The following is a 109780-nucleotide window of genomic DNA, read 5'->3' as shown; positions in this document are numbered from 1 at the left end:
GGTGAGGAACAGGCCGGCGATCGACGCGGCGTTCTGCAGCGCCGAGCGGGTGACCTTGGCCGGGTCGATGATGCCCTGTGCGAACATGTCGCCGTACTCACCGGTCGCGGCGTTCAGGCCCTGGCCGGAGGGGAGCTCGGACACCTTGTTCGCGACCACACCCGGCTCGAGGCCGGCGTTGAGGGCGATCTGCTTCAGCGGGGCCTCGATGGCGACGCGCACGATGTTCGCGCCCGTGGCCTCGTCGCCCGACAGCTCGAGAGCAGCGAGAGCCTTTGCACCCGACTGGATCAGGGCCACGCCACCACCGGCGACGATGCCCTCCTCGACGGCCGCCTTCGCGTTGCGCACGGCGTCCTCGATGCGGTGCTTGCGCTCCTTGAGCTCGACCTCGGTGGCCGCACCCGCCTTGATGACGGCGACGCCGCCTGCGAGCTTGGCGAGGCGCTCCTGCAGCTTCTCGCGGTCGTAGTCGCTGTCGGTGTTCTCGATCTCGCGGCGGATCTGGGTCACACGACCCTCGATCTGCGAGGCCTCACCGGCACCCTCGACGATCGTGGTCTCGTCCTTGGTGACGATGACCTTGCGAGCGCGGCCGAGCAGGTCGAGAGTGGTGTTCTCGAGCTTGAGGCCGACCTCCTCGGTGATGACCTGGCCACCCGTGAGGATCGCGATGTCCTGCAGCTGGGCCTTGCGGCGGTCGCCGAAGCCGGGGGCCTTGACGGCGACCGACTTGAAGATGCCGCGGATCTTGTTCAGCACCAGGGTCGCGAGAGCTTCGCCCTCGACGTCCTCGGCGATGATGACGAGCTCCTTGCCGTCCTGGATCACCTTGTCGACGACCGGCAGCAGGTCCTTGATGTTGCCGATCTTCTGGTTGGCGATGAGGATGTACGGGTCCTCGAAGACCGCCTCCTGGCGCTCCGGGTCCGTCACGAAGTACGGGTTCAGGTAGCCCTTGTCGAAGCGCATCCCCTCGGTGAGCTCGAGCTCGGTGCCGAAGGTCTGCGACTCCTCGACGGTGACGACGCCCTCCTTGCCGACCTTGTCGATCGCCTCGGCGATGAGCGCGCCGATCTCGTTGTCGGCGGCGGAGATCGAAGCGGTCGCCGCGATCTGCTCCTTCGACTCGATCTCCTTGGCGCTGTTCAGCAGCTCCTCGGTGATCGCGGCGACGGCCTTCTCGATGCCGCGCTTGAGCGAGATGGGGTCGGCGCCCGCTGCGACGTTGCGCAGACCCTCGCGGACCAGTGCCTGTGCGAGGACGGTCGCGGTGGTCGTGCCGTCACCGGCGACGTCGTCGGTCTTCTTCGCGACCTCCTTGACGAGCTCCGCGCCGATCTTCTCGTACGGGTCGTCGAGCTCGATCTCCTTGGCGATCGACACACCGTCGTTCGTGATGGTGGGAGCGCCCCACTTCTTCTCGAGCACGACGTTGCGACCGCGCGGGCCGAGGGTCACCTTGACGGCGTCGGCCAGGATGTTCAGGCCGCGCTCGAGGCCACGACGGGCCTCCTCATCGAAAGCGATGATCTTTGCCATGAGTCTTTCGTCCCTCCCGGACGTAGGCGTTGGATTTAGCACTCAGGGTGATCGAGTGCTAAGACCAGTCTGGCACTCGACCCATGAGAGTGCAAGCCGCCGGGGTCAGCCTTCCGGCGTCTCCTCCGTGCCGGGTGTCGCGCCGCCGTCCGACACGCGGTCGAGCCCGATCACCACAGTGAGCTGCTTGCGGTCGGAGTCGTTGAGCGTCGCGTAGAAATCGCTCTGCTCGACGTCGGCCCCGCCGATCACCTCGGCCACGCCCAGCGCTGCGGCCTCGTCGGCCTCGTCGACGTAGAACACCGTGGTCTCGGCGAACTCCTGACTGGAACCGTCGCTGCCGAACACGTCCTCGGCGGCCCAGCCCTCACCCAGGAGAGCCTGACGCGTCGACTCCACGAGGCCCTCGGATGGCGTGGCGTTGAGGATCAGCACGCGATATGAGGTGTCGACCTGGGCGACGACTCCCGGCGGCGGCGCCGACTCCTCGGCGGCGGGGAAGAGCGAGATGCGTCCCATCATGACGAGCGCGATGAAGATGCCGACGACGATCAGCACCAGCGCGACCGCCGCCGACCAGAGCAGCACGACCAGCCCGTTCATTCCCGGCTGCTCGGCGCGGTGCGCGCCGACGCGACCGGTGGCGTGGGGGACGTCGTCGAATCGGTCATGGGGGTGTTTGGACACCCCTCGATGCTAGCCGGACGAATCCGGGATCCCGCTCAGAGGGCCCCGGCTGAGGACTCAGCCGACGAAACCCCGCATCCGTGACACCCGCTGCGCCGCGCGCGCATCGGCCAGTCGACGCAGCCTGCGCACCAGCAGGGGGTCGAACTCGAGTGCCTGCTCGGTCTCGATCAGGCGACCGAGCAGCTGGTAGTACCGGGCGGGGCTCATACCCAGCTGCGTTCGGATGGTCTCCTCCTTCATGCCGCCGTGCCGCGGCCAGGCGGCCTCCAGCGTCAGGATCGCGCGGTCGCGATCGGTGAGGTCTCCGAGCATGCGCCCAGGCTACGTGCGATCGGGCGCCGATCCGGCGCGCCACTCCCACCATCTCCCCAACGGATCGGCCGAAGCCCGCACCCTCCCGTCCAGAGCCACGGCGAAGCCGTCCCAAGAAGAACGATCGAGCGCCGGCAGCCAGGCATCGTGCACGCCGGGCGGATCGATCGTGAGCCAGCGGGCGTCGAGGGCGCTGATGAGGTCGATGAGCTTCATCCGCTCGGCCCGCGGCAGGTACACCAGCATGCCGGGCGTCGTCACGACGAGCGTGGCATCGCCGGGCGCGGATGCCGCGACGTCGTTCAGACGCGCGGCGGCGTCGCCCGCGACGAGCAGCGGCGGGTCTGCGGCGACGATCTCGAGAGCAGCGCCAATCCGCTCGGCCCTCTCGGTCTCACCCGGCCACGTGAGCGCCCCCAGCCACGCCCTGTCGGCATGGTCGGTCGCGTCGAGCGGTGCGAGATCGATTCCCGCACGCCACGTCACCTCCGGCATCCGCAGGGGTGGAAGCGCGCCTCGGACCGCGCTGACCAGGCGCACAGGGGAAGGTCCGCTTTCGGGATCGAGCCTGGCGCGCTCTCGCCCGTCGCCGTCGACGAACCGGTACGAGTAGCGGTCCGGGTACAGGCAGAGCCCCGCCGCGGCGCCCAGCTCGAGCAGCGCGATGGGCCCCTGGATCTCGCTCAGGACGGGCAGCAGCGGGGCCAGGCGAAGCGGCTCGTTCGTCTGCACCGTGCGGCGTGCGCACGCGGCGACGAGGTCGTCCGCCCGAGAAAGCACGAACTCCCGCCAGCCGCGGAACCCTCCCAGCGGCGCACCCAGCATCCGCGACACCGCGAACACCAGCGGCGGCTGCCGGTGCTGCTCATCGAGCCGGGCCAGCACCGACATCACCTCGTCGTCCGTGGCGACTCCGAGGGCCCACTCCGCGTACATGGGGCTGCGGCCAGGCGTCTCCTCTGCGGCGAAGCGCTCGTACCTCGCCCGTACAGCATCCGTCATCCGTCCATTCTGGCCGCCCCGATCCGCCTGGGACGCGAGAGAATGGAGGCATGACTTACAGCGTGAACAAGACTGAGGCCGAGTGGCAGGCCGAGCTCGGCGACGACCAGTACGCGGTGCTGCGCCAGGCGGCGACCGAGCGCGCCTGGACGGGCGAGCTGCTCGATGAGAAGCGCGACGGGCTGTACCGCTGCGGCGCCTGCGGCGCGGAGCTCTTCAAGAGCGGCACGAAGTTCGACTCCGGATGCGGATGGCCGAGCTTCTACGAGTCGGTGCGTCCGGAAGCCGTCGAGCTCATCGAGGACCGCAGCCTGGGGATGGTGCGCACGGAGGTGCGGTGCGCGAACTGCGGTTCCCACCTCGGCCATGTCTTCCCCGACGGCTTCGGCACGCCGACCGGAGACCGCTACTGCATGAACTCCCTCGCGCTGACCTTCACCCCTGACGAGTCGTGAGCGCGATCGACGCGGTCCTCGCCCGGACCTCATGGTCGAAGGTCACCGAGGACGCGCCGACGCACGACGAGCTCCTGCCGCTGATCGCGGCCGCGGGAAGAATCGCCGACCACTCGTCGCTGCGCCCCTGGCGTCTGATCGAACTGCGCGGCGACGACCGGCTGGTGCTCGGCAAGGCCATCGCCAAGGCCCAGAAGGACAAGAAGCCGTCGACCAAGCCGCTGCGCGCCACCCTGCTCATCGCAGTGGTCGCGTCGTACCGCAAGAGCGATAAGGTGCCGCACTGGGAGCAGGAGGCGGTCGCGTCCGGGGTCGCGCACATGCTCAGCCTGCTGCTGGACGAGGCGGGCTGGGGCGTCATCTGGCGAACCGGCGGCTATACCCGTTCGAAGCATGTGGCGAAGGCGCACGGCCTGAAGAAGGACGAGGAGCTTCTCGGCTGGCTCTACGTCGGCGGCAAGCCCGCGGGCAAGCTGCCGGGGCGGCGCAAGCCGGTCGACGCCGAGGCGATGATCAGCCGGATGCCGCAGAAGCCGCGGCGCTGATCAGCGCCGGCGGCGGGGAAGCGCCACCACGACGGAGGCGAACGCGACGACCACCATCGCGATGAGCTGCCACACTGCCGGCCGTCCGGCGGTCGGCCAGGCCAGGTCGATGGCGATCGACGTGCTCAGCTGCCCCAGCACGCTCCCGAGGCCCATCAGCAGCACGCCCGTGTGTGCGACGAGGAACGCACCGAGCAGGATGTAGAAGAACCCGAGCAGTCCGCCGATGTAGAGCCAGGGCTCCGCGGGGAGAACGCCGGGCATTCCGCGGAGCGCCACGCTCACGCACGCCGCGACGAACAGCACGGCCGTGCCGGCGATGAAGCTCATCAGCGTCGCGGCGATCGGTGAGGCGACGCGTTTCGCGAGACGCCCGTTGGCGCCTGCCTGCCAGGCGATGCCCGCGCCTGCCAGGAACGGCAGCAGCAGAAGCGGCAACGGCGCTGAGGAGAGGACGTCGCCGCTGAGGGAGATGCCGACGGCGGCCAGCGCGAGTGCGCCGCCGAGGATGCGCCCAGGGGTGACGGCGACCACACCCGCGGGACCGAACCCCGCACGATCGAGAAGCAGGCCGTGCAGCGTCTGGCCGGCGACCACGCCGACGGTGAAGAGCGAGACGCCGAGCACGCCGGCGACGAGCCCCTGAGTGGAGACGGTCAGTGCACCGCAGGTGCCGCCGAGCAGCATCCAGAACGGAATGGTGCGGGTGCGGATCCCGGTGAAGAGCCGGCCGGCCGCCCTGCGGGTCGACGGAATCGTCGGGATGACGACTGCGAGGACGAGGAGCCCGACGGCGAACGAGACGAGGCCGGCGACGATCCCGTCGTCGAGGCGCACGCCCAGCACGCCGTTGATGCGAGCCTGGACGGCGGTCATCGCGCCGATGGCGACAGCACCGCACAGGGCTGTCCAGGTCGGCAGAGGGCGGGCTGCGGTCACTGGTGTCACCATACCGGAATCGCGTGCGCCGTCCTGCGGTTCCCCCGCACTGAGGCCCACGATGTCAGCGGTCGTGACTACCCTGTGATCATGTGCGCGAGCTACGGGCTGGATCCCCGTTTCACGGATGCCGAGCTGATCGATGCGGCTGACGACGCGATGCTGGAGGGCCTTCGCTCGTGGGCGCAGGAGAACGCCGGCGAGACGCTGCGTCCCACCGGCAGGAACCTGCGCAATCTGAACCCGATCGTGCGGTTCGAATCCGAGCCGGTGCTGGAGCAGGCGTGGTGGGGCTTCCTCGTGAACGGCCAGCCGGCGCGCTTCCCGTCGATCAACACGCGCTCCGAGCGGCTGCGAGAGCAGCCGGGCAAGATGCGCGGTCGCGCGATCGTGCCGACGACCGGCTGGTACGAGATGCAGAAGCCGAGCCGGATCTGGCACGAGTTCGGCGTCGGCCACGGAGTGGCGTTCGGCATGGCCGCCGTGACTCAGCGCGGACGCACGCCGGACGGAGAGTGGACGACGTGCTACTCGATCATCATGCGCCCGGCTCCCGAGCACCTGGTGGGGCTGCACGACCGTGTGCCGCTGCTGATCCCCCCGGCATTCGCCGCTGAGTGGCTCACAGCGGAGCCGTCCCAGGATCTGATGGAGGAGGCGCTGATCGCGGCCGGCGGGATGGACGAGCGCGTCTCGGCGGTGCCCCGCCCCGATGACAAGGGCGACGGGATGCTCTTCTGAACCGATCGCTTGTCAGCGTCTCCCACCACTGCCACACTGGCCGTGATCCCCGTCAATGAAGACACAGGAGAAGTGATGCACGAACAAGCCCCCCGGTTCCCTCTCACTCGACGCAACCTGCTCGCCGCCGCGCCCCTCGTGGCTGCGCTGCCTCTGCTCGCCGGCCAGCCGGCGTTCGCGGCCGGCAGCTTCCCGGAACCCGGGCCCTTCCCGCCCCGGGCCGCCCTGCTCACCTACGACGACGTCGTCAAAGCGCTGGGCGACATCGAGCGCACGTCTCGCGGGGCGGTGGCCGTGCACACCCTCGCCGGCCTCGGCATCACGCCGGGCGTGAGCGAGGCCGGTCGAGACCTGTACGTCGCCACTGTCGGCACCGGCCCCATCAAGGTGTGGCTGCAGGGCCGCATCCACGGCAATGAGCCCTACGGCCCCGACGCACTCCTCGCCGTGCTGCGCTCGGCCGGAACCAGTGGCTCCCCGCTGTGGAAGGCCGTGCGCGACAAGCTCACGCTGCACGTCATCCCGATGTACAACCCGGACGGCTCCGAACTGTACATCCGGCACACCGTCCTGCAGGACGGCAGCGAACGGCGCATCGACCTGAACCGCGACTGGTCGCCGACCGGATTCGCGGCGAAGGAGTCCCTGGCCTGGTACACGTACTGGACGCAGGTGAAGCCGGACGTCGGTCTCGACATCCACCACCAGGGACTCAAGTACGACGAATCCGATGAGCCGATCACGATGTCGCTGGGCATCTCGCTGGCACCGAGCGGTCCGACCCTCCCCGGCATCCGCGGCGGCGAGTACGACATCGCCACTCGGCGCCTGCAAGGCCACGTGTACAACGAGCTCAAGCAGTACGGGTACGTGAACATGGATCGCTACAGCGTGGGCGGTCCGCGGGAGATCGACATCAAGGGCGGGGTGTCCTCGGCGGTGATGCTCGGGCTGGACTACAACGGCCTGAATCCCACTGGGCACAGCCACCCCATGGTGTTCTTCGAGACCTACGGCGGCTCCATCGGCCAGAAGAGCCGGGGCAAGGCCATCAAGCAGAACGTCCTCGGCGTCGAGGCGCTGCTCGAGGGGCTCGCGACAGGCGATATCTGGAACACCGACCCGATGATCTGGCACGGCATCCCGCACCAGGACTACATCGGCTACCTCACGGACACGGGTACGATCGACGGCTGGCCGACCCAGGGGCCGGTCGGCTGATCAGCCGAAACCGGAAGAGCTCCTCGACCAGGTGGTCGGGGAGCTCTTCCGCTTGGAGCCGACTGCGGGATTCGAACCCGCGACCGCCTGTTTACAAGACAGGTGCTCTACCAGCTGAGCTAAGTCGGCGAACCGTCACAAGCATAGCGACGGTGGAGCGGAGCTGACGACCGACCGGTTCAGGAAGCGGGGGTCTCGGTGGGAGTCGGCGTCGGCGTGGGTTCGGTCTCGCCGTAGTACTCGTCGCTCGCCGTGGTCAGCACGAACTGCGAGAACTCCGCAGGATCGTCCATGGCGCCGACGTACGCCTGGCCGCCGACGACCACGAGCGCCTCGCCGTTGAGCTTCAGGTCCTCGGAGCCGGGCAGCGGACCTTCCAGAGCCCGCGTGGTGGCGTCCTTCGCCCAGGAGACGAAGTCCTGCTTCTCGATGCAGGAGCGCACCTTCTTCGCGTTCTCGACGCCGACCGCGACCGCCAGGTCTGCGAGCTGCACGTCGGTGCGGCCGTCGCTGTCGAGCTTGGGCTGGTCGGTGAGCAGCTCGTGGTTGAAGTCGTAGAACTGGCCGGGCGAGTGCGTCGCGACGCACGCGGCGGCGGATGCTGCGCGCAGCGAGTACTTGGTGCCGTTCGAGCTGGCGGTCAACAGCGCGACGGGGTGGTAGGTCACCGTGACAGCACCCTCCTTGATCCAGCCGGCGAGCTGGCGGGCGTTCGCGCGCTCGAACTCCGCCGCGCCGGTGGAGAGGTAGTCGACGTAGATGTGGATCTCGGTCGGCTGCACGGCCTCTGCCGTCGGTGTCGCCTCCGGGCTGGCGGAGGCGCCGGCCTCGGAGGGGGTCGGGGTCGGCGTCGCCGGCACCTCGGTCGAGCCGGGCTGCAACGTCACGTCGCTGACGGTCACGCCGTCCCCGTCCATACCGGACGGGCTGAGCGTCGGCTTGGAGATGGACGAGCCCACCGCGAACGCGACGGCCGTACCGATGGATGCGACGGCGATGATGGCGACGAGCCCGATGATGATACGCCGCATGATGCGCGCCCTCGACTGCTGGGCGTGCACCTGCTGAGCCTTCTCCCGCACCGCGTCACGCGTGTTGCGAGCGGCGGGGATGTTCGGCGTGTGGTCGCTCGACATCGTTCCTCTTGAAGATCGGGTGGGGTGGGGGACCCCCGGGGCCGCGGGTGGCGCGGCAACCCTTCAATGTTAACGAGGCAGTCTGGGAATACCCAGTAGACCCGGAGCATGCCATACTGATCTCGACCCGACGAGGGGTCACGGCGGGGCGACCTGCCGCTTCCATCACAACGGATCGTCCGGCACGTACCTGCCGGTGAAGGAGAAACGCAATGGCATCTGTGACCTTTGACGAAGCCACCCGGCTCTACCCCGGCGGCACCCGTCCCGCAGTCGACAAGCTCAACCTCGAAGTGGGAGACGGCGAATTCCTCGTCCTGGTCGGCCCCTCCGGTTGCGGTAAGTCCACCTCGCTTCGCATGCTCGCCGGCCTCGAAGAGGTCAACGCCGGCCGCATCCTGATCGGTGACCGCGACGTCACCGACGTGCCGCCGAAGGATCGCGACATCGCAATGGTCTTCCAGAACTACGCGCTGTACCCGCACATGACCGTCGCCGAGAACATGGGCTTCGCGCTCAAGATCGCCGGCATCGGCAAGGAGGAGCGCGCCGCCCGAGTGCTCGAGGCAGCCAAGCTGCTCGACCTCGAGCAGTACCTGAACCGCAAGCCGAAGGCGCTCTCCGGTGGTCAGCGTCAGCGCGTCGCGATGGGCCGCGCGATCGTGCGCCAGCCGCAGGTGTTCCTCATGGACGAGCCGCTGTCGAACCTGGACGCGAAGCTGCGCGTGCAGACCCGCACCCAGATCGCCTCGCTGCAGCGCCGCCTCGGCGTCACCACCGTCTACGTCACGCACGACCAGACCGAGGCCCTCACCATGGGTGACCGCATCGCTGTGCTGAAGGACGGCATCCTGCAGCAGGTCGGCTCGCCGCGCGACCTCTATGAGAAGCCGAACAACGTGTTCGTCGCCGGCTTCATCGGCTCGCCGGCGATGAACCTGTTCGCCGCGGACCTCGCCGACGGCGGCGTGCGCTTCGGCAGCGAGGTCGTGCCGCTCGATCGCGATGTGACCGGCCGTGCCACCGGCAGCCAGGTCACCGTCGGCGTCCGCCCTGAGGACATCACGGTCGGCCCCGCTGACGGCAAGGGCCTCTCGGTCGTCGTAGACCTCGTCGAGGAGCTCGGCGCGGACGGCTACCTCTACGGCCACACCGAGATCAACGGCAAGCGCGCCGACATCGTCGCTCGCGTCGACGGCCGGAGCCACCCGAACGCGGGCGAGACCGTCACCCTGGCCGCCAACCCCGGTCACGTGCACGCCTTCGACATCGAGTCGGGCGAGCGCCTCAACGACAAGCCGGTCGTCTCGGCCTGACGAATCCACCACACGCGGCGCGGGCGGACCTCTCGGTTCACCCGCGCCGCGGCGTTTCCGGAGGAAGCATGCAGGAGTCGCTGCGCATCACGGCCAGCAGCGTGGACCCCGGGCTGCTGTCGCTGCCCTGGTCGACGCCGCTGGGAAAGTGGCCTTCCGAGCACATCGTGTCGCTGCCCAAGGGACTCTCCCGCCATCTGGTGCGCTTCGCCGACCTGTCGGGTCGAGTCGTCGCGGTCAAGGAGACGACCGCCGAGATGGCACAGCGCGAGTACGACATGCTCGGGAATCTCGGCCGCCTCGACGTTCCCTGCGTGAGCCGTGTCGCCGTGATCGCCGGGAGGACGGATGCCGACGGAAAGCCGCTGCCCGCCGCACTGGTCACCTCGCACCTGCGCTTCTCGATGCCGTACCGCGCCCTCTTCACCCAGGTGCTGCGCCCCGATACCGCCACGCGCCTCGTGGACGCGCTCGCGCTGCTGCTGGTGAGGCTGCACAACGTCGGCTTCTACTGGGGCGATGTGTCGCTGTCGAACACGCTGTTCCGTCGCGACGCCGGCGCCTTCGCGGCCTACCTGGTCGACGCCGAGACCGGCGAGCTGCACGAGGAGGGGCTCACCGACGGGCAGCGCGCCTACGACCTCGACCTCGCGCGCACCAACATCGCCGGGGAGATCATGGACCTCGCCGCCGGCGGGCGACTGGAGCGCGGCGTGGATGCCCTCCAGATCGCCGACGGGATCGTCTCGTCGTACCACTCACTCTGGACGGCTCTCACCGACGAGGAATCGTTCTCGGCCGTCGAGACCTGGCGCATCACCGAGCGCGTCGAGAAGCTGAACGCGCTCGGCTTCGATATCGACGAGATGTCGATGGTCACCACACCGGACGGCACGTCGGTGCGCATCCAGCCCAAGGTGGTGGACGCCGGCCACCACCAGCGCCGGCTCATCAGGCTCACCGGTCTGGACGTCGAGGAGAACCAGGCTCGGCGGCTGCTGAACGACCTCGACGAGTTCCGGGTGCGTTCGAACAAGCAGTGGACGGACGAAGAGATGTACGCGCACGAGTGGCTCACTCGCGTGTTCGAGCCGGTGGTGCGCGCCATCCCGTACGACTTGCGTGCCAAGCTCGAGCCTGCGGAGGTCTACCACCAGGTGCTGGAGCACCGCTGGTATCTGTCACAGGCCGAGGGCCGCTCGGTCCCCATCGCGGAAGTGCTCACCGGCTACATCAATGACGTGCTGCGCCATCGTCGCGACGAGGCGACGATCATGGGCCCGCCCACCGAGACGATGGGCCTGCCCGTCGTCACGGGCGCGATCGACGTCTCCGACGACACCGGCGACATCGACTGGCGCGACTTGGTCTAGGGGCTGGGGCCACCTCGCGCAGAGGGGCCCCCGCCCCCGAGTCGGCGTCAGGGTCAGTACCCGACGGTGAAGCGACCGCGGTGGTGCTTGGGCGATTCGATCTCGTCGACCACGGCGATCGCGAAATCCGCACCGGAGATCGTCGAGTTGCCGTCCGCGTCGCGCACCAGCACGTCGCCGCCGTCCCGGTAGGTCCCGGTGCGCTCTCCCTCGGCCCACGGGCCGAACACCTCGGCGGGGTGGATGAAGAACCAGTCCAGACCCTCATCGGTGCTCTGCAGCAGCTCCAGGGAGTCGATGCCGACCTGAGCCTCGTGCTTGTACTCCTCAGGGAAGCCCTGGTCGAACAGACGGGGCCCGCCGGGTGCGACCAGGCTTCCGCCGGCACCGCCGACGACTCCGAGCCGCGTTGCGGTTCCGGTCAGCTTCGCGATGAGTCCTCGCAGTGCGTCGAGCACGATGTGCTCCATGTCGCCACGGGGAGCGAGCGACGAGACGACGGCGTCCGCTCCGTCGAAGACGTCACCGAGTGCATCGAGATCGAGCGCCGAGCCCTGCACGTACCGGACGCCTTCGATCGCGGCATCCGGCACGGAGCGGGAAATGGAGACCACATCATGTCCTCGGTTCACCGCCTCGCGGGCGATGTGCGATCCGGCGTAGCCGGTTCCTCCGATGACGACGATGCGGGCCATATGCTTTCCTTCCGATTGCGCTGACGCAGGTACGTCAGGTGCAATCCCGCATACGGTTCGGCTATTCCCTTCCCGCCCGAACCGTCGAGACCTGGTACAGCGCGACGGATGCCGCGATGCCGGCGTTCAGGGACTCGGTGGCGGCCGAGATCGGGATCGAGACGATCTGGTCGCAGGTCTCGGTCACGAGCCGCGAGAGACCCTTGCCCTCGGAGCCGACGACGATCACGACCGGGCGGTCGGCGAGTTCCAGAGCGGGAAGCGACACGTCGCCGCCGCCGTCGAGACCCAGCACGAACACGCCCTGCTTCTTGAACTCCTTGAGCATCGAGGTGAGGTTGGCGGCGAGCGCGACCGGGATTCGGGCCGCTGCACCAGCACTGGTCTTCCATGCCGCCGAGTTCACGCTCGCCGAACGGCGCTGGGGCAGGATGATGCCGTGCCCGCCGAAGGCGGCGGTGGAGCGGATGATCGCCCCGAGATTGCGCGGGTCGGTGATTCCGTCCAGCGCGACGAACAGCGGCGTCTGTCCCCTGTCGATGACCTGCTCGAGCAGGTCCTGCGGGTGCGCGTACTCGTAAGGCGGCACCTTGAGGGCGACGCCCTGGTGCACACCGTCGAATCCGGCCATGCGGTCGAGCTCCTGGCGGGTGACCTCGAGCACGGGGATCTCGCGATGCCGGGTGATCGCCAGCATCTCCTTCACGCGGTCGTCCATCTCCACGCGCTGGGCGATGTAGAACGCGGTCGCCGGGATCTTGGTGCGCAGTGCCTCGAGCACAGAGTTGCGTCCGGTGACGGTCTCGGTGTCATCCGTCGACTTCGCGCGGCCCTGACGGTTCGGGTTCGACGCCTGCTGCGGGCGCTGCCCCGGCTTGCCCTTGCCTCCGGCAGCCGCATAGCGCTCCTGTGCCGCCTTGCGCTTGCCCGCGACGTGCCAGCTGCGGTCTTCGGCCTTCGGCGTGGGCCCGCGGCCCTCCAGAGCCTTGCGGCTGTGACCGCCGGTGCCCTTGCTGGCGCCCTTCTTCTTGCTGTTGCCCGCTCCGGGGCGGTGCGGCTTAGCCATCGATACTCCAATGTGTTCCGTCCGGAGAGTCCTCCAGAGTGATACCCGCCGCGGCGATCGCATCGCGGATGCGGTCGGCGGCGGCCCAGTCCTTCGCTGCGCGCGCCTGTGCGCGCTGCTCGATCATCGTCTTGACGAGCGTGTCCAGAGCGGATGCGGACGCGCCGTCGCCCCGGGTGACCCCGGGCAGCCCGTCGAACCCGAGCACGCCGATCATCGCACGCACCTGGTGCAACGCGCGCTCGGCTGCTGCATCGTCGCCGTCGTCGAGCGCCTGGTTGCCGCTGCGCACCCGGTCATGCAGCACGGCGAGCGCCTGCGGCACACCGAGGTCGTCGTCCATGGCCTGTGCGAATCCGTCGGGCAGCAGCGGGATGTACTCCCACTCCTCGCCGCCGGGCAGCGCGGCACCGGTCTTCGATGGCGTGCCCAGCTGGGCACGCCGCGCTTCGTTCCGCTCGGACGCCCGCTCCGCGCGCTCCAGGAACGACCGGATGCGCCCCAGTGCGGCCTCCGCCTCGCTCCACGACGACTCGGAGAGGTCGAGGCTGGACCGGTAGTGCGCGGCGGCCAGCGCGTAACGCACCACGAGCGGGTCGTGTGCGGCGAGCACATCCGAAGCCAGAGTGAAATTGCCCAGCGACTTCGACATCTTCTGCCCGTCGACGGTCACCAGCCCGTTGTGGACCCAGTAGCGAGCGAAGCCGTCGCCGGCCGCGCTGGACTGCGCCAGCTCGTTCTCATGATGCGGGAAGCGCAGGTCGAGGCCGCCTCCGTGGATGTCGAACTCGGCGCCGAGGTAGCGTTTCGCCATGGCGGAGCATTCGATGTGCCAGCCAGGGCGCCCCGCGCCCCAGGGCGAGGCCCACACGGCATCCGCAGGCTCGTCGGCCTTCGCACCCTTCCAGAGGGCGAAGTCCTGGGGGTTGCGCTTGCCGCGCGGATCGGCATCGGCGGCCGCCTCCATGGCGTCGACCGACTGCCTCGTCAGGTCGCCGTAGTCGGGCCAGGAGCGCACGTCGAAGTACACGTCACCTGAGCCGTCGGGCGCGGGGTACGCGTGCCCGCGTTCGATGAGCCCTGCGATGAGCTCCTGCATCTGCGGAACCGAGGCGGTGGCCCGCGGCTCGTAGGTCGGCGGGAGGATGCCGACGGCGGCATACGCCCGCGAGAACTCCTGCTCCATGCGATAGGCCAGCGCCCACCACGACTCGGCGTGAGAGGCGTTCGCGAGCACCTTGTCGTCGATGTCGGTGACGTTGCGCACGAAGGTGACCCGGCCGTATCGCAGTTCCAGCCAGCGGCGCAGGATGTCGAAGCTCAGCGCGGCACGAACGTGTCCGATATGCGGCCCGGACTGGACGGTCGGTCCGCACACGTACATCGTCACGTTCGAGGGATCGAGCGGAGCGAAGTCGCGCAGCGCCTGTGCGCGGGTGTCATGGAGCCGAATCGTCACTGCACAAGCCTACCCGCGCAGTGCCTGAGACGTTCAGATGTCGCGGTGGTAGAAGACCGATTCCGGGTCCTCACCGTAGTCGCCGAAGGGCGGGCACGGCACGAAGCCCTCTGCTTCGTAGAGACCGCGGGCGGCGGCGAACTTCGGCCCCGACCCCGTCTCCAGCCAGAGCGTGCGGATCCGCTCAGCTCGTGCGCCGGCGATCAGGTGGTTCAGCAGCACACGACCGAGACCTCTGCCCCGCGCGGCGATCGAGGTGCGCATCGCCTTCACCTCGGCATCCAGGGGCCCGATCCTGACGTAGGCCCCCATGCCTGCGAGGGCCCCTTCTCGCCACGCGGTGAACAGACGCACCTGCGGCATCCTGAGCGCCGCGACGCCGAGCGCGTGCACGCTCGCGGGCGGTGTCTGCGCGTACATGTCATCGAGGTGCTCATCGACGAACGCCCTCACCATCGGATCGCTCAGGTCGTCGGCGCGGATCTCCCACATGGCCCCACTCTCGCATGCGGAGGTTTCGCCGGTGTTACGCCGACGGAGGCGTCCGCCCGGCGTCGAACACCAGTGCCACCGCGGTGACCGCGATGCCCTCGCCGCGGCCGGCGAATCCCAGTCCGTCCGTGGTCGTCGCAGCCACCGAGACGGGCGCACCGCCCAGGGCGGCGGACAGCGCGGCCTCCGCTTCCTGACGCCGAGCACTGAAGCGGGGCCGGTTCCCCTGGAACTGCACCGAGACGTTCCCGATGGCGAACCCTGCTGCCGCGAGCATCTGCGCGGTGCGAGCCAGGAACACGTCCGCATGCGCGCCGGCGTACTCGGGGTGCGCGGTGCCGAAGTGCTCGCCGATGTCACCCAGTCCCGCCGCGCCGAGGAGCGCATCGACGATCGCATGCGCGACGGCGTCGCCGTCGGAGTGCCCGGACAAGGGCTGCTCGCCCGGCCACTCCAGCCCCGCCAGCCAGAGGTTGCCTTCGCCTCCGTAGGCGTGCGCATCCGTGCCGATGCCGATGCGGGGAAGCGCCGCGGCGGACGGCGCCGAAGGCGATCCCGCGGACTGTCGGGATGCGGTCGCGTGTGCGTCACCGAGAAGCAGCCGTGCCCGTTCCAGGTCGTCGGGGGTGGTGATCTTGAACGCCCGCTCGGAGCCGGGGATCCGGCGCACCCGTCCGCCCGCCGAGGCGAACAGGGCGGCGTCATCGGTGTGCTCCTCGCCGGTCTCGCCGGCGCGCGCGTACGCGGCCTCGAGGCTGCGACGCGGAAAACCCTGCGGTGTCTGCGCCGCAGCGAGAAGGGAACGATCCACCGCTGAGACCACAGTGTCGCCTTCCACCTGCTTCAGCGTGTCCACGACGGCGAGCGCGGGGATGGCCCCGGCCTCTGCGGTGACGGCATCGGCGACGGCGTCGATCTGAGCCGGGGGCGTCAGCGCACGCGCCGCATCGTGCACGAGCACGGTGTCGACATCGCCCCACAACGCGGCGAGCCCCGCGGCGACTGAGCTCTGGCGAGTCTCTCCGCCGGTGACGATGGTGCCGAGCGCACTCCGCTCCCCCGCGGCTTCGAGCAGTTCACTCTCCACCACGCCTTCGAAGCCTGCAGGAGCGACGACGACGACCTGCATCGTCCGGGCCGCGAACACGCCGTCGAGCGCATGGCGCAGCACGGAACGGCTGTCGATGCCCACGAGCGCTTTGGGTGCTCCCGCGTTCAGCCGGCTGCCGGAGCCCGCGGCGACGACGATGATCGCGGTGGTGGGGACGGGAAGCTGAGTCACGCTCTCACGCTACCGTCCGGTCCGCGGCCGCAGACGACGGAAGGCGGATGCCGCAGCATCCGCCTTCCGTGTGAACCCGGTCCGACGGATCAGGAGGCGAGCACCTCGTCGAGCAGCTCGCCGGCCTTGTCCTCATCGATCTTCTCGGCGAGGGCCAGCTCCGATACGAGGATCTGGCGCGCCTTGGCCAGCATCCTCTTCTCGCCCGCGGAGAGCCCGCGGTCCTGGTCGCGGCGCCACAGGTCGCGCACGACTTCGCTCACCTTGATGACGTCACCCGACGCGAGCTTCTCGAGGTTCGCCTTGTAGCGGCGCGACCAGTTGGTCGGCTCCTCAGTGAACGGCGCACGGAGCACCTCGAAGACGTGGTCGAGGCCTTCCTGGCCGATCACATCGCGAACGCCGACCAGATCGACGTTCTCGGCCGGAACCTCGATGATCAGGTCGCCCTGGGTGACGTTGAGCTTCAGATACTTCTTGGTCTCCCCCTTGATCACGCGTTCCTTGACCTCGATGATCGTCGCGGCCCCATGGTGCGGATAGACGACGGTTTCGCCAACCTCAAAAAGCATAAAAACGTGTCCTTTCGGCAATCTCCAGGATACCACAGCCGATATGCACTAAGGTTCGCGCCGACAGCGGTCGCAGCCTGCGCCCGAGCACCCACTAGACTGAACCCGGACACCCGTCGCACCTCAGGAGGACCCGTGAACTCGCGCCTTGCTGCGTCCGCCAGCCGCCGTCTCGTCGCCGTCGCCGCGCTCGGCGTCGCGGTCGCCCTCGGCACCACCGGCTGCACCTTCATCACCCACCAGGCGACGACGAACGAGTATCCCGCCTCCGACGGCGTGAACATCGACTCGACGGGCGGCCCCGTCGTCGTTCGCAACGCCTTCGTCATCGCCAGCTCGGACGGCAGCACCGGCAACCTGGTCGGTGCCCTCGTCAACGAGGGCACCGAATCGGCCACGCTGACCATCGATGTCGAGGGTCAGCAACTGCGCGTGCGCGTGCCCGCCGGCGAGAGCGTCAGCCTGGGCGGCGATGAGGAGCCGCTGCAGATCGATGCGCTCGACGTGCAGCCCGGCGCGACGGTCGAGATGCTGTTCACCTCCGCTGACGGAGAAGCCGAGCCGGCTCAGGTTCCGGTGCTCGACGGCGCGCTGCCCTACTACCGAGACCTGGTTCCGGGCGGGTTCACCCCTGTTCCCCAGCCCTCCGAGGAAGAGACCACCGAGTCCTCGCACTGACGAACTCACGCTGACTGCGAAGAGGCCGGCCCGACGGGCCGGCCTCTTCGCATGTTCAGCCCTCGAAGCGGTATCCGAGGCCGCGCACGGTGACCAGCATCACAGGCTCGGACGGGTTCTGCTCGATGCGGGAGCGGATGCGCTTGATGTGCACGTCGAGCGTCTTCGTGTCCCCGAAGTAGTCGCTGCCCCACACCCTGTCGATGAGCTGACCTCGAGTGAGCACCCGGCCCGCGTTGCGCATCAGCACCTCGAGCAGCTCGAACTCCTTCAGTGGCATGCTGATCTCGCCGCCGTCCACCGCGACGGTGTGCCGATCGATGTCGAGCGTGACCCGACCGCCCTCGAGCACGCGCTCGTCGAGCTCGCTCTCGGCCTGGACGACGCGCCGGAGGACGGCCCGCATCCGCGCCAGCAGTTCGCGCGAGGAGTACGGCTTGGTGATGTAGTCGTCCGCACCCAGCTCGAGTCCCACGACGATGTCGACCTCGGAGTCCTTCGCCGTGAGCATGATGATCGGCACCGCCGACGACTGCCGGATCTGCCTGCACACCTCGGTGCCTGGCATCCCGGGCAGCATGAGGTCGAGCAGCACGATGTCGGCGCCGCGCTCGCGGAACGCGCTCAACGCACCGGGGCCGTCTTCGGCGATCTCGACCTCGTACCCTTCACGGCGCAGCAGGTACGCCAGCGGGTCTGCGAGGTCGGGCTCGTCTTCGACGAGAAGAATGCGGGTCATGCCGTCTCTCCGTTCAGGGTGCGCGCCTGGCCCTTGGCGGACTTCCTCGCGCGCTTCTTCTTGTTCTTCTTCTTGCCGCCGACGTCCGGCGCATCGATGCGCGGCAGCCGGATGGTGAACGTGGACCCACGACCAGGCCTCGACCACAGCCGCACCTCGCCGCCGTGCCGCTGGGTGGCGTGCTTGACGATCGACAGCCCGAGCCCTGTGCCTCCGGTACGACGCGAGCGCGCCTCGTCGGCGCGGTAGAAGCGCTCGAAGATGCGCTCGCGATCCGCTTCGGAGATGCCGATGCCCTGATCGGCGACCGCGATCTCGACCACATCGCCGTCCGCCTTGACCCCGATGCCGACCTTCGACCCCTTCGGCGAGTACACGATGGCGTTGGCGATCAGGTTGCCGACAGCCTCCGCGAGGATCTGCGAGTCGCCCTGCACCCAGATCCCGCGGTCGCCGCCGCGACTGAGCTCGACCCCCGCCGAGTCGGCCTGCACGGTATGGGCCTCGATGGAGGAGGCGATGACCTCGTCGATCGCGACCGGCACGACGTCGGCGAGCGTCTCGGCGGCCTGCAGTCGGGACAGGCTCATGATCCGCCCGGTCAGCTGGCCAAGGCGCGACGCCTCGGCCGAGATGCGCGACGCGAACCTGCGCACCTGATCCGGGTCGTCAGCGGCCGACTCGATCGCCTCGGCGAGCAGACTGACAGCGCCGACGGGGGTCTTCAGCTCATGGCTCGTATTCGCCACGAAATCGTTGCGCATCTGGTCGAGGCGCTCGCGCTCGGTCACGTCGCGGATGACGAGCAGCGTCATCCGCGAGCCCACCGCGCTGGCTCGCGCGGAGACCAGTCGAGGGTCGAGGGTGCGTCCGCCTGTCAGCCGCAGCGTCTCGGTGGCGCTCGCGCCGGTGGAGCGGGCGTGCCGCACGAGCTGACGCAGCTCAGTGTTCTCGAGTGCGGATCCAGTCTCGATGCCGAATCTGGCTGCGGCTTTCGACGTCGCCACGACCAGCCCTGAGGAGTCCATCACGCACGCGGCGTCGTCCATGCCTGTCAGCACGTCGATGACGCCGGAGGGGACAGCGGTCGACGCCTCGTCTGCGTACTTCGCTCTGGCCCGGTAGGCCCAAGACAGCAGCAGGGTGAACCCGACGCCGATCACCGCACCGACGATGAGCGCGATCAGCGCGAGCTGGGGCGATGCCATGCCTCCAGATTAGGGCCCGTTCATACGGCTCTCCGCGCCCTGGCCCGCCGTCGCGGGCCAGGGCGGACTAGTATTCACGTTCCGGGCACCGTTCGTTAACCTTCGACGAACACAATCGGCTCTGGCTCGCGCCAGCGCGTGCCCGACCGGCTCGCACTGCGTCGAGCCCCCGACGAAAGGTTGCGCGATGCGCGAAGTGTTCCACCAGTCCCTCGAGGATCTTCAGGCGCGCCTCGCCGAGATCTCCGACCTCGTCACCGTCGCGATCGAGAAGGCGACGACCGCGTTCGCGGAGAGCGACGTGGCGCTGGCGGAAGAGGTCATCGCCGACGACGCGAAGATCGATGAGCTCGCGGTCGCGCTCGACGAGCAGGCGATCGAGATCCTCGCCCGGCAGCAGCCGGTGGCAAGGGACCTGCGCATCGTGATCACCGCACTGCGCGTGAGCGCCTCGCTGGAGCGCATGGGCGACATGGCCGAGCACATCGCCCAGCTCGCACGGCTGCGCTTCCCGGAGCGGGCAGTGCCCAAGGGCCTCAAGGGCACGTTCCGCCGCATGGGCGAACTGGACGTCGAGATCTCCCGCACGCTCGGAGAGCTGCTGCGCACCCAGGACCTGCGCTTCGCCGATGCGATCCGCAACGCGGACGACGACGTCGACGAGCTGCACGCGCGCGTGTTCGAGAAGGTGCTGAGCGACAACTGGAAGGGTGAGGCCACGGCGACCGTCGACGCCACCCTCGCCAGCCGCTACCACGAGCGCTTCGCAGACCACGCGGTCGCCGTCGCGAAGAAGGTCGTCTACCTCGCCACCGGAGACTGGGCGGTCGAGGAGGCGGACATCCCCATCGCCGTCGAGCAGCAGGAGCTCGGCCACGCCTGAGCAGTCCGCCCCGGCGCGGTCAACGGGTCCTGCCGAAGTCGGACGCCAGCCAGACCGCGATCGACTCCGCCGGGAACTCACGCTCGCGCCCGCCGCCAGGTGACGGCTCCGGGTCGCGGATCCTGTCCAGACGGAAGAGCCGCCACGCGTCGCGGTCCACATCGAAGGCGACCAGGTACCAGATCGATTCCCGCAGTACTGTGCGGTAGGGCTCGACCAGGCGCGCAGAGTCTCGGCCGTGGCCGTCCGTGTACGAGAAGCGCACGCGTGAGCTGTCGGAGACGGCATCGGCCAGCACGCCGATCGTCGTCATGCTGACCGCAGGCCCGCCGGCATCCAGCAGCGCGAACGACATGGCCACCGCACGCGCACGGCGCGCCAGCGTCGGCGGCAGCACCTGGCCGAGCTTCACCGCGGCGGTTCTCGCGGCCTCATCCTCCGGGGCCCAGGCGGAGAGCACTGCGAGCCCGGTGGCGACGGCGGCCGCCTCGTCGCGATCGAGCAGGAGCGGCGGGATCCGCACTCCCGCCCTGAGCCGGTAACTCGCACCAGGACCGGGGCGGGTGTGCACGTCGTAGCCGAGCCGCCGCAGGCGCGCCGCGTCCCTCTGCACGGTGCGCTCACTCACCCCCAGACGGCGGGACAGCACGGCCCCCGACAGCTCACCGCCGCCCTGCAACAGCGTCAGCAGCCGCAGCGTCCGCTCGGTGGGCGTCGTCTGCATACCTTTCACCCTGTCATGAATCGACGACAGGAATCGGCGGGATCCCTTCGTAACCTGGCGGGATCGACGGATGGGAGAACATCATGCGGATCGCTGTCACAACACCGAACGGACATGTCGGACGCCACCTGACCCGTGCACTGATCAGGGCGGGCGTGCGTCCACTGCTGCTGATGCGCGACCCTGAGAAGCTGGATCCGGAACTGCTGAATGTCGTCGACGTCGCGACTGCGGACTCCCGCGACCCTCGGGAGGTGACCGCGGCCACCCGCGGCGTCCACGCGCTGTACTGGGTGGACCCGCCGCCGACGAGCGACGACCCTCTCACCGACTATGCCCGAGCGACGGACGCCGTGGTGGCGGCGATCACGGCCAATCGCATCCCGAAGGTCGTGTTCCAGAGCAGCGTCGGTGCCGAGAAGCGGCACGGCGCCGGCGAGATCGACGGCCTCGCGCACACCGAGACCTCCCTCGACGCACTGCAGGTCGATGTCGCGCATCTGCGCTGCGGCTACTTCTTCACGAACCTCGCTCTGCAGGCGGACGCCGTCCGCGACGGCGTCATCCGCGTGCTCCTTCCCACAGACGCGCGGATGAGCTGGGTGGCCCCGAGGGACATCGCCGAGGTGGCCGCCGGGCTGCTGCTCAACCCGGAGTGGTCGGGCCGGTCGGTACATGCCGTCCATGGCCCCGCGGACCTCAGCTGGCAGGAGGTGGCCGCGGTGCTCACCGAGGAGCTCGGCCGCCCTGTCACCGCGCAGCGCATCACCGACGAGCAGATGCGAGCCGGCTACCTCGAGATGGGGATGTCGCCGGCGTCCGCGGACGCGATGATCGGCATGTCGACCGGGCTGCGCGATGACTTCGTACCCGAGCAGCCCCGGACGGTCGCCACGACGACGCCGACGACGCTGCGGGCCTGGATACGAGACGAACTCACCGGGCTTCAGGCATGAAGGAGGGCGGATGCTGCGCAGCATCCGCCCTCTCCTGCTCGGACTACTTCTTGCCCTGCGCGGCGACAGCGGCGGCGCCTGCCGCGGCGGCCTCCGGGTCGAGGTAGCGGCTCGGACCGGTGGGGACGTTGTTCTCGTCGAGCTCGTAGACCAGCGGGATGCCGGTGGGGATGTTCAGCTCGGCGATGTCGTCGTCGCTGATGTCCTCGAGATGCTTCACGAGACCCCGCAGCGAGTTGCCGTGCGCGGTGACGAGCACAGTCTTCCCCGCTTCGAGGTCCGGCACGATCGCGCCCTCCCAGTAGGGCAGCAGTCGGTCGATGACGAGCTTGAGCGACTCGGTGCGCGGCACCTCGCCGTCGATGTCGGCGTAGCGCGGGTCGTCCACCTGGCTGAACTCGCTGTCGTCGTCGAGCACGGGCGGCGGCACGTCGAACGAGCGGCGCCACAGCTGAAACTGCTCGGGACCGAACTCCTCGAGCGTCTGCGCCTTGTCCTTGCCCTGCAGAGCGCCGTAGTGGCGCTCGTTGAGCCGCCAGGAACGCTTCACAGGGATCCACAGCCGATCGGCGGAGTCGAGCGCGATGTCGGCCGTCTGAATCGCACGGCTCAGCAGCGACGTGTGCAGCACATCGGGCAGGATGCCGGACTCCGCCAGCAGCTCACCACCGCGCCTCGCCTCATTCCTGCCCTGTTCGGTGAGGCGGACGTCCACCCATCCCGTGAAGAGGTTGAGCTGGTTCCACTCGCTCTGGCCGTGCCGAAGAAGAATCAGGGTGCGCGTCATGCCTACAGCCTAGCGACACCCCTTCGCGCCCACCGGTCTGTTGCGGCGTTCACCATCCGCGCGGTTGCGAGCAGAATGGAGTCATGGCGTCTCCGGTGGGGCAGCCCACCAGGGGCACGACGGGAACCAATCGCCTGCGCAGGAACGATCGATGGATCGCGGCGAGCAGCGCCTTGCGGCAGGCCGCCGCCCCCCTCGTCGTCGACCTCGGCTACGGCGCCAGCGGCGTGACCGCCTTCGAGCTCGCCGACCGCCTGCGGCGTGTGCGGCCGGATGCCGAGGTGCTCGGCCTCGAGCTCGATCCAGAGCGCGTGGCGGCGGCACGCGCGCAGCTCGACGAGGTGCGCGCAGGGCGAACGCCGTTCCCCTCCGACCTGCGGGTGTCGTTCGAGCGCGGCGGCTTCGAAGTGCCGCTGCGAGAAGGCAGACGGCCCGCGGTGATACGGGCGATGAACGTGCTGCGCCAGTACGCCGAGGCCGATGTCGCGGACGCCTGGAACCGGATGACTTCACGGCTCGCACCGGGCGGGATCCTCTTCGAGGGCACGTGCGACGAGATCGGCCGGATCTGCTCCTGGGTCGACGTCGCTACCGGCGGCGTCCCCCTGCGCTTCACGATCTCACTGCGGCTGACGGGGCTCGAGCGTCCCGGCATCGTCGCAGAGCGCCTGCCGAAGGCGCTCATCCATCGCAACGTCCCCGGCGAGCCCGTGCACGAACTGCTGATCGCCCTCGACCGCGAGTGGGACCGCGCCGCGGCTCTGTCGGCCTTCGGTCCTGGCCAGCGGTTCGTCGCGGCGGTCGGGGCGCTGCGCGATCAGGGCGTGCCGATCGTCGGTCGCGCCTCCCGCTGGCGGCTCGGTGAGCTCACCGTCCCCTGGCAGACCGTCGCGCCGCTTCCTGACGTCTGAGCCTTCGCAGCGTCAGCGTGGGTCGCGCGGGTCGGGGGCGACCGGGCGGCGGGAGAGCCGGGTGAGGCGCGGCACATCGGCGGTCGCGCCGGCGTCCGCAGGCACGATCACCTGCTGCGCTGCGGCGATGTCGACGCCCTGCGAGCGCACCACGAGGTCGCCATCGGGTGCACGACGAGACAGGATCGCCAGCGCGATCGGGCCGTCCTCGTAGTGCAGCGCGACCGAGGTGATCGTGCCGACCTCCGCGTCGCCTGCGAGCACCGCGTCTCCCGGTGCGGGGAGCACCGTGTCGGAGCCGTCCAGCTGAAGTGCGGCGATACGGCGCGGCGGGTGCCCGAGGTTGTGCACCTTCGCCACCGTCTCCTGCCCGCGATAGCACCCCTTGTCGAGGTGCACGGCACTGCGGATCCAGTCGGTCTCATGCGGGATCGAACGCTCGTCGACCTCGCGCGCCCAGCGCGGCCGCCAGGCTGCGATGCGCAGCGCCTCCGCGGCGAGCGCGCCGGCGAACGGGCCCTCCAGGTCGGCGGGTGAGCCGACGACCGCGACGCTCCAGGTGTACCCGGAAGCCGGATGCCGCGCCACGGCCGCGTACTGGTGACCGCCCGGCGTCACGCCCTGCCACGGGTCCCTCCAGACGAGAGGTACGCCGTTCGGGGCCGAGGCCTGCACCCGCGACTCTGCGGCGCCGCCGGCGAAGAAGCCCACCAGAGCGGCATCCTCGCGCACCGTCACCGCCACCCGCGAGCGGAAGACCATGCGCTGCAGCCAGCTGGCGAGCGGTGCAGCGTCATCCGCGTCGACGATCAGCCACGCGGAGGCACCGTCCTCGAAGACGCCGGCCGCGTGCTCCACACGCCCCTGCGGATCGAGCACGAGAAGCTCGGTGCTCTCCCCTGCGGAAAGCCGTGCGACGGACTGCGAGGTGATCGAGTCCAGCCAGGCGAGCCGGTCCTCTCCCGAGACCTCGATGAGGGTGCGATCGCCGACGGGCACGAGTGCTTCCCCCGCGACGAGACGGCGCTGCTCGACCATGGGGTTGCCGAAGTGCGCGACGATGCCTTCGGCGAGCACCGCGCCGGGCAGGAAGCCGAAGTCGGCCACGTCAGACCTTCGCCAAGCGGGCCGAGGCGTGAGACTTCAACGGCTCCCCCAGCGCGGTGATGTCCCATGCCCACAGCAGGTGCCCGTCGACGAGTCCGTACATCCGGCTGGCGGCGCTGTAGTCCTTCGCGCCCGCCATGCGCACGACCGCATCCGTCGCGATGTCGACGCGTGGACCTGCGATACGACCGAGGTAGAGCTCGAGTGTGCCGTCGGAGTGCGCGATCGATGCCTCGATCGGGAACCCGTCGGGCGTGCGCAGCGCCTCGACGTCGTGAACGGTCCGAGGCGCAGCAGTCGCGGACGGCGGCAGCAGGGCGGGGCCGGGGTCGGCGTCGGTGTGCGGCCGCGTGAGACGCCAGAAGCCGGTCTCCGCCAGCAGGGCGATCGGCGCCTCGTCGCCTTCGAGGCCGAGGAACGATGCCGTAGCCGCGTAGTTCAGGAACGGACCGCCGTCGTGGCTGAAGCTCACCCGGTGCGAGAACTCGCCCTGGAAGCGGCGGTCACCGGCGGTGTATTCGATGACGCCTGTTCCCTCCCACACGCCCAGCAGCCACGAGAGCGGTGCGAGCTCTGCGGGAAGGTCGGTCGGCAGCTCGATCACGACGTCAGTCGGATCAGCGCTGGCCGCGGAACAGGTTGACGAGCACGACGCCGGAGACGAAGGCGATCGCGATGCTCGCAAGGCCGAGCAGGCCGAGGAAGAAGAATTCGAGCGCGACGAGATCCATGCGCCCCAGTCTAGTCGCTCCCCCGCGCCGGGGGCTGCTCAGACCGTGCCGGCGAGCGCGGCGAGACCGAGGGCGATCGAGACGAGCCCCATGAGCAGCAGGGAGCCCATCACACTGGCCGCCACTCGCACGATGAACCCCGCCGCCCGACCGTAGGCGAGCTGGACCGCGAACGAGACGAGGACGATGACGCCGAAGGCGATCAACAGCCACCCGATGCGGATCTCCTCCGGCAGGAGCACTGCCAGCAGGATCGCCGACACCAGCGACACGATCCACACCGCGATGACGCCGTGGAAGGCGTTGCGCGGAGCGAGAGCCGGTTCAGACATGAGGCCATCGTACTTCGACCGCGATGACATCGAGCAGAGGCGAAGGCTCGCCGCCGTTAGCATGGTCGCGTGGTCCTGGTGCTGGCGCTCACCCCGGCTCCCGATGCGGAGCCGGTGCTTCCCGCGCTGGAGCTGCTGCCTCACACCGTGCGACGGCATCCGCTCGATCCGGGCCACCTGCTGTCGCTTCCCGAGGCCGACGTGCTCCTCGTCGATGCCCGCAGCGACCTCGCGGCGGCCAAGAGCGCCTGCCGCCTGCTGCGCACGGCAGGCACCGAGCAGCCGGTGCTGATCGTGACGACGGAGGGCGGCCTGAGCGCCGTCGCCGCCGACTGGGGCTTCGCCGACGTGGTGCTGACCGGGGCCGGGCCCGCGGAGGTCGACACCAGGATCCGACTTGCGCTGACACGCGCCGCCGAGAGCGAGCCCGCTCACGTGCAGGCCTCCGGGATCACGATCGACGAGCAGTCGTACTCGGCGAAGCTGCACGGGCGCCCGCTCGATCTCACCTACAAGGAGTTCCAGCTGCTGCACTTCCTCGCCACCCACCCGTCGCGGGTGTTCACGCGGGAGCAGCTGCTGAGCGACGTTTGGGGATACGACTATTTCGGCGGCACCCGCACGGTCGATGTGCACGTGAGACGACTGCGAGCCAAGCTCGGCGAGGCGGAGCAGATCATCGGCACGGTGCGCAATGTGGGCTACCGATTCAACCTCTATGACGACGAGCACCCGCGCGAGGAATGACTTCACGCATTCGTCACCCCTCGATGCAAGGATGTACCCCATGATCCAACGCGAACTTGTCGACGCCGGACTGGGTGACGCCGAAGACGACGACTTCGATGCCCTCGCGGCACCGGACTCGATGCTGCCCGATCACCGGTATCACGACCGCGAGCTCAGCTGGCTGACGTTCAACCAGCGCGTGCTGGAGCTGGCCGAGGACGCCGCCTTGCCCGAGCTCGAGCGGGCGAACTTCCTGGCGATCTTCGCCAGCAACCTCGACGAGTTCTTCATGGTGCGCGTCGCCGGCCTCAAGCGCCGCATCCTCACCGGTCTCGCCATGCCGACCAATGTGGGGCGCGCGCCGACCGAGGTGCTCTCGGACATCTCGCGCGAGGCGCATGCCCTGCAGCTGCGCCACGCGGACGCCTGGACCAGCCAGGTGAGGCCGGCGCTCGCGGATGCCGGAATCGAGATCACCGACTGGTCCGACCTGACGGATGCCGAGCGGGGCAGGCTCACCGAGTACTTCGGCGCACAGGTGTTCCCCGTGCTCATGCCGCTGGCCGTCGACCCGGCGCATCCCTTCCCGTACATCTCCGGACTGTCACTCAACCTCGCGATCCGCATCCGCAATGCACGGACCGGACGGCAGGAGTTCGCACGTCTCAAGGTGCCGCCGATGCTCCCCCGCTTCGTGGAGGTGCCCGGCGACAGCGAGATCCTGCGGTTCATCCGTCTCGAGGAGCTCATCGCAAACCACCTCGACGACCTCTTCCCCGGCATGGAGGTGCTCGACCACCACGCCTTCCGCCTCACCCGCAACGAGGATGTGGAGATCGAGGAGGACGAGTCGGAGAACCTGATCCAGGCGCTCGAGGCAGAGCTGCTGCGTCGCCGCTTCGGGCCTCCGATCCGCCTGGAGATCACCGACGACATGGACGACGTCACCCTCGAGCTGCTGCTGAAGGAGCTCGACATCACCGACCAGGAGGTGTACCGCCTCCCCGGTCCGCTCGATCTGCGGGGCCTGTTCGATCTGTCGCGCATCGATCGTCCCGATCTGCGCTATCCGCCGCATCTGCCCACCACGGCCGTGGCGTTCCAGCCCGGCGACAGCAACGAGCGCCCCGATGTGTTCAAGGCCATCGGCAAGGGCGATGTCCTCGTGCACCACCCCTACGAGTCGTTCGCCACGAGCGTGCAGGCGTTCCTCGAGCAGGCGGCCCGCGACCCGCACGTGCTCGCCATCAAGCAGACGCTGTACCGCACGTCGGGTGACAGCCCCGTCGTGCAGGCGCTGATCGACGCGGCCGAGGCGGGCAAGCAGGTGCTCGCGCTGGTGGAGGTGAAGGCCCGGTTCGACGAGGCGAACAACATCGTCTGGGCGCGCAAGCTCGAGAAGGCCGGCGTGCACGTGGTGTACGGCCTGGTCGGCTTGAAGACGCACTGCAAGCTTGCGCTGGTGATCCGCGACGAGGACGGCGTGCTGCGTCATTACTCGCACGTCGGCACCGGCAACTACAACCCGAAGACCAGTCGCATCTACGAGGACTTCGGACTGTTCACGGCCGACCCGCTCGTGGGCCGCGACCTGACGCGCCTTTTCAACGAGCTCAGCGGTTATGCGATCGAGAAGAAGTTCAAGCGCCTGCTGGTCGCTCCCCTGCACCTTCGCAAGGGTCTGCTGCGGCACATCGACCGCGAACGCAAGAACGCAGAGGCGGGGCGGCCGGCGCACATCCGCATCAAGGTCAACTCGATGGTGGACGAGCAGATCATCGACGCGCTCTACCGGGCCAGCATGGCCGGCGTGAAGGTCGACGTGTGGGTACGGGGCATCTGCAGTCTGCGCGTGGATCTGCCCGGTGTCAGCGACAACATCACCGTGCGCAGCATCCTGGGGCGCTACCTCGAGCACTCCCGCATCTTCGCGTTCGAGGCCGACGGCGAGCCGATCGTCTACATCGGCAGCGCCGACATGATGCACCGCAACCTCGACCGCCGTGTCGAGGCGCTCGTGCGCGTCTCCGAACCTGCGCACGTCCAGGAACTGCTGTCCTTCTTCGACGAGGCGATGGACGACCGGACGAAGTCCTGGCATCTCGGTGACGGAGGTGTGTGGACCCGGCACTCCGAGGATGAGAACGGCGAGCCGCTGACCGACCTTCAGGATCGCACCATGTCGGCAGTGCAGCGCCGCCGTCGCAAGCGAACGGTCCGATGAGCGACACCGCGGTCTACGCGGCAGGGGCCGTCGTGTGGCGGCTGATCGACGACAAACTGCGTGTGCTTCTCATCCACCGCACCAAGTACCGCGACGTCACGCTGCCCAAGGGCAAGGTGGATCCGGGCGAGATGCTCGCCCAGACCGCCGTCCGCGAGGTGCGCGAGGAGACCGGCATCAGGGTGGTGCTCGGTACGCCCGTCGGTGTGAGCCGCTACTGGATGCGACCGAAACGGCAGAAGGTCGTGCACTACTGGGCGGCCGAGGCCACCGACGAGGCGATCCGCGCGTCCACGTTCGTGCCGAACAGCGAGATCGCGGCGATCGAATGGGTCAGCGTGAAGAAGGCGCGCAAGCGCCTGAGCTACCCGGTGGACGTCGAGATCGTCGAGGCTTTCGAGCGGCTGGTGGACGACGGCGTGCTGCACACCTTCCCCCTGATCGTCCTGCGCCACGCGAAGGCGATCGGGCGCGTCGACTGGGACGGCGAGGACGCCGCCCGCCCGCTCACCGACCGCGGAATCCGGCAGGCGAAGGCGATCGCGAGCCCACTGCGGGCTTTCGGGGTGCGCAGGATCGTCACCAGCGACGCCATGCGCTGCGTGCAGACCGTCGCCCCGCTGGAGAAGAAGATCGGCCGCACAGCACGCCAGACGCGCAAGATCAGTCAGGAGGCGTGGGAGAACGACACGGCCGACATCCGCTCGGTGATCGGCCGGAGGATACGGTCCCGCAAGCCCGCCGTGCTCTGCAGCCACGGGCCGGTGCTGCCCGCCATCGTCTCGGAGATCGCGCTGGCGACAGGCACCGTACCCGGTTCGTACATCGACAGTGCCAGCACCCTGGAGGTCGGCGGATTCTCGGTGGTGCACCTTTCCGCGACCAATCCGGGTTCCGGCATCATCTCGATCGAGACGCACGAGCCCAAGGTCTAGCCCCGATCCGTTCACCTTCCGTTCACCCGCGGGGGAGAGTCTCGTTAACCGGTACTCCTAACGTCGCTGTGTGCCCTGCACCGGGCCGCACACATTCCCCGATCGAACGGATCCACAGTGAAGATCTCCCGCATCGCTCGTCTCAGCGCCATCGGCGCTGTCGCCGCACTCGCACTCGCCGGCTGCGCCGCGAACGAGGGGGGCGCAGCCCCCGACAGCTCCGGAGAGCCCTCCGCCTCGACGCTCGAGGGCACCCTGAAGGCGACCGGCGCCTCCTCGCAGGGAGCCGCTCAGCAGGCCTGGGTCGCCGCCTTCCAGACCGCCAACCCCGATGTCACGATCAACTACGAGCCCACCGGCTCCGGCACCGGCCGCGAGAACTTCATCGCCGGCGCCAGCGACTTCATCGGCTCGGACCGCGCCTTCAAGACCGACGAGTTCGCCGACGGTTTCAAGACCTGCGCGTCGGACGCGATCGTCGAGGTGCCGCTGTACATCTCGCCCGTCGCCGTGGCGTTCAACCTCGAGGGCGTCGACAGCCTGAACCTCGACGCGAAGACCATCGCGGGCATCTTCGCCGGCACCATCACCAAATGGAACGACTCCGCCATCGCCGACCAGAACGAGGGCGTCGCGCTGCCCGACCTGGCGATCTCGCCCGTGCACCGCTCGGACGACTCGGGCACCACCGAGACCTTCACCGCCTACCTGAACGCGACCGCCCCTGACGTGTGGACGAACGAGGCCGACGGCGTGTGGCCGATCCAGGGCGGCGAGGCCGCTCAGGGCACCTCGGGCGTGGTGCAGGCGATCAAGGCGGGTAACGGCGCCATCGGCTACGCCGACGCATCGCAGACCTCCGGCCTCGGCCAGGTGCACGTGGGCGTCGACGGCGAGTACGTCGCCTACTCGGCCGAGGCGGCCGCCGCGCTCGTCGAGGCTTCGCCGCTGGAGGAGGGCCGTGGCGCCGGAGACCTCGTCTTCGACGTCGACCCCGCCGCCGCGCCGGCCGGTTCCTACCCGATCGCGCTCGTCAGCTACCTCATCGCTTGCGAGGAGTACGAGGACGAGAACACCGCCGCCCTCGTCAAGGCCTACTTCGAGTACATGGCCGGCGAGGAGGGCCAGCAGGCCGCTGCCGACAACGCCGGCAGCGCTCCGATCTCGGAGGGCCTGCGCGAGAAGGTCCTCGCCGCCATCGACACCATCAAGGTCGGCTGACACGCCTTCCTGACTCCGATGCCCTCGCGTCCGATCCGGCGCGAGGGCATCGGAGGGTCAGCACCGAATCCCGCATCCACCCGAAACCGGAGATCATGACCACGATGACCACCTCGGCGCCACCCGAAGCTCCCGCGCCTTCTGCGTCGCGCCCGGCGCCGATCAAGGCGAAGCAGAGGCTGGGCGACCGCGTCTTCTCCGGCACCGCACTCGGCGCGGGGATCGTCATCCTCGTCGTGCTCGCGGCGGTCGCCACGTTCCTCATCGTGCAGAGCCTGCCGGCCTTCGCACCGGACACGACCGACAACCACATCCTCGAGGGCCGGTCGTTCTGGGAGTACGTCGGTCCGCTTGCTTTCGGCACCGTGTGGGCCTCGCTCATCGCCCTGCTGATCGCCACTCCCATCTCCATCGGCATCGCCCTGTTCATCTCCCACTACGCCCCGCGCCGCCTGGCCGGCGTGCTGGGCTACGTCATCGACCTGCTCGCCGCTGTGCCCTCCGTCGTGTTCGGCCTGTGGGGCGGCCTGGTGCTCGCGCCCCTGCTGCAGCCGGTCTACGCCTGGCTGAACGCCAACGCGGGTTGGTTCCCGCTCTTCGGCGGTCAGGTGTCCTCGACGGGCAAGACCATCATGACCGCGTCCCTCGTGCTGGCGGTCATGGTGATCCCGATCATGACCGCCATCTGCCGCGAGGTGTTCCTGCAGACCCCGAAGCTCCACGAGGAGGCCGCGCTCGCGCTCGGCGCCACCCGCTGGGAGATGGTGCGCATGGCCGTCCTGCCGTTCGCGCGCGGCGGCATGGTGTCGGCCGTGATGCTCGCGCTCGGCCGCGCGCTCGGAGAGACCATGGCCGTGACCATGGTGCTCTCCCCCGCGGCCGTATACAGCTTCCTGGTGCTCACGGCCACCAACCCCACGCCGATCCCGGCGAACATCGCACTGGCGTTCCCCGAGGCGCACGACACCGGCGTGAACACGCTCATCGCCACGGGTCTGATCCTGTTCATCGTGACCTTCGCGGTCAACGCCGTGGCGCGCTGGATCGTCGCCCGCCGCGCCGAGTTCTCTGGAGCGAACTGACATGACCTCGATCACCGCTCCCGCCCGCAACGCGACGCTCACCACCGGCCGCCTGGCGGGCTGGGCCCCCTGGGCGCTGCTGGGCGCATCCTTCGTCTGCTCCTTCGCGGTCTTCGGCGTGATGGCCGCGGGCGGCGACCTGGCCGACTTCAACATCGCAGGCGCCGTGATAGTCGGCGTGCTGGCCTACATGGTGCTGATCACCGTGATCTCGTCCATCGCCGAGAGTCGCCGCAAGGCGGTCGACCGGCTCATGACGGCCCTGGTCGCCACGGCCTTCACGATCGCGCTGCTGCCGCTGATCTCGCTGCTGTGGACCGTCGCCGCGAACGGCATCCAGCGTTTCGACGCCGAGTTCTTCTCGTACTCGATGCGCAACATCGTCGGCGACGGCGGTGGCATCGTGCACGCCATCTGGGGCACGGTGCTGATCACGCTGACTGCCGCCGTCATCGCCGTTCCCGTGGGTCTGATGACCTCGATCTACCTCGTCGAGTACGGCCGCGGCCGCATCGCGAAGGCCATCACCTTCCTGGTGGACGTGATGACGGGCATCCCGTCGATCGTCGCCGGTCTGTTCATCTACTCGGTGTTCGCCCTGCTCGTCCGGCCCGGCATCTCGATGGGATTCATGGGCGCTCTGGCGCTGGCCGTGCTCATGGTCCCCGTCGTCGTGCGCGGAAGCGAGGAGCTGCTGCGCATCGTGCCCAACGAGCTGCGCGAAGCCTCCTACGCGCTGGGCGTGCCGAAGTGGCTGACGATCCTCAAGGTCGTGCTGCCTACCTCGATCGCCGGCATCACCACCTCGGTGATGCTCGCCATCGCCCGCGTCATCGGCGAGACGGCCCCGCTGCTGCTGACCGCCGGCTTCACTGCGAGCCTGAACACGAACCTGTTCAACGGTCAGATGATGACCCTGCCCGTGTTCGCCTACAACTCCTACATGAACCAGGGAACCGCCGCCGACGCATCGGTGGCGCGTGCGTGGGCCGCCGCTCTCACGCTGATCCTCATCGTCATGCTGCTGAACCTCGTCGCGCGTCTGATCGCAAAGTGGTTCGCCCCCAAGACCGCCGGCCGCTGAGCCGCATCCGACCCGAAGGAACCCGATATGTCCAAGAGCATCGAAGTCAACGATCTGAACGTGTACTACGGCGACTTCCTCGCCGTCGAGGGCGTGTCCCTCGAGATCCAGCCGCGCACGGTCACCGCGTTCATCGGACCGTCCGGATGCGGCAAGTCCACGTTCCTGCGCACGCTCAACCGCATGCACGAGGTCATCCCCGGCGCACGCGTCGAGGGCGAGGTGCTGCTCGATGGCAAGGACCTGTACGGCCCCGGCGTCGACCCTGTGCTGGTGCGCCGCCAGGTGGGCATGGTCTTCCAGCGCCCCAACCCGTTCCCGACGATGTCGATCAAGGAGAACGTGCTGGCCGGCGTCAAGCTGAACAACGGCAAGATGTCCAAGAGCGACCAGGACGCCCTCGTCGAGCGCTCGCTCGTCGGCGCGAACCTCTGGAACGAGGTGAAGGACCGCCTCGACAAGCCCGGATCCGGCCTGTCCGGCGGCCAGCAGCAGCGCCTGTGCATCGCCCGGGCGATCGCCGTCTCCCCCGAGGTGATCCTCATGGACGAGCCGTGCTCTGCGCTCGACCCGATCTCGACGTACGCGATCGAGGAGCTGATCGGCGAGCTGAAGAACGAGTACACCGTGGTGATCGTCACCCACAACATGCAGCAGGCCTCACGCGTGAGCGACAAGACGGCCTTCTTCAACATCGCGGGCACCGGCAAGCCGGGCAACCTCATCGAGTACGACGACACCAGGACGATCTTCACGACTCCGTCGGTGCAGGCGACAGAGGACTACGTCTCGGGTCGCTTCGGTTGATCGGCGACTGACCGCCGGGCTGCCGCCTGACCCGGCTGACGGAGAGGCCCCCTCGGAATCGGATTCCGAGGGGGCCTCTGCGGTGCGGGGCTCAGGCCCCCGGCATCGTGTCGGTGATCTGGTCGGCGGGAGGCGCCTCGATGGTGACGTCCTCACCCCACTTGCTGAACTCCATGTTCATCGCGGTGCCCGCGATGTCCATGACGATGCGGCGAGGGAGGTCATCGGATCCGACGAACATCTCGTACTCGATGGTGTCGCCGATGTCGGCGCCCTCCGGCACCTCGATCTTCTGCGCCTCGAACAGCTTCTTCGTGTCGAGCGTGAGGGTGTACTTCGTGGTCTCGACGCCGTCGATCGTCTCGGCGCCCTCCTCGGCCTTGAAGTCCTTGAGGGCCGTCTTGAACGCCTCGAGCTGCTGGCCGATGTTCGCCTGCCCGACGGAGGAGTTCAACTGCTCCACCATCGGGTTGCTGCCGTCCTTCGGCGCCTGGTAGAACTTGCCGCCGGTCACCTCGCCCATGTTCAGGTAGAGCTCGCCGTCGACCATGCGCAGCTCGACGCCGCCTGCCATGGTCATGGCCATCTTCACCTTCGACGGGTCCTCGTCGACGACGACGTCGCCGGTGGTCTCGATCTTCTGCCCCTGCACGTCCATCGTCTGCACGAAGTGCGACGATCCCGCCTCGTACTGGGCGTCGTTGATCCGCTGGACGAAGTCATCAGCGGTCATCGTGCCCGACGCCGCCTCGGGCGCCGTTTCGGTCTGGCTCTGACCGCCCTTGTCCTTCGTGTCGGTCGTGTCGTTTCCCCCCGTGCCGCAGGCGGTCAGCCCGAGCCCTGCGACGAGAGCGATGGTCGTGGTCGCGAGTGCGCGTTTCCAGAGTGTGCTCATAGGAGAAACCCTATGCGACCCGCTGGTGCGCGACCGCATCGGTGGATGGGCAGAGATGCCCATCCACGCTGACGGTCACCGCGGCGAGAGCAGGTACCTGTTGATGTCGGCGGTGAGCTGCGGGTCCACCGGGATCGGCGATCCGTCGACCGCAGTGATCGGCGCGGCGAGGCGGACGCTGGAGACGAGCCACGCCGCGTCAGCCGCGAGCAGCTCGGAAGTCCTGATGCCGGCGTAGTCGCAGGAGAACCCCTGCGCGCTCAGGTGCTCGTACACGCTCAGCTGAGTCGTGCCGTGCAGGATGCCGGCAGACGGCGCGGTCGTGACGAACCTGTCGCCCGAGCGCAGGATCAGGGATGCGGTAGGTGCCTCGAGCACGAACCCGTCGTTGGTCACGAAGATCGCGTCGTCCGCGCCGCGGCGCTTCGCCTCGCGGAGCGCGGCCATGTTGACGGCGTACGAGAGGGTCTTGGCGCCGAGCAGAAGCCACGGCGCCCGCTCCCCCGCTCCGAGGTCGTAGCCGCGGTCGAGTGTCACCACCCTCACGCCGTCCTTTCGCACGCTCGTGAAGTCGGCCGCGACGGCCGCGGTCACCCAGGCCGTCGGCGTCGGGCCGTGTTCCACGCCCCGGCTCAGGATCAGCTTGATCACGGCTTCGCCGGGAGGGCAGGCGGATGCCGCGACGGCGATCGCCTGCCGCCACTGCTCGTGGTTCGGTGCGGGGAGGTCGCACAGCAGGGCGGAGTGCTCGAGCCGTCGCACATGGGGCTCGAGCTCCTGCGCGTGCCCGTCGATCACGCCGATGGACTCGAACACCCCATCGCCGCGCTGCGTGCTGAGCTCGCCGACGCTGAGCGCGGGCGCCGACGCGTCGACGACGGTGAACGTGCTCGCGTAGTCTTCGCGCTCGTCGTCGGCATCGACGGGGACGATCATCAGGGCGAAGCGCAGTGACATGCAACGAGCTTAGAGCGCCAGGGAATACCAGCGCCTGCGACGCGTTACACTTGATCGGCCGGGCCGCATAACCCCGGGCTCCAACTTCTGCCGCTGCGAGCGGCCTTCCGCCGAGAGGCGTTCTTGCGGCCCGGTCTTTCTGTGTCCGGGCCTCCGCGACGCCGCGGGCGGCGCGAGCAGATGGAAGCTCAGCTCAGGGCGCCGATCCGCCACGCGGCGGACGAGTCCGAGAGGTCCGTGGCGTAGCCGCTCAACCGCAGCGCACGACGGGTGAAGTCGCTGGCGCGCTGCGGCTCGGACGCCTCGTAGTCGTCGGCGAGGTGCGTGGCGCCGGACGCCTGCACGCGACAATATGCCGCGGCTCTGTCGAGTGCGATGGCGAAGTCCCCCTGGAACACGCCGCGCAGAATGGTGTCGACCAGGGCGACCAGCTCTTCGGGGCTCGCAGGCGCCGGAGCACCGGCGATCACCGCGTCCGCTGTGCGCAGTTCGACGCGGCCGCGCTCGTACAGCAGGGCAGTGGTCGCACCGTCGTCGCGGATCGCCAACTGCAGCAGGTACAGCCGCCACAGCGCTCCAGGCAGCGAGCGCGCCGGGGAATGCGCCCACAATTCGGCGATCTCGTCGATACCGTGCTCAGCGGCGAAGGCGATCAGCCGCTCGGTGGTCTCGCCCGACGCATCCTTGCGCGCGCGATCGAGGAGCGCGGATGCCGTCGCATGCGCGATGCGGGATTGCTCGGCCGGATCAACGGCGCCGACGATGTTGTCGAAGGCGGCAGGCGGACGCCGGATGGGGCGATGGAACTGTTCAGGCACCCGATCCAGCGTACGCCGATGTCAGGCGGTGGGGATGACGATGATCGGATCGCTGGTCGGCTTGCCGGTGGGAGAACCGCCCGCCGGCTCCACGGTCACGGCGATCACGTCGCCGTCGCGCATCCGTCCCTCGAGCAGTGCCGTCGCGTCCCCTCCCTCGGGACGGAAGGTGCCCGCCGCCACCGGAGCGTCGCCGCGCACGAACCACAGCTCATAGGTCTTCTTCTCATCGAGATCTTCGAGCCCGCTGGCGACCAGCACCACGCTGCCCAGTGCCTCCGACCAGTGCGCCGTGGCCTCGCCGCCGGAGGGCAGTTCGATGCTGGCCTGCTCGGCATCGTCAGCAGACCGGATCTGCTCGAGTGCCGACACCGCCTGCGGCTGCAGAAGCTGCGGGATGACGATGGCCGCACCCACTCCAAGACCGACCAGAAGCACGAAGCTCGCGGTCAACGCGAACAGCCGCCTGCTCCAGCGCCCTCGCACGGCGTCATCCTCCGGGCCGATCGGAACCGTGGCGGCCGGCCCGGCTTCAGCGGAACCGGTGCCGCCAGCCGTGGCAGGCGCGTCGGTCGGCACGGCACGCTCGGTCGTGACGGGCATGACATCGGCCGATTCGCCGGAGATCGCGGCCAGCAGCCTGTCGCGCACGACCGGCGGCGGTGCGACCGGAGTCAGCGCCTCAGCCAAGGCCGCGACGGTCTCCTCGTCGGCGTCCACCTGATCGCTCCACTCGGGGTGCGCGGCGAGTTCCTGCTGGAAGCGCTGCTCGTCAGCGTCCGACAGCGCGCGCAGCGCGTGGCCTGCGGCGAGTTCGGCGAACTCGTCCCTGTTCATGCGATCACCCCCAGTTCCGTGCGCAGTCTCGAGAGCCCGTCTCTCATCCTCGTCTTGATGGTCCCCAGTGGCGTTCCCACCAGAGCCGCGATCTCGCTCTGGCTGTATCCGCCGTAGTATGCGAGGACGAGTGCTTCCTGCTGAGCCTCTGGCAGTGTGGCCAGGGCCGCCACCACTCTGTCCCCTTCCATCCGCGATTCCACCGCCTCGGCGACGAGATCACGGTCGGCGTCGATATCCCTCACGCCGATGCGGTTGTCTCGATCGGCACTCGCCTGCGACGACCGGACGCGGTCGACGGCCCGGCGATGCGCGATCGTGAGCACCCAGGATCGTCCCTGACCCTTGTTCGGAGCGAAGCGCCCTGCGGATTGCCAGATCTCGAGGAAGACCTCCTGCAGCACCTCCTCGCTCTGTGAGCGGTTCACCAGCACGCGGAGGATGAGGGCGAAGACCCGCGAGGAGAGCATGTCGTACAGCTCGGCGAACGCCTGCCGGTCTCCGCGTGCGACGCGAACGAGGAGGTCGGCGGCGAGATCTCCCGCCGAACCGTCCTCCGGCACGTCCACGCCGTCGATGACCATCTCCACAAGCATGCCGCATCCTCCTCGTCGTGTTGCGCGCCGCGCCTCATCCGAAGGTGAACGAGTACACCTGCACCCCCGGTGAGACCTGGAGGGTGAGCTCCCCCTCGCGCGGCTCGCCGTCGATGAGGCCGTACGATCGCGGAGTGCCCTCGACGGTGAAGGTGCGGCTTTCGCCCTCCCCGTCGCGCACGGTCACCTCGCCGGTGCCTGCCAGCACGATCCTGACCTCCGACGCCCGGTACGACAGCCGTACGTCAGCGGCATCCTGCGTGGCGGGAGTCGCGTACTGCGTCTCGATGCGCCAGCGCCCGTCCAGCGCGAACGAGTCGTCGGGTTGCGCCGCGGGAAAGGCATACGTCGAAGTGCCGGCACGGTAGTCGCCGTCACCGCCGTAGTTGACGTCCTTCGCCGATCCGAGGAACGTCTCCCTCGTCGTGGCGCCGAGCTCCGGCGTGTCGTCGGCGACCTCGGTCGCGGGCGGGAGCGATACGGACAGGTCGGCGTCCACGAGCAGCTCGCGGATCATCTTCTCGGTGGCCGCGTAGTTGCCTTCACCGAAGGAGATGTGCCGCACCACGCCTTCGGCGTCGATGAGGTAGTGCGCGGGCCAGTACCGGTTGCGATACGCCGTCCAGGTCGACAGCGTGTTGTCGAGCGCGACCGGATACTCGATGCCGAAATCGCGGATGCCGGCGCGGACGTTGTCGGGTTCCTTCTCGAACGCGTACTCGGGCGAGTGGATGCCGATGACCTGCAGTCCGGCGTCACGATAGGCCTCGTCCCAGGCGACGACGTGCGGTATCGAACGCTGGCAGTTGATGCACGAGTACGCCCAGAAGTCGATGAGCACCACCTGTCCGCGCAGCTGCTCCAGTTCGAGCGCCTCGCCGTCGGGCGTGTTGAGCCATTCCTGGATGCCGCGGATGGCCGGCGCCTGACCGCACTCCTCGAGCACGGTCGCCCCGTTGGTGCAGTTGTCGAGTTCGCGGTTCTCGTCGGTGACGAGGCCTCCGAGGTCGAGCGCGTCGCCCTGCTGTTCTGCCAGGTCCTCCTGAAGACCCGCGGTGTAGTCGGGCAGCAGTCGCTGCAGCATCTGCGGGACGTTGAACGCCAATCCGACCGCGAGGGCGATCATCGCGATCCCCGCGGCGATGCGCAGACCGCGCTCGCGGGAGCGGAACGCCCGGATCCTCTCGATCAGTCCCCGGCCGGCGAGCGCGAACGCGAGCAGCGGCACGGCGACACCGAGGGCGAACGATACGGTGAGCGCCACGGTGTCGATGCCGATGCGCCCGGTCGACCCGGCCACGATGATCGCGGCGAGCACGGGACCTGCGCACGGCACGAACACGGCCCCAAGGGCGAGCCCGACTCCGAAGCCGCTGCCGTTGTTGCGCACCTCTTTGCGAGGGATCCACTGGAACGGTTTCTCGAGCAGTTGCTCGAAGCGCGGTATGAGCAGGCCGACGCCCAGCAGGATCAGCACCACGATGCCGACCCAGCGGATCACGTCCTGGGGCAGGTTCAGCAGCCCGAGGAGCAGCGAGCCGGCGAGCGTGACGAGGCTGAAGCTCAGCACCAGGCCGGCGATGACCAGGAACGGCCTGGCCCTGGACGCCGGCGCTGTCTCCCCTTCGAAGCGTGCGGACTGCGCACCTCCTGTCAGGAAGATGACCGGCAGCACCGGCAGGATGCACGGCGATATGCCGGTGATGAGACCGCCGAGCAGTCCGATGATGATCAGATCCATGATCCGCCTTCCGTCGCTGATGCTTCGGCTCGGAGGTGCCGATCGGATTGGATGCGGCCGATTTCGAGGACTTCCAATCCGATCGGGGCGATGCCCCGAACAACCCTCGACGCCGCGGGAAGGCCGCGGCTCCGAATCCCGGAGGTTGACATGCTCAGCACCAAGAAGAAGATCACCGCAGCTCTGACACTCGGTTTCGCCGGCGTCCTCGTACTGGCGGGATGCACCATGAGTTCCGAGCCGGACTCGACGTCCGACGAGCCCAAGGCGCCCGAGACGTCCGAGACGACCGAGGACGCGCCCGAGACGATGGACCCCGCAGCGAACCTGGTCGGTCCCGGCTGTGAGGCTTACGCCGAGCAGGTGCCGGACGGCGCCGGCTCGATCCAGGGCATGTCCCAGGACCCGGTCGCGGTTGCGGCGTCCAACAATCCGATCCTGACGACCCTTGTCTCCGCGGTCAGCGGAGAGCTGAACCCGGACGTGAACCTCGTCGACACCCTCAACGGCGACGAGTTCACCGTGTTCGCGCCGGTCGATGACGCCTTCGGCAAGATCGACCCCGCCACCATCGAGGGCCTGAAAACCGACGCCGACACCCTGACGTCGATCCTGACCTACCACGTGGTGCCCGGTCAGATCGAGCCGGCGGACATCGCCGGAATGCACACGACGGTTCAGGGTGCCGAGCTGGAGGTCACCGGCTCCGGTGACATGTGGATGGTCAACGACGCCAACGTCATCTGCGGTGGCGTGCAGACGGCCAACGCCACCGTGTACCTCATCGACACGGTGCTGATGCCCCCGGCTCAGTGACCCTCGCAGCGGGCCGGTCATGGGGATGACCGGCCCGCTGACAGACCGTGGCGCCGACCTGGGGAGGGCGGCGCATCGGAGAAGAACGCGCCTGCCGATCTCCTTCGGCAGGCGCGTTCGGCGTCTGCCGAGCGACATCGATGCCGCGCTGAAGCCGGGCTAGGATGGATCAGTCAGGCCTTCGCGCCGTTGACGGGCCTCTAGCTCAGTTGGCAGAGCATCGGACTTTTAATCCGCGGGTCGTGGGTTCGAGCCCCACGGGGCCCACCGCACCACCCGATCACGGGCTCCACCAGACGTTCAGGCCTAAGCTCCCGCCCACCTGCGTGCGGACCGACTCTTCACGAGCCGCACGATCCATTCGAAGAGCAGCCAGAGCCAACCGCCGAGCCACAGCGCGGCGCAGACGGCGAAGAACTGCATCGAGAGGGTCTCTCCCGTGCCGGTGGAGCTGGTGCCGAGCAGCTCTGTGAAGGCCGAGCCGTATCGACCGTCGTCGCCCCCGTCCACGAGGAAGAAGGCGGCCGCGAGCACTCCGATCGACGTCAGCCAGGCGGCGATCAGGCCGCGGCGGGCAGCGGCCGTTCGACTGAACACTCCGCGGCTGCGAAGGAGGGCGTTCGCGGCTATCACCACCTGAACCGCGTAGCCGATCAGCAGAAGCGGGCTGCTCCAGATCGCCAGCACCATCATCCAGCCGGGAAACACCGAGAGCTTCAGCAGCACGGCCAGCGGCGGGAGGACGATCAGGGCCAGACCGGCGATGACGGCCGATGCCCGCGGGACCCGTGTGCTCATGCCGTCGATTGTGGCACCTATCACGCGCGACCCGTGCGTGGCCAGCCCCCTGCGATGACCTGGCTGCGGCGCGCAAGCTGACAGGGTTCCCCTCCCGACACGGAAAGGATCGAATCATGACGAGCATCTCCGAGACCAACGTCGCATTCCTGGCCACGAACGGATTCGAGGACAGTGAGCTCACCAGCCCGTGGCAGGCCGTCACCGGAGCGGGCGCGACTGCGACGATGCTGTCTCCTGCCCCGGACGAGATCTCCGGGAAGAACGGGCATGTCCAGGCCGTCGACGTCCCGGTCGCCGACGCGTCGGCCGACGACTTCGATGCACTCGTGCTGCCGGGCGGGGTGGTCAACGCGGATCATCTGCGCATGGACGCGGCCTCCGTGGCCTTCGCACGGGCGTTCTTCGATCAGCACAAGCCCGTCGGTGTGATCTGCCACGGCGCCTGGATTCTCGTCGAGGCCGACGTCGTCAGGGGACGCACCATCACGAGCTACTCGAGCCTCGCCACCGACCTGCGAAACGCAGGTGCCGCCTGGGTGGACCAGGAGGTGGTCGTCGACGCCGGGCTCGTCTCCAGCCGCACTCCTGACGACCTTCCCGCGTTCAACGCCAAGGTCATCGAGGAGATCGCCGAGGGCACGCATCGCGAGCAGCACGCCTGAGACGACGCGGGCGACCCGTACGTCAACTCACGCGCGCCCGATGCCTGCGCACCGCGTCGCGGTTCGCGCATCGCACGGAGCAATATCGCTGACGACCGTTGCGAGTGATGTCGGCGATGACCCTCTCGCACGGCGACGCCGCGCACCGACCGAGCCGATGTGTGCCTCGGCCGGCCAGATGCAGAGCCGTGCCGACGCTGATCACGGCCTCGAGCACCGACGGCAGAGACGTCGTCTCGTAGCGGTAGTGCAGGTGCCAGCCCTCCCCGTCGTGATCGATGAGCTGCGGGTAGGCCGCTGCCGCCGCCATCTGCTTGTTGAGCAGTGCGGCGCGCGTCGCCGCGTCGGGCGCGTCGACGACATCCAGCCAGGCGTCGATCACCGAGCGGATGCGGGCGTGGTCGCCCGGCCCCTCCGAGAACTCCATCGTCATACCGAAGTCACGGGTGCGCTGCTCGACTCCCGCACGGTCGGCGGGCCAGTCGTTCGCCAGGGAGGTTGCCATCAGCACGGCGTACTCGCCGTAAGGGTTGAGATGCACAAGAGCATTACATCATCGTGGAGGCATGACCGCACCTTCGACTCTCCCGCTTCCCGTGATCGCGACGCACGAGCACGCCTGGATCGTCGATTCCGCCCACCGCACTTCCGAGGGTGAGATCGTCTACGTGCACTGCACCGGCTGCCCCGCCCGCCGAGTGGACGTACGCAGTTCACCGTGGTCTCCGCCGCGGGAGATCAGTCGCCCGACTCGCGGCTGAACGCTGTTCGCACACAGATGGTTGACACGGATAGCAAAGCTTTTCTATGCTCGCGGGAAGTTCGGCGACGACGCCTTCCCACCATGACCGGCTCAGCGTCCGAGCTTGTACCGTGCCCACCCGATGCACGGCAGCACCTTCCCTCCTCCCGTGAACGGAGCCCGTCATGCCCCCCGTCTTCCCCTCGCCGCACGACACCGAATGCCTCGAGCGCACACCCCTCAGCCTGCTTCCGATGAATCGACGCACCTTCCTCAACGGAGCGATCGGCCTCGGCGTCGGCGTCGCCGCCTTGGGTGCCGGGCTGCTGGGCGACCCCACGTACGCGGCCGCTCAGACCGACCTGCTGCTCAACGGCGGTTTCGACGATGTCGTCGACGGGATGCCGCGCGACTGGCGGCTGTTCGGTGCGGCCTCCGCGCCCCACCTCGCATCCTCGCAGGCGCGCGTGCGCAGCACCGGCTCGAGCGTCCGCCTCGCAGATCCGGATGCGACGGCCGTCGTCGGACTGCGCAGCGCTCCGGCGGCCGTCACCGCCGGCGGCACGTACGACGCCGGAGTCCACGTCTTCATCGAGCGCGGAGAGGCGAGCTTCTACCTGGAGTTCTGGAACGCCTCAGGGGTGAGGGTGTGGAATCAGTTCCGCACGAGCTCGATCACCGGCAGCTGGCAGTATCTGGACCTGCGGGGCACGGCACCGGATGACGCGGTCGAAGCGACCGTGCTGATCTACTCCTCCCGCTCCAACGCCGGAACCGCGTATTTCGACGACGCCGCGCTGACTGCCGTCACGCCGCTGGTGCCGCAGCTGGCCGGACCGGCATCCCTCACGGCCGCCGTCCGCGGCGCGGTCGTCGAAGGCGATCGCGTCTACCTCACATCTCGCTACAAGACTCCGGACGGCCGGTTGAGACTGGCACAGTTCGACATCGGCACCGGGGCGAGCATCACCGTCGACGACCTGGACATCGAAGGCACCGGCGGTCATCGACTGGCCTCCGACGGCCGCTACGTCTACATCGGACCGTCCGGCAGCGCATGGATCTGGCGCTACGATCCCGCCACGCGGTCCGTCGAGCGCTGGGCGGAAGCGGGCTCCTCCACGACGTGGTACTACTCGATGACCGTGCACGGAGGTCATCTCTACATCGGCACCTATCCCGACTGCACCGTCAAGCGCGTACGCCTCACCGATGGCGCCGTCGAGACGTACGGCCGCGTCTCCACCTCGCTGTACGCCACGGCAGTGGTCGTCGACGACGAGTACGTGTACGCGGGTTCGGCCGCACCCGGCCGACTGCTGCGGTGGCCGAAGGACGGCGGCGACGCGGTCGACCTCTCCGCCTCGCTCAGCGAGTCCCCCGTCGGCATCCTCGCCATGGCCGCCTCCGGCGGGATGCTCCACGTCGCCTGCGGGCGGGAGGTGATCTCCATCCGCCCGGACGGCTCCGACCGCGTGGCACGCCCGATCCCCGGAGCCGACCGCTACGTCGACCAGCTGGCGGTGGGCGGCGACGGAGCGGTCTACGCCGTCGCCCGACTCACGTCCAACCACTACCGGGTCACGCCCACTGAGCTGGTCGCCGTCGGCCGTCCGCTCGACAACATCGAGAATCAGCTGCTGGCGGTTACCGCCGACGGCCGCCTCGTCGGCGTGAGCGGGCTCGGCCACGTGTGGAACCTGCAGCCGGGCGGACCGCACACCGTCTGGGACACCTCCACGCGAGGCTTCGGCTACCCGGAGGTGGCGCAGTCGATGCTCCTGACCCGCCGCCAGCGCGTGTGGGTCGGCGGTCACTTCGCGATCACGGTGCACCACCCGCCGTCGGGCACGGTGCGCCGGTTCGACGTCAACGGCGAACCGAAGGCCCTCGTCGAGGGGCGAGACGGCACGGTGTATGCGGGGATGTATCCCACCGGTGAGATCATCGCGATCGATCCGGACACGCTCAAGGTGCGCGTGCTCGGCACACTGGGCCACGGGCAGATGCGAACGCGGGCGATGCACTTCGACGCCGACCGGAACCAGCTGCTCGTCGCCTCCGGCCCGACGGGCGGCAACCACACCGGCGCCCTCACCTTCATCGACCTCGCGACCGGCGCCTTCGAGGTGCGCAAGGACTTCCTTCCCGACCAGAGCGTTATGTCGGTCGCCGTCTCGGGGTCGACGGCCTACATCGTCGGCGACACGTACGGCGAATCGACCGGCGGTCCCATCCTCCCGGCCGCGCAGGTGGCCGCCGTGGATCTGCGTACCCGTCAGCTGCTGTGGCGCGAGGTTCTGCGCCCTGACTGGCTCTCGTACGAGGCGGTCCACGCCGTGGACGGTCAGCTCTATTTCATGAGCCGCCGACCCCGTGGCCGCTGGTTCGCCTTCGACCCCGCGTCGAGGCGGGTCGTGCGCGAGGGAGATCTCGGCGGGTACGGCGGCTTCGGAGAAGCGGGCGGTCGCGTGTTCTCGTGGGTGCACTGGACCTACGACATCCGTGAACTGCCGAGCGAGCGGACTCCTGTCGGCGGCCTGCTGCACGGCGGCATCCCGAACGGCTGGTACAACAATCCGGTGTTCAACATCACGCCGAACGGCAAGGCCACCTGGGGTATGCACGGCACCGACCTCGCCCTGTTCCCGCTGCCCGTCCGCTCCTGACGGCCTTCGCCGTCCGCCCGCTAGGACGGGCGGACGGCGAACGTCTGGTCTGAGCCGCTAGCCTTCTGCCATGGCCACGCTCAAGCAAGTCGCGGGTCGGGCCGGCGTCTCGATCTCCACCGCCTCGCGCGTGCTGTCCGGCAGCAACTACCCGGTCGTGCCGGCTCTGCGCGAGCGAGTCGAGACGGCCGCGCGCGAACTCGACTACGTGCCCAACGCCCAGGCTCAGGGGCTGCTGCGCGGAAGCACGGGGATGATCGGGGTCCTGGTCGGAAACGTCGGCGACCCGTACTTCTCCGAGATGGTCAACGGCATCCACGCTCTCGCCGTGCGCCGCCGGCTGCTCGTGGCCATCTGCCACACGGAACGTGACGTCGAGCTCGAGCTCGAGTACTTCCGGATGCTGCAGGCGCACCGGGCATCGGCCGTGATCATCGCCGGATCCGGGCTGAGCGACGAGCACTACCGGGCGAGCCTCGCCGCCAGGGCACGCTCGTTCAGCGCGGGCGGCGGCCGTGTCGTCGCCGTCGGCAACACGACCCTCGACGTCGACCGGGTGCTCGTGGACAACACCACGGGCGCGGTCGAGCTCGCGCGGCACCTCGTCGGCCTCGGCCACCGCGAGATCATCGTCCTCGCCGGGCCCGAGAACGTCGGGTCGACGCTCGAGCGGGTCGGCGGTCTGAACGAGATCATCGGCGGGGCCGGCGGCACGCTGCGCATCCGCTACGGCGCACCGACCCGGGACGATGCGTACCGGGGTGCCGGTGAGATGTTCGCGCAGCATCCCAGGGCGACCGCGGTGGTGGGCACAGCGGACCAGCTCGCCATCGGAGCGATGACCTGGCTGCGCGAGCACGGGTTCAGGGTCCCGATCGATGTGTCGGTCGCGGGATTCAACGACATCTCCCTCGCCAGTGACCTGGAGCCGGCGTTGACCACGGTGCGTCTTCCGCTGCGCCGGATGGGCGAGGACGCCTTGCGGCTGGCGCTCGATGAGCACGCCGCCGAGCCGCGCGTGAGGCATCTCAGCACGCGCCTGGTCGTGCGCGCGTCCACGGCCGTCGCGTCGGGCGCAGGCGCCGAGGGCCAGGGCGTCAGGCCGTGAGGTCGACGAGTTTGCGCAGGGTCAGCAGATTCCGGCCCGTGCCTGCCACGCCGAGCGCACGATCCAGCACCTGCGTGGTGAGTCTGGTGGACTGGGCTCCGCCCGTGCCGTAATCGATCCAGAGGTCCCGCGCCGCGAGTGCGATCCTCTCATCCGGTCGGAGCCGGTCTCCGAGCGCCTCTTCGGCGCCAGGCGCCGGATCGCCGTCCAGGAACATGATGTGCAGCATCTTGTCGGCCGCGGCATCCGGGAAAGGGTTCGTGTCGAGCGCGACCCGCAGCTGCTGGTGCGTGCGCGCGATCACCGGGGTGTCCACGCCGAACTCCTCCGAGATCAGGGTGCGCACGTCGGCGCACGCCGCGGCCGGGTCACCGGGCTGGTCGCAGATCACGTTCCCGCTGGCGATGTACGTCGAGACGCCGGTCAGCGGCGTGCGGCCGGCGAGCAGCGCACGCAGCTCAGCCATCGGCACACGATTGCGTCCACCCACGTTCACCGCACGCAGCAGCAGCGCGCACCGCTCGCTCACCCGGGCTCCACGCCGGCTTCAGCGGGCGAGGCGCCGGCCGCACCGGAGCGCCCGTGCGCGATCTGCGCGCCGGCGTGCGCGAGCTCGAAGAGCGCGGCCTCGGTCGAAGCGGCTCCGACACCGGCGACCAGGTCGGAGAGGACGCGCACGCGCACCCCGTGCGCGATCGCGTCCAGCGCGGATGCGCGTACACAGTGATCCGTCGCGATTCCGACGATGTCGGCCTCCGTCACACCGTGTGCGGCGAGGATCTCCCCTGCCGTGGCCTCGTCATCGTCCGTGCCCTCGAACAGGGAGTAGGCGGGTCGCCCCTGTCCCTTGCGGATGTGGTGCGTGATGGCATCCGTCGTCAGCAGCGGATCGTAGTCCGCGCCGGGCGTGCCTGCCACGCAGTGCACCGGCCAGGTATCGACGAAGTCGGGCTCGTCGGCGAAATGCCCGCCGTTGTCGCCGTCGGCGTCGTGCCAGTCCCTCGAAGCGAGGATCACGGCGTAGTTCCCGGCATGGTCGGCCAGGAGGGCGCTCACCCCTGACGCCACGTCGTCCCCGCCCGTGACGGCGAGGGCACCGCCCTCGGTGAAATCGTTCTGCACATCGACGATGAGAAGCGCTCTGCTCATGCCTCGAGCGTACGCTCGCCGCCGGCATCCGAGAACGGCGAAGGGCCCGGGATGATGCATCCCGGGCCCTTCTCTGAGCCGCCTAAGGGAATCGAACCCTTGACCTATTCATTACGAGTGAATCGCTCTGCCGTCTGAGCTAAGGCGGCGTGCGCGGCGCACCGCGGCACGATCAACGATATTACCCTGTCCTCCCCGTCGGCGACGAATCGAGGACGGTGCGCGGGGCGCAACGCGGGACGGCCCGCCCCATCACGCAGGACGCCACGCGAGGCGCTCACTCGCAGCGCAGCCCGTCCTCGGGCACGGTGCCCTCGATGAGGAAGCCCTCCACGGCCTCATCGACGCAGCCGTTGCCCTTGTTGTAGCCGGTGTGCCCCTCGCCGACGCGGGTGACCAGCACGCCGTTCTCCAGCTGCTCGGCGAGCGACTCGGACCATTCGTACGGCGTAGCCGGGTCGTTGGTCGTTCCCACCACCACGATCGGCCCGGTGCCGGGAGCGGTGATGGCCTCTCGGGTGCCGGTCGGAGGGTACGGCCACTGCTCGCAGAGGTCGGGACCCTGCCAGTACGGCGCGAAGGTGGGCGCTCCCTCTTCGATCCGCTTCATCGCGGCTGCTTCGGCGGCGGGGTCGTCCTCGACGGGGTAGTCCATGCAGTTGTACGCGTTGAACGCGTCCATGGAGTTGTCGGCGTAAGTGCCGTCCGGGTTGCGGCCGTTGTAGCTGTCAGCCAGGTAGAACATGGCGGACGGATCTCCCTGCAGCACGGCGGCCAGAGCATCCGTGAGGTATTGCCATGAGCTCTGGCTGTACATCGCGGTGATGACTCCGGTGACCATGGTGTCGGCACCCAGCATCCGCCCGTCGCCGTTGCGCAGCGGCGACCGCTCCACCGCGGCCAGCAGCGCACGGAAGTCGGCGAGCGCATCGTCGAGCGTGCCGTTGAACGGACAGCCGTTGGATGCGAGGCAGTTCTCGAGGTAGGCGCGAAGCGCCGACTCGAACCCGAGCGCCTGGGTCGTGCCGACATCGAGTCCGGGGACGGAGGGGTCGATGGCGCCGTCGAGGACAAGGCGCTGTGCGCGCTCCGGGTACAGCTTGGCGTAGGTCGCGCCGAGGAAGGTCCCGTAGGAGTAGCCGAGGTAGTTCAATTGGGTGTCGCCGAGCACCGCGCGGAGCAGATCCATGTCGCGTGCGGCGTTCACCGTCGTCACATGCTGCAGCAGGTCTCCGGAGTTGGCGGCGCAGGCCTCGGCGTACTCCTTCTGGTCGGCCTGGATCTCCGCCTCCCATTCCGGGGTGTTGCGCGGTTCGATGGTCAGGCCGTAGTTGAACTCGTCGCGCTTGGCGGGGTCCTCGAAGCAGGTGACCGCGGTCGAACGGCCGACGCCGCGCGGGTCGAACCCGATCACATCGAAGTTCTCGATGAGGGGGGCGCCGACCGCGTAGGTCAGATTGTCGGCGATGTAGTCGTAGCCGCTCGAACCGGGTCCACCGGGGTTGACCAGCAGCGAGCCCTGATACTGTCCTGTCGCCTGATGCCGCACGATCGCGAGCGAGACCTCCCCTGCCTCCGGGTCCTCCCAGTCGAGGGGCGCGGTGACGTCGGCGCAGTCCAAGCGCGAGCCGCACTGCTGCCATTCGATGGTCTGCGAGTAGAACGAGAGCAGCTCATCGGCGACCCCGGTGGTGTCGGGCTCGCGGGTGACCGACGCCTTGCCCTCGGGGATCTGCGCATAGAGACATCCCGACAGCACGAGTGCGGCCGAGATCAGCGCCGCGGCTGCGGCGGCGATTCGGCGAAGGGCGGGCTTGGATCGACGGTTCACGGTGTCCTTCCGCTCGAGACGGTGACGAGAAGACTCTCCAGCGCGAGAAGCGGCGCCACGTTGCGCTCCAGCGATTCGCGAGTGTCGGCGATGGCGTCGAGGGCGAGCAGGGTGCGCTCGACAGGCCAGGTCTCGGCGAGGGCGGTGAGCTCCTGCTCCAACTCTCGGTTGATGAGGGCATCACGACGGGCGTACTGCAGCATGATCACATCGCGATACATCGACTGCAGGTCGGTGAGCACCCGATCGATGCCGTCTCGCAGACTGCGGGTGGCCCGCTTCTTCTGCTCCTCTTCGAGCGCTGAGATCTGGCTGCGAAGCGCAGGAGGAACAGCCTGCCCCTCTGCGACGCCGACCGTGCGCAGCAACGCGGCGCGTTCGGCCTCGTCGCGCTCGGCGGTGAGCGCCTTGGCGTCATCGGTCGCCGCCTGGATGATCGCGCCCGCGGCCTCTACCGCCGTGCCGACGCCCCGTACCCCGAGCACGCTGCGCAGCGTCTCATCGCGCCGGCGTCGTGCCGCATCGTCCGTGGCCAGGCGCTGCGCCATGCCGATGTGCCGCTGCGCATGGCGAGCGGCCTGCTCGGCGGTTGTCACGTCGATGCCGGTGCGAGCGGAGATCAGGCGTGCCACGTCGGCGACCTCCGGCTCGCGCAGCCGCAGTGCGCGCACCCGCGAGCGGATCGTGGGCAGCAGGTCGGCTTCACTCGGCGCGCACAGCACCCATACCGTCTGCTCCGGCGGCTCCTCCAGTGCTTTGAGCAGCACGTTCGAGGTGCGCTCGACCATGCGATCGGCGTCCTCGACGACGATCACCCTGTACCGCCCGGCCGACGGCGCGAAGTACGAGCGCTCGACCAGCGCCCGTGCTTCCTTGATCGTGATGATGACCTTGTCGGTGCGCAGGGCGGTGACGTCGGGATGCGTCCCGGCGAGTACCTGACGCATCGTGGACTCGTCGTGCGGGCCCTCGGCGATCAAGGCGGCGGCGAACGCATAGGCGAGTGTGGAGCGACCGGAGCCGGGAGGGCCGGTGATCAGCCACGCATGCGAGAGGGCGGCAGGATCGGATGCGGCGGCGCGCAGCGTCTGCACGGCGGCATCCTGCCCCCACACGTCGGACCACGGGAACGGCGCGATCTCGACGGCGGTCATGGAGTCCAGCCTAATCGTGGGCGCCGACGACGCCGGTCAGCTCGGTTCGCGGCGGATCCGGATCGCGGCGCCGTTCGCGCTGCTCCCCCGCTGCTCTCGCGCCCTCCGCTGATCTCGCGCTGCTCGATTCGCGCTGCCACCGATCTCGCGCTGCTCGATTCTGCGCGCGCTGCGAAACGATGCGCAGCGCGCGTGCTCGAACGGGAACGCGAGGATGCCGACTCCGTGGAAGCGAGAGGTCAGAGCAGGAGGGCGACGCGCGCACGGACGCGCTCGGCGATCTCGGATGCAGGCAGAGCGGCGTCCACGACGAGGAAACGCTCGGGCTCCGCCTCCGCGAGGGCGAGGTAGGACGTCCGCACCCGCGTGTGGAACTCCTCCTTCTCGGCCTCGAGACGATCGAAGGGCTTGTCGTCCGCGTCGAGGCGGCGCCGAGCCTCGACCGGATCCACGTCGAGCAGAACGGTCAGGTCGGGCAGCGCGCCCTCGGTCGCCCACAGCGACAGCTCGCGCACCTCGGCGGCATCCAGCACGCGCCCCGCGCCCTGATACGCGACGGACGAGTCGAGGTAGCGATCCTGGATGACCACGTCTCCGCGGTGAAGCGCCGGTCGAACGGCGGTGGCGATGTGGTGCGCGCGGTCGGCGGCGTAGAGCAATGCCTCGGCGCGCGGGGCGATGTCGCCGCGGTGGTGCAGGACGATGTCGCGGATCAGAGTGCCGACCTCGGTGCCGCCCGGCTCGCGAGTGCGCATCACAGCGCGACCCCGCTCCCCCAGCCAGCCGGCCAGCAGCTCCGCCTGCGTGGTCTTGCCCGAGCCGTCGCCGCCCTCGAGCGTGATCCACACGCCGCGGCCTGTCGTCACGAATCCGCCTTCGCCGCGTTGGCCGCACGCGTGGCCGCGGCCTTCTTCGCCGCCGCAGAACGCGCGGCCGCCTTCTCGGCATCCGTCTTCGCCGGCGCCTTCTTGGCGGTCGTCTTCTTCGCGGGCGCCTTCTTGACGGTCGCCTTCTTCGCCGGCGCCCTCTTGGCCGGCGCCTTCTTCGTGCCGCGCTTGGGCGCCGGACCCTTGGCACGCTTGTCGGCGAGCATCTGCACCGCGGTCTCGAAGGTGATGTCCTCCGGCTTCTGACCGCGCGGGATGGTCACGTTCGTCTCACCATCGGTGACGTAGGCGCCGAAACGGCCGTCGCGGATGCGGATCGGCTTGCCGCTGACGGGGTCTGCCTCGAACTCGGCCAGCGCGCTGGATGCGCGGCGGGATCCTGCGCCGTACTTCGGCTGCGCGTAGATCTCGAGCGCCTGCTCAAGGGTGATGTCGAAGATCTGCGACTCGCTCTCCAGCGAGCGCGAATCCGTGCCCTTCTTCAGATACGGGCCGTAACGGCCGTTCTGCGCGGTGATCTCGTCGCCCGACTCGGGATCGGTGCCGACCACGCGGGGCAGGCTGAGCAGCTGGAGCGCCGTGTCGAGGTCGATGGTGTCGACCGACATGGAGCGGAACAGGGAACCCGTCCGCGGTTTGGGTGCATCCTTCTTCGCGGTCTTCTTCTTCGGCGCCTCGATGACCTCGCCGGTGGCTTCGTCGACCGCGGCATCGTCCTCGGGCAGGTTCTCCTGCACGTAGGGACCGAACCGGCCGTCCTTGACGACGATGACCCTGCCGTTCTCCGGGTTCTCGCCGAGCACCCGGTCGCCGGCCACCGGTGCGTCGATGAGCTCCTGCGCCTTCTCGGCCGTGAGCTCGTCGGGGGCCAGGTCCTCGGGCACGTTCACGATGCGCGGCTTCGCGTCGGGGTTCGCGGGGTCGACGACTTCGAGGTAGGGCCCGTACTTTCCGAAGCGCAACGTGGCGGTGTCGGTGATGCGCGTGGAGTTCAGCGCTCGCGCGTCGATCTCGCCGAGGTTGTCGACGACCTGGCGCAGCCCCACCTGCTTGTCGGAGCCGTAGTAGAAGGAGCGCAGCCATTCGACGCGCTTCTGCTCGCCGCGGGCGATGGCATCGAGATCGTCCTCGAGCGCCGCCGTGAAGTCGTAGTCGATGAGGTCGGCGAAGTGCTCCTCGAGCAGGCGCACCACGCTGAACGCGAGCCACGTCGGCACCAGGGCCTGGCCGCGCTTGGTGGCGTACCCGCGATCGATCACCGTGCCGATGGTGCTGGCGAACGTGGACGGGCGGCCGATGCCGTGCTCCTCGAGCGCCTTCACGAGCGACGCCTCGGTGTAGCGGGGCTTCGGCGTCGTGCGATGGCCCTTGGCCTCGGCATCCGCCATCTCGAGCTGGTCGCCCACGGCCACCTGCGGCAGCGACTGGTTCTCGGCCGCGTCGGCGTCGCCGCGCTTCTCGTCGCGCCCCTCTTCGTAGGCTTCCAGGAAGCCCTTGAAGGTGTAGACCGTGCCGGATGCGGTGAACTCGAGCTTCTCGCCGTCGGCGTCCGCCTCGATCGTGACGGTGGTGGTCTCGTACTTCGCGTCGGACATCTGGCTGGCGACGGTGCGCTTCCAGATCAGGTCGTAGAGGCGCTGCTCCTCGCGGTCGAGCTGCGAGGCGACGGACGACGGTGTGCGGAACGTCTCGCCCGATGGTCGGATCGCTTCGTGGGCCTCCTGCGCGTTCTTGCTCTTCGACGCGTAGACACGCGGTTTGAGCGGCACCGCCGCATCCCCGTAGAGCGACACCGCCTGCGCCCGCGCCGCCTGCACCGCCTGGGTGCTCAGCGCGGTGGAGTCGGTCCGCATATAGGTGATGTACCCCTTCTCGTAGAGGCGCTGGGCGACGCTCATCGCCTGCTTCGCGCTCATCGAGAGCTTTCGGCCCGCCTCCTGCTGCATCGTGGAGGTGGTGAACGGGGCGTACGGCCGGCGCGTGCCGGGCTTGGCCTCGACGCCGGTGACAGCACCACGACCGGCTGCGGCGACGGCGGCGGCGAGTGCTGCGGCGCGCTTCTCGTCGAGGACGACGACGGCCTTCTTGAGCTTCCCGGTGTCGTCGAAGTCGCCCCCACGGGCCAGCTGCCCGCCGTCGACGCGCACGAGCCGAACGCGGAATCCGGCGTCTGCGGAGCTGGCGGTGGCCTCGATGTCCCAGTACTCCGCGGACACGAACGCCATGCGCTCGCGTTCTCGGTCGACGATCATGCGGGTCGCGGCGGACTGCACGCGGCCCGCCGACAGGCCGGTCTTGACCTTGTACCAGAGCACGGGCGACACGTCCCAGCCGTAGAGGCGGTCGAGGATGCGACGCGTCTCCTGCGCGTCCACGAGTGCGAGATCGAGCTCGCGGGTGTTGCCGATGGCCGCCCGGATGGCGTCCTTGGTGATCTCGTGGAAGACCATCCGCTTGACGGGCACCTTGGGCTTGAGAGTCTCCAGCAGGTGCCAGGCGATGGCCTCGCCCTCGCGGTCCTCATCAGTGGCGAGCAGGAGCTCGTCGGCGGTCTTGAGGGCCCGCTTGAGCTCCGCAACCGTCTTGGTCTTGCGATCGGAGACGACGTAGTACGGGTCGAAGTCGTTGTCGACGTCGATGGAGTACTTGCCGTAGGCCTGCTTGTCGGCCGCGGGGATGTCCTTCTTGTCGGCGAGGTCGCGAATGTGACCGACCGAACTGAGCACCTCGTAGCCGTCGCCGAGGTACCCCTGGATCGATCGCATCTTCGTCGGGGACTCGACGATCACGAGCTTCTTGCCTGCAGCCAAGGGTGCGTCCTTTCTCCGAAGCACACCATACACACCGCTTTCTTGGCGCAGACGCAGAGTCAGGGCGACACGGCGTCGGCTCGAGAGCACAGCGGCGGTGAGGGGGCCGTCGTCATCCTCCCTCGGGTTGCCCGGCTCGGGCGCGGGAGACGGCGACCAGACCAGCGTACGCCGCTCTGACCTCGACCGTCGCACGGAGCCCCTCGACCGCGCACGCCGACAGCGAGGCGCCGGATGCGGCGGCGACCCTCGCGGCGAGCGCGCAGGGCGGCTCAGCGGTGACGACGGCGCCGGACGCCGCGTCGGCGGCGGCCAGCGCCGCAGCGTCCGCGGCGCCCGATGCGCGTTGGGCCGTGACAGCCGCTCCGCCGACGGCGGCGAGCCCGAGCGACAGCGTCGCGGTGACGGTCAGGATGCCGGCGGCCAGCGCTGCGCCTGCCATGGTGTCCTCCCTTGCATCGACATCTCACAGGCCGCCGTCGAGTGCGCAGCTGCGCGCGCTGAGCGGAATGCGGATCAGCTGCCCGACACGGAAGTCGGCGGCGGCCGTGGCGCAGATCATGTCGCCTGCCGCGCCGGTGCTCATCCGTGCCCCGTCGACCGAGGCGGCGACGACCCCCGCCGCCCTCGCGGCACTCTCGCCGCGCGACAGCAGCCGTGCGGCGTCCGCCGCGGAGTCCTGCAGCGCGACCTGCTGCGCGGCCGCTGTCAGGGCGCCGACCCCGAGCAGCAGTGACACGAGTACGGCGGGCAGCGAGACCGCCAGCTCGGCGGCGACGGATCCCTCCTCGCCGCCGAGCCGGTTCAGGCGCCCGCGGCGCATCACGACACCGTGAGCGCCCGCCGCACCAGGTCGGTGAGGATGCCGCGCACCTCATCGCTGCGCATGATCACCATCAAGCGGTCATTTCCGACGAAGCTCTACCGGCATCACTCTGCGAGACTGTGGGCATGGACGGACTACCCGACCCGCTCACGTGCCCTGACTGTGGCGCGCTGCTGCGCGACGGAGCGACCGGTCTGGAATGCCCGTCGCACGGCCTCGTCGAGCTCTACGCGGACGTCAAACGCCCTGAGAGCGGTGACGACCTGCCGGGGCTCCACGGCGGTTGATCGCACAGCCAGACGTCAGTCCTCCGGCATATCCTCCCCGGGTGCATGTGATTCAGCTCGCCGAGGCGCAGTGGCTCGTCCTCGACCGTCAGGTGCGTCCCCAGTTCCTGATGGTGAAGGGGCCGATGGTCGACCGTGCCACCGGCGAGACGCACATCGTGTTCAGGATCGAATGGTGGTCGATCGTGAAATCCGAGCGTCGCGTGCTCGCGGTCCTCCCCCACGAGCTCGTCGCCCGTGACTGGTGCCGTGCTGAGATCGAGAGGGCCGAGCATCAACGCGAGTCCGTGTACGAGTCCGTCGCCCGGCGCGGGTTTTGACGTCGAAACGTCGAGCCCGTTGGACACTGACCGTACCGAATACGACTTCTTTGCTGGGATACTCGGGCGATGAGCAAGTACATGCGAATCATCCTGGACATTGAGGTCGAGGTCACGGATGTGACCGAGGCTGCGGCTTACACCATGGACTGGGGGCGCACCGAAGAGGGCGAAATCGCGATGATGCCCTACCCGACTCCTGAGGCGCAGATATTCGCTGCCGTCAACCAGGCGGTGGCTTCGGGACTCGCCGAGCTGCAGGGAAGGGGCGTCGGCTTCAAGTTGGTCAGTCAGAGCGGCTTTCCACGCGAAGTGGTCGATGGTGAGCACCCCGCAGTGACGCTTCCGGCGATGCCTGCACGTCAGGACGACGGTTCGATTCCCGGGTTCAACTGAGTAGCTATCAGCCGGCAAACGCTCAGGGCGTCGTCGACGGGCATCGGGGCTGTGACAGCTCCAAACGCGGAGAAGCCCCCGCCCTCCCGCGTGATGCGGACAGGGCGGGGGCTTTCCTTTGGTCAGCGTCGCGGGAAGGTATCAGGCGACTCGTGAACCGTGAGCGTGCGCGAGGTAGCGTTCTCGACCGCTGTGGCGGTGCGCTTGGTGAAGAGGGCGTAGCTGGCCTGCGCGACGACGATCGCGAGCAGCGCGAGTGCGGGCCATGCTGGGACGGTATCGCCGGTGTACACGTAGTAGAACCAGAGCACGATGCCGGTGAGCACGAGAGCCACGGCCACGGCCACGACCTTCTTCACAGTCGGGGACCAGGTCGGGCGCTGGATGAGCGCCTGCACGTAGGGGGCGAGCAGTCCGAGCAGGACCAGCACGCCGGCGGGGATGGTGGGGAGGACGATGTCCATCAGGACTCCTTTGGTCGGGACGGGTACGGGGGAAGGTCATCGGTGCTGAGGCGGTCGATGATGATGCGGCGGCAGATGTGGGCGTGCTCCTCGACGATCCGCACCCATCGGGTGAGTGTGGAGATCTCGGCTTCCGCGTCGTCTACCTCCGCGCGGGCACGGTCGCGTTCGGCGATCGCACGGTCGCGTTCGGCGATCGCGCGGTCGACCTCGGCGCGGCGGGCATGGACTCGGCCGGCGCGCCAGTCGCGAGCCATGTCGAGCAGCTTCATGACGATGCCGCCCAAGGCACCGGAGGTGAGGATGGCGACGATCAGTTCGGCGGGCACGACACGACACCCCCGGTTCGTGGCTCGAAGTTGTAGCGGCGGATCGATACCCACCGGACGACGAACGCGAGCCCGAAGACGAGGGTGAGGCCGAGGAGATACCAGCGGTCCCCGGTGCGGTCGACGGCCATGAGCAGGGTGACGGCGATCAGGTCGAGCGCTGCGGCGAAGATCAGCACCAGTGCGAGGCGTTCAACCCACCACCAGGCGGTGAACACCACCGACAGGCCCGCGGACCCGCCGATGGTGAGACACCACGCCCAGATCGCTGTCAGCGCCCCGCCAAGCGCTCCTTCGAGGCTGCGAGGCGGGTCGACCAGGGCGACGACTCCCATCACCAAGACCACGGCGTACATGACTGCGGCGAGCATCTTCATGTGCCGTGGCTCCGTGATCTGCTCCCACAGCTTTCGGATGGTGCGCATCAGCTCAGGTTGATCGACGTCGCGCCCGCGAGCTCACCGGAGATGCGGGAGAGCTCACGCTGGATCGCGAGGTACCCGGCGCGGTCGGTGGACGAGGTGATGTTGCCCGCGCCCTTGGCGTAGATGCGCGCCCACGCGATGTAGGTGGCCTTGTCGGTGGTCACCATGAACCCGCGGAACACGACGGCCTTGCCGTCCTTGCGCGAGTTCTTGTCGGTGACGGTGCCGGTGAACACCGGCAGGTCGGTGCCGATGTCCGGGTGACCGAGCATCCACTCGCCCTCGGTTCGCCCGTCGATACGGGCATGCACGGTCGGCTTGAGCATGTCTTCGTCTTCTTCCTCCGGCTCGGCCGGCGTTGTCGTTCCTGTGGGTGCAGCCCATGAGGGCGGTGTCCAGATGTCGTTGAAGTCGCCGATGTGCCACAGCTCTTGTGGTGACACGAAGTCGACGGTGAACCCGGCGAGGCGGCACAGCGCCTTGAACCGCGCCCAGCCGAGAACGGCCCAGTTGGCGACGTCGATCGCCGCGCACAGCCGGCCCTTGTAGATCAGTCCGTGCGACGAGTAGCCGGGGACGGCAGCCCAGATGCCGAGATCTTTGCGGTACTCGACCTGGATGTCATAGGGCCGGTATCCGTTCCACCCGGGCGTGATGATCAACCAGACCCGGTACTTCTCCCATGCCGCGCGCTGCACCCATCGCCAGCGTGCGGCGGTCCCTGCGGGCAGGTAGTGCTGGTCGCCGAGCTTGACCATCATGCTGAGCGGAAACCGCCCGTTGGTGTAACCCCCCATGAGCCCTCCCTTTCATGCGAAGGGCCCCGCACTGATGGCGGGGCCCTTCGTCGGATGTGCTGGTTGTCAGATGAGGTAGACGACCGTGGCGGAGATCCCGGTGCGGGATGCACCGGACTGGTGCTGTACCCCGACCTGGCCGCCGGCGGACACGTACGCGGTGCCTGCGTACTGGTCCAGCACGGCCGCGCCGCGAGCGACAGCGGTCGGCCGCATCGCCCCGGGGAGCGCACCGTTGGCGGTGAGGGTGACAGTGCCGACCGGGAACGTGCCCGAGAGCTCGATCTGCACCTGCACGACATTGCCGGCAATCGTGGCCGTGATCGTCCCCGAGCCTGTCGAGGGTGTCAGCGACGCGGTGAAGTGGGACTTTGTCCACTGCCAGGCGGTGCCGTTCCACCACCAGGTGAAGATCGCCGTGTTCGTCGCCCGCGTGACCCGCACCTGCATGGTCGTGGACGTCAGCAGCATGCACTCCACGAGCGCGCCGCCACCGAACAGGTTCCCTTCGCCGTCCTTCACGTCGACGACGGAGCTTGCGAACGCGAGACGGTGCTGCCCGACGGCACGCATGTAGTCGAAGATCTCGCCCACCGTCAGCAGGGCACCACCGGTTACCGGGTTGCTGAGGCGACGGGTCGGGACCACCGGGTGCAGGCGGGCTGCGACCGCGTTCGAGTTCGGTGCCGTCCACGTGACCGCACGGTTCGCGAAGTCGACGGCGTCGTTGTGGTTGGAGAACTCCTCCATGATCACGATGCCGCCGGTCGCCGCCGCCGGGGTGCCGGAGGCGGCGATCGCGTACAGCGAGTACCAGTGCCCACCGGTGTAGCAGATGCCCTCCGCCTCGATGTGGTTCGGCTGGTAGCCGAGCGCGGTGAAGTAATCCCGCATCGTCTCCGCGGTGACGAGACTGTCGGCGAGGACCTCCCCGGACGCGGAGTACAACCGCACCCCCTGGTAGAAGTACGGGTTCGTGATCGGCTCGGGGCTGGTGGAATCCCACCCGCCGCCGACCGATGCGGCGAACATGCCGGGACCGGCGGCGAAGCCTTGTGCCTTCGGGTAGCCGGAGCCGCTGTACATGCCGCCGCCGACCGCACCGCCGTACCGCATCGCGTCGATGTGCATCAGCCCGATCGGGTTGAACGCTTCGTCGTACTGCAGGAACTTGCCCCGCTCGGAGAACTCCGTCCCGCCCAGGTCGGACGTTGCCGCGCCGATCGTCCACACACCATCCCAGAACGTGAAGTCCGACAGGGTGGTGATCGCGAACGTGCCCGCCGGCTGCAGGTCGGTGAGCGTGGTCGGCAGCGCGGTGATGTCCCACCGGGCGAACTCGGTCATCGTCCGGCGTGCGTACAGGAACCGGCGCCCACCCTCCTCACGGATCACGAGCGACTGGTTCGTGACGGTCACGCCGGCGAGACGGAAGCAGCACTGCTTGTAGCTGCCGGTCCCCCAGTCGTACACCGACACGATCCCCGGGGTGGAGATCACGAAGAGCTCCTGCGCGGTCTCGTCAATCGTGAACGCCTGCGGGAACAAGGTCCCCCACGCGGCTTCCGCGGCCGCCCAGTCGGCGTGCTGATAGACGAGGTTGTGTACGACCCGCTTGCGGTAGGCGGCACGCGGATCCGTGCGGGCCTGCGCGTCACGGGTCAGGTACTCCGGCAGGACCGCCTGACCATCCAACGCCGTCTGCAGCGCGGACGCCGTCTGCGAGGGGATGCCCAGCAATGTTGCGACGGCCTGATCGGTCGGGACACCGTTCGTCCCGGGCAGACCCTGAGCGCCCCGGTCGCCCTTCGGGCCCTTCAGGTTCGCGATGGGAACACGTGCCATGGTTCAGCTCACAATCTCGAGGATGCCGGTGCCGGACGATGCCGGATCGTTCGGGTCGCCCGGGTCCTGACCGGGTCCGGGGGCATTGAGGTACCAGCCCTTGTATCCGGGCGGCGGCGGGGCGAGCGAGACGAGCACCGTGTCGGCCGACAGTGGCGTATCCGGGAGCTCCCCGATCGCACCGCCCGGGGCCGGTACGAGCAGCCGGTAGTTGAGCAGGTCGTACGAGGTGTACTCGCCGCCCGGGTTGAGGTACTCGATCGACACCGTGTACCAGGCCTTCGGGATCACCCCGTCGGTCGGCTCCAACAGCACCGAGAACGCCCCGGTCGCGTTCACGGGCGCTTCCACCGGCCGGGATGAGAACAGCCTGTTCCCCTTCACACCGGGCCCAGACGGGAGGAACTTCAGCACCGGCTTGAACGGCGTGAGCGCCTCCAGACCGAAGTCGGACAGGGTGCCCCAGATCGTCGCCATCACGGCCTCCATCTCCTGCCGTGTCGACGGCGATGCGTTGCGTGGTCCCTGCCAGGCGTAGATCACTTCGTCGGTGTCGGGGGTGTCGCCCGAGAACCAGGGACCGTCGTAGGCGCCGGCGAAGATGCCGACCGCGCGATACCAGACATCGCCGGAGCCTTGCGCGCCGCCGTGATAAAGGCGTCCCTGATATGTCGACGTGAGACCGCTGTACTTGTAGCGGTACTCCCGCGCGCCCACCTCGTTCACGAGAGGGGCATACGACTCGGGGAAAGTGACCCAGAGCCCTCGCGCAGACGGGTTCGACAGCACCGATTCCTGGTAGCGGGTTGCGAGAAACGTGCCGTCAGTCGGAAGCGCCGTCCCCAGCACGACGAACGTGTCAGCACTTGCCCGATCGGCGATCAGCCGGACGGGAAACGGCACCCCGTCGACAACCTTCGATGAACGGATCGCGAAGCACCTGCCGGGAATGCTGGGAATCGCGGCAATGGGAACCCCGGTCAGGATCGACGGCGAGTTGTTAGCCGTCCCCGTCCACGAGGGCGTCAGGTCGGGGTCCGGCGACGGGACGCCTGGCGCGAAGAATGGCCGAACGGTCGCGCTCCGCTCCAGAAGAACCTCATCCACGTAGGTGATGAAGTTCGGCTCGGACCCGGAGCCGGCACAGCCCACGCTGTAGATCAGACCGACCGCATCGGCGGGGATGGTCAGGGTGTGCGAGATCTTGTGGACCCCGGGGGTGTTCGGCGCCTGCGGGCCATAGCTCTGGGACACCGCGCCCGCACCGTTCTGCCAGAAGAACATGATGCGGCGCTGGCGCGAACCGCCCGAGTTGTCCGGTGCGGCGTATGCGGCGGGCATCATGATCGTCGCACTCATCGTCACTGTCATGCCGGCGCTCACCCCGGCCGGGAAGGCAGTGAGCGATCCGATGCGGATATCGCCCGCGTTGGAGTTCGTGCCACCCGCGGTGACCTTCATGGAGCGTGCGCCGGACGCCGCCCAGTCCGTCGAAGGAGCGGCAGTTGCGCTCCCGCTGGTGCTCCACGCCGGAGCGGTGGTGGCCTCGAACGAAGGGGTAGGGCACAGGTTGCGCCGCACCTCGACCGTCCCCGCTCCGACGAGCTCAGGGTTCGGGAACAGGTTCGTCACGGGGAGCCCCTTCGGTTCCCACGTGCCCGGCAGCCAATCGGCCATGAGTCCTCCTTGCGCGTATTTACGTTCGTGTGTACGCTCATCGCATGGTCAAGCAGCCGATGGTCGCCCGACAGGTGCGCACCCCCGCGAAGCTCTGGGATGATGCGAAGGCCGCCGCAGAGCAGAACGACGAGACGATCAGCGACGTGATCCGACGAGCGCTCATCCAGTACGTGAAGGAGAACCAGTCGTGAAGACCCGCATCGCCGCTATCGTGGCCGCCGCTGTACTCGTCGTCGGCGGAGGCACCGCCTACGCGCTCACCACGAGCGGGCAGGAACCCGCACCGGTCGAGACGACAGCCACCAGCAGCCCGACTCCGAGCGACGCGCCCTCGTCGGAGCCGCTCGTCGCCGAGACGCCGAGCCCCTCGGCGGAAGAGGACGCCGAGGCCATCGCCGAGGAGAAGTACCTCATCGAGGCACGGTCCCGGCTTGCCGGCCTCGGGGCAGCGACGACCATCCCCGACGCCACCGATGAGCAGCTGCTCGTCGCCGGTGGACAGGCATGTGAGGCCCTGGCAGCCGGGACTGAGATCGACGACGTGTCCGTCGTCGAGGGCGAAGAGCGCGTCCAGGGCAGCTACCTCGACAGCGCCTCTCTCGCGCGGGCTGCCGTCCTGTTCCTCTGCCCCGACCTGCTGGGCAAGTAACCGGATCAGCCTTCGTGCAGGAACCCGTCCGAGCCGACATACACGCAGTTCGCCGGGACCCCCGCCTTCGGGACCTTCGACAGACCCGAGATGCGGACGCCGCCCGGACCGACTGACAGCGTCGGCGACCCGGCCCCTCCATGGATCGCGACGCCCGACGAGTTGAAGACCACGAACCGGCTGCCGTCGTAGACCCCGAGGAACCCTGAGCCGGCGTGCATGAACCGGTCGGAACCGAACCCGATTCGACCACCGGCTGCCGATGGATCAATCGTGATGTTCCCGGCGATGATACGGCCGCTGCCGAGAACGGTGATGTCGCCGGTGAGGTTCAGATCCCCTGACCATGTGACCGTCCCGGTGACCTCGCCGTTGCCGAGGAGCTCCCACGGTCCAGTCCAGCTGAGCTCACCGTCACCGGTCAGGTCGCCATCGATGCGGATGTACCCGGACCCGACGATGTCGATGCCGCCGCCGCCCTCGATCCTGATCCGGCCACCGTCGTACACGCGGATGCCGGCACGACCGATGGAGCCGTTCTGCAGGGTCGCCTTCGCCACACGGCGGAGCTCACGCCACAGCTTCTGGAATTCCTGTCGCATGCCAGCATTTCCGCCGATGTGATCGACGCCCATCACGCGCCTCCTGCCGGCTGGACACTGATCGTCTTCACGTCCGGCCCGGGGACGGACACTGCGACCTTGACGACACGGCGCGTGTGCCACCCGTCCGGAATCCAAGGGTCTCCGTCGAAGTGCAACCGCACCGTGTCTCCCACGTCGACCGGGGAGTCGCCGAGCACGGAGAACTCCCACTGGATCGTGGGTGCCCCGTACATCGTGAGGTCCTGGTTCGCCATCGCAGACAACTGCGCGACGTCCGACACGTTCTTCGCCTGCGTGGTCTTGTCCAGCAGCGGATACGGGGATGCCGTGTTTCGGTTGGAGCGGACCAGCATGTCGACCTCTGATCCCTCGCCCACATAGCGGGCGTTGTTGGTCACCCGCGACGCGTCGCCCGACTCCGAGAACCCCGCCACTTCGGAGAGGTCCGCGGTGACGAAGAACTCGCGTGTCACGCCGGAGGACCATCCGATGTCGGAGCGCATGAGCCAGTCCGAATCGCCGTTCGAGATCCATCGAGGCTGGAAGTAGACGTCCAGGCCCTCGTCGAGGAGGTCCTGGAGAACATCGCCGACCATCTCCACGTGGTAGCCGTAGTAGGTCCGTGCGACCGATCCACTCTGCACGGCCGGCAGGCTGATCGGCAGTCCCATCTCGGGCAGAACAGGCCCTTCGTCGCGGCCTCTGCGGATCACCGCGACCGCATGGTCTCGAAGCGACCCCGTCACGGTCGTCTCCCACTTCTCCACGTTCGGGGCGGTGTGGTCCCACCCGCCACGACGCAGGAACCGGGCCCACACGTCCTCGAGCTGCACGGAAACCGTCGATTGGCCGCGCACGTACTTCGGCGGGTGCGCAACCGTACCCATGTACTCCACGACGCCATCGCGTTCGAGGACGAGCATGCGCGACAGCGGCTGCAGCAGCGAACGCAACTCGGTCTTCGTGAAGGTTCCGTCGAGCGGGACCGCTGCTTGCCCGTCACCCCCCGCTGACAGCAGCCTGGCGTATGAGAACGCGGAGAACGGGATCCGGTCGATCTGCTTGCCCGTGATCGCGTCACACGAGTAGGCCTGCCACAGCGTCATCAGCGATCCTCTCAGACGAACGTGTCAGCGACCTGGATGCGCAGCGTGCGCGCCCCGTTCACTGTGGTGACCACCCCGGGCAACCCGGGCGATACCGTCCACGGCTCGTAGACCGTGATGGCTCCGAAGATGCGCTGACCGGCGACGTACAAGCCGCCTGTGGTGAAGTCGATGGTGTGCGGCACGGCGGCCGTCAGTGGGTGATACACGATCACACGGCGCCCGCCAGGCCCGGTCACGGTGTACCCGGATTCTGCGATGCCGTTGACGATGATCTTCGGCGTCGCCGGGAAGTTCCCGTACTGCACCGCTTCCTCACCCGCCGCGTACTCCCGCACCTCGCCGTACTTGCGGGGGTCGGCCGCCCAGAACTGCAGCTGGTAGGTCGCGAGCAGCCCCCAGCGGTCGCGGACGATGTCGGGTGGCCCGTTGCGTTGAACGCTGGCCCACTGGGAGCCTAGGGCCGTCTCGACGGCGAACTTTGCCGTGCTCCCGTCCGCCAGCAGTCCCGTGAGTCGGAGGATCGCGTGGTCCTGCTCGCTGGGCGAGCTGGTGTAGATCTCGCCGTTGATCGTGATGAGCCGCCCAGACAGGTACCCGGGCGTGGGGAACTGCCCGTGTGCGGCTGGTCGGTCGATCGCTTCCCGACGGGTTTCGACGCCGTCGTCCCAACCGTCGATGCTGGTGATCGTGTAGGGACTGTTCGTGCTGTCGGTGCCATCGAGCGTGACGCCGTGGATCCTTGCCTTCATCAGCTACTCCTGAGCACTGCGCCGAGCCGTTGCGCCGCGGCGTCCGCGACCTGCTCTTCGGACATGCCGGGCAGGGCGGTGATCTGTTGTGTCACCGACACTGTCTCGCCTCCCCCGCCGCCTCGGAGCTCGAGCACCGCGGCGCGGACGGCGGCGCGGATGTCAGCCTGTCGGTCGGATCGCAGCGATGACAGCGGCTGGACGACCTCGCGGCCGCCGGGGTTGTCGCCGATCATCGCGACCATCGGGCCGGAGGTGACTCCACCGGTGGCGAGCTTCGGGAGCGAGACGTGCCCGATGTGCTCGATGTTGACGCCGAAGGCGCCGCCGACGAGGTTGACGCCGTCGATCATGCCGTTGATCAGGTCGATCGCTCCGTTGATGCCGCTTTCGATCCAGCCGATGATGCCGTTCCAGATGTCCTTCACGACCTGCGCGACGCCGTCCCAGAAGTCTGACCAGGCCTCGGAGATCCCGGCCCAGGTGTCGTCCCACCAGGCCACGAAGCCGTCGATGACCTCGCCGATCCAGGTCATGAATCCGCCCCAGATCTCGGTGATCCAGGCGACGACGGTGTCCCAGTTCGCGACGAGCCAGATGATCGCGGCGACGAGGGCGACGATCCCGAGGATGATCCAGGTGATCGGGGAGGCGAGCATGGCGACGTTCGCGGCGATCTGCGCGACCGTCCACGCCCCGGTGGCGAACTGCCAGATCGTGTACGCCGCGGCGATCGCGAGCACACCGCCCGCGACCACCCCGTACACCCACTGGTTGTCCGCCAGCCAGCCGATCACGCTCGTGAACGCCGGCAGAACGGAGTCGATAAGGAAGCCCTGCAGCTCCGTCCACGCGGGAAGCAGCTGCTCTCCGAGCTCCGCCTGCTGCTCCTCGAGCGTCGCGGTCATGATCTTCTGCTGGTTCGCGGCAGAGTCCGACGTCTTCGCGAAGTCGCCCATCGCCGCCGCGCCATCCTTGTTGATGATCGCGAGTGTCGCCGCGGCCTTCTCCTGCGCGGTGAGCTCCTTAGCGCTCTCCTTGCCCGTCGCGGCGAGCGCTTCCTGTTCGACGCGGGCGGCGTTGATGTTGGGGATGAGGGCCTGCAGCGAGTCGTACTCGCCGCGCATGGCGCCGGAGATCTTGTCGAGCACGTCGCTGGTGTCGAGGTTGCGGAACGAGCCGAGGTCGGCGGCCATCTGCAGCACGTCCTGGGACATGCCCGAAGCTTGGTCGCCGGCGAAGCCGAGCTGCTGGAACATGTCTCCGAAGCCGGTCGCGGCATCGAGGGCGGCACCTTGTGAGAGGCCGAGGTTCTGGGCGGCGTTCTGCGACCACTTGTCCATCGCGGCGGTCTGGTCGCCGAAGATCGCCTCGGCGGCGGAGAGCGTCTCGTTCAGGTCTGAGGCCTGGTCGATCGAGCCGGAGATGAAGTCGCCCGCGGCGGCGGCGGCATCCTGGAAGAGGTCTGCGGCGAGGTTGCCGGTGAAGGATGCGAAGAAGCCGTCGAGCTTGCTCGTGGAGTCGTCGAGCTTCTTGTTGAAGCCGTCGACGGCCTTCTTCGCGTTCTCGCTGTCGCCGAGGATGCGGATCAGGAAGTCTCGCGAGTTACCCGCCATGCCCGATCCCCTCTCTGCCGCTCAGCGGCGCCGTGAGTGGCGCCGCTGAGCCTTGCGTTTGGCCTGCTGCTTCTTCTGGTCCGCGACGTGGTCGTCGACGGCCTTCGCGAGCTCGAGCCAATCGCCGTACGTGATGTCCCAGATCCCGGGCGCTGTGTGCCCGGGGAACAGCGTCAGGAAGTTCGCGAGCCTCTTGCGGACTTGGCCTGCGATCCACGGCTCGGATTCTTCGATCGGGTGGCCGCCTTGCGGGGCTCGGCGGGCTCGGCGTCCCGACTCGAAGCCGGGGATGCTGGGTCCGAGGCATCCCCCTCCCCCGACTCGGCGAGCGCCTGTTCGGCGGCGGCGCGGTCGCCTGGTTCCTCGATGAACTCGAGGTCCTCGGTGGAGAGCTCGGCGGTCTGGTCCCAGGTGACGGTCGTGAAGCCGGCGTTGTGGAGGGTGAGCCAGGCGGCCATGGCGATGCTGTACATCGTGGCCTGCGCCTCGCGGAACGTCTTCAGGTCCCAGCCGGTTTCCATCTGCAGCTCGGCGACGAGGCGGATGGGGGCGTTCTTCTGGTTCATCGCGCGGAGCGGTTCGCGGGTGACGCCGCCTGTGAGGTGGTCGGGGAATCGGATCTTCACGGATCAGCCTTTCGAGAGGGTGGTCACGGCGTTGTCGAGGATGGTCTGCACCTTGCGCTGCATGTCCTCGACGCCGTCGTATGCGGGTTCCCAGAAGTACGGCTGCCCCTGCTGGTCCATCCAGCCGAGGGCGCCGAAGATGGGGTGGCGGAAGCGGCGGGCCTGCCAGACCTTTGCCATGTTGTAGCCGTCGTTGCGGGGACCGGTCGTCTTGATCTGGATCGACGAGCGGGTCTTCCCGGAGGTGACGGAGGTCTTGAGGCCGGCGCGGATCTTCGAGCGCAGGTCGTCGACACCACCCTCGCGGGGGTCGCCGGTCTCGTAGGTGTTACGGATCGCGAGGTACGGTTTGCGGCCGTTGCGGGGCACGACGAGTCGCAGCGTCGACCCGGTCTTGTGGATCGACCCGGGCCGGGGCCCGGAGAGGATGCGGCGCTGCTGGGCGATGATGTCAGAGCCGGTGCCGCGCAGGTCCCTCCGTACGTCGGTGGCGAGCTTGGGCGCGACTGCCTTGAGATCGGCGAACAGGGCCCGCAGATCCGGCAGCTCGAACTCGAACTCCGGATCCGTTTTGCCTGCCATCAGAGCACCAGGTCAGCCGACCTGTACACGAGGTAGATCGGCTCCTGTCCCGGAACGAGCGGGTCAAGGCCGACGAAGTCGGACGAGTGGGTGATCACGTCGCCTCCGTTGGACTTGGGCAGGTCGCCCTCGAGCTTGATCTCGGGCACGACGATCTGCACGACAGGGCGCAGTCCGGAGTCGCCGATGTCGCTGGGGCCCTGGAAGGTGAGCACGAGGGCCAGGCCCTTTTGCTCGAGCACCGCCTCGGTGATCAGCGTCGTGTCGTACTCGACCGTGAGGCTGCCGGTGATCTCCGCCAGGCCGACTGCCCCGGGACGCGACCGCTCACCGCGGCCGCCGAGGTTGCGGCCGTTGTCGTCGAGGGCCTGGTCGATCGAGATCGAGGCCTCGCGCACGTTGCCGGCGACGGTGCCACCCGTGGCGAGGGCGGTCGCGGTGGGCATCGTGATCGTGCCGCCGAGTACCAGGCTCGCGTCGACGAAGCTGAACAGTTCGCACCCCTGCGGGTACTTGCCCGCGGACGGCACGTACGGTGTGCTGGTGTCCACAGCACGGCCGCCGATCCACGACGTCGTCATCGTGAGCACGCCCTCGGATGACATCTCGAACTCGATCGACGAGACCTGGCAGCCGGCGAACGTGAACGCATCCACACCGCCCGGAGTGGTCGCCGTGGGAAGCCGCGGCACGCCCTTCTGGATCGTCGCCGAGGGCAGGAAGTCGTCCTTCACGAGTGTGAACACACCCTGGTAGACGCCGGAGTCGGCCTCGACCTCGGTCCACGCGGAAGCGACGCCGAGAGCGAGCTCGAACAGGGCACCGAAGCCCTTTGTCTGCACTTCCTGGGTGATGTCGCCGGCGGCCCCTTCACGCGTGAGGATGCGCTTCTGCGAGCGTGCGACCCGGGTGCCGGGGCGCATGTTCTCGCCCTGGTGGTAGGCGCGGTCGAGGTCGAGGGTCTCCGAGGTGAACTCGAGGAACCTTTCCACCGTGACGGCCGTGCCGTAGGTGGTCTCCTTCTTGAACGCGATCGAGCAGTCAGCCTGAGTGACCATGGTGTGCCCTCCTGGGGTGATGTGTGTGGGCCCGGTCAGGCCGGGCGGGTGATCATGACGCGGGAGACGAACGTGACGGACAGGGCGCAGATGCGACCCCATCCGGCGTTCGATTCGTCGGTGATGCCGTCGGATGCGACCTCGTCGGCGTAGCACCAGAGGACGGTGCCGCCGAGGGTCGCGTCGGTGCGGATGGCGGAGTCGATCTTGTCGAGCAGCTCGTATGCCCGGTCGTGCACTTCGCCCTCGTCGTCGGTGACGCGCTGCACGGTGATTGCGACGTCCTGGCGGATATCGACGTGCTGGCGTCGTTGCATGCCGATCGTGCCGTCGGAGGGCGACACACGCACGCCCATCACCGAGACGGAGTCCTGCCACTGCGGCGGCCACATGAAGCCCATTCCGACGTCGACTTCGGTCTCCTCGGCGAGCGCAGCCTTCGCGGTGTCGAGGATCTTCCTCTTCACGGTTGCGGCGGCTGCGCCCATCGAGGGGTAGACGGTGCTGCTCACGCGAAGCCTCCCGGGCGGACGTAGTCGGCGATCAGCTCGGATACGGCACGGGGCAGGGCGAAGCCTTGCTGCACGTCGAGGTCCTTGTCCGGTCCGCCGGTGTAGCCCGACTGGCGGGGTCCGACGAGGTCCTGCTTCGCGAGGTGGGCGCCGAGCTTGCGTGCGGCGAGCGCGACGTCGGGCGGGCAGGACGCGGCGGCTCGGGCGGTGGCTGTGATCGTGTAGACGCCGGCGGGGAAGGTGCCGTAGACGACACCTGCTCCGAGGTCGACGGCGTCGTACTCGACGGCGTTACCGTCGAGCACGACACCGGTGACGAGATCCACCGGCCACGGCAGGACGAGCCGGGTCACCTCGCGTCGCATCGCGACGGTGTGGGTGAGCGCCTGCCCGTGCCACGGCCCGACCTTCTCTTCGATCTTGGACACCGCCACGAGGGCGTAGTCCTCGAGTTCCTCGTACCGGTCCTCGCCCCACTTCAGCGACTTGGCGATCGCCGCGCCGGTCGTGGGCCACGGGATCGCCATCGCTCAGCCCTTCGCTGCAGCTGCGGCTTTCGCGCGGCCGCCGTTCTTGGGTGCCGGCTTGCCGCCAGCCTCGTGCGAGTCGCCCTGAGCAGCACCCTCGCCGTCGTCCGGGTTGCCCTGCGAAGCGTCCGCGGCCTGGCCGTGCTCTGCGCGGAGGGCGGTGAGCTCCTGCTCGAGTCGGCCGGCGCGGTCTCGTGCTTCGTCGAGTTCGCCAGTCACGGCCTTGAGGTGCCGTTCGAACTCGGCGAGCTCATCGTCCTTGCGGGCGATGGTGGCGTTCGCCTGCTCGAGGTCCTGCTCGTGAGTGCCCTGTCCGCCATCGCCGCTGCGACCCGACTCGGCGGGGACGCCGACGAGCTTGGACCATCTGGCGATCTCGGCGTCGACGAGCTCGACGCCTTCCTCGTCGCCGCGCTGCACGTAGCCGCGGCGCTCGACCTCGAGCGCGGAGAGGCGGTCTGCCGCCTCGGCCTGCTTCGCCGCCGCGGCGCGAGTGGCTGCGGCATCCTTCTTGGTGATGCTCATGATGATCAGCTCCCTGCTGTCTCGTGTCTGCTGGGCATGCTGGGGCCCACCGTGGCGGGCCCCAGCACGATGTGTCAGAAGGTCGGGGCGACCAGACCGGTGCCGGTGATCTTCTGGTGGACGGCCTTCGGCGTGCCCTGGGCGTCGACGACGCGGTCGAAGCACGCGGCGAAGAACCCGAACACGACCAGGTCGATGCCGAGCTTCTTCGCCTGCGTCTGCTCGGCGCGGATGAAGTACGGTGCGGACGGGTCCTCCCACAGGTGCGCCTCGTGCTGCGCGACGACGACGAGGGTGTCCTCGTTCGTGCCGGTGCCGCCGTCGGCGGGGAGGTTGTTGTCCTTCACGACACGGCCACCGTTCGGCAGGAAGCCCGCCACCGGAGAGGCGTACCCGCCGGGCTCGTCGACGGCGAACGTGTTCGTGGGGACACCGACCTGCTGCACGAACGGCTTCTGGTCGGTCGTCTCGCCGTTGAACCACGCCCAGCGGCGGCCGCGCATCAGCGTGAACAGGTCGTCCTCGTCGAGGTCGAGGAGGGTGTCCTCGATCGACGCCGAGGCGCCGAGGATCTTCCGGTACAGCTCTGCCGCGGTCGGGGTGCCGGAGGTGTATGACACCGGGTTGGCGACGGCGAGCAGGCCCCAGCCGGCGCTGTTGATGAGCATGTCGTCGAGCTTGGTGTTGTACGACTTGAAGAGGTCCTCGAGCACGATGTCCTCAGTGCCGTTGCCGCGCATCGACGCCTGCGCCGAGATCGTCTGCGAAGCTGCGGCCGTGCGCACCTTCACCGAGATCAGCTCGTCGTCGTAGTCGCTCTCGGCCACCGTGTCGAGCTCGTTCACCTGCTCACCGGCGGTGGTCGATGCGATCTGCCGGGGGATGTACACGGTCATGCCCGTGTCCGGCAGGTCGTGGTGGCGGCACATGTCGGCGAACTTGCGGCCCGGGTTGCCCTTCGGCGCGTAGAGGTCGACGAGGTACTGCGGGATGATCGTGCCGGGCGCGCCCGACGTCGTCACCGCACGCTCGACGGCCTCGCCGCGAAGGGTCCGCTCTTCGCGGAGGTGCGAGGAGAGGCGGGTGCCGGCCTCGCGGTCGCCGCGGAAGTCGGCGACGACGTCACCGAGGAACCGCATACCGCGCGGGTCGTTCTCACGCGAGTAGGTGCGCGGCTCGTTCACGGTCACCGTGGCGTTACGCTGCTCCGGCTCGCCAGCGCCAGCGGCGGCACCGGTGGGATTGCTGCGCTGCGCGAGACGGGCGATGGCGTCGTCGGCCTTCTTCTCGTCCTCGAGCTGGCGCATCTCCTCGTCGAAGGAGACGAGCTCGGCATCGATCTTCGCCTTGCCGGCGCGGAGCTCCTCGACGCGGGCCTTGTCCGCATCAGTGGGGTTGTCCTTGCCCCGCAGCGTCTCGAGCTCGCTCGAGTACTCGTTGCGCATCGAGATGCGCGCGTTCATCTTCTCGCGCAGCTGCGCGATCAGCTTGTCGAAGTCCATGACCTGTGGTCCTTTCGATGGTGCCCCTCAGGGGCGACGGTGTTGTGTGAGGGGTGCCAGTCGACGCAGTCCAGTCGGCCGCCTCGGGCACGTGGCGCGGGCGGGCTCGAGCAGCTCGTGCGAGCAGCAGAGTCGCTCACCGGAAGGTGAGCAGTCGCGTGTCGTCGGCGCGGATGCCGAGATCGAGACGCGGGGTCTGGGGACCGGCCTGCTCACGCAGGTCGGTGAGGCCGCCGGTGTGCGGGTTCGCGCCGTAGCCGACGATCGCGACGTCGCCGCGGTGGATGTCGTACCGCTCGATGCGGTACTCGGTCCAATCGGGCGACCAACGGCCGACCTCGATGCGGAACATGAACGACATCTCGTCGATCAGCTCTGCACGGATCTTCGGGGCGATGTAGGCGACGTCGCTGTCTCGCGGGTCGAGCTGAGGCGCGTCGACGTGCAGGCCGGTGTCGTCCTCCGAGAGGGTCAGCGAGCCGTTCGTCGTGCGTGCCATGCGCCGCAGCGACTGGTGCTGCAGCACCAGCGGCACGTCGAGGTCGGCCCGGTTCAGGGAGACCTCACCGGCGCCGGCGGAGACGACCTCCATGTACGGGCCGGCCCAGTCCCACATCTCGTAAGCGCGCTCGTACACCGAGGCGTAGCCGGTGAAGTGCAGCGGGCTGTCGTCGGCGTCGCCGGTGGCACGCAACTGCATCTGCACGCCGGGCACAAGCACGGATGCTCGGGTGCCCTGCGGCTCGGCGCTGCGGCGCTGACGGGGGCGATCGGCCCGGCGGGCGTCGCCCTGCGCACGGGCGTGCGCGGCGTGTTCCAGCAGTTCGGGGTTCATGATCACTCCATCGAGGGGAAGGCGTCGGTGAGGTCTGCTCCGGCGCGGTTGGCGATCGCACGTGCTTCGTCGGCGGTGATGACCTTGCCGACACCGAGATAGATCTTCTGGATCAGCTCGGCAACAGCGCGAGCTTCCTCGGGGCTGCCTGCAGCAGGGGCCGTCGCGGACTGTTTGGTCGGGTTGCGGGTCCCGAACAAGCGATCGAACTCGGCGTACTGCTCGTCTGTGAATGGCTCGCGATCCTCCAGGGCCCGCGCCTCGGTCGGTGTGAGCTGGCGGGAATCGATCTGGCTCTTGAACAGATCAGCCCGTGTCTTCGCATCCATCGCGAGCACAGCGGACCGGTTCAGCTTGGCGAACCGTCCAGTCGGAAGGATGCGAGTGGAGATCACGTCTTCGCGCCGCTTGACCGATCCGCCCATGTTCATCACGAGCAGCTGCAGGTTGCGCTGCGTGATGTTCGCGTAGGTGACGTTTCCGGTCGACGACTGCACATCGACCACGTCACCGGGCACGCCGAAGAAGCGCGTCAGCGCGACGTCGGTGTATTGCATCTGCTCGATGAACCCGGACTCTGCGGCCTTCGCGGCCAGCGGGTTGTATGTCCAGTCCTTGCCGGACACGAACGGCTCCCCCGCCGCTGTCGACTCGAGGAACTGCTGCTTGATGCGCAGCGCCGCCGCCGGATCAGGAATCAGCTGTTCAGTGTTCTTCAGGTGGGCGGACGGCGTCGCGCCGTTCGCGAACCAGTCGGTCGCGAATCGTTGAGCGCCAGCGGAACCAGCGATCGACAGGGCAGCGTGCGCGATCGGCGATAGCCCGAGCGGGAAGCCTGCGATCGTGAACTGCCGTTCATGCCACACAAAGCGCGGATCGGTCTTCTCCCCGGCGATCCGGTACTGCACGATCCGGCCATCGCGGATCGTGCACGAGACGTCCTCGATCTTGACGAGATCAATCTGTGCCGGCTTGCCAAGCCCATCGGTCGCACGGATCACTCCGAAGGCGTTGCCGTGGGCGTCGAGATCCATCTGCGACGTGCCCAGCCATTCGCCGATAGTCATCGGCTGGCCGTCCGCCCATGCCGTGGGCAGCTGCAACACAGGAGGTGCCTCCACCGAGACGTTGCGCTGTCCGACCTTGCGGAACACGTCCACGGGCATCAGGGAGACCAGATCGGCCCGCAGGCGCTGCGCGGCCCAGACGACCGACTGCTGCCGTGCTGCGGTCGAGGTGACCTCGGTGCCGCGGGCTCGTGCGCGACGGGCGGGAAGGATCAGCTGCTGGGAGCTGGCACGGGCTCGAAAGAGGCTCACCTCGGCTCCTTCCCTCGGCCGGCCGCACGCCGATCGATCAGCCATGACAGTGCGAGCAGGCCGACACCAGCCACGCCGAGCCCTCCAGCGATCGTGAACGTGCCCACGAACGCGGCGAGCGCGGCGATGACGAGCAGCGCGCCAAGGAGGTCGAGGAGGGTTGTGAGATTCACCGTTCCTCCTCTGGTTCGATCTGGGCGCCGAGCACTGATGCGGTGGGGTCGTACTCGACGGGTGCGCGGGTGACGAGGCCGTGGCGGGCCAGCGCTACCGCGTACAGCGCCGTGATGTCCTTGAGTGACTTGCCTCGGCCGAAGCGGCGGGAGTCGCCGGAGTTGACCCAGGCGGCCTCCTTGGCGGCCTCCAGCAGCTCAGGGTCGCCGCCGTGGCGGACGTTGGTCTGCACGACGTCGTCGTACAGACCACCGCACGCGGCGTTCACTTCGCGCATTGGCAGCAGCACCACTTCGAATCCGGCCTGCTCAAGGTCGGTCTGCAGAGATGCCGCAGGGCCGGAACCGTCGAGGATGACCAGATTGCCGCCGAACGCTTCGCGCAGGGACTGCATCGCGCCGACCGACCACGCGGTGCCGCCGTCCTGCTTGGCGACTTCGAGCCAGGCGCGAGCGCCCGGCGTGGGGCCGGCGAGCGCGATAGATGTGAGCGCGCGGTCGGGCGACACGTCAAGTCCGTAGACGGGCGTGCCGTCCCAGTCGATCGCGTCGGCGTCGAGCTCCTGCGTGTCGATCCAGGACTGCTGCGGGATGATCCATTCGCGGCGCTTGGCTTGCGGCCACCAGCCGAGGTAGGCGCGGTCGAACTCCTCCGGGGCCGCTTCGAAGCCCTCGAGCGCGGCCTGCACGTCCTCCTCGTCGATGAGCCCGCCGTTCAGACCCGGGTGGTAGGTCCACCACGTGAGCGGGTCGGCGCGATCCGCATCCCGAGGGGCGGCGAACTCGACGAACATGGTGCGTGAGCGGGTCGGGCCGAGGTAGCCGTGCTGCTCGGTGAGCGACAGGAACCGGGCGTGCTCGCTCTCTCGCTTCTGGGCGAGGTACAGCGACGACTCGTCGCCAGCCGCCGAGGCGACCAGCAGCTGCCCCTTCTTGGTCTGCAGCGCCGGGCGCATGGCCTGCTCGACGCGGGCGTCCTCGTGAGCGAACGCCTCGTCGATTGCACCCTTGTCGAGGGGCGGACCGTGACCCGAGTCGGCCTTGACGGCATCCGTCTCCCACCGGGACTTCGTGACGAAGCGGATGTGCTCAGAACCCGACCGTGCCGACCATCCGGGGGTGCCGCGCTTCGCGCTGCCGACCCGGTGGTCGAGCAGCGGATTCAACGCAGAGTCGCGGATCGGCTGGTAGAAGTCGAACTCGAGGCGCTGCAGCCCCATCTTCTGGTTCTGCGCCGTGTAGCGCACTAGTGCGCTCTCGGTGAAGAGGCAGGTCTCGGTGAGGTCGGCTCGCACGAAGGTCGTCTTGCCGATCTGCCGCAGACCGATCAGCACGAGCGTGCGGTACCAGTAGCCGCCCGTCTTCGGGTCGACCTCTCCCCATACCTCGGCGAGCTCACGCTGCCACGGAATGTACGGCGTGCCGAGCGCCTTGGCAACGTTCAGCTTGCGGCGAGCGCGAGTCTCACGGTTCGGATTGCGGGGCGTGTGGAAGAGCGGGATCAGCTCGGGCTTAGTGGTCGCCATCGCCGGACGCTCCGAGCGCGTCGAGCAGCGCCTCGGCACCGCCGGCTATCGTGCCGTCGGTCGGTCCGACCGAGCGCAGAAGCTTCATCCACTCCTGGGCGCGCAGCTGCATCGGCGAGAGCAGGTCGAGGCGGTCGACGGTCGGGGCCTGGTCGATCACCCTCGCGTTGAGGCGCAGGATCGCGGCGGCGGTGCGCTTCCACGGCGGCTCACCGACGAGGGCCTTCAGATCCTTGCGGACGGCCTTCTCGACGCGGCCAGCCGGCGCCTGCATGTCGATCGTCGGGACCGGTGCGTCAGGGTCGATGTTGATCGCGATCGACGCGACCTGCTCCCGCTCGGTGTCGACCGCGGCCGCGCGGGCTCGGTGGTCGCGCACCCGGTCGCGGTTCGCGGCCCGGCACGGTTCGCACTTGCAGCCGCGGCGGTAGCGGGCGAGGGTTCCGTGCTCGAGCTGCTCGAGGGGAGTGCGAGGACGACTCACGTTGGCCTCCTCCGTATCCGGTCACGCCTGTGCCCGGTTACTCGGGAGATTCGGTGCGTGAGAAAAAATGAAGATGCGCGGGTCTTGTCGCAACCCGGTATCTCAAAAACGCGAAGCGATCAGGACTTCTCGCCAGCCCGGTGCTCATCGATCGAGCACCGACGCGGACCTCTTTGCCCTTGTCGGAGCCGCGGCCGCCTTCGCTCTTCCAACCCGGGCGACCAGGCGTAGCAGGCCAGCACGATGCTCCTTGCGGAGGCGGTTGGACTTGCGCACGTTGCAGCCGAGGTGGGCCGGCCGAAGGTTCGCCGGGTCGAAGGGTGCGCCGCCGTACTGCAGCTCGATGATGTGGTCGAGGCTGGGGCCGAGAGGGTGGCGGTGGCGGAGGCCGAAGATGATCTCGCGGGACGGTGCTGCGCACTCCTCGATCTCGCACAGCGCACCAGGCCGGACGAGCAGCTTCACCAGCTGTCGCCACTGGTGGGTGTTGTAGATCTCGGCGGACATCCGACCCTCCGACCAGGAGCATGGTGACGGCCGGCACCCGTGCGCCTCGCATCGCCGAGCACCGGCCGCCACCCCGATACGCCGAGAGCCCCACCCGAATGGGTGAGGCTCTGGGTAGAAGTATCGTGCGAGGCACAGCCTAGCATCGACCGCGCTACTCCCGTGACGACGAATATTCCGGCGTGTCTTTCTTGGGCCCGAATCGGGTTGCCTCGCCGCGTGCTGCCATCTCGGCGGCGACCCGATCTACCTGGGAGGCATAGAGCATCAGCATGATCGAACCGCGTGGCCCTCGAGCACGCATCGCGACGGGCAGGTCACCCATGGCGACCCACTTGCGCACGGTGCCGGGCTTGACACCGACGCGAGCCGCAGCCTCCTTCACGCTCAGCGTCGGGTCGTACCACTCCCGCACAGGCTGCGCCGACTCCTCGCGGTCGGGCTCGGCGTCGACGTCGGGATGCACATGACGGTCGCGTCGTTCCGCTCCCCATCGGTGCGCGGCGTCTGCGATCGACCAGGCCGGCCGCTCCCCCGCCTCCTCCGGATGCAACACGGTGATGGCTTCGGCTAGGTGCAATGCTCGGGCCGGGTCGGCTGTCAGCTGTTCGAGATGGCCGATGATTGCCCTCGAGTACTCCAGAGCAAGCCGGTAGGCCGTGACGGCGCCCATGCCGGAGAACCGGGAATGGAACGGCAACCCTGCGGCCACGCTGTGCGCCCAGTCTCGGAGGTTCGCGAGGATGGTGTCGGCGGCGTCGAGTAGGTCCGGACCCACTGGGGCGACGGCTTCGACGGGGCGAGATGAGATCTTCACCGGGGCGATCTGCATTGCCTTCGACGGGTCCGACAGTGACCGCACCCGACCGAGCAGGTCGGGAACATCGCGGAGCAGGGCCCCCATCCGTCCGAAGCACCGAGAGCAGATCGCTGAGTCGGTGTGTGCCGGCGACGGTGCACACCCTCGGCAGCTCGCGTCGGACGATTCGACGCCGTAGTCGATGCAGGTTGCGAAGTGCACGCCGCGCAGGGTGCAGCCCAATACACACAGCCCGTCGCGCACCTTCTCCGCGATCTCGACTCGATCAGAACGTGTCACTGCCCAGGTCCTCCCACTGCATCGCCTGCGATTCCTCGAAGAGCACCAGCTCCTCCATGTACTTCTCGTTGGCCAGCCACGTCTTGCGGGTATCGGCGGCTAGGCCGCAAGGTCCGCACTCTTCGAATGTTCCGTTGGGGTGATCCGGGCATCCTCGCGGTGGAGCGTCCAACAGGCGAGGGCGTCGCGGTGGCTTCCGAGGTCGCGGTTTCGAGTACTCCAGCGCCCAGCGTCCCGATGACTCCAGCCGCTCGGCCTCTGCACGCGCCCTCGCACGCTCTCGCGCCTGCTCGTGCACCCTCTCTCGCTCCCCCTCTCTTTCTCTCTCTCCCAAGCCGATGAAAATGGGCCCCGTCGAGGGCGGCCCCGAGAAGGCTCCAGATGGGGCGAGAGCAGGCGGGTGTGCGGCGCGCCCAGTTCGGGGCAGACCGAGCCATTCGCGGCCGTCCTGCGCCCATGTGACGACGTGCCCGGCGTCCTCTAGGACGAGCACGTCGCGCTCGATGCGGTCGACCGCCCAACCGAGCGGCATCCCGTCGAGCAGCTGCTTCGCGATCCACTCGACGTCCAACGGAATCCGTGACTGCTCCCCCACCAGTACCTGCAGACCGAGCAAGGTCTGCGCAGCCGACGCGGGCACGGCGGCGAGCGCTCTGGATGCGGGTGAGGGCTCGGAGCCAGGTTGGGGTTGCTGGTGGGTTCTCACCAAGGGAGTTACCTTCTCTCAGGCAGGCTTCGAAGACCTCGCTACGGGCGAGGATGAGGTCTTCGGGGTCGACGGTGTAGCAGTCGGTCCATCCGGCGCCGCGCGGGATGACGCGGGATGCGTCGCGGCGGTTGGTGAACGCGGGTTCGAAGAGGCTGTCGAGGGCGCGGCGGCCTGCGGTCTCCCACGACTTGTCGACGTCGCGGAACTCTTCGAGGTGGATGCCGCCGGCGCCGAGCAGCTCTCGCAGTCGGGTGCTGCTCGTATGGAAGCCGATCTTGAGGACGCGGTGGGCCGGGTAGTAGATCAGGTACACGCGGCCGTACTTGAGCGTGCGGGAAGGGTCGCGGACGCATTGGCGGCAGGAGAGGGCGCGGCCGGCGCGGAGGGCGCGGCCCTCCTCGATTGTGCGCCGACCGCAGTCGCAGACACACCCCCAGCGAGGCTGGCGGGCGCCGCTCGGGGTGATGCGGTCGGCGAGTCGCACGGCGACGCGGAGGATGCCGAAGCGCTGACCGGTGAGGTCGATGAGCGCTGGCATAGGTCAGCTACCAGCCTCGCGGTCTGGGGCGTAGTCGAAGGTGACGTATTCGCCCTCCCACGTCCAGTCCACGTCGCCGTCCGGGAAGTCCTCGTCGCGCAGCAGCAGCTCGTGCTCGTCGCCCGCGTACGAGTCGGCCAAGTCGGTCGCGTCGATCCACGGCTTGATCCAGCATTCGGCGTGACTGGCGAACTCGTGGCCGCACGGCCAGTACTCGTGATCGCAGTCGTCCTCGGGGTACTGGTGGCACCATGCGTTTTCGTCGCCGGGGCAGACGAACTTGCCGCCCTCGATGCGGTGCTGCACCGAGGGAAACGCCGAGAGGTCGGGCATCTTCGGCTGCTCGGGCGTTGGCGCGGGCGTTCGGTCGCGGCCTGTCAGCTTGTCGCACGCGGTGCACCCGAGTGTGTCGGTCTTCGTGATGTGGTCATGCTCAGCCATTGCTCTGACTCCTGTTCTCGCGGTCTGTGCCCCGGCTCGCGAGGTGGGTGTCGAAGTCCCGCTCGCTGCATCCGAGTCGGTCGAGCGCGAGCGCCGATGTCAGCACGACCGCCGTCTCGGTGGTCGTCACGTCGGCGTCCGGCAGGACGGTCGTAATCGCCTGGCGCACCAGGTCGGCGGCCTCATCGATGAAGTTCCGGTAGTGCTCCATGGTCATCGCTCTGCGCTCCCGTTCTCGCGGTCTGTGCAGGTCACCTGATGGCGGTTCTGCGTGACTCGATCCGTGACCGGGATCTCATAGAGGGTCTTTCCGCAGCAACCTGTCACGCCGCTTCCGTTGACCGGGCAGGCATGCACGAGGCGCCCTTCCTCGATGACCGCCTGATCGCGCTCGTTCATCGCACACGCATCGCCGACGAGCGGAGCACCCGCGCCGCTGCAGCGCCGATATCGGCGGGCGACGCGCCGATGTCGATGTGCACCCGGCCACCTCCGATCACCGCCTTCTGGCGAGCAGCCCGAGTGGCCTCGTCCCATTTCTGCAGCACGAGCTCGAGTGCTCGCTCGGTCGTGTGCAGCGCTGCGGATGCCGCGGCGAGCGCGGACTGGAGCTGCTCGATGGTGCGGTGGTCGGTTGCGGTGATGTCGGCGAGGCGCTGCACTTCGTTGGTGAGGGTGTCGCGCTCGGCGATGACGCGGGTGTGGGTGATGTGGTCCCGGTCGCGCTGTTCTTCGCTTCGGGCGAGTTCTTCGCCGAGGCGGGCTGCGAGGTCGCGGGCGCGGTCTCGTTCGCCGATCGTGTTGTCGAGTTCGGTCTGCGCGATCGTGAGTTCGTTGGTGAGGTCGGCGACGCGGTCGTTGGCGGCTGCGAGGTCGTTTTCGAGGTTCATGACGCCGTAGTCGGGGCGGCTTGCGTCGCTGGGGATCTCGTGTGCGTCCGTGAGAGGGGTTGTGGGTGCCGTGTCGAGCTCGGCGGTCTTGTCGTAGCCCGCGGGGTCGAGAAGGCCGTGGACTTCCCAGTAGTGGTCGATGATCTCCTGGCGGATAGTGCCTCGGCTGTTGACCTCGTAGCCTTTCTCACGGGCCCACGCCCGAATCTCGCGTGTGGAGTGCGTGGGCGCCTCGGGGACGGTGAGGACCGGGGTGGCATCCGGCGCCGACTCGGAGACCTCGGTTGCCGCTGCCGGAGCATCCGGTGCGGGCTCGGAGTGGTTGACGAAGGCCGCCGGGGACGCGGGCGCGGGCTTGACTGTGGTCTTCGGCTTCCGTGTCGCCGGGTTGGGCGCTGTGTTGGGCGCGGTGCCGATGAGGCCGAGGGCGTCGGCGATCTCGGGGATCGTCGCCCCGCTCTTGACGAGCTTTGCATACTGGTAGTCACCGCGGGCCTTCATCTTCGCTGTCTTGCAGGACAGCCCGTACTCGCGTCCGGTGGGGCATCCGCCGGCGGAGTGGCATCCGCGGTCGAAGCCGTCCGGGGTGCCGTGGGGGAAGCCGTCCTCGAGGAGGTCTGCGCTGCTCATGGTGTCGTCTCCTTCATCGGTTCGGGAAGGTTGTCGAGGGTGGTGGTCCAGACGATCCCGGCGGGGGCGCTGGACGCTTCGAGGACGACCTTGTCGTCGTGGATAGAACGGATCAGCCACCTGGTGGAACCGACCGTGAGCACGTCGCCGACCTCGTGCCGTAGCGCGATGACGGGGCGGGGCGGCAGTGTGCGGCGGCTCATCGGTCGCTCCACATCTGCAGGGCGATCACGGCGATACCGACGAGGATCAGGACGATCATGGCGGTGGTTGTGATGATGTCGATCGCGTCCATCAGGCGGCGTCCTTGTTCTGCTTCGCGCGCTCAGCCCACTTCGCCAGGGCGGCGTCGACGAGGCGCTGCTCGACGTCGGAGAGCGGGTAACCCCATTCGTGGAGCTGCTCGAGATAGGGTGCGAGCTCAGCCATCTGCAGACCGGCCCAGGGGTGCTTCGGGTCGCCGATGACGTCTTCGCAGATCGCGATCGCATACGCGGCCGTCAACGGTGCCGCAAACCCGGGGTGCCCCGTGATGAACTCGGCGGATGCGCCACGCGACATGTACCCGAACTTCGTCGACGGCTGCTCCAGTCCCAGCAGCTCGAAGGCGAGGTCACGGGCGTTGCCGGGACGCTGTGAGGCGCCGAGCGCCTGGTCAGTCTCGAATACGACGTGCGCGATCCAGCGGGACATGTCGGGCAGCTTCTTCTGGCCGAGGAACTCCTTGATCCAAGCGCGGCGCACCTCGGTCGCGAGGGCCATGTCAGCCTTGTCGGCCCGCTTCTGTCGGCGAGCGGCCTTCTCCTCCTCGGTCGCCTTCGGCCGGGCGCCAGTCGACCACGAGAACCGCTCCAGCCCCTGGTCGGCATATCCACGGATGAAGTACTCGGCGCCCGCCGGGTTGTCGAACATCGGCCTGGGGAAGACCACGGCGACGCGACCGGTGTACTTCTCGGCGTGGTCGACGTCGAGACGCTGCTGCTTCTTGTCATCGGCGCGGTAGAGGTGCCCGATCGCGGCTGCGCCCTTCGGCGTCTCGATGCCGTAACTGACGGGCGAGTAGCTCACCTCCCACCCAGCTGCCTGCAGCTTTGCCGTGAGCTCGTCGACGGCAGCCTGCGCCGCCCGGTCACGGCGGATCCTCGACACGGCATGGTCGATCTGCTCGGGCCGTTCGGTGAGCGTCTCGGTGATCTGCTCGACCGCGTTGGGGTCGTCCTCGAACTCGACCAAGTACGCGGCCTGCTCGAGCGTGATCGGCCGCGACTCCAGCGCAGCGGCCGCCGTCTCGGACGCCGCCACGGCGAGCGCGGTCTGGACTTGCTGCTTGGGTGCGTTGGTCTTGCGGGCGATCTGGTCGTCGCTGACGCCGAGAAGTGCGAGGGTTTTGTAGCCGGCGACGCGTTCGGCGTCGGTGAGGGCTTCGCGCTGTTCGTTCTCGGCGAGCTGGGCGAGGATGCGGAGTTCTTCGGCGCGGTCGTGCTCGGCGTCGATCTTCGGCTTGACGACGATGGGGATGACGGGCCAGCCGATCTCGAGCGCAGCGGAGGTGCGGCGCTGGCCGACGGTGATGTGGACCTTGCCGTCGTCGTCGCGGTAGCCGACGGGGTGCTGCTGGAACCCGTACACGCGGATCGAGGAGACGAAGCTCTTGTCGATGCGGACGCTGGTGCGCACGTTCGGATCGATGATGACGTCGCCGGCGGGGATCTTCTCGATCTGCCCGGGGTCGGCGGTCGTGGGGTCGTAGGTGGTGGCCATGGCGAGGTGTCCTTTCAGAGGTGGCCGAGGCGGGCCTCGCGGGTGCGGGCTCGCTGTTCGTTGATCCGGCGGAGCCGGTACGTGGTCTGAGGGTCGTGCTCGAGCGCTTCAGGGGTCTCGATCGCCCGGTTGAGCAGCTGGAGGTAGCGGGCCGGGCTGATGCCGAAGTCCTTTCGGACGGCCTCATCGACCGCGCCGACGACCGGGCCGGGATGGGCGGCCGCGAAGTCGATCAGCCGCTCGATGCTGATCGGGTTGAGCCAGGTCATCCGCCGGCCCTCGCGGCCGCGTGGCACTCAGGGCAGGTGACCTGGTCCCAGGTGCCGGTCTTCGTCTGCTTCTGCACCCGACGACCGCACACTGTGCGATTGGTGCGAATGTTCGGGGCGCAGATGCGATCCTTCGCGGCCATCACGCACCCGCCTTCATCGCGACGACGTTGCCCGGCAACAGGTCGGCGACGACGACCCCGTCGGCCAGGTCGATCGTGCCCGGGAACAGTGGCATGTCGATCGAGTTGTTACCGAGCGCCGCCTCGATCGCGATCGGCATCAGCCCGGTCATGTGCTCGAGCGTGTGCACGGTCGTCTCGACGTGACCCCGGTCGTCGGCGAGCGCGGCGAGTGCGAGGTGGACGAGGCGTGCGACGGGGGTGGTGGGGTCCGTCGTGAAGACGGTGGCGATGACGAGGGGCGAGGGGGTCACGGGCGGTCCTTTCGGGGGCGGTGTGTGCCGTCGGTGCGGCGGGCTTGGGCATGCGCGAAGGCGAGTGCCTTGCGACGTGAGGTGAAGTAGGTGGGGCCGCCGATGTGGCGGCGGGCGGCGCCGAGGCCGATGACGGGTCGGACGGCCCGGACGACGCCAGCGAGGGCGGGTTCGCCGAAGCGTGTGGGGCGGAGGTAGTCGCGGGCGACCCACCATCGGGTCTGGCCGGGCGCGTTGCCCGTCGACGTGCTTGGGGCGGTCATGCGGCCGCCCTCGTAACTTCCTGGTCGATGGTCGGCCAAGCGTCGAGGCCAAGCTCTTCACGGATCCGCTCGACGGTTTTCGACGCGCAGCGGAGCCGTTCGGCGATCGCGGGATCGGACCAACGCAGGGTGTGCAGCTTGCGCACGCACACGCGCCGCTCGCCCGGGGTGAGGCGGACGCCGCGGCCGGCGAGGGCGAGCTCGATCGCGATCTCGTCGAGCGGGTCACCGGCGGGCTGGTCGATGGCGGGTGGGGTGGGATCGGTGTCGATGTCATCCCACGCGAGTGCGGGCGCCCAGCGGTGGCGGGCGGCGAACCGGCGGGTGCGCTGCGCGATCGCTCGTTCCTGCGGGGTCTCTTGGGGAGGGGTCGCGAGCTCGAGGCGGTCGAAGATCGACACAATGGTCCGGGCGTTCGCTGCTGTGATGCGGGTGGCATAGACCCATGGGCGTAGCTGCAGCTCGGTGGCCTCGTCGGGCAGGGCGCGGACGATCGCGGGAAGCGACCAACCGTGAGCCATCAGCGCCTGCAGTCGTCGCCGGTACCCGGTCGCGTCGATCAGAGCGTGATCAGCGAGCACGTTCAGTTCGGGGCGGACAGCGAGCAGCACCTGGGCAGTGGTCGAGGCGATCGTGCTCTGCACCATGCGCTCACCATCGCGGCGCTGTCCCCACACGATCCGGCAGATCGCGGAGTAGGGCACACCCGACACTGCGGCGATGCGACGTGGCCCCATGCCCTGCGAGCGCAACCACTGGATGTGCTCACGGACAGGGGCCACGTCGACGCGGCCGCGGGTGTAGGTGCCGTACGCCTGTTCACGCCGGCGGGTGCGCTCCGTGGCGGCGCGGAAGGTCTTACATGCGGCGCATCGGCACTGGTGGCGCAGATAGCACGTGGTGTTGTGGGGATGATCGGGAGGGCATGTGCCCGCGGTGCTGACGGTCATGGTCAGCTCCACGGGGTGGCCACGAGGCTGTACGCGAGGGCCGCCATGGCAATGGCGCCGGCGGTGCTCGCGGCGACGAAGGCGACCTTGGCGAGGGCGCCGGCGTGGCGCCGGATGCCGCGGTTCATCGGGTCCGCCTCGCGAGACGCCGGTCGACCGCAACCAGGCTGATGGCAATGCTCATCGCGACGGGAATCGCGACAGGGAGAGGTGCGGTCTCGAGGAAGCCGGCGGCGAGGAACATCGCGGCGAGCGCGACGAGGGCGAGGAGGGTGTTCACGAGGTGGTTCTCCTAGTCAATCGGGAGGCGTTCGGGTTCCGGCGGCGTCGCCGGAGCGTCCGGGTGGAGGGCATGGAGGATGCGACGCAGCTCTGCCAGGCCGTCGGGAGTGATGTACAGCTGCGGGTACGGGGTCGCTGTCTTGCCGGCGCGGACCGTGACCTCGCGGATCGTGAGCCAGTGATGGCGGATCGCTAGGCTCGTCGGCCGCCAGTGTGTGACGACGTCGTCGCGGCGGGCCCAGCCGATTCGCTCGAGCTGCTCGAACAGCCGGGTACGGCCGATGCTCAGGGCCGGGTCGCGATCAAGGATCGTCGCGGCCTGCTGCACGGTGAACGCCGTGCAGAACCCTTCGAGGCCGATCGCGTGGTCGAGGACCTCGTCCCGAAGGACGTCAGGCAGCTGCTCACGCAACCAAGCGAGCAGCTCGGCGGTTTGGTAGGTCGGGTTGTGCTCGAGCACCGCGACGGCGTCAGCGAGCGTGTAGTGCTCGAGCAGCTCGCTGCCCGGTCGCTTCGACCAGGTCACCGTCGGGCGGATCGTGGGGTGCAGCTCGGTCGTGTCGTCGAACTCGGCGAGCGCGTGCAGATCATCAGCGACGAGGAACACCTCGAGCGTGTCGACGTCGACCAGGATGCGGAGATCACCATGGTGAGGCCACCGCAGCGGGATCTGCTCGCCACCTGGATGGTTCGCGACCGGCTCGGTGGGTATCTGCGCCACCGGCCAGTCACTCACCGGCGTGGGCGACGAGGGCTCGAACGTCACAGCCATCACACGCCGCCCCCGGGCGAGGATGCCGAGGCGGGGCGAGGGGAAGACCCCGCCTCGGCATCAGGTGCACCGGCGCCCGAAGGGGTGGCGCCGGGCATCTCCGCTACGGTCGAGGCAGGAACATCCGGAGACTGGGACTCCGGGTCCGCTACGTAGGGAGAAGAACCATCGTGTTCGATGAGAAGTTCGATGAGGCCCGACAGCTTCTCGCGCAGATCCAGCGCGATGTCGATCAGTACGGAATCACGATGAACGACGCCAATCCGCTGCAGGGCGGGCCCGGCCTGTCCCCTGAGGAACTCCACCGAGTCCTCGGCTACACGGTCGCCGGCGTTCACAACCTCGCGCTCGTTCTCGGCAACATCGTCGACATCCTCGACGAGCAGAGCCACGCCGGCTGAGCCATAGATCGCGACGTACTCAGCGAGACGATCGCCGGTAACGAGTAGCGACCGGACACCGCTGTCCGGGGTCACGCGGAACAGCAATGCGGCAGCTGCGCGGGTCATGCCGACACCGCCTCTCGGCGGCAAAGGCCCGATGCGGCGATGCGGTCCATGAGCACGTCCATCGACGGACCGTCCGGCCTCCACACTCGCTCGGCCGCCTCACGAACGGTCAGCTTCGACACGACAGCGATTTCCTCAGCGACAACGCGGCCGAGATCTCGCAACGCCTGCTGCTTGGTCTTCATGACGCTGCCTTCAGCGTGTCGGGCTTCACGACCTCGAACAGCGTCTCGAACTTGCTGTGCGGGAATGCCAGCAGCGTGCGGGCGATGAATCCGTGAGACGGGGCAACGTCGCCTCGCGAGATGCGCCAAAGAGTTGTCGGCGAAACGCCAATGATTCGCGCCAGCTCTGCCTCGGTGTCGATGCCGTTCGCCCGGCGCAGCTCGTCAAGCTTCTGGCGACGAAGCGCGATTGTGGGGGAGGTTTCTCCGGTGAACGAATCCTTCATGCGTGCAACAGTACACGCAACGTTCAGCTATGCAACCCGTGTTCCTCCCGAGCATTGAAGCTCCCCTGATATTTCAGGGTTCTCCAGAGAATGTTCATTGCACGCATGCAATACGTGCGCTATCGTTCAACGCATGAGCGACAGTGGGAACTACCGTCAGAACTGGGCTGCGTACCTGCGCCACATGATGGCCGACCGCAGTCAAGCCGAGTTCGCCAAGGCGATTCAGGCGACTGATGGTCAGCTCAGCAAGTGGTTGAGCGGCAGCACGGGGGTCACTGCCGAGAAGGTCATCACCATCGCCCGACTACTCGGAGACAGCCCCGTCCACGCGCTGGGACGAGTCGGTTGGCTCAACGTCTCCGAGCTCACTCCGTTCCGTGCGCCGCGCACATACGGTCTGGACGAGTTCACCGACCGCGAGTTGGCGGCGGAGATCGTGCGTCGAATCGATGCCGGCGAAGCAGGCCAAGCGTTGACCGAACCGATCGATGCGACCCCGACCGACCTCGACGCCCACCGCGAGCGCAGGGCGAATGTCCCCAACGCCGTAGACACTATCGACCATGTCGAAGCGCCAGACCTCGACTCACTTGACTACGCCGCGAAACGCGGCACCCGAAAGGTTGACCAGGCGCCCTGGGCTGAATAGGAGCGGACCCCGATGCAACGAACGATGCAGCGATTGCTCGATATGGCCAATGCCCTTGGCTACGCCGTGTACTTCTGTGGACTGCGCGGCGACCTTCTCGCGTGCACAGTTCCCGCTCTCATGCGCATCTTCATCGATTCGCGTCTTACCGACTCTGAGCAACAGGGCCACCTGGCTCATGAACTCGGCCACGTCTACCATGACCATCCCTGTATTCGGCACCCCCAGACCGCAAACGAGCACGCGATCGAGCGCCAAGCCGACAGGTTCGCCGCGCGGGTGCTCATCGACCCGATCCGATATGCCGAGCTCGAATCAGTGAACCCGGACCAGCACTACCTCGCCGATGAGCTCGGCGTTCCGATCGAGTACGTGCACGTCTATGAAGCTCATTGCCTCACCCGCGTCAGAGGCGTCACCTACACCCACGCCCGCGAGGGAGTAGGCCAGTGGGCTCATCGCGTCGAGGTGGCATAGCCGTGCCGAGGAGCCTCAGACCCGTCACCGACGCCGCACCGCGCGCCATCATTTACCTGCGCCAATCGGCCTACCGCGACGAGTCGATCAGTCTCGAGCTACAAGAGATCGCGTGCCGCGATTATTGCGACCGCATGGGCTACGAGGTAACTGCGGTTGAAGCGGATCCGGGTATTACCGGCCGCACCTGGAACCGGCCGGCGGTACAGCGCGTGATGGCCGCGATCGATGCTCGCGGCGCTGACGTGATCGTGTTGTGGAAGTGGTCGCGCCTCTCACGTTCCCGAAAGGACTGGGCGCTCGCGATCGATCGCGCCGACGTCGCGGGCGGAAAGATCGAGTCCGCCACCGAACCGATCGACACCGCGACCGCGAGCGGCCGATTCGCGCGTGGCGTAATGACCGAGTACGCGGCGTTCCAGTCCGAACAAATTGGGGAGCAATGGGAGGAGGTGCGCCAACGGCGACTGCGGCTCGGTCTACCGGCTTCGGGGCGCCTGCCGTTCGGCTGGCAATGGGACCAAGGAGCGATCAAACCGCATGCCGAGCACGCGCCTATCGTCGTCGAGATGTATCGTCGCTACCTCTCCGGCGATGGAGCCGCGTCTATCGCGGCTTGGCTGAACGCAAGCGGGATTCCCGCGCCCCGCGGCGGCACATGGCGGCGCACCCGTCCCCTGACCGTCATGGACTCGCCAATCCACGCTGGGCTGATTCCGTATCGAGGCGACACCTACCCAGGCAAGCACGACGCCATCATCGACGAATCCACCTGGGCCGCCTATCAAGGCGAGCGCAAACGACGCGCGGACGCGACCGACAAGCCTCGCGCGTATCAGCATCTGCTTTCCAGCATGATCTTCTGCGAATGTGGAGCGCGAATGCACGGGAAGGGCAGCTACACCGGGGGGAAGCTCTACCGGGGTTACCTCTGTAGCGACACGCTCAACGGCCACGAACAACGTGCGTATGTCTCCGCACTCACCGTCGAGCCTCTCGTCGTCGACTGGTTGCTGCAGTTCGACCCGGAGGTCGAAGGTCCGGCCGGAGATGGTCCTGTCTTACGATCGCGACACGATGCGATACTCAGGGAGCTCAACGCCCTCGAGGTCGAGGTCGTCAACCTGACTCGGCAACACACCCGCGGCATCATCCCCGAGTCTGCCTACGTTCGGTCACTGGCGGAGATCACTGCCGAGATCGAACGCAGGCAGACCGAGGAACGACGCATGCGCCCCTCCCCCTCCGCCAGCCCAGAGCAGATCGCCACGCTGCAGGCTGCCTGGACTGCCATGTCCATGGCTGCACAGAACAAGGGACTACGTCAGGTCGTCTCACGCATCGACGTGCTACCCGGAGGTCGCAAGTTCATCATCAAGACCACCTGGGGCGCTTCGTCGGAAGTGCACGCATAATCACCACCAGCAGGCCGGCGAAGGCTACGGCGGCCATCGTGGTGATCGCGTACTCCGCTGTGGCGGCGCCGGTCTCGTCGGTGAACAGGGCCGCTGCCCTGCTTCGGGTCAGTGTGGGCAGATCGTTCTCTTCCATCTCTTCCTTCTTTCTCATCCGTGGACGTGTCTCGTCCCCGTGGTCGTGCGCAGTTCTTGGTCGTCTGGAGTCCGTGGTCGTTCACAGCCCGTCGTCGTTCACATCGGTATCGGCGTGGCGGAGAGCACGCTGAGCATGAGCGGCGCGACGCCGAGCAGCAGGAACGCCGGCAGGGTGCACGCCCCGAGCGGCAGCAGCAGCCGCGATGACAGCCGAGCGGCGCGCAGGCGCCCGCTCACCCTGGCCTCCTGTCGCTGCTGTGCGGCGGAGGCACGCAGCAGCTCGCCGGCCGGCACTCCCGCTGCGCGGGAGAGCTCGAGCACGGCGTCGGTGCGCGCCCTGTCTCCGTCGAGCTGCGCGGGGCTGTGCTCCACCAGCCGCAGCGCCCGCGGGATCGCGACTCCGCCCGCCAGTGCCACGGCGACCAGCTCGGCGTGCATGCCCGGCGTGCCGGGAGGCGGCTGCGCGCGGCGCACCATGCGTGAGGTCCACCACCGCGCGACGAGCACGAGTGTCACGCCGGCCACGACGCAGGCGACTCCGGCGGGGTTCGTCGTCAGCACCCCGATGATGTCGAACCCGAGCGCGAAGCCGAGCAGCAACCCGGCGAAGGGGAGCCACAGCAGCAGTCGTGCCGTTCCCGTCGGTTCCGCCAGTGCGACGCGGACGTCGTCGGCTGCCGCCGCGGCGTCCTGCAGCGATTCGGCGAGAGCGCGCAGCACCTCCGCGAGCGGAGCGCCCACCACGGTGGCGACCTCCCAGGCGGCGGCGACGTCGCGCCATGCGCCGCCTTCAGCCTCGACCGCCCCGATCAGCTCGGCGCCGTCCGCGCATCGATCGACGACCCGTGCCGCCAGGGGGTCGCCGGACTCGGCGAGGTGCCTCCAGGCGGTCATCGGCCGCGCTCCGGCCTGCAGCAGCACGGCCAGCGTGCGCACGGCGGCGGCCGCCGCGGCGGCGTCTGGTTCGGCATCCGGGGCTCGCCGGGCGCTCCGGATCACCATGGCCGCACCTCTTCGATGCCGAGCCGATCCCCGATGAGGGTGAATCGCCCTGCATGGGCGATTCGGCGCGCCCCGCCGGCGTCACGCTCGAGGTGCAGCACGACGGTGAACGCGCTGACCACCTGCCTGGCGAGAGCGGTGGCGTCCATCCCGGCGAGCGCTCCCAGCGCCTCCATCCGCGCTGGCACGTCGACCAGCCCGCTCGCGTGCAGAGTACCGGCGCCGCCGTCGTGCCCGGTGTTCAGCGCGGTGAGCAGTTCGCGCACTTCCTCACCGCGACACTCCCCCACGATCAGGCGGTCGGGTCGCATCCGCAGCGACTCCCGCACCAGCATCGCGAGGGTGATGCTGCCCGCGCCCTCGAGATTCGCCTGGCGGGCCTCTAGCGACACGTGATGAGGATGCTGCGGTCGCAGCTCGGCGACGTCCTCGATGGTCACGATCCGCTCGCCGTGATCGGCAGCCGAGAGCAGCGCCGTGAGCAGTGTCGTCTTGCCCGTACCCGTTCCGCCGGTGATGAGGATGTTCGCACGCTCGGCGACCAGCCGCTCCAGCCACTCGCGCTGCCCCTGCGCGAACGTACCGGACGCGGCGAGCGCGTCGAGGTCGGCCGCGCGTACGCGCGGCACCCGGATCGACAACGCGGTGCCAGAGGTGGAGATCGGGGCGAGCACCGCATGAACCCGGATGCCGGAGCCGAGGCGCACGTCCACGCACGGCGACTGATCGTCGAGGTGGCGCCCGCCCGCGGCGACCAGGGCGACGGCGAGGTCGCGGACCTCCCGCTCCGACGCACGCCAGCCGGGTATGTGCTCGGCACCGGCGCCGCGGTCGATGAACAGGCCGCTCGAGCCGTTCACGAACACGTCGGTGACGCGCTCGTCCGCCGCGTACTCGGCGAGAGCGCCCAGCGCCGGATCGGGTGCCGCCGGCGCCGCGTCGATCTCGGCGCGGCTCGGTGCCGTGCGGGGGCGGAAGACGAACGGATCTGGCATGGCACGACGCTACGAGCGCGTCGTGCCCACCGGGTGCCGCTTCACCGGGCGCTGTGCAGTATCCGCTCTATCCCGGCGATGTGCAGAGCGAACGCTCCGCCTTTCGTTCACGCCCGCGGGACCGCTCTCATGAGAAGGGCGGCACCTCACGGGGGGAATGAGGTGCCGCCCACGCGCAAGCCCGCATTCGGGGGTGTCGGGCGCGCTGAAGCCGGAATACGATTCGGCTGAGGGTCAGTGTACGCACGTGCCGCAGTGCCCACAAACCCGCCGCACTACCTACTTTCGACAGTATGCGCGGGTGGTGGTCGCCACTAGATTCGCCGTGTCACGGTCGTGCCTTCCCGAGCACGTCCCATTCATCCCGCGCAAAGGAGCGAGTGCCATGAGCAGCCAGATCGACCACCTCCTCGACGAGTCGCGGCAGTTCCCGCCGTCGGAGGAGTTCGTCGCCCAGACGATCGACGATCCCGCCCTCTACGAGCGGGCGAAGGCCGACCGCGAGGGATTCTGGGGAGAGCAGGCCCGCGAGCTCCTGCACTGGGACAAGCCGTTCACGCAGGTGCTCGACTGGTCCAACCCGCCGTTCGCCAAGTGGTTCGACGACGGCGAGCTCAACGTGGCCTACAACTGCCTCGACCGCCATGTGGAGGCGGGCCTCGGCGACCGCGTCGCCATTCTCTGGGAGGGTGAGCCGGGCGACGAGCGCCGCATCACGTACGCCGAGCTCACCGAAGAGGTCAAGCGCACCGCCAATGTGCTCTCCGGCCTCGGCGTCGGGCATGGCGACCGAGTCGCCATCTACCTGCCGATGATCCCCGAGGCCGTCGTCTCGATGCTGGCGGTCGCGCGGCTGGGCGCCGTCCACTCGGTCGTCTTCGGTGGCTTCAGCGCCGACAGCCTGCGCTCGCGCATCGACGACGCCGGCGCCAAGGTCGTCATCACCGCCGACGGCGGATACCGCAAGGGCCGCGTCTCGGCCCTCAAGCCCGCCGTCGACCAGGCGTTGCGCGACCGTGGCGAGGGCGAGCAGCAGACCGTCGAGCACGTTCTCGTCGTCAAGCGCGGCGGCAACGACGTCGAGTGGAACGATGAGCGCGACATCTGGTGGCACGATGCTGTGCCCGCAGCATCCGCCGAACACGAGGCGCAGGCCTTCCCCGCCGAGAACCCGCTGTTCATCCTCTACACATCTGGCACCACTGGTAAGCCGAAGGGCATCCTGCACACGTCGGGCGGATACCTGACCCAGGCGGCGTTCACGCATAAGTACGTCTTCGATCTGCATCCGGAGACGGACGTGTTCTGGTGCACGGCCGACATCGGCTGGGTGACGGGCCACTCCTATGTCACCTACGGTCCGCTCGCGAACGGCGCCACCCAGGTGATGTACGAGGGCACACCGGATGCGCCGCATCCGGGCCGCTGGTGGGAACTCATCGAGAAGTACGGCGTGACGATCTTCTACACCGCGCCCACTGCGATCCGCTCCTTCATGAAGCTGGGTCGGCAGATCCCTCAGAAGTTCGACCTGTCGAGTCTGCGCCTGCTCGGCTCGGTGGGCGAGCCCATCAACCCCGAGGCCTGGATGTGGTACCGGGAGGTGATCGGCGCCGACAAGACGCCCATCGTCGACACCTGGTGGCAGACGGAGACCGGCGCCATCATGGTCTCGCCCCTGCCCGGCATCACCGCCGCCAAGCCGGGGTCGGCACAGGTGCCGCTGCCCGGCATCGCCATCGACGTCGTCGACGACGCCGGAGCCGAGGTCGGCAACGGCAACGGAGGCCTGCTGGTGATCACCGAGCCGTGGCCCAGCATGCTGCGCGGCATCTGGGGCGACCCTGAGCGGTTCAAGGAGACGTACTGGGAGAAGTTCCAGGAGCAGGGCTACTACTTCGCCGGCGACGGCGCTCGCCTCGACGAAGACGGCGACCTCTGGCTGCTGGGCCGCGTGGACGACGTGATGAACGTGTCTGGTCACCGGCTGTCGACCACCGAGATCGAGTCGTCGCTGGTGGCGCACGAGGCGACCGCGGAGGCCGCGGTGGTCGGAGCGTCCGACGAGACCACGGGGCAGGCGGTGGTGGCGTTCGTGATCATCAAGCAGAGCTATCTCGACGACCACTCGCCCGAGGGGCTGGCCTCGCAGCTGCGCAGCTGGGTCGGCGAGCAGATCGGCCCGATCGCGCGTCCCCGCGACGTGTACATCGTGGGCGAGCTGCCCAAGACCCGCTCGGGCAAGATCATGCGGCGTCTCCTGCGCGACGTCGCGGAGGGCCGCGAGGTCGGGGACACCACGACGCTCGCTGACACCGCCGTGATGAGCATCATCTCGGCGCAGGTGAAGTAGGCCGAGACCACGAAGCGGGCCCCCCCGACGAGGGGGGCCCGTCTTCATGCCATCGGGCGGGGTCAGGCGAGAATGAAGGTCACCTCGACCTCGACGGGCGTGTCCAGCGGAAGCACCGCGACGCCGACGGCCGCGCGGGCGTGCTTGCCGGCATCGCCGAAGATCTCGCCCAGCACCTCACTAGCGCCGTTGATGACGCCGGGGTGGCCGGTGAAGGCGGGGTCGGATGCCACGAAGCCGCCGACCCGCAGCACGCCGGCGATGCGGTCGACACCGCCGGCCGCATCCGCTGCCGCCGCGAGGGCGTTCAGAGCGCAGGTGCGCGCGTAGCCCTTGGCCGCATCCGCATCGACCTCGGCGCCCACCTTGCCGGTAGCGGGCAACGCGCCCTCGATGAACGGCAGCTGGCCGGACGTGTAGACAAGACCGTTGTGCACGACGGCGGGGACGTACGCCGCGACGGGGGCGGCGACGGCGGGCAGCTCGATGCCGAGCTCTTCCAGGCGGGCGGCGATGCTCACTGCTGCTCCCCCTCGAACTGACGGGCGGCTTCGGCCGCGGCGGCGAGGCCGGAGTTGGCGGCGGCCTGGTGCGACACCGGCCGCTTGAAGTACGCGACGAGGCCGCCCTCGGGGCCCTGCACCACCTGCACCAGTTCCCAGCCCTGCTTGCCCCAGTTGTTGAGGATCGCAGCGGTGTTGTGGATCAGCAGCGGCGTGGTCAGATACTCCCACGTGGTCATGGCACTCCTGCGGGTCGACGACGACGGCATGCCGCGGTCGTGGCTTCTATTCAGGGAACTCCCCTACCATCAAGCGTATGCCTCAAACGAAACGTACGGTGAAGGGCGTGCTCGGCGGTCTGTTGGGCCTGGTCGGCCTCAGCGCCGTCGCCGGCGTGCTGGCCACAGCCGCCGTGACCCCCGCCATCGCCATCGCCGGTGTCACAGGTTCCCAGGCGCTGTCGATCTTCGACGAGCTGCCCAACAGCCTTACGCCCGGCACCCCGATGGAGCCGACCGTCTTCTACGGCACGGGAGAGAACGGCAAGCCGTTCCAGCTGGCGAAGTTCTACGACCAGAACCGCGTGCCGGTGACGTTCGAGCAGGTTTCGCCGCTGCTGTACGACGCGATCCTGTCGAGTGAGGACAAGAACTTCTATTCGCACGGCGGTGTGAATCTCGGCGCCACGGCGAGTGCGCTGCTGGATTATGTGAAGGGCACGTCGTCTCGCGGCGCGTCGACGATCAGCCAGCAGTTCGTCAAGAACGTGCTGATCCAGGAGTGCGAGAAGGACGCCTCGCCGTCCGACGAGAACTACCAGGCGAAGCTCACCGCGTGCTGGACTGAGGCGACCGAGGCCTCAGGGGCCGAGGGCATCGAGCGCAAGCTGCAGGAGATGCGCTACGCCATCCAGATCGAGAAGGACTACTCGAAGAACGACATCCTGCTCGGCTACCTGAACATCGCCAACTTCGGCGGTCAGACGTACGGCATCGAGGCCGCGTCGAACTACTACTTCGGCACCTCGGCCGCGAAGCTCAACCTGAACCAGGCGGCGACCCTCGCCGGAATCGTGCAGAACCCCAACCGGTTCCGGATCGACAAGAAGGACGGTTCCTGGACCAAGAACGGCGAGCCGAGCAACAGCGAGGCCGACGGCTACGCCGACACGAAGTTCCGACGCGACTACGTGCTGAATCGCATGCGCATCGACGGCAAGATCACCCAGGAGCAGTACGACGCGGCGCTCGCGGAACCGATCACCCCGAAGATCACCCCCACGACGCAGGGCTGCGCTGCCGCCGGTGACCAGGCCTACTTCTGCCAGTACGTCCGGTCGATCGTCGAGAACGACAAGGCGTTCGGCGAGACCGACGCCGATCGCCAGGAGACGCTGAAGCGCGGCGGCCTGCAGATCTACACCTCGCTGGACATGCGCGTTCAGCGGCCTGGTGTGGAAGCGATGCGGGAGCGCGCGCCTCAGTACGTCGACGGGCACATCTTCGGCGCTTCGGGCGTCACCCTCCAGGCTGACACCGGTCGCGTGCTCGCGATCGTGCAGAACACGAAGTTCAAGGAGAGCTCCAACGCAGACAAGACCAAGGGCGAGACGGGCCTGGTCTATGCCGCCGACAAGAATCACGGAAACTCCACGGGCATGCCCGTCGGCTCGACCTACAAGGTGTTCACGCTGCTCGATTGGCTCGAGAAGGGCCACTCTCTGAACGAGCGCCTCGATGGCCGAATGCGGGTGTTCCGCAACTTCACGTCCTGCGGAGCCCCCTTCCTCAACAACGACGAGATCGCGAACTTCGGCAACAACCGCGGCTACTACGGAACACCGGCGAGCTTCACGAAGGCGTCGCTGAACACCGGGTTCCTCGCTATGGCGAGTCAGCTCGATCTCTGCGACATCAACAAGGTCGCCGCGCGCATGGGCGTGCATTACGGCAACATGACCCCGATCACCGGTGCCGCTGACCGCGAGAACAAGCAGAAGCACAACTGGCCGTACGAGAGCACCCTCGGCAGCAAGTACATCGCCCCGATCCAGATGGCCGGCGTGTACGCCACCATCGCCAACAAGGGCGTCTACTGCACGCCGAAGGCGATCGACAAGATCGTGGGCACCGACGGCAAGGAGATGAAGCTGCCCGAGTCGTCTTGCAGCCAGGTGATCTCGCCCGAGGTCGCCGCGACCGCCGCCTACGCCCTGCAGGGCGTCATGGTGAACGGCGGTACCGGCACCGCAGGCAATCCGTTCGACGGCACTCCGCTGATCGGTAAGACGGGTACCCACCAGGAATGGGCGACGGCGATGGCCGAGTCGAGCACGAAGGCCGCGACTTTCGTCTTCGCCGGCCGGATGGAAGGGAACGAGAGCTTCAGCCTGTCGAGGACGTGGATCAACGGCACCCAGCTGAACCAGGTGCGCTTCTACGTGGCCAAGGCGCTGCAAGGAGCGGCGAACCAGGCGTACGGCGGCGACCGCTTCCCCGAGCCCGACCGCAACCTGACCCGTCAGGTTCTCAAGGACCTGCCCGACGTCGTCGGCAAGTCTGTCGAGGAGGCGACGGGCATCCTCGAAGGTGCCGGTTTCTCGGTGCAGGTGGGTGACCCCGTCGACAGCACGGTCGGTGCGGGCCTGATCGCCGAGCAGACGCCGGGCGCCGGTAAGGCTCCTGCGGGTACGACGGTCACAATCGTCCCGAGCACGGGGAAGGCCCCTGCGACGGCGGTGCCGAACGTGACCGGCGCGAAATTCTCACAGGCGGAGAAGGCGCTGACGGGGGCCGGTTTCAAGGTGGCGCACGACGAGTGCAAGGGCGGAGACACGGTGACCGCTCAGAACCCGTCCGGCGAAGCCGCCCCAGGGGCGACCATCACGTTGACCTGTGAGAAGGAAGACGATTGACCGTCACCCGGTCAGCGCACCCGGCCCTCATCGCGCTCGGCGCGGTGGGGGCCGCGGGCGCAGCGGCCGCGATCTGGGGCATAGGAATCGAGCGGTACCTCTTCACGGTTCGCGAGGTCTCGGCGCCCGCCCTCGCCCCCGGCAGCGCGCCGATCCGCGTGCTGCACATCTCGGATGCGCACATGGCTCCGTGGCAGCGTCGCAAGCAGGAGTGGCTGGCGTCACTCGCCGAGCTCGAGCCCGACCTGGTCGTGAACACGGGTGACAACCTCGGACATGTAGAGGGGCTCGCCGGCATCCGCCGGGCGTTCGCGCCGCTCGCCGGCATCCCCGGTGTGTTCGTGCACGGCTCGAACGATCTGACCGCGCCCGCGCCGCGAAACCCCCTGCTCTATTTCGCCGGTCCGTCGCAGCGGGTCAGAAGCGGGCAGTCGCTCGACACCGACGCCATGGATGCGTTCTTCACGGATGAGCTGGGCTGGGCCGACCTGAACAACGCGGCCGTGCGCTTGCAGGTGGCGGGGTCGACAATCGACTTCTTCGGGGTCGATGACGCGCACCGGGATTGGGACGACCTCGAGGTCCTGCCCTCTGCGCTCGAGAAGCTCGGGCCTCGCCCCGAGGGAACGTCCTCGATCGGTGTGACCCATGCGCCGTACCAGCGCGTGCTGAACGGCTTCGTCGATCTGGGCGCCGATGCGATCTTCGGCGGCCACACGCATGGCGGGCAGGTCTGCCTGCCCGGTTTCGGGGCGCTCGTCGCCAACTGCGACATCCCCCTGAAGCAGGCGAAGGGTCTGAGCGAGTGGTCGCACTTCGGCCGCTCGGTTCCACTGAACGTGAGCGCCGGCTGCGGGCATTCGATCTACGCGCCGGTGCGCTTCGCCTGCCGCCCTGAGGCGACTCTGCTGACGCTGACCGCGCGCTCCTGACCGGCCGCGGCCGCCGCGCCCCGCCCCGCCCTCGATTCGGTGCTCGACCGCGGAGCATGTAGACTTGAACGGTTGCCACGGGGTGTGGCGCAGCTTGGTAGCGCGCTTCGTTCGGGACGAAGAGGCCGCAGGTTCAAATCCTGTCACCCCGACAGCATGCGAAAAAGGAGGGGATCCGCCGGAAGCGGATCCCCTCCTTTTTCGTATGCCCGAGGATGTCAGCCGGGCCCCGCGGCCGGAGGAACCGGCGGCGCGCGGAGTGGTCGTGGGGACGCACCCCCTCTCCCCCTCCCCTCACAGCCCCCTCGACTATCCTTATAACCACCATGACTGCACCTCGCCTGGTCGCCTTCGACCTCGACGACACACTGGCGCCCTCGAAGGGCCGCATCGACGACCGCATCGCCGACCTTCTGATCGCTCTTCTGCAGCGCGTCGACGTCGCCGTGATCTCAGGGGGCAACGAGGAGCAGTTCCGCACGCAGGTGATCTCGCGTCTCGGCGCTGCCACGGCATCCGATCTGGCCCGCCTGCACCTGCTGCCCACCTGCGGCACGCGCTACCTGCGCCATGACGGCTCCGACTTCGCCCCCGTATATGCCCATGACCTCTCGGACGACGAGAAGGATGCGGCGATGACGGCACTGCGTGAGGAGGCGGTCCACCTGGGCCTGTGGGAGGCGCAGCCGTGGGGCGAGATCCTCGAGGACCGCGGTTCGCAGATCACCTTCTCGGCGCTGGGACAGCAGGCGCCGCGCGATGCGAAGCACGCCTGGGATCCGGATGGGGCGAAGCGCGCGGCTTTGCGCGACGCCGTGGCGGCCCGGCTGCCCGGTCTGGAGGTGCGATCCGGCGGATCGACCTCCATCGACATCACTCGCGCGGGCATCGACAAGGCGTTCGGCATGCGCGAGCTGACCGCCCACACCGGCATCCCGCTTGCGGAGATGCTCTTCTACGGCGACCGTCTCGATGAGGGCGGCAACGACTACCCCGTCCTCGCGATCGGCGTGCCCTCGGTGGCCGTCGAGGGCTGGGAGGACACGGCTGACAAGCTCGACGCGCTGCTGGAGACGCTGCCGGCGCCGGTCATCCGCTGACCGCATCCACGTCGCCGGAACAGGCGATCCCGCGAGAGCAGGAAGATCCACCCGGAAACGTCCTGTTCCGGGTGGATCTCCTGTTCTCGGCGAGATGCCGACAGACGCTCAGCGCGCGGCGACCTCGGCGGCCGCACCGGCGACGGGGACGAGTCGTGCGAGCTGGGTGACGTGCTTCGGCTCGAGCTCGGCCAGCGACGAGACGCCGAGCAGGCGCATGGTGCGCTCGATCTCGGCGCGCAGGATGGCGATCGTGCGGTCGACGCCCTGACGGCCGCCCGCCATCAGGCCGTAGAGGTAGGCGCGGCCGATCAGCGTGAAGTCGGCGCCGAGGGCGACGGATGCCACGATGTCGGCGCCGTTCATGATGCCGGTGTCGATCATGACGGTGAAATCGTCGCCGACCTCCTTGCGCACGTGCGGGAGCAGGTGGAACGGGATGGGGGCGCGGTCGAGCTGACGCCCGCCGTGGTTCGACAGGATGATGCCGTCGACGCCGGCGTCCTTCAGGCGCACCGAGTCCTCGACGTTCTGCACGCCCTTGATCACGATCTTGCCCGGCCAGATGTCGCGGATGACCGCGAGATCCTCGTAGCTGATCGTGGGGTCCATGGCTGCGTCGAGCAGTTCGCCCACCGTGCCGCCCGTGGTGCTCAGCGACGCGAATTCGAGCTTCGGCGTGGTGAGGAAGTCGAACCACCACCACGGGCGCGGGATGGCGTTGATGATGGTGCCGAGGGTGAGCTGCGGCGGGATCGAGAAGCCGTTGCGCTTGTCGCGAAGGCGGGCGCCGGCCACAGGTGTGTCGACGGTGAACTGCAGCGTGTCGAAGCCGGCCGCCGCCGCTCGACGCGCCAGCTCGTAGGAGATCTCGCGGTCGCGCATGACGTACAGCTGGAACCAGTTGCGCCCGTGCGGGTTCGCCTCCTTGACGCCCTCGATCGACGTGGTGCCGAGGGTCGACAGGGTGAACGGGATGCCGGCAGCGGCGGCGGCGCCGGCGCCGGCTACCTCTCCCTCGGTCTGCATGAGGCGCGTGAACCCGGTCGGGGCGATGCCGAAAGGCAGAGCGCTCGGGCCGTCGAGGATGTCGACCGTGGTGTCGACGTCGGGTGCGGGCTTGAGGATGCCGGGGTGGAACTCCACGTCCTCGAAGGCCTGTCGGGCGCGGGACAGCGACAGCTCGCCCTCGGCGGCGCCGTCGGTGTAGTCGAAGGCGGCCTTCGGGGTGCGGCGCTTCGCGATGGTGCGCAGATCGGCGATCGTGAGGGCCGCGTCGAGCCTGCGCTTCCTCCCGTTCAGTTCGGGTGCCTTGAACTTCATCAGCTCGAAGATCTCGGCGGGCTTGGGCAGCTGACGCTGGACCATGCGTGTTCCTCTCGTTCGGAGCCCGTGACCGGGCGTGTGGTTCAGTCGGCGATCACGGCACGGCCGTCGGGCACGAGCCCGGCCGAGCGGTAGTAGCCGGTGATGTGGTCGTGCACGAGCGTGCGCGCCGCGCCAGGCAGGCCCTTGCGGATGGCGCCGACGATGGCGCGGTGCTCGCTGCGCAGTCCCTCGGCCATCGCCGCCCAGTCCTCGACGCGCGCGGCGCCCTCGAGCACGTAGGACTCGATCGATGTGCGCAGCCCCGCCATCATCGCGGTGATCACCGTGTTGCCCGACGCCTCGGCGAGCGCATAGTGCAGCTGCGCATCGAGGGCCAGGAACTCCTCCGCCGTGAGGGCGTCGTCGTCCATGACGTCGAGGATGCGGTGGACGGCGTCGAGGTCGCACTCGGGATCGGCGGCGAGGGATGCGGCGACGGCATCCTCCAGCACCAGGCGGGTCTGTACGACGTCCGCCAGCGGGAAGCCCTGCGCGGCGACCTGCAGGCGCAGCAGGGCCGACATGCCGCCCGAGGGCGTGGCGATGACGATCGCTCCCGCCTGCGGCCCCGAGCCCGTCGCGGTGCGGATCAGTCCCATCACCTCGAGCACACGCAGAGCCTCGCGAACGCTGGATCGTCCGACGCCGAGGTCTGCGGCGAGGTCGCGTTCAGACGGCAGCCGGTCACCGGGACCGAGTACGCCGTCGAGAAGGTCGCGTTCGATGCGCTCCAGAACGGTTCGCCAGGCGCGCGTCGTAGGCTGCGGCATCCGTCCTCCTGTGGTCTGACCACAGATTATCACCTCCCTTCCACGGGGACGAAACGCTCTTCTTGGGCAGCGAGGGCGAAGGGATGCCCCGAAACGAGCATCGGGAGGGGCGCCGCGAAGCGGGAAGGGAACGGGCTCTGCGGGCGGCGGAAACATGCCGTAGCCCGGAGAACGTCGTCCAGAGATCGCCGGCGTGACGACCTCAGCCCAGGCGGCCGCCGGACTCCTCGAGATAGCAGTTGCCGCACAGCGACTCGTACGTGGTGACGAGCTCATCGCCGGCTCCGTCGATCGCGACCTGGTCGCCGTCGAACACGAACCGGCCGCCGATGATCCGCCCGTTGAACACGGCCTTGCGACCGCAGCGGCAGATGGTCTTCAACTCCTCGAGCGAATGTGCGATCGCCAGCAGACGCGCGGAGCCGGGGAAGGCCTGAGTGCGGAAGTCGTTGCGGATTCCGTAGGCCATCACCGGGATGCCGTCGAGCACCGCGATGCGGAAAAGGTCGTCGATCTGCTCCGCGGAGAGGAACTGCGCCTCGTCGATGAGCAGGCAGGCGACGTCGACCGGCTCGCTGGGGAGCAGTTCGTCCTGAGCCTCGTTGCGCACCCGCTCACGCTCACGCAGGAACATCGCGCGCGCATCGTCGTCGGAGCCGATGAGGAAGTCGACGTCGCGCGTCATCCCGAGCCTGCTCTCGATCTGCGAGGCGCCCTTCGTGTCGATCTCCGGCTTGGCGAGCAGCACGCGCTGACCGCGCTCCTCATAGTTGTAGGCAGCCTGCAGCAGCGCGGTCGACTTGCCGGAGTTCATCGCGCCGTAGCGGAAGTACAGCTTCGCCACGGTCGCCCCGTCAGGCCGTGAGGGAGAGTGCGGATGCCGTGGCGCTCATCGACTGCTCGGCCGCATCGGCGTCTTCGTTGAGGTTCTCGCCCATGGTGGGAATGAGCTCGCGCAGCGTCGGCTCCCAGCCGGCGTACTGCTCCGGGAAGCAGCGGCGCAGCAGCCCGAGCATGATCGGCACCGCGGTGGATGCTCCGGGCGACGCGCCGAGCAGTCCGGCGATCGTGCCGTCCTGAGAGGTGATCACCTCGGTGCCGAACTGCAGGATGCCGCCCTTCTCAGGGTCCTTCTTCATCACCTGGGCGCGCTGGCCGGCCTGGATGATCGTCCAGTCCTCGTCCTTCGCGGTCGGCATGAAGGTGCGCAGGCTGTCGACCTTCTTGGCGTGGTTCTTGAGCAGCTCGCCGACCAGGTAGGTGATGAGGTCGGGGTTCGCGAAGGCGACCCGCAGCATCGGCCACAGGTTGTGCGGGCGCACCTGCGTCACGAGGTCGAGCATGGAGCCGTGCTTCAGGAACTTGGGGCTGAAAGTCGCGAACGGTCCGAACAGCAGCGACGACTCTCCGTCGACGACGCGCGCATCGAGGTGCGGCACCGACATGGGCGGAGCGCCCACGGAGGCCTGCGAGTACACCTTGGCCTTGTGCTGCGCCACGACAGCCGGATTCGTCGTCTTGAGGAACTGCCCGCCGATGGGGAAGACACCGTAGCCCTTGATCTCGGGGATGCCGCTGTTCTGCAGCAGCTTGAGCGCCCAGCCGCCGGCACCCACGAACACGAAGCGGGCCTTGACCTCACCGGGAGTGCGACCGACGGTGTGGCGGTACTTGACCAGCCAGCTGCCGTCCTTCTGGCGCTTCAAGGAGCGCACCTCGTGCTCGGTGCGCACCTGGGCACCCGAGTTCGCGAGGTGATCGAACAGCTGGTGCGTGAGAGCACCGAAGTCGACGTCGGTCCCGGAGGGCACGCGCGTGGCGGCGAACGGCTCGCCCTTGCGCCGCTTCTGCATGAGCAGTGGGGCCCACTTGTTGATGACGCGGGAATCCTCGCTGTACTCGATGCCCTCGAACAGCGGCTGCTGCTTGAGGATCTCGTAGCGGGCCTTCAGGTACGCGACATCCTTCTCGCCGCGCACGAACGTCATGTGCGGTGTGGAGTTGATGAAGGTCGAGGGAGCATCCAGCACACCGCGCTCGACCAGCGACGACCAGAATTGACGGCTCTGCTGGAACTGCTCGTTGATCGACACGGCCTTCGCAGGATCGAGCGAGCCGTCCTTGCCCTGCGGCATGTAGTTCAGCTCGCACAGTGCGGCGTGCCCCGTGCCCGCGTTGTTCCACGGGTTGGAGCTCTCCTGACCCACGTCGCTGAGCCGCTCGAAGGCGACGATCTTCCAGTCCGGCTGCAGCTCGCGCAGCAGCGTTCCCAGCGTGGCGGACATGATGCCACCACCGATCAGCACGACGTCGACGGATTCAGTCACCCGACCAGTCTAGTTCGCCTGGGCTGCCCTCCCGGACACGCCCGGGCCCCTGTGACGGGCGCTCTGACGGGCTCAGGCCGGCACGGAGGCGAGGCGCTCGGCGAGCAGCTCGGCGATCTGTACCGCGTTCAGGGCAGCGCCCTTTCGCAGGTTGTCGTTGCTGATGAACAGCACGAGGCCCTTGCCCTCGGGGGCGGACTGATCGGCACGGATCCGTCCGACGAAGCTCGGGTCCTTGCCCGCGGCCTGCAGAGGGGTCGGCACCTCTTCGACGACGACACCGGGTGCCGCCGCGAGGACCTCTCGCGCCCGCTCGGGCGTGATGTCGTTCGCGAACTCGACGTTGATCGACAGCGAGTGACCGGTGAACACGGGCACGCGCACACAGGTGCCCGCCACGCGCAGGTCGGGCAGGCCGAGGATCTTTCGGCTCTCGTTGCGGAGTTTCTTCTCCTCGTCCGTCTCGTTCTCGCCGTCGTCGACCACCGATCCGGCCAGCGGGATGACGTCGAACGCGATGGGTGCGACGTACTTCGCGGGCTCGGGGAACTCGACGGCGGAACCGTCATGCACCAGGCGCAGCGTGTCGCCCTGGGAGAGCACGCCCTCGACCTGCCCGAGCAGCTCCTGGGCCCCGGCCAGGCCCGATCCTGAGACGGCCTGGTAGGTCGAAACGATGAGGCGCTCGAGTCCGGCCTCGGCGTGCAGCGCCTTCAGGACGGGCATGGCGGCCATGGTGGTGCAGTTCGGGTTCGCGATGATGCCGCGGGGACGCACGTCGACGGCATCCGGATTGACCTCGCTGACGACCAGCGGCACCTCCGGGTCCATCCGCCACGCGCTGGAGTTGTCGACCACCACGGCGCCTGCGTCGGCGAACCTCGGAGCGTACGCACGGCTGGCGGTCGCACCTGCCGAGAACAGCGCGATGTCGATGCCGGACGCGTCTGCCGTCTCCACGTCCTCCACGATCACGGGCGTGCCGGCGAACTCGATGGAGGTCCCGGCAGAGCGCGCCGATGCGAACAGGCGCAGCTCGCGGATCGGAAACGATCGCTCGGCGAGAATCTCGCGCATCACAGTGCCCACCTGTCCGGTGGCGCCAACGATGGCGACGGAGAGTCCTGAGTCGGAGATACGGGTCATGGGGGATCCTTGGCGTGGAGACGGTGCACCAGGCTCGGCCCCGGGTCGCGGATGCTTCGCCCGGCGCCGATGTCAGGGTTGCGGTGAGTCTACCCCGTGGCCGTGGGGTCGAGCTGCGAGATGTCTCCCTCCGCGGGACGCGTGCGGTCGATCCCGCCGCCCGCCGGAGTGACGGATGCCGCTCGGTCGATGCGGATGCCAGTGGGTCAGCGACCGGTGCCGGCGTGCACGATCGCCTCGATCTCGCTGTCGAGACCGTAGGCGGCGTGCACGGCACGGGCGGCCTCGGCGAGGTCGTCGCCGCGCAGCACCACCGAGATGCGGATCTCGGAGGTGGAGATCATCTCGATGTTGATGCCGCCCTCGCTGAGCGCCTCGAACAGCGTCGCCGAGACGCCGGAGTGCGTGCGCATTCCCGCACCGACGACGGAGAGCTTGCCGATCTGATCGTCATGCAGCAGGTTCTCGAAGCCGATGCGGGCCTTCTCACCGGCGAGCGCCTTGAGAGCGGTGGCCGCGTCGGCCTTGGGGAGGGTGAAGGAGATGTCGGTGCGACCGGTAGATGCCGCCGACACGTTCTGCACGATCATGTCCACATTGGCACCGGACTTCGCCACGACGGTGAAGATCTCGGCCGCTTTGCCGGGAACGTCCGGCACGCCGGAGACGGTGATCTTGGCCTGGGTGAGGTCGGTGGCGACGCCGGCGACGATCGGTTCTTCCATGACTGCTCCCTCGGTTTCACGGGGGGACCTCTGCCCCTCGCCCAGAACGTAGGTGCCCTCGACCGATGAGAAGGTCGAGCGGGCGTGGATGAGCACGCCGTGGCGGCGGGCGTACTCGACGGCTCGGATGTACAGCACCTTGGCGCCGTTGGCCGCCAGCTCGAGCATCTCCTCGCTGGTGATGCTGTCGAGCTTGCGGGCGCGCGGGATCACACGCGGGTCGGCCGTGTAGATGCCGTCGACGTCGCTGTAGATCTCGCAGACATCGGCGTTGAGCGCGGCGGCGAGAGCGACGGCCGTGGTGTCGGAGCCACCGCGGCCGAGCGTGGTGATGTCGCGGGTGTCGCGGTTGAAGCCCTGGAAGCCCGCGACGATGACGATCGCGCCCTCATCGAGCGCCTCACGAAGGCGCACCGGTGTGACGTCCACGATGCGTGCGGCTCCGTGCTTGGCGTCGGTGATCATGCCGGCCTGGCTTCCGGTGAAGGAACGCGCCTCGAACCCCATCGAGTGGATCGCCATCGCCAGCAGCGCCATCGAGATGCGCTCCCCGCTGGAGAGCAGCATGTCGAGCTCGCGCGGCGCGGGGATGGGTGCGACCTCGTTCGCCAGGTCGAGGAGCTCGTCGGTGGTGTCGCCCATCGCGCTCACTGCCACCACGACGTCGTGCCCGGCGCGGCGCGTGTCGACGATGCGCTTAGCGACGCGCTTGATGCTCTCGGCGTCGGCGACGGACGAGCCGCCGTACTTCTGCACGATCAGGGCCACGTTCACTCCTGAGTTCGAAGGGCGCAGTGTCGTCGGGCGGATCCGCCCACGCACATTCTACGGACGAGCCTCATGCGGTCCGGCGCATGTGACGGCGACCCCGCGACTCGCGCGGGACTTCGGTGGTGCTGTCAGCGACGCCCATCGAGGTCGGGAGTCGCGCCCTCGGAGACGATCGCCTCGGCCGTCTCGGGCGTCGTCACGGGCCCCGTGGTGAGATCGGGGGCGGATGCCCGGGGCCTGAGCCTCCCGCCGGTGGCGGCGAGCCAGCATCCGATCAGCACGATCGGGAAGCCGATGAGCAGGCCGGGCGTGACGGGCTCGGCCAGCACGATGGTGCCGAGCACGACGGCGACGATGGGGTTGACGTAGGTGAACAGCGGCGCACGCACCGGACCCACCTCGCGGATGAGCGCGAAGAAGGCGACGAACGCCAGCGCCGTGCAGACCACGCCGAGCAGCCCGAGCGAGACGGTGGAGCGCAGTGTCGGGACCTCGTGCTGGGTGAGCAGGGCGACGGGCAGGTAGGCGAGCCCGATCGCGAACAGGGCGAGGGTGATCGTGCCGATGGAGGGCACGTCCTTCAGCTTGTGGGCGATGATGAACGGCGCGATCGCGTACATCAGCGCGGTGAGCATGATCTCGCCGATCGCGACGAGGCTGCCGGCGCCGTGCGGGAAGAGTCCGGGGCCGGCGACGACGACGGCGACGCCGGCGAATCCCAGCAGCAGCCCGCCCAGCCGCACCGGGGCGAGGGCGGTGCGGTCGCCCCGCAGCAGGGCGATGAGCACCGCGAAGAGCGGCACGGTGGCGACGAGCAGCCCAGTGATTCCGGAGGGCAACTGGGTCTCGGCGTGGCTGAGCAGCAGGAAGGGCCCTGCCATCTCCACCAGGCCGAAGGCGAGAACCCACGGCCAGTACTTCCACGCCGCTTTCAGCGCGCCGCTGCGGATCGCGAACGGGAGCAGGACGAGACCGCCGAGCAGGGTGCGTCCGGCGACGACCGCGGGCGGCGAGAAGGATTCGACCGCCTCTTTGATGAAGAGATAGGTGATCCCCCAGACGAACGCCATGATGGCGAAGAGGATCCAGCCCTTGCGGGTGAAGCCGGCGTGCACCGCGCTCACAGCCGTCGACGCCCTTCGAAGGCGCGCCCGAGGGTGACCTCGTCGGCGTACTCCAGATCGCCGCCCACGGGCAGGCCGGACGCGAGCCGCGACACCGCGATCTGCATGCTGGTGAGCAGCCGGCTCAGGTAGCTCGCGGTGGCCTCGCCCTCGAGGTTCGGGTTGGTGGCGAGGATCACCTCCTGCACAGTGCCGTCGGCGAGCCGGGACATGAGCTGCGCGATGCGCAGGTCGTCAGGGCCGACGCCGGCGATGGGGCTGATGGCGCCGCCCAGCACGTGGTAGAGACCCCGGAACTCGCGAGTGCGCTCGATCGCGGCGACATCCTTCGCGTCTTCGACGACGCAGATCAGCTCGGGGTTGCGGCGCGGATCGCGGCAGATCGCGCAGCGATCCTGCTCGGAGACGTTGCCGCACACCTCGCAGAACCGCACGCGGGCACGCACGTCGGTGAGCAGCTCGGCGAGCCGCGCCACGTCGAAGCTCGGGGTCTGCAGGATGTGGAAGGCGATGCGCTGCGCCGACTTCGGACCGATGCCGGGAAGCCTGCCGAACTCGTCGATCAGCTCCTGGACGATGCCGTCGTACATCAGTTGAACCTCGTCTGGGGCTGGTAGGGCTCTTCACGCAGGAAGGTGGCACCGAGCACCTGGCGCACGACGGCCTCGCCGTAGCGCTGCACGCCACCTGGTGCGGCGGAGCGAGCCGTCACGACCGGGGCGGCGGTCTGCGGGACCTCATGCGCGGAGGGGCTGTCGGACGCCTTCGGCTGTCGATCCTGGGACTGTGGCGTCGTGGGCCGCTTCGACGGCGCCGGCGGCTCGGGTCCGTCGTACAGCGGGTCGTAAGGCGGCTCGTCGTCGAACGGAGGGTAGTCGTCGATCGGCGGCACGTCGTCGACGGCGCCGTCGACCGGAGGCCGGGGCGCGGAAGCGGCGGCCTCGACCTCGGCGGGTTCCTCGTCGACCGGGAACTGCTGCGGAGGCGCGGTCATCGTCGCGGTCGGAGCGGGCGCTGGGGCGGAGGCCGGAATGGGCGCGACCGCCCATTCCGTGACGGCGGCCGATGCGGATCGTGAGGACCCCGAGCGCGCGGATGCAGCACCTGCCGAGTTCTGCTCGCCGAGCGGAGTGGCGCTCTGCATGGGGTTCGCCCACCCTGCAGCGGGCGAATCATCGACGCGCCCCCGGCCGGCGGTCGTGGTGGAGTCGCGTTGCGCGGCCCCGGCGGCCTGTTCGGACTTGGGATCGGGTGCAGGACGTGAGCCTGCCGGATCGCCCTGCGGGGGCGATGACGGGCCCGACGACGCCGTGCCTCCTCCCCCGCCGCCCGGCGGCAGCGGAGCGGGGCGGTACTTCACCCGTACACCCAGTTCCTGCTCGATGGCGGTGCGCAGATGATCGGACGTGCCTTCACCCGGCTTGGTGCCTTTGAATCGCGGGACATCGCTCGCGCTGGCGAAGCCGATGGTGAGGACTTCACTGTCGGGATCGTACGCGAGCGGCTGCACGCCGGTGACGATCAGCCACGACGGCCGGCTGATCGTCTCGAGCCGCTTCAGGACGGACGGCCACGCCTCGTTGATGCGGTCGATCGTCACCGGGCCCGAGTCCGCGGATGCCGGGGTGGAAACCTTCGCATCGCCGGCGCCGTCCTCGGCTGCACGGTCGGCGGCAGGTGCTGCCGATGCCTCAGGAGCGCTGCCGGACGACACCGCGGCGGACACGGCCGGGTCTGCGGGCGCGGCGGAATCCGGCTGCGTCGTCGAGCTCGGCGGCTCCGAGGTGTCTGCCTTCATCGCGGAACCCGCGTCGGCCGCTGCCGCGGGCGACGAAGCCGGGCGCGGGCTCGCGACGGGTGCGGGCGTCTGCGCCGGTGTCGGGGACGCCTGCGCCGTAGGCGGCGACGCCTGCGCCATTGAGGGTCGTCCAGCGGCCTGGGCGGCGCCGGACGGTCGGGCGCCGGCCTCCTGCGCACCGGTGCCAGGCGAGGGGGTGGCTGCGGAGGCGGCGAGCACGCGCGCGACCATCAGTTCGAGGTGCAGCCGCGGCGACGTCGCGCCGGTCATGTCGTCGAGTGCCTGACTGACCACGTCGGCGGTGCGCGAGAGGCGGGCAGCACCGAAGGCTGTCGCCTGACCGCGCATGCGCTGCAGTTCGTCTTCGGGCAGACCGCGCAGCACCGCCGATGCCCCGTCGCCGACGGCGGCGATGACGATCAGGTCGCGCATCCGCTCGAGGAGGTCGTCGACGAAGCGCCGCGGATCCTGCCCGGTCTGCACGACACGGTCGACCGCAGGGAACGCCGCAGCGGCGTCGCCGGCCGCGAGCGCGTCGACGATCTCGT

123 protein-coding genes, 4 tRNA genes and 2 pseudogenes (1 of these 129 cut by a window edge) are annotated in these 109780 nt (G+C 68.5%); 37 read left to right on the top strand and 92 right to left on the bottom strand.

All coding sequences use genetic code 11. The features are described 5' to 3' along the window. From groL to RIN43_RS14045, 4 genes are all read right to left on the bottom strand, one after another. Nucleotides 1-1542: the 5' portion of a chaperonin GroEL gene (gene groL, locus RIN43_RS14060; protein WP_309129552.1), read on the bottom strand. The gene continues 78 nt to the left of window position 1, outside the view; 1542 of the gene's 1620 nt are visible here — the first part of the coding sequence; its start codon is at nt 1540-1542; its stop codon lies beyond the left edge, outside the window. Between the two features lie 105 nt (nt 1543-1647). Further along, on the bottom strand, nt 1648-2229 hold the full coding sequence (locus RIN43_RS14055; RefSeq protein ID WP_309129551.1) for a LytR C-terminal domain-containing protein: 582 nt from the start codon (nt 2227-2229) through the stop codon (nt 1648-1650). Nucleotides 2230-2286: 57 nt separating this feature from the next. Continuing rightward, entirely contained in the window at nt 2287-2544 is a 258-nt protein-coding gene (locus RIN43_RS14050) for a DUF3263 domain-containing protein (RefSeq protein WP_309129550.1), read from the bottom strand. A 9-nt stretch (nt 2545-2553) separates the two neighbouring features. Then, a complete protein-coding gene (locus RIN43_RS14045; RefSeq protein WP_309129549.1) occupies nt 2554-3546 on the bottom strand; it encodes a DUF2332 domain-containing protein in 993 nt (330 codons plus the stop codon). A 50-nt stretch (nt 3547-3596) separates the two neighbouring features. Between RIN43_RS14045 and msrB the strand changes: the two genes are divergently transcribed. Beyond that, nucleotides 3597-4001 (top strand): peptide-methionine (R)-S-oxide reductase MsrB, encoded by a 405-nt coding sequence (gene msrB / locus RIN43_RS14040; RefSeq protein ID WP_309129548.1) that lies wholly within the window; start codon nt 3597-3599, stop codon nt 3999-4001. Further along, nucleotides 3998-4546: a nitroreductase family protein gene (locus tag RIN43_RS14035; RefSeq protein WP_309129547.1), complete on the top strand. Its 549-nt coding sequence runs from the start codon at nt 3998-4000 to the stop codon at nt 4544-4546. Before msrB ends, RIN43_RS14035 begins: the two co-directional genes overlap by 4 nt. Here the strand turns inward: RIN43_RS14035 and RIN43_RS14030 are convergent, their stop codons facing one another. After that, nucleotides 4547-5497, bottom strand: coding sequence for a DMT family transporter (locus RIN43_RS14030; protein WP_375163752.1), 951 nt, complete (start codon nt 5495-5497; stop codon nt 4547-4549). 78 nt (nt 5498-5575) lie between these two features. Here RIN43_RS14030 and RIN43_RS14025 point away from each other — a divergent pair, with 78 nt between their 5' ends. Together RIN43_RS14025 and RIN43_RS14020 are read left to right on the top strand one after the other, a co-directional pair. Then, nucleotides 5576-6226, top strand: a complete 651-nt coding sequence (locus RIN43_RS14025) for an SOS response-associated peptidase family protein (RefSeq protein WP_309129545.1) — start codon at nt 5576-5578, stop codon at nt 6224-6226. 75 nt (nt 6227-6301) lie between these two features. Then, the gene (locus RIN43_RS14020; RefSeq protein ID WP_309129544.1) at nt 6302-7447 is read left to right on the top strand and encodes a M14 family zinc carboxypeptidase; all 1146 of its coding nucleotides are present in this window, start codon (nt 6302-6304) and stop codon (nt 7445-7447) included. A 53-nt stretch (nt 7448-7500) separates the two neighbouring features. Here RIN43_RS14020 and RIN43_RS14015 read toward each other — a convergent pair. Both RIN43_RS14015 and RIN43_RS14010 read right to left on the bottom strand, forming a co-directional pair. After that, nucleotides 7501-7576 (bottom strand) — tRNA-Thr (locus tag RIN43_RS14015). Between the two features lie 50 nt (nt 7577-7626). After that, a complete protein-coding gene (locus RIN43_RS14010) occupies nt 7627-8583 on the bottom strand; it encodes a thioredoxin domain-containing protein (RefSeq protein ID WP_309129543.1) in 957 nt (318 codons plus the stop codon). Between the two features lie 212 nt (nt 8584-8795). Between RIN43_RS14010 and RIN43_RS14005 the strand changes: the two genes are divergently transcribed. Next, nucleotides 8796-9899, top strand: coding sequence for a sn-glycerol-3-phosphate ABC transporter ATP-binding protein UgpC (locus tag RIN43_RS14005; protein WP_309129542.1), 1104 nt, complete (start codon nt 8796-8798; stop codon nt 9897-9899). A gap of 68 nt (nt 9900-9967) precedes the next feature. Beyond that, on the top strand, nt 9968-11272 hold the full coding sequence (locus RIN43_RS14000) for a DUF4032 domain-containing protein (RefSeq protein ID WP_309129541.1): 1305 nt from the start codon (nt 9968-9970) through the stop codon (nt 11270-11272). 53 nt (nt 11273-11325) lie between these two features. Here the strand turns inward: RIN43_RS14000 and RIN43_RS13995 are convergent, their stop codons facing one another. The 6 genes from RIN43_RS13995 to RIN43_RS13970 all read right to left on the bottom strand — a co-directional run bounded on the left by RIN43_RS13995 (nt 11326) and on the right by RIN43_RS13970 (nt 16838). After that, a complete protein-coding gene (locus tag RIN43_RS13995) occupies nt 11326-11967 on the bottom strand; it encodes an NAD(P)H-binding protein (RefSeq protein ID WP_309129540.1) in 642 nt (213 codons plus the stop codon). Nucleotides 11968-12028: 61 nt separating this feature from the next. Next, on the bottom strand, nt 12029-13033 hold the full coding sequence (rlmB, locus tag RIN43_RS13990; protein WP_309129539.1) for a 23S rRNA (guanosine(2251)-2'-O)-methyltransferase RlmB: 1005 nt from the start codon (nt 13031-13033) through the stop codon (nt 12029-12031). Then, nucleotides 13026-14492 (bottom strand): cysteine--tRNA ligase, encoded by a 1467-nt coding sequence (gene cysS / locus RIN43_RS13985; RefSeq protein WP_309129538.1) that lies wholly within the window; start codon nt 14490-14492, stop codon nt 13026-13028. The genes rlmB and cysS overlap by 8 nt, the downstream gene beginning before the upstream one ends. Nucleotides 14493-14525: 33 nt before the next feature. Further along, nucleotides 14526-14984: a GNAT family N-acetyltransferase gene (locus RIN43_RS13980; RefSeq protein WP_309129537.1), complete on the bottom strand. Its 459-nt coding sequence runs from the start codon at nt 14982-14984 to the stop codon at nt 14526-14528. Between the two features lie 34 nt (nt 14985-15018). Further along, on the bottom strand, nt 15019-16266 hold the full coding sequence (ispD, locus tag RIN43_RS13975; RefSeq protein ID WP_309129536.1) for a 2-C-methyl-D-erythritol 4-phosphate cytidylyltransferase: 1248 nt from the start codon (nt 16264-16266) through the stop codon (nt 15019-15021). Between the two features lie 89 nt (nt 16267-16355). Then, a complete protein-coding gene (locus tag RIN43_RS13970; RefSeq protein WP_309129535.1) occupies nt 16356-16838 on the bottom strand; it encodes a CarD family transcriptional regulator in 483 nt (160 codons plus the stop codon). Between the two features lie 135 nt (nt 16839-16973). Between RIN43_RS13970 and RIN43_RS13965 the strand changes: the two genes are divergently transcribed. Continuing rightward, nucleotides 16974-17516 (top strand): DNA modification methylase, encoded by a 543-nt coding sequence (locus RIN43_RS13965; RefSeq protein WP_309129534.1) that lies wholly within the window; start codon nt 16974-16976, stop codon nt 17514-17516. Nucleotides 17517-17571: 55 nt separating this feature from the next. Here the strand turns inward: RIN43_RS13965 and RIN43_RS13960 are convergent, their stop codons facing one another. Then, a complete protein-coding gene (locus RIN43_RS13960; protein ID WP_309129533.1) occupies nt 17572-18255 on the bottom strand; it encodes a response regulator transcription factor in 684 nt (227 codons plus the stop codon). Further along, nucleotides 18252-19463, bottom strand: coding sequence for an ATP-binding protein (locus RIN43_RS13955; protein WP_309129532.1), 1212 nt, complete (start codon nt 19461-19463; stop codon nt 18252-18254). Before RIN43_RS13955 ends, RIN43_RS13960 begins: the two co-directional genes overlap by 4 nt. A gap of 187 nt (nt 19464-19650) precedes the next feature. Between RIN43_RS13955 and phoU the strand changes: the two genes are divergently transcribed. Beyond that, a complete protein-coding gene (phoU, locus tag RIN43_RS13950; RefSeq protein WP_309129531.1) occupies nt 19651-20346 on the top strand; it encodes a phosphate signaling complex protein PhoU in 696 nt (231 codons plus the stop codon). Between the two features lie 19 nt (nt 20347-20365). Here phoU and RIN43_RS13945 read toward each other — a convergent pair whose 3' ends face one another. Then, nucleotides 20366-21070, bottom strand: coding sequence for a WYL domain-containing protein (locus tag RIN43_RS13945; RefSeq protein WP_309129530.1), 705 nt, complete (start codon nt 21068-21070; stop codon nt 20366-20368). A gap of 83 nt (nt 21071-21153) precedes the next feature. On the opposite strand from RIN43_RS13945, the gene RIN43_RS13940 reads away from it, so the two are divergent. After that, nucleotides 21154-22026, top strand: a complete 873-nt coding sequence (locus RIN43_RS13940) for an NAD(P)H-binding protein (RefSeq protein WP_309129529.1) — start codon at nt 21154-21156, stop codon at nt 22024-22026. 43 nt (nt 22027-22069) lie between these two features. On the opposite strand, the gene RIN43_RS13935 is transcribed toward RIN43_RS13940, so the two are convergent. Beyond that, a complete protein-coding gene (locus tag RIN43_RS13935) occupies nt 22070-22813 on the bottom strand; it encodes a phosphoglyceromutase (RefSeq protein ID WP_309129528.1) in 744 nt (247 codons plus the stop codon). Between the two features lie 83 nt (nt 22814-22896). Between RIN43_RS13935 and RIN43_RS13930 the strand changes: the two genes are divergently transcribed. Beyond that, entirely contained in the window at nt 22897-23724 is an 828-nt protein-coding gene (locus tag RIN43_RS13930) for a class I SAM-dependent methyltransferase (RefSeq protein ID WP_309129527.1), read from the top strand. A gap of 12 nt (nt 23725-23736) precedes the next feature. On the opposite strand, the gene RIN43_RS13925 is transcribed toward RIN43_RS13930, so the two are convergent. The 3 genes from RIN43_RS13925 to RIN43_RS13915 form a co-directional block, all read right to left on the bottom strand. Then, nucleotides 23737-24831, bottom strand: coding sequence for a folate-binding protein (locus RIN43_RS13925; protein ID WP_309129526.1), 1095 nt, complete (start codon nt 24829-24831; stop codon nt 23737-23739). Between the two features lies 1 nt (nt 24832). Next, entirely contained in the window at nt 24833-25435 is a 603-nt protein-coding gene (locus tag RIN43_RS13920) for an FABP family protein (RefSeq protein WP_309129525.1), read from the bottom strand. A 165-nt stretch (nt 25436-25600) separates the two neighbouring features. Continuing rightward, nucleotides 25601-25894, bottom strand: a complete 294-nt coding sequence (locus RIN43_RS13915) for a hypothetical protein (RefSeq protein ID WP_309129524.1) — start codon at nt 25892-25894, stop codon at nt 25601-25603. 69 nt (nt 25895-25963) lie between these two features. On the opposite strand from RIN43_RS13915, the gene RIN43_RS13910 reads away from it, so the two are divergent. The 7 genes from RIN43_RS13910 to pstB all read left to right on the top strand — a co-directional run bounded on the left by RIN43_RS13910 (nt 25964) and on the right by pstB (nt 33976). Then, entirely contained in the window at nt 25964-26641 is a 678-nt protein-coding gene (locus RIN43_RS13910; protein WP_309129523.1) for a response regulator transcription factor, read from the top strand. Between the two features lie 40 nt (nt 26642-26681). Further along, nucleotides 26682-28847: an RNA degradosome polyphosphate kinase gene (locus RIN43_RS13905; RefSeq protein ID WP_309129522.1), complete on the top strand. Its 2166-nt coding sequence runs from the start codon at nt 26682-26684 to the stop codon at nt 28845-28847. Further along, nucleotides 28844-29782, top strand: coding sequence for an NUDIX domain-containing protein (locus RIN43_RS13900; RefSeq protein ID WP_309129521.1), 939 nt, complete (start codon nt 28844-28846; stop codon nt 29780-29782). Before RIN43_RS13905 ends, RIN43_RS13900 begins: the two co-directional genes overlap by 4 nt. Nucleotides 29783-29899: 117 nt before the next feature. Continuing rightward, nucleotides 29900-31003: a phosphate ABC transporter substrate-binding protein PstS gene (locus tag RIN43_RS13895; protein ID WP_309129520.1), complete on the top strand. Its 1104-nt coding sequence runs from the start codon at nt 29900-29902 to the stop codon at nt 31001-31003. Between the two features lie 104 nt (nt 31004-31107). Beyond that, nucleotides 31108-32085 (top strand): phosphate ABC transporter permease subunit PstC, encoded by a 978-nt coding sequence (gene pstC / locus RIN43_RS13890; RefSeq protein WP_309129519.1) that lies wholly within the window; start codon nt 31108-31110, stop codon nt 32083-32085. A 1-nt stretch (nt 32086) separates the two neighbouring features. After that, entirely contained in the window at nt 32087-33169 is a 1083-nt protein-coding gene (pstA, locus tag RIN43_RS13885) for a phosphate ABC transporter permease PstA (protein WP_309129518.1), read from the top strand. A gap of 27 nt (nt 33170-33196) precedes the next feature. Further along, nucleotides 33197-33976, top strand: coding sequence for a phosphate ABC transporter ATP-binding protein PstB (gene pstB, locus RIN43_RS13880; RefSeq protein WP_309129517.1), 780 nt, complete (start codon nt 33197-33199; stop codon nt 33974-33976). A 91-nt stretch (nt 33977-34067) separates the two neighbouring features. Here the strand turns inward: pstB and RIN43_RS13875 are convergent, their stop codons facing one another. From RIN43_RS13875 to RIN43_RS13850, 6 genes are all read right to left on the bottom strand, one after another. Continuing rightward, complete coding sequence (locus tag RIN43_RS13875) at nt 34068-34871, bottom strand: DUF6612 family protein (RefSeq protein ID WP_309129516.1); 804 nt, start codon at nt 34869-34871, stop codon at nt 34068-34070. A gap of 75 nt (nt 34872-34946) precedes the next feature. Beyond that, the gene (locus RIN43_RS13870; protein ID WP_309129515.1) at nt 34947-35828 is read right to left on the bottom strand and encodes an aminodeoxychorismate lyase; all 882 of its coding nucleotides are present in this window, start codon (nt 35826-35828) and stop codon (nt 34947-34949) included. Nucleotides 35829-36016: 188 nt separating this feature from the next. Then, nucleotides 36017-36655 (bottom strand): DNA-directed RNA polymerase subunit beta, encoded by a 639-nt coding sequence (locus RIN43_RS13865; protein WP_375163753.1) that lies wholly within the window; start codon nt 36653-36655, stop codon nt 36017-36019. 12 nt (nt 36656-36667) lie between these two features. After that, nucleotides 36668-37483: an anti-sigma factor gene (locus RIN43_RS13860; protein WP_309129513.1), complete on the bottom strand. Its 816-nt coding sequence runs from the start codon at nt 37481-37483 to the stop codon at nt 36668-36670. Next, a complete protein-coding gene (gene sigK / locus RIN43_RS13855) occupies nt 37480-38079 on the bottom strand; it encodes an ECF RNA polymerase sigma factor SigK (protein WP_309129512.1) in 600 nt (199 codons plus the stop codon). Before sigK ends, RIN43_RS13860 begins: the two co-directional genes overlap by 4 nt. A 34-nt stretch (nt 38080-38113) precedes the next feature. Next, a complete protein-coding gene (locus RIN43_RS13850; RefSeq protein WP_309129511.1) occupies nt 38114-39820 on the bottom strand; it encodes a cytochrome c biogenesis protein DipZ in 1707 nt (568 codons plus the stop codon). Between the two features lie 150 nt (nt 39821-39970). Here RIN43_RS13850 and RIN43_RS13845 point away from each other — a divergent pair, with 150 nt between their 5' ends. Together RIN43_RS13845 and RIN43_RS13840 are read left to right on the top strand one after the other, a co-directional pair. Next, a complete protein-coding gene (locus RIN43_RS13845) occupies nt 39971-40636 on the top strand; it encodes a fasciclin domain-containing protein (protein WP_309129510.1) in 666 nt (221 codons plus the stop codon). Between the two features lie 194 nt (nt 40637-40830). Continuing rightward, nucleotides 40831-40903 (top strand) — tRNA-Lys (locus RIN43_RS13840). Between the two features lie 39 nt (nt 40904-40942). On the opposite strand, the gene RIN43_RS13835 is transcribed toward RIN43_RS13840, so the two are convergent. After that, nucleotides 40943-41434 carry a hypothetical protein gene (locus RIN43_RS13835; RefSeq protein WP_309129509.1) on the bottom strand — a complete coding sequence of 164 codons (492 nt, stop codon included), beginning with the start codon at nt 41432-41434 and terminating at the stop codon, nt 40943-40945. Between the two features lie 116 nt (nt 41435-41550). Here RIN43_RS13835 and RIN43_RS13830 point away from each other — a divergent pair, with 116 nt between their 5' ends. Further along, nucleotides 41551-42099, top strand: coding sequence for a type 1 glutamine amidotransferase domain-containing protein (locus tag RIN43_RS13830; protein ID WP_309129508.1), 549 nt, complete (start codon nt 41551-41553; stop codon nt 42097-42099). A gap of 22 nt (nt 42100-42121) precedes the next feature. Here RIN43_RS13830 and RIN43_RS13825 read toward each other — a convergent pair whose 3' ends face one another. Further along, nucleotides 42122-42640, bottom strand: coding sequence for a CGNR zinc finger domain-containing protein (locus RIN43_RS13825; RefSeq protein ID WP_309129507.1), 519 nt, complete (start codon nt 42638-42640; stop codon nt 42122-42124). 25 nt (nt 42641-42665) lie between these two features. Between RIN43_RS13825 and RIN43_RS13820 the strand changes: the two genes are divergently transcribed. From RIN43_RS13820 to RIN43_RS13810, 3 genes are all read left to right on the top strand, one after another. Further along, nucleotides 42666-42860 (top strand): hypothetical protein, encoded by a 195-nt coding sequence (locus RIN43_RS13820; RefSeq protein WP_309129506.1) that lies wholly within the window; start codon nt 42666-42668, stop codon nt 42858-42860. Between the two features lie 166 nt (nt 42861-43026). After that, entirely contained in the window at nt 43027-45510 is a 2484-nt protein-coding gene (locus RIN43_RS13815; RefSeq protein WP_309129505.1) for a hypothetical protein, read from the top strand. Between the two features lie 70 nt (nt 45511-45580). Then, nucleotides 45581-46618, top strand: a complete 1038-nt coding sequence (locus RIN43_RS13810; RefSeq protein WP_309129504.1) for a LacI family DNA-binding transcriptional regulator — start codon at nt 45581-45583, stop codon at nt 46616-46618. Here the strand turns inward: RIN43_RS13810 and RIN43_RS13805 are convergent. From RIN43_RS13805 to RIN43_RS13760, 10 genes and pseudogenes are all read right to left on the bottom strand, one after another. Beyond that, complete coding sequence (locus RIN43_RS13805) at nt 46608-47147, bottom strand: DUF1697 domain-containing protein (RefSeq protein ID WP_309129503.1); 540 nt, start codon at nt 47145-47147, stop codon at nt 46608-46610. The two genes, RIN43_RS13810 and RIN43_RS13805, sit on opposite strands and share 11 nt — an antisense overlap. After that, on the bottom strand, nt 47144-47767 hold the full coding sequence (locus tag RIN43_RS13800) for an isochorismatase family protein (protein ID WP_309129502.1): 624 nt from the start codon (nt 47765-47767) through the stop codon (nt 47144-47146). Before RIN43_RS13800 ends, RIN43_RS13805 begins: the two co-directional genes overlap by 4 nt. A 76-nt stretch (nt 47768-47843) precedes the next feature. After that, a tRNA-Thr gene (locus RIN43_RS13795) sits at nt 47844-47916 on the bottom strand. A 128-nt stretch (nt 47917-48044) separates the two neighbouring features. Then, on the bottom strand, nt 48045-49598 hold the full coding sequence (locus RIN43_RS13790) for an alpha/beta hydrolase (protein WP_309129501.1): 1554 nt from the start codon (nt 49596-49598) through the stop codon (nt 48045-48047). After that, on the bottom strand, nt 49595-50752 hold the full coding sequence (locus RIN43_RS13785) for a DNA polymerase III subunit delta' (protein WP_309129500.1): 1158 nt from the start codon (nt 50750-50752) through the stop codon (nt 49595-49597). The genes RIN43_RS13790 and RIN43_RS13785 overlap by 4 nt, the downstream gene beginning before the upstream one ends. Before the next feature lie 239 nt (nt 50753-50991). After that, nucleotides 50992-51618 (bottom strand): dTMP kinase, encoded by a 627-nt coding sequence (tmk, locus tag RIN43_RS13780; protein ID WP_309129499.1) that lies wholly within the window; start codon nt 51616-51618, stop codon nt 50992-50994. Beyond that, on the bottom strand, nt 51615-54449 hold the full coding sequence (gene topA / locus RIN43_RS13775) for a type I DNA topoisomerase (RefSeq protein WP_309129498.1): 2835 nt from the start codon (nt 54447-54449) through the stop codon (nt 51615-51617). The genes tmk and topA overlap by 4 nt, the downstream gene beginning before the upstream one ends. Before the next feature lie 112 nt (nt 54450-54561). Next, complete coding sequence (locus RIN43_RS13770; protein WP_309129497.1) at nt 54562-54891, bottom strand: helicase; 330 nt, start codon at nt 54889-54891, stop codon at nt 54562-54564. 24 nt (nt 54892-54915) lie between these two features. Then, entirely contained in the window at nt 54916-55272 is a 357-nt protein-coding gene (locus tag RIN43_RS13765; protein ID WP_309129496.1) for a TadE family type IV pilus minor pilin, read from the bottom strand. Further along, nucleotides 55272-55349, bottom strand: a pseudogene (locus tag RIN43_RS13760) (DUF4244 domain-containing protein); the annotation flags it as partial. The gene RIN43_RS13765 and the pseudogene RIN43_RS13760, both read right to left, overlap by 1 nt. A gap of 51 nt (nt 55350-55400) precedes the next feature. On the opposite strand from RIN43_RS13760, the gene RIN43_RS13755 reads away from it, so the two are divergent. The 3 genes from RIN43_RS13755 to RIN43_RS13745 all read left to right on the top strand — a co-directional run bounded on the left by RIN43_RS13755 (nt 55401) and on the right by RIN43_RS13745 (nt 56278). Then, entirely contained in the window at nt 55401-55562 is a 162-nt protein-coding gene (locus tag RIN43_RS13755; RefSeq protein WP_309129495.1) for a hypothetical protein, read from the top strand. Between the two features lie 41 nt (nt 55563-55603). Continuing rightward, nucleotides 55604-55882, top strand: a complete 279-nt coding sequence (locus tag RIN43_RS13750) for a hypothetical protein (RefSeq protein ID WP_309129494.1) — start codon at nt 55604-55606, stop codon at nt 55880-55882. A gap of 69 nt (nt 55883-55951) precedes the next feature. Then, nucleotides 55952-56278, top strand: coding sequence for a hypothetical protein (locus RIN43_RS13745; protein WP_309129493.1), 327 nt, complete (start codon nt 55952-55954; stop codon nt 56276-56278). Between the two features lie 122 nt (nt 56279-56400). Here the strand turns inward: RIN43_RS13745 and RIN43_RS13740 are convergent, their stop codons facing one another. From RIN43_RS13740 to RIN43_RS13715, 6 genes are all read right to left on the bottom strand, one after another. After that, nucleotides 56401-56742 carry a hypothetical protein gene (locus tag RIN43_RS13740; RefSeq protein ID WP_309129492.1) on the bottom strand — a complete coding sequence of 114 codons (342 nt, stop codon included), beginning with the start codon at nt 56740-56742 and terminating at the stop codon, nt 56401-56403. Then, nucleotides 56742-57071, bottom strand: coding sequence for a hypothetical protein (locus RIN43_RS13735; protein WP_309129491.1), 330 nt, complete (start codon nt 57069-57071; stop codon nt 56742-56744). The genes RIN43_RS13740 and RIN43_RS13735 overlap by 1 nt, the downstream gene beginning before the upstream one ends. Then, on the bottom strand, nt 57056-57496 hold the full coding sequence (locus RIN43_RS13730) for a hypothetical protein (protein ID WP_309129490.1): 441 nt from the start codon (nt 57494-57496) through the stop codon (nt 57056-57058). Before RIN43_RS13730 ends, RIN43_RS13735 begins: the two co-directional genes overlap by 16 nt. Beyond that, a complete protein-coding gene (locus tag RIN43_RS13725; protein WP_309129489.1) occupies nt 57496-58293 on the bottom strand; it encodes a hypothetical protein in 798 nt (265 codons plus the stop codon). Before RIN43_RS13725 ends, RIN43_RS13730 begins: the two co-directional genes overlap by 1 nt. A gap of 66 nt (nt 58294-58359) precedes the next feature. Continuing rightward, on the bottom strand, nt 58360-60138 hold the full coding sequence (locus tag RIN43_RS13720) for a hypothetical protein (protein ID WP_309129488.1): 1779 nt from the start codon (nt 60136-60138) through the stop codon (nt 58360-58362). A gap of 3 nt (nt 60139-60141) precedes the next feature. Continuing rightward, a complete protein-coding gene (locus RIN43_RS13715; protein WP_309129487.1) occupies nt 60142-61815 on the bottom strand; it encodes a hypothetical protein in 1674 nt (557 codons plus the stop codon). A gap of 44 nt (nt 61816-61859) precedes the next feature. Here RIN43_RS13715 and RIN43_RS13710 point away from each other — a divergent pair, with 44 nt between their 5' ends. Together RIN43_RS13710 and RIN43_RS13705 are read left to right on the top strand one after the other, a co-directional pair. After that, the gene (locus RIN43_RS13710; protein ID WP_309129486.1) at nt 61860-62009 is read left to right on the top strand and encodes a hypothetical protein; all 150 of its coding nucleotides are present in this window, start codon (nt 61860-61862) and stop codon (nt 62007-62009) included. Next, a complete protein-coding gene (locus tag RIN43_RS13705) occupies nt 62006-62467 on the top strand; it encodes a DUF732 domain-containing protein (RefSeq protein WP_309129485.1) in 462 nt (153 codons plus the stop codon). Before RIN43_RS13710 ends, RIN43_RS13705 begins: the two co-directional genes overlap by 4 nt. A 5-nt stretch (nt 62468-62472) precedes the next feature. On the opposite strand, the gene RIN43_RS13700 is transcribed toward RIN43_RS13705, so the two are convergent. From RIN43_RS13700 to RIN43_RS13545, 32 genes are all read right to left on the bottom strand, one after another. Then, on the bottom strand, nt 62473-63069 hold the full coding sequence (locus RIN43_RS13700) for a hypothetical protein (protein WP_309129484.1): 597 nt from the start codon (nt 63067-63069) through the stop codon (nt 62473-62475). 32 nt (nt 63070-63101) lie between these two features. Next, nucleotides 63102-64178, bottom strand: a complete 1077-nt coding sequence (locus tag RIN43_RS13695) for a hypothetical protein (protein WP_309129483.1) — start codon at nt 64176-64178, stop codon at nt 63102-63104. Between the two features lie 11 nt (nt 64179-64189). Beyond that, on the bottom strand, nt 64190-64930 hold the full coding sequence (locus RIN43_RS13690; RefSeq protein WP_309129482.1) for a hypothetical protein: 741 nt from the start codon (nt 64928-64930) through the stop codon (nt 64190-64192). Beyond that, nucleotides 64930-66546, bottom strand: coding sequence for a hypothetical protein (locus RIN43_RS13685; RefSeq protein WP_309129481.1), 1617 nt, complete (start codon nt 66544-66546; stop codon nt 64930-64932). Before RIN43_RS13685 ends, RIN43_RS13690 begins: the two co-directional genes overlap by 1 nt. Nucleotides 66547-66719: 173 nt before the next feature. After that, nucleotides 66720-67172 carry a hypothetical protein gene (locus tag RIN43_RS13680; protein WP_309129480.1) on the bottom strand — a complete coding sequence of 151 codons (453 nt, stop codon included), beginning with the start codon at nt 67170-67172 and terminating at the stop codon, nt 66720-66722. A gap of 3 nt (nt 67173-67175) precedes the next feature. Further along, nucleotides 67176-67754 carry a hypothetical protein gene (locus RIN43_RS13675; RefSeq protein ID WP_309129479.1) on the bottom strand — a complete coding sequence of 193 codons (579 nt, stop codon included), beginning with the start codon at nt 67752-67754 and terminating at the stop codon, nt 67176-67178. Beyond that, the gene (locus RIN43_RS13670) at nt 67754-68812 is read right to left on the bottom strand and encodes a phage tail tube protein (protein WP_309129478.1); all 1059 of its coding nucleotides are present in this window, start codon (nt 68810-68812) and stop codon (nt 67754-67756) included. Before RIN43_RS13670 ends, RIN43_RS13675 begins: the two co-directional genes overlap by 1 nt. A 35-nt stretch (nt 68813-68847) precedes the next feature. Next, nucleotides 68848-69324 carry a hypothetical protein gene (locus tag RIN43_RS13665; protein ID WP_309129477.1) on the bottom strand — a complete coding sequence of 159 codons (477 nt, stop codon included), beginning with the start codon at nt 69322-69324 and terminating at the stop codon, nt 68848-68850. After that, nucleotides 69321-69851, bottom strand: a complete 531-nt coding sequence (locus RIN43_RS13660; RefSeq protein ID WP_309129476.1) for a hypothetical protein — start codon at nt 69849-69851, stop codon at nt 69321-69323. Before RIN43_RS13660 ends, RIN43_RS13665 begins: the two co-directional genes overlap by 4 nt. A gap of 3 nt (nt 69852-69854) precedes the next feature. Beyond that, a complete protein-coding gene (locus tag RIN43_RS13655; protein ID WP_309129475.1) occupies nt 69855-70376 on the bottom strand; it encodes a hypothetical protein in 522 nt (173 codons plus the stop codon). A 74-nt stretch (nt 70377-70450) separates the two neighbouring features. Next, a complete protein-coding gene (locus RIN43_RS13650; RefSeq protein ID WP_309129474.1) occupies nt 70451-71878 on the bottom strand; it encodes a hypothetical protein in 1428 nt (475 codons plus the stop codon). Nucleotides 71879-72014: 136 nt separating this feature from the next. After that, a complete protein-coding gene (locus RIN43_RS13645; RefSeq protein WP_309129473.1) occupies nt 72015-72713 on the bottom strand; it encodes an HK97 family phage prohead protease in 699 nt (232 codons plus the stop codon). Between the two features lie 2 nt (nt 72714-72715). Further along, a complete protein-coding gene (locus RIN43_RS13640) occupies nt 72716-74032 on the bottom strand; it encodes a phage portal protein (protein WP_309129472.1) in 1317 nt (438 codons plus the stop codon). Beyond that, nucleotides 74029-74205 carry a hypothetical protein gene (locus RIN43_RS13635; protein WP_309129471.1) on the bottom strand — a complete coding sequence of 59 codons (177 nt, stop codon included), beginning with the start codon at nt 74203-74205 and terminating at the stop codon, nt 74029-74031. Before RIN43_RS13635 ends, RIN43_RS13640 begins: the two co-directional genes overlap by 4 nt. Continuing rightward, a complete protein-coding gene (locus tag RIN43_RS13630) occupies nt 74202-75731 on the bottom strand; it encodes a hypothetical protein (protein WP_309129470.1) in 1530 nt (509 codons plus the stop codon). Before RIN43_RS13630 ends, RIN43_RS13635 begins: the two co-directional genes overlap by 4 nt. Then, nucleotides 75718-76215 carry a hypothetical protein gene (locus tag RIN43_RS13625; RefSeq protein WP_309129469.1) on the bottom strand — a complete coding sequence of 166 codons (498 nt, stop codon included), beginning with the start codon at nt 76213-76215 and terminating at the stop codon, nt 75718-75720. Before RIN43_RS13625 ends, RIN43_RS13630 begins: the two co-directional genes overlap by 14 nt. Nucleotides 76216-76359: 144 nt before the next feature. Then, nucleotides 76360-76722 carry a hypothetical protein gene (locus tag RIN43_RS13620; protein WP_309129468.1) on the bottom strand — a complete coding sequence of 121 codons (363 nt, stop codon included), beginning with the start codon at nt 76720-76722 and terminating at the stop codon, nt 76360-76362. Between the two features lie 154 nt (nt 76723-76876). Beyond that, on the bottom strand, nt 76877-77539 hold the full coding sequence (locus RIN43_RS13615; protein ID WP_309129467.1) for a helix-turn-helix domain-containing protein: 663 nt from the start codon (nt 77537-77539) through the stop codon (nt 76877-76879). Nucleotides 77540-77807: 268 nt separating this feature from the next. Next, entirely contained in the window at nt 77808-78530 is a 723-nt protein-coding gene (locus tag RIN43_RS13610) for a hypothetical protein (protein WP_309129466.1), read from the bottom strand. 541 nt (nt 78531-79071) lie between these two features. After that, complete coding sequence (locus RIN43_RS13605; RefSeq protein ID WP_309129465.1) at nt 79072-79509, bottom strand: hypothetical protein; 438 nt, start codon at nt 79507-79509, stop codon at nt 79072-79074. After that, on the bottom strand, nt 79502-79726 hold the full coding sequence (locus RIN43_RS13600) for a hypothetical protein (RefSeq protein ID WP_309129464.1): 225 nt from the start codon (nt 79724-79726) through the stop codon (nt 79502-79504). The genes RIN43_RS13605 and RIN43_RS13600 overlap by 8 nt, the downstream gene beginning before the upstream one ends. After that, nucleotides 79723-79908, bottom strand: coding sequence for a hypothetical protein (locus RIN43_RS13595; RefSeq protein WP_309129463.1), 186 nt, complete (start codon nt 79906-79908; stop codon nt 79723-79725). The genes RIN43_RS13600 and RIN43_RS13595 overlap by 4 nt, the downstream gene beginning before the upstream one ends. Continuing rightward, nucleotides 79905-81029: a histone-like nucleoid-structuring protein Lsr2 gene (locus RIN43_RS13590; RefSeq protein ID WP_309129462.1), complete on the bottom strand. Its 1125-nt coding sequence runs from the start codon at nt 81027-81029 to the stop codon at nt 79905-79907. The genes RIN43_RS13595 and RIN43_RS13590 overlap by 4 nt, the downstream gene beginning before the upstream one ends. Beyond that, entirely contained in the window at nt 81026-81232 is a 207-nt protein-coding gene (locus tag RIN43_RS13585; RefSeq protein ID WP_309129461.1) for a hypothetical protein, read from the bottom strand. Before RIN43_RS13585 ends, RIN43_RS13590 begins: the two co-directional genes overlap by 4 nt. Nucleotides 81233-81323: 91 nt before the next feature. Continuing rightward, the gene (locus RIN43_RS13580; RefSeq protein WP_309129460.1) at nt 81324-82790 is read right to left on the bottom strand and encodes a ParB/RepB/Spo0J family partition protein; all 1467 of its coding nucleotides are present in this window, start codon (nt 82788-82790) and stop codon (nt 81324-81326) included. Between the two features lie 14 nt (nt 82791-82804). Then, the gene (locus RIN43_RS13575) at nt 82805-83059 is read right to left on the bottom strand and encodes a DUF3263 domain-containing protein (protein WP_309129459.1); all 255 of its coding nucleotides are present in this window, start codon (nt 83057-83059) and stop codon (nt 82805-82807) included. A 142-nt stretch (nt 83060-83201) separates the two neighbouring features. After that, complete coding sequence (locus tag RIN43_RS13570) at nt 83202-83495, bottom strand: hypothetical protein (RefSeq protein ID WP_309129458.1); 294 nt, start codon at nt 83493-83495, stop codon at nt 83202-83204. Then, the gene (locus RIN43_RS13565; protein WP_309129457.1) at nt 83492-83758 is read right to left on the bottom strand and encodes a hypothetical protein; all 267 of its coding nucleotides are present in this window, start codon (nt 83756-83758) and stop codon (nt 83492-83494) included. The genes RIN43_RS13570 and RIN43_RS13565 overlap by 4 nt, the downstream gene beginning before the upstream one ends. Continuing rightward, entirely contained in the window at nt 83755-84708 is a 954-nt protein-coding gene (locus RIN43_RS13560) for a hypothetical protein (protein WP_309129456.1), read from the bottom strand. Before RIN43_RS13560 ends, RIN43_RS13565 begins: the two co-directional genes overlap by 4 nt. 2 nt (nt 84709-84710) lie before the next feature. Beyond that, entirely contained in the window at nt 84711-84836 is a 126-nt protein-coding gene (locus RIN43_RS13555; RefSeq protein WP_309129455.1) for a hypothetical protein, read from the bottom strand. Next, nucleotides 84833-84988: a hypothetical protein gene (locus tag RIN43_RS13550; protein WP_309129454.1), complete on the bottom strand. Its 156-nt coding sequence runs from the start codon at nt 84986-84988 to the stop codon at nt 84833-84835. The genes RIN43_RS13555 and RIN43_RS13550 overlap by 4 nt, the downstream gene beginning before the upstream one ends. Nucleotides 84989-85000: 12 nt before the next feature. Then, nucleotides 85001-85762, bottom strand: a complete 762-nt coding sequence (locus RIN43_RS13545) for a phage antirepressor KilAC domain-containing protein (RefSeq protein WP_309129453.1) — start codon at nt 85760-85762, stop codon at nt 85001-85003. Between the two features lie 170 nt (nt 85763-85932). On the opposite strand from RIN43_RS13545, the gene RIN43_RS13540 reads away from it, so the two are divergent. Then, nucleotides 85933-86163 carry a hypothetical protein gene (locus tag RIN43_RS13540; RefSeq protein ID WP_309129452.1) on the top strand — a complete coding sequence of 77 codons (231 nt, stop codon included), beginning with the start codon at nt 85933-85935 and terminating at the stop codon, nt 86161-86163. 104 nt (nt 86164-86267) lie between these two features. Here the strand turns inward: RIN43_RS13540 and RIN43_RS13535 are convergent, their stop codons facing one another. Then, nucleotides 86268-86456 (bottom strand): hypothetical protein, encoded by a 189-nt coding sequence (locus RIN43_RS13535; RefSeq protein ID WP_309129451.1) that lies wholly within the window; start codon nt 86454-86456, stop codon nt 86268-86270. After that, on the bottom strand, nt 86453-86722 hold the full coding sequence (locus RIN43_RS13530; protein WP_309129450.1) for a hypothetical protein: 270 nt from the start codon (nt 86720-86722) through the stop codon (nt 86453-86455). The genes RIN43_RS13535 and RIN43_RS13530 overlap by 4 nt, the downstream gene beginning before the upstream one ends. 133 nt (nt 86723-86855) lie before the next feature. On the opposite strand from RIN43_RS13530, the gene RIN43_RS13525 reads away from it, so the two are divergent. Genes RIN43_RS13525 through RIN43_RS13515 form a run of 3 tightly spaced genes read left to right on the top strand, consistent with a single transcriptional unit; the run spans nt 86856 to nt 89266 of the window. Next, complete coding sequence (locus tag RIN43_RS13525; protein ID WP_309129449.1) at nt 86856-87374, top strand: helix-turn-helix transcriptional regulator; 519 nt, start codon at nt 86856-86858, stop codon at nt 87372-87374. Between the two features lie 12 nt (nt 87375-87386). Next, nucleotides 87387-87851, top strand: coding sequence for an ImmA/IrrE family metallo-endopeptidase (locus RIN43_RS13520; protein WP_309129448.1), 465 nt, complete (start codon nt 87387-87389; stop codon nt 87849-87851). Nucleotides 87852-87853: 2 nt separating this feature from the next. After that, nucleotides 87854-89266, top strand: coding sequence for a recombinase family protein (locus RIN43_RS13515; protein ID WP_309129447.1), 1413 nt, complete (start codon nt 87854-87856; stop codon nt 89264-89266). Here RIN43_RS13515 and RIN43_RS13510 read toward each other — a convergent pair. From RIN43_RS13510 to RIN43_RS13500, 3 genes are all read right to left on the bottom strand, one after another. Continuing rightward, nucleotides 89226-89402, bottom strand: coding sequence for a DUF4244 domain-containing protein (locus RIN43_RS13510; RefSeq protein WP_309129446.1), 177 nt, complete (start codon nt 89400-89402; stop codon nt 89226-89228). The two genes, RIN43_RS13515 and RIN43_RS13510, sit on opposite strands and share 41 nt — an antisense overlap. A gap of 98 nt (nt 89403-89500) precedes the next feature. Further along, a complete protein-coding gene (locus RIN43_RS13505; RefSeq protein WP_309129445.1) occupies nt 89501-90406 on the bottom strand; it encodes a type II secretion system F family protein in 906 nt (301 codons plus the stop codon). Further along, entirely contained in the window at nt 90400-91401 is a 1002-nt protein-coding gene (locus RIN43_RS13500; RefSeq protein WP_309129444.1) for a TadA family conjugal transfer-associated ATPase, read from the bottom strand. The genes RIN43_RS13505 and RIN43_RS13500 overlap by 7 nt, the downstream gene beginning before the upstream one ends. Nucleotides 91402-91786: 385 nt before the next feature. Here RIN43_RS13500 and acs point away from each other — a divergent pair, with 385 nt between their 5' ends. After that, entirely contained in the window at nt 91787-93754 is a 1968-nt protein-coding gene (gene acs / locus RIN43_RS13495; protein WP_309129443.1) for an acetate--CoA ligase, read from the top strand. 62 nt (nt 93755-93816) lie between these two features. Here acs and RIN43_RS13490 read toward each other — a convergent pair whose 3' ends face one another. Both RIN43_RS13490 and RIN43_RS13485 read right to left on the bottom strand, forming a co-directional pair. Then, nucleotides 93817-94275 carry a RidA family protein gene (locus RIN43_RS13490; RefSeq protein ID WP_309129442.1) on the bottom strand — a complete coding sequence of 153 codons (459 nt, stop codon included), beginning with the start codon at nt 94273-94275 and terminating at the stop codon, nt 93817-93819. Further along, a complete protein-coding gene (locus tag RIN43_RS13485; protein ID WP_309129441.1) occupies nt 94272-94496 on the bottom strand; it encodes a hypothetical protein in 225 nt (74 codons plus the stop codon). Before RIN43_RS13485 ends, RIN43_RS13490 begins: the two co-directional genes overlap by 4 nt. Before the next feature lie 77 nt (nt 94497-94573). On the opposite strand from RIN43_RS13485, the gene RIN43_RS13480 reads away from it, so the two are divergent. The 4 genes from RIN43_RS13480 (at nt 94574) to RIN43_RS13465 (ending at nt 99203) form a co-directional block, all read left to right on the top strand. After that, nucleotides 94574-97171: a transglycosylase domain-containing protein gene (locus RIN43_RS13480; protein WP_309129440.1), complete on the top strand. Its 2598-nt coding sequence runs from the start codon at nt 94574-94576 to the stop codon at nt 97169-97171. Then, nucleotides 97168-98103 carry a metallophosphoesterase gene (locus RIN43_RS13475; protein ID WP_309129439.1) on the top strand — a complete coding sequence of 312 codons (936 nt, stop codon included), beginning with the start codon at nt 97168-97170 and terminating at the stop codon, nt 98101-98103. Before RIN43_RS13480 ends, RIN43_RS13475 begins: the two co-directional genes overlap by 4 nt. Before the next feature lie 78 nt (nt 98104-98181). Continuing rightward, nucleotides 98182-98255: transfer RNA gene (locus RIN43_RS13470), tRNA-Pro, on the top strand. A 174-nt stretch (nt 98256-98429) separates the two neighbouring features. After that, a complete protein-coding gene (locus RIN43_RS13465) occupies nt 98430-99203 on the top strand; it encodes an HAD-IIB family hydrolase (protein WP_309129438.1) in 774 nt (257 codons plus the stop codon). 108 nt (nt 99204-99311) lie between these two features. Here RIN43_RS13465 and RIN43_RS13460 read toward each other — a convergent pair whose 3' ends face one another. The 9 genes and pseudogenes from RIN43_RS13460 to RIN43_RS13420 all read right to left on the bottom strand — a co-directional run. Beyond that, nucleotides 99312-100571, bottom strand: a complete 1260-nt coding sequence (locus RIN43_RS13460) for an alpha-hydroxy acid oxidase (RefSeq protein WP_309129437.1) — start codon at nt 100569-100571, stop codon at nt 99312-99314. Nucleotides 100572-100612: 41 nt separating this feature from the next. Continuing rightward, on the bottom strand, nt 100613-101341 hold the full coding sequence (locus RIN43_RS13455) for a GntR family transcriptional regulator (RefSeq protein ID WP_309129436.1): 729 nt from the start codon (nt 101339-101341) through the stop codon (nt 100613-100615). A 202-nt stretch (nt 101342-101543) separates the two neighbouring features. Further along, the gene (locus tag RIN43_RS13450) at nt 101544-102185 is read right to left on the bottom strand and encodes a thymidine kinase (RefSeq protein WP_309129435.1); all 642 of its coding nucleotides are present in this window, start codon (nt 102183-102185) and stop codon (nt 101544-101546) included. A gap of 10 nt (nt 102186-102195) precedes the next feature. Next, nucleotides 102196-103668, bottom strand: coding sequence for a malate:quinone oxidoreductase (locus RIN43_RS13445; RefSeq protein WP_375163751.1), 1473 nt, complete (start codon nt 103666-103668; stop codon nt 102196-102198). A 72-nt stretch (nt 103669-103740) separates the two neighbouring features. Beyond that, nucleotides 103741-104814, bottom strand: a complete 1074-nt coding sequence (locus RIN43_RS13440) for an aspartate-semialdehyde dehydrogenase (RefSeq protein WP_309129434.1) — start codon at nt 104812-104814, stop codon at nt 103741-103743. Nucleotides 104815-105020: 206 nt separating this feature from the next. Further along, nucleotides 105021-106307 carry an aspartate kinase gene (locus tag RIN43_RS13435; protein WP_309129433.1) on the bottom strand — a complete coding sequence of 429 codons (1287 nt, stop codon included), beginning with the start codon at nt 106305-106307 and terminating at the stop codon, nt 105021-105023. A gap of 131 nt (nt 106308-106438) precedes the next feature. Then, nucleotides 106439-107434 carry an EamA family transporter gene (locus RIN43_RS13430; protein WP_309129432.1) on the bottom strand — a complete coding sequence of 332 codons (996 nt, stop codon included), beginning with the start codon at nt 107432-107434 and terminating at the stop codon, nt 106439-106441. Continuing rightward, the gene (gene recR, locus RIN43_RS13425; RefSeq protein WP_309129431.1) at nt 107431-108024 is read right to left on the bottom strand and encodes a recombination mediator RecR; all 594 of its coding nucleotides are present in this window, start codon (nt 108022-108024) and stop codon (nt 107431-107433) included. The genes RIN43_RS13430 and recR overlap by 4 nt, the downstream gene beginning before the upstream one ends. Continuing rightward, nucleotides 108024-109780 (bottom strand): annotated as a pseudogene (locus RIN43_RS13420) (DNA polymerase III subunit gamma and tau); the annotation flags it as partial. The pseudogene RIN43_RS13420 and the gene recR, both read right to left, overlap by 1 nt.

Source organism: Microbacterium sp. (assembly GCF_031178445.1).
GTDB lineage: Bacteria > Actinomycetota > Actinomycetes > Actinomycetales > Microbacteriaceae > Microbacterium.
The sequence above is the reverse complement of the archived record's forward strand: the minus strand, read 5'-3'. Positions and strand labels throughout refer to the sequence as shown.

Bases quoted from the DNA above. Each gene is read 5' to 3' on its own strand.
- RIN43_RS14050 (WP_309129550.1), bottom strand. From the start codon at position 2,544: ATGCTCGGAGACCTCACCGATCGCGACCGCGCGATCCTGACGCTGGAG.
- RIN43_RS14045 (WP_309129549.1), bottom strand. From the start codon at position 3,546: ATGACGGATGCTGTACGGGCGAGGTACGAGCGCTTCGCCGCAGAGGAG.
- msrB (WP_309129548.1), top strand. From the start codon at position 3,597: ATGACTTACAGCGTGAACAAGACTGAGGCCGAGTGGCAGGCCGAGCTC.
- RIN43_RS14030 (WP_375163752.1), bottom strand. From the start codon at position 5,497: ATGGTGACACCAGTGACCGCAGCCCGCCCTCTGCCGACCTGGACAGCC.
- RIN43_RS14025 (WP_309129545.1), top strand. From the start codon at position 5,576: ATGTGCGCGAGCTACGGGCTGGATCCCCGTTTCACGGATGCCGAGCTG.
- RIN43_RS14020 (WP_309129544.1), top strand. From the start codon at position 6,302: ATGCACGAACAAGCCCCCCGGTTCCCTCTCACTCGACGCAACCTGCTC.
- RIN43_RS14010 (WP_309129543.1), bottom strand. From the start codon at position 8,583: ATGTCGAGCGACCACACGCCGAACATCCCCGCCGCTCGCAACACGCGT.
- RIN43_RS14005 (WP_309129542.1), top strand. From the start codon at position 8,796: ATGGCATCTGTGACCTTTGACGAAGCCACCCGGCTCTACCCCGGCGGC.
- RIN43_RS14000 (WP_309129541.1), top strand. From the start codon at position 9,968: ATGCAGGAGTCGCTGCGCATCACGGCCAGCAGCGTGGACCCCGGGCTG.
- RIN43_RS13995 (WP_309129540.1), bottom strand. From the start codon at position 11,967: ATGGCCCGCATCGTCGTCATCGGAGGAACCGGCTACGCCGGATCGCAC.
- rlmB (WP_309129539.1), bottom strand. From the start codon at position 13,033: ATGGCTAAGCCGCACCGCCCCGGAGCGGGCAACAGCAAGAAGAAGGGC.
- RIN43_RS13980 (WP_309129537.1), bottom strand. From the start codon at position 14,984: ATGTGGGAGATCCGCGCCGACGACCTGAGCGATCCGATGGTGAGGGCG.
- RIN43_RS13970 (WP_309129535.1), bottom strand. From the start codon at position 16,838: ATGCTTTTTGAGGTTGGCGAAACCGTCGTCTATCCGCACCATGGGGCC.
- RIN43_RS13960 (WP_309129533.1), bottom strand. From the start codon at position 18,255: ATGACCCGCATTCTTCTCGTCGAAGACGAGCCCGACCTCGCAGACCCG.
- RIN43_RS13955 (WP_309129532.1), bottom strand. From the start codon at position 19,463: ATGGCATCGCCCCAGCTCGCGCTGATCGCGCTCATCGTCGGTGCGGTG.
- phoU (WP_309129531.1), top strand. From the start codon at position 19,651: ATGCGCGAAGTGTTCCACCAGTCCCTCGAGGATCTTCAGGCGCGCCTC.
- RIN43_RS13945 (WP_309129530.1), bottom strand. From the start codon at position 21,070: ATGCAGACGACGCCCACCGAGCGGACGCTGCGGCTGCTGACGCTGTTG.
- RIN43_RS13940 (WP_309129529.1), top strand. From the start codon at position 21,154: ATGCGGATCGCTGTCACAACACCGAACGGACATGTCGGACGCCACCTG.
- RIN43_RS13935 (WP_309129528.1), bottom strand. From the start codon at position 22,813: ATGACGCGCACCCTGATTCTTCTTCGGCACGGCCAGAGCGAGTGGAAC.
- RIN43_RS13930 (WP_309129527.1), top strand. From the start codon at position 22,897: ATGGCGTCTCCGGTGGGGCAGCCCACCAGGGGCACGACGGGAACCAAT.
- RIN43_RS13915 (WP_309129524.1), bottom strand. From the start codon at position 25,894: ATGTCTGAACCGGCTCTCGCTCCGCGCAACGCCTTCCACGGCGTCATC.
- RIN43_RS13905 (WP_309129522.1), top strand. From the start codon at position 26,682: ATGATCCAACGCGAACTTGTCGACGCCGGACTGGGTGACGCCGAAGAC.
- RIN43_RS13900 (WP_309129521.1), top strand. From the start codon at position 28,844: ATGAGCGACACCGCGGTCTACGCGGCAGGGGCCGTCGTGTGGCGGCTG.
- pstC (WP_309129519.1), top strand. From the start codon at position 31,108: ATGACCACCTCGGCGCCACCCGAAGCTCCCGCGCCTTCTGCGTCGCGC.
- pstA (WP_309129518.1), top strand. From the start codon at position 32,087: ATGACCTCGATCACCGCTCCCGCCCGCAACGCGACGCTCACCACCGGC.
- pstB (WP_309129517.1), top strand. From the start codon at position 33,197: ATGTCCAAGAGCATCGAAGTCAACGATCTGAACGTGTACTACGGCGAC.
- RIN43_RS13875 (WP_309129516.1), bottom strand. From the start codon at position 34,871: ATGAGCACACTCTGGAAACGCGCACTCGCGACCACGACCATCGCTCTC.
- RIN43_RS13870 (WP_309129515.1), bottom strand. From the start codon at position 35,828: ATGTCACTGCGCTTCGCCCTGATGATCGTCCCCGTCGATGCCGACGAC.
- RIN43_RS13860 (WP_309129513.1), bottom strand. From the start codon at position 37,483: ATGAACAGGGACGAGTTCGCCGAACTCGCCGCAGGCCACGCGCTGCGC.
- sigK (WP_309129512.1), bottom strand. From the start codon at position 38,079: ATGCTTGTGGAGATGGTCATCGACGGCGTGGACGTGCCGGAGGACGGT.
- RIN43_RS13850 (WP_309129511.1), bottom strand. From the start codon at position 39,820: ATGGATCTGATCATCATCGGACTGCTCGGCGGTCTCATCACCGGCATA.
- RIN43_RS13845 (WP_309129510.1), top strand. From the start codon at position 39,971: ATGCTCAGCACCAAGAAGAAGATCACCGCAGCTCTGACACTCGGTTTC.
- RIN43_RS13835 (WP_309129509.1), bottom strand. From the start codon at position 41,434: ATGAGCACACGGGTCCCGCGGGCATCGGCCGTCATCGCCGGTCTGGCC.
- RIN43_RS13830 (WP_309129508.1), top strand. From the start codon at position 41,551: ATGACGAGCATCTCCGAGACCAACGTCGCATTCCTGGCCACGAACGGA.
- RIN43_RS13820 (WP_309129506.1), top strand. From the start codon at position 42,666: ATGACCGCACCTTCGACTCTCCCGCTTCCCGTGATCGCGACGCACGAG.
- RIN43_RS13815 (WP_309129505.1), top strand. From the start codon at position 43,027: ATGCCCCCCGTCTTCCCCTCGCCGCACGACACCGAATGCCTCGAGCGC.
- RIN43_RS13810 (WP_309129504.1), top strand. From the start codon at position 45,581: ATGGCCACGCTCAAGCAAGTCGCGGGTCGGGCCGGCGTCTCGATCTCC.
- RIN43_RS13800 (WP_309129502.1), bottom strand. From the start codon at position 47,767: ATGAGCAGAGCGCTTCTCATCGTCGATGTGCAGAACGATTTCACCGAG.
- RIN43_RS13785 (WP_309129500.1), bottom strand. From the start codon at position 50,752: ATGACCGCCGTCGAGATCGCGCCGTTCCCGTGGTCCGACGTGTGGGGG.
- RIN43_RS13770 (WP_309129497.1), bottom strand. From the start codon at position 54,891: ATGGCAGGCGCAGCGCTGGCCGCCGGCATCCTGACCGTCACCGCGACG.
- RIN43_RS13765 (WP_309129496.1), bottom strand. From the start codon at position 55,272: ATGCGCCGCGGGCGCCTGAACCGGCTCGGCGGCGAGGAGGGATCCGTC.
- RIN43_RS13755 (WP_309129495.1), top strand. From the start codon at position 55,401: ATGGACGGACTACCCGACCCGCTCACGTGCCCTGACTGTGGCGCGCTG.
- RIN43_RS13745 (WP_309129493.1), top strand. From the start codon at position 55,952: ATGAGCAAGTACATGCGAATCATCCTGGACATTGAGGTCGAGGTCACG.
- RIN43_RS13740 (WP_309129492.1), bottom strand. From the start codon at position 56,742: ATGGACATCGTCCTCCCCACCATCCCCGCCGGCGTGCTGGTCCTGCTC.
- RIN43_RS13730 (WP_309129490.1), bottom strand. From the start codon at position 57,496: ATGCGCACCATCCGAAAGCTGTGGGAGCAGATCACGGAGCCACGGCAC.
- RIN43_RS13725 (WP_309129489.1), bottom strand. From the start codon at position 58,293: ATGGGGGGTTACACCAACGGGCGGTTTCCGCTCAGCATGATGGTCAAG.
- RIN43_RS13720 (WP_309129488.1), bottom strand. From the start codon at position 60,138: ATGGCACGTGTTCCCATCGCGAACCTGAAGGGCCCGAAGGGCGACCGG.
- RIN43_RS13715 (WP_309129487.1), bottom strand. From the start codon at position 61,815: ATGGCCGATTGGCTGCCGGGCACGTGGGAACCGAAGGGGCTCCCCGTG.
- RIN43_RS13710 (WP_309129486.1), top strand. From the start codon at position 61,860: ATGGTCAAGCAGCCGATGGTCGCCCGACAGGTGCGCACCCCCGCGAAG.
- RIN43_RS13700 (WP_309129484.1), bottom strand. From the start codon at position 63,069: ATGCGACAGGAATTCCAGAAGCTGTGGCGTGAGCTCCGCCGTGTGGCG.
- RIN43_RS13695 (WP_309129483.1), bottom strand. From the start codon at position 64,178: ATGACGCTGTGGCAGGCCTACTCGTGTGACGCGATCACGGGCAAGCAG.
- RIN43_RS13690 (WP_309129482.1), bottom strand. From the start codon at position 64,930: ATGAAGGCAAGGATCCACGGCGTCACGCTCGATGGCACCGACAGCACG.
- RIN43_RS13685 (WP_309129481.1), bottom strand. From the start codon at position 66,546: ATGGCGGGTAACTCGCGAGACTTCCTGATCCGCATCCTCGGCGACAGC.
- RIN43_RS13675 (WP_309129479.1), bottom strand. From the start codon at position 67,754: ATGGCAGGCAAAACGGATCCGGAGTTCGAGTTCGAGCTGCCGGATCTG.
- RIN43_RS13670 (WP_309129478.1), bottom strand. From the start codon at position 68,812: ATGGTCACTCAGGCTGACTGCTCGATCGCGTTCAAGAAGGAGACCACC.
- RIN43_RS13660 (WP_309129476.1), bottom strand. From the start codon at position 69,851: ATGGCGATCCCGTGGCCCACGACCGGCGCGGCGATCGCCAAGTCGCTG.
- RIN43_RS13655 (WP_309129475.1), bottom strand. From the start codon at position 70,376: ATGAGCATCACCAAGAAGGATGCCGCAGCCACTCGCGCCGCGGCGGCG.
- RIN43_RS13650 (WP_309129474.1), bottom strand. From the start codon at position 71,878: ATGGACTTCGACAAGCTGATCGCGCAGCTGCGCGAGAAGATGAACGCG.
- RIN43_RS13645 (WP_309129473.1), bottom strand. From the start codon at position 72,713: ATGAACCCCGAACTGCTGGAACACGCCGCGCACGCCCGTGCGCAGGGC.
- RIN43_RS13630 (WP_309129470.1), bottom strand. From the start codon at position 75,731: ATGGCGACCACTAAGCCCGAGCTGATCCCGCTCTTCCACACGCCCCGC.
- RIN43_RS13620 (WP_309129468.1), bottom strand. From the start codon at position 76,722: ATGTCCGCCGAGATCTACAACACCCACCAGTGGCGACAGCTGGTGAAG.
- RIN43_RS13605 (WP_309129465.1), bottom strand. From the start codon at position 79,509: ATGGCTGAGCATGACCACATCACGAAGACCGACACACTCGGGTGCACC.
- RIN43_RS13600 (WP_309129464.1), bottom strand. From the start codon at position 79,726: ATGACCATGGAGCACTACCGGAACTTCATCGATGAGGCCGCCGACCTG.
- RIN43_RS13595 (WP_309129463.1), bottom strand. From the start codon at position 79,908: ATGAACGAGCGCGATCAGGCGGTCATCGAGGAAGGGCGCCTCGTGCAT.
- RIN43_RS13590 (WP_309129462.1), bottom strand. From the start codon at position 81,029: ATGAGCAGCGCAGACCTCCTCGAGGACGGCTTCCCCCACGGCACCCCG.
- RIN43_RS13585 (WP_309129461.1), bottom strand. From the start codon at position 81,232: ATGAGCCGCCGCACACTGCCGCCCCGCCCCGTCATCGCGCTACGGCAC.
- RIN43_RS13580 (WP_309129460.1), bottom strand. From the start codon at position 82,790: ATGGCCACCACCTACGACCCCACGACCGCCGACCCCGGGCAGATCGAG.
- RIN43_RS13575 (WP_309129459.1), bottom strand. From the start codon at position 83,059: ATGACCTGGCTCAACCCGATCAGCATCGAGCGGCTGATCGACTTCGCG.
- RIN43_RS13565 (WP_309129457.1), bottom strand. From the start codon at position 83,758: ATGACCGCCCCAAGCACGTCGACGGGCAACGCGCCCGGCCAGACCCGA.
- RIN43_RS13560 (WP_309129456.1), bottom strand. From the start codon at position 84,708: ATGACCGTCAGCACCGCGGGCACATGCCCTCCCGATCATCCCCACAAC.
- RIN43_RS13555 (WP_309129455.1), bottom strand. From the start codon at position 84,836: ATGAACCGCGGCATCCGGCGCCACGCCGGCGCCCTCGCCAAGGTCGCC.
- RIN43_RS13545 (WP_309129453.1), bottom strand. From the start codon at position 85,762: ATGGCTGTGACGTTCGAGCCCTCGTCGCCCACGCCGGTGAGTGACTGG.
- RIN43_RS13535 (WP_309129451.1), bottom strand. From the start codon at position 86,456: ATGAAGACCAAGCAGCAGGCGTTGCGAGATCTCGGCCGCGTTGTCGCT.
- RIN43_RS13530 (WP_309129450.1), bottom strand. From the start codon at position 86,722: ATGAAGGATTCGTTCACCGGAGAAACCTCCCCCACAATCGCGCTTCGT.
- RIN43_RS13525 (WP_309129449.1), top strand. From the start codon at position 86,856: ATGAGCGACAGTGGGAACTACCGTCAGAACTGGGCTGCGTACCTGCGC.
- RIN43_RS13520 (WP_309129448.1), top strand. From the start codon at position 87,387: ATGCAACGAACGATGCAGCGATTGCTCGATATGGCCAATGCCCTTGGC.
- RIN43_RS13510 (WP_309129446.1), bottom strand. From the start codon at position 89,402: ATGGAAGAGAACGATCTGCCCACACTGACCCGAAGCAGGGCAGCGGCC.
- RIN43_RS13505 (WP_309129445.1), bottom strand. From the start codon at position 90,406: ATGGTGATCCGGAGCGCCCGGCGAGCCCCGGATGCCGAACCAGACGCC.
- RIN43_RS13500 (WP_309129444.1), bottom strand. From the start codon at position 91,401: ATGCCAGATCCGTTCGTCTTCCGCCCCCGCACGGCACCGAGCCGCGCC.
- acs (WP_309129443.1), top strand. From the start codon at position 91,787: ATGAGCAGCCAGATCGACCACCTCCTCGACGAGTCGCGGCAGTTCCCG.
- RIN43_RS13485 (WP_309129441.1), bottom strand. From the start codon at position 94,496: ATGACCACGTGGGAGTATCTGACCACGCCGCTGCTGATCCACAACACC.
- RIN43_RS13480 (WP_309129440.1), top strand. From the start codon at position 94,574: ATGCCTCAAACGAAACGTACGGTGAAGGGCGTGCTCGGCGGTCTGTTG.
- RIN43_RS13465 (WP_309129438.1), top strand. From the start codon at position 98,430: ATGACTGCACCTCGCCTGGTCGCCTTCGACCTCGACGACACACTGGCG.
- RIN43_RS13460 (WP_309129437.1), bottom strand. From the start codon at position 100,571: ATGGTCCAGCGTCAGCTGCCCAAGCCCGCCGAGATCTTCGAGCTGATG.
- RIN43_RS13455 (WP_309129436.1), bottom strand. From the start codon at position 101,341: ATGCCGCAGCCTACGACGCGCGCCTGGCGAACCGTTCTGGAGCGCATC.
- RIN43_RS13440 (WP_309129434.1), bottom strand. From the start codon at position 104,814: ATGACCCGTATCTCCGACTCAGGACTCTCCGTCGCCATCGTTGGCGCC.
- recR (WP_309129431.1), bottom strand. From the start codon at position 108,024: ATGTACGACGGCATCGTCCAGGAGCTGATCGACGAGTTCGGCAGGCTT.